90 protein-coding genes and 2 tRNA genes (2 of these 92 only partly in view) are annotated in these 115,343 nt (G+C 55.9%); 48 read left to right on the forward strand and 44 right to left on the reverse strand.

The features are described from left to right. The 11 genes from Pla100_RS12325 to Pla100_RS12375 all read left to right on the forward strand — a co-directional run. Positions 1-310 carry the 3' portion of a sulfatase family protein gene (locus tag Pla100_RS12325; protein WP_146577973.1) on the forward strand. 1,181 nt of this gene lie to the left of the window's left edge, so only the last 310 of its 1,491 coding nucleotides appear in the window; its start codon lies off the left edge, out of view; its stop codon occupies positions 308-310. Between the two features lie 166 nt (positions 311-476). Then, entirely contained in the window at positions 477-1,583 is a 1,107-nt protein-coding gene (locus Pla100_RS12330; RefSeq protein ID WP_197167879.1) for an alpha/beta hydrolase, read from the forward strand. 12 nt (positions 1,584-1,595) lie between these two features. Then, entirely contained in the window at positions 1,596-2,330 is a 735-nt protein-coding gene (locus tag Pla100_RS12335; protein ID WP_146577975.1) for a sialate O-acetylesterase, read from the forward strand. Beyond that, complete coding sequence (locus tag Pla100_RS12340; protein WP_146577976.1) at positions 2,327-3,667, forward strand: sulfatase-like hydrolase/transferase; 1,341 nt, start codon at positions 2,327-2,329, stop codon at positions 3,665-3,667. Before Pla100_RS12335 ends, Pla100_RS12340 begins: the two co-directional genes overlap by 4 nt. Further along, positions 3,667-5,007 (forward strand): sulfatase-like hydrolase/transferase, encoded by a 1,341-nt coding sequence (locus Pla100_RS12345; protein WP_146577977.1) that lies wholly within the window; start codon positions 3,667-3,669, stop codon positions 5,005-5,007. Before Pla100_RS12340 ends, Pla100_RS12345 begins: the two co-directional genes overlap by 1 nt. A gap of 17 nt (positions 5,008-5,024) precedes the next feature. Beyond that, positions 5,025-6,491: a sulfatase gene (locus Pla100_RS12350; RefSeq protein ID WP_231602994.1), complete on the forward strand. Its 1,467-nt coding sequence runs from the start codon at positions 5,025-5,027 to the stop codon at positions 6,489-6,491. Between the two features lie 197 nt (positions 6,492-6,688). After that, positions 6,689-7,963 (forward strand): Gfo/Idh/MocA family protein, encoded by a 1,275-nt coding sequence (locus tag Pla100_RS12355; RefSeq protein ID WP_146577978.1) that lies wholly within the window; start codon positions 6,689-6,691, stop codon positions 7,961-7,963. 300 nt (positions 7,964-8,263) lie between these two features. Beyond that, the gene (locus Pla100_RS12360) at positions 8,264-8,968 is read left to right on the forward strand and encodes a 3-keto-disaccharide hydrolase (protein ID WP_231602995.1); all 705 of its coding nucleotides are present in this window, start codon (positions 8,264-8,266) and stop codon (positions 8,966-8,968) included. A gap of 106 nt (positions 8,969-9,074) precedes the next feature. Continuing rightward, entirely contained in the window at positions 9,075-9,845 is a 771-nt protein-coding gene (locus Pla100_RS12365; protein ID WP_197167880.1) for a 3-keto-disaccharide hydrolase, read from the forward strand. A gap of 132 nt (positions 9,846-9,977) precedes the next feature. Beyond that, positions 9,978-11,387, forward strand: coding sequence for a Gfo/Idh/MocA family oxidoreductase (locus Pla100_RS12370; protein ID WP_146577979.1), 1,410 nt, complete (start codon positions 9,978-9,980; stop codon positions 11,385-11,387). Positions 11,388-11,542: 155 nt separating this feature from the next. Beyond that, positions 11,543-12,079: an ISAs1 family transposase gene (locus Pla100_RS12375; protein ID WP_390620600.1), complete on the forward strand. Its 537-nt coding sequence runs from the start codon at positions 11,543-11,545 to the stop codon at positions 12,077-12,079. Between the two features lie 274 nt (positions 12,080-12,353). On the opposite strand, the gene Pla100_RS12380 is transcribed toward Pla100_RS12375, so the two are convergent. Continuing rightward, a complete protein-coding gene (locus Pla100_RS12380; RefSeq protein ID WP_146577981.1) occupies positions 12,354-13,235 on the reverse strand; it encodes a fumarylacetoacetate hydrolase family protein in 882 nt (293 codons plus the stop codon). Positions 13,236-13,453: 218 nt separating this feature from the next. Here Pla100_RS12380 and Pla100_RS12385 point away from each other — a divergent pair, with 218 nt between their 5' ends. Next, positions 13,454-14,266 (forward strand): sugar phosphate isomerase/epimerase family protein, encoded by an 813-nt coding sequence (locus Pla100_RS12385; RefSeq protein WP_146577982.1) that lies wholly within the window; start codon positions 13,454-13,456, stop codon positions 14,264-14,266. 306 nt (positions 14,267-14,572) lie between these two features. Here Pla100_RS12385 and Pla100_RS12390 read toward each other — a convergent pair whose 3' ends face one another. Then, a complete protein-coding gene (locus tag Pla100_RS12390) occupies positions 14,573-16,135 on the reverse strand; it encodes a sulfatase family protein (RefSeq protein ID WP_146577983.1) in 1,563 nt (520 codons plus the stop codon). A gap of 147 nt (positions 16,136-16,282) precedes the next feature. On the opposite strand from Pla100_RS12390, the gene Pla100_RS12395 reads away from it, so the two are divergent. The 3 genes from Pla100_RS12395 to Pla100_RS12405 are packed head-to-tail and all read left to right on the forward strand — an operon-like array spanning position 16,283 to position 21,995. Beyond that, positions 16,283-18,790, forward strand: a complete 2,508-nt coding sequence (locus Pla100_RS12395; RefSeq protein WP_146577984.1) for a glycogen/starch/alpha-glucan phosphorylase — start codon at positions 16,283-16,285, stop codon at positions 18,788-18,790. Beyond that, positions 18,760-19,809, forward strand: a complete 1,050-nt coding sequence (trhO, locus tag Pla100_RS12400; protein ID WP_315853476.1) for an oxygen-dependent tRNA uridine(34) hydroxylase TrhO — start codon at positions 18,760-18,762, stop codon at positions 19,807-19,809. Before Pla100_RS12395 ends, trhO begins: the two co-directional genes overlap by 31 nt. A 29-nt stretch (positions 19,810-19,838) precedes the next feature. Next, positions 19,839-21,995, forward strand: coding sequence for an APC family permease (locus Pla100_RS12405; RefSeq protein WP_261344789.1), 2,157 nt, complete (start codon positions 19,839-19,841; stop codon positions 21,993-21,995). Between the two features lie 395 nt (positions 21,996-22,390). Here Pla100_RS12405 and Pla100_RS12410 read toward each other — a convergent pair whose 3' ends face one another. After that, a complete protein-coding gene (locus Pla100_RS12410) occupies positions 22,391-23,572 on the reverse strand; it encodes a cysteine desulfurase family protein (RefSeq protein ID WP_146577985.1) in 1,182 nt (393 codons plus the stop codon). Positions 23,573-23,657: 85 nt separating this feature from the next. Further along, the gene (locus Pla100_RS12415; protein ID WP_146577986.1) at positions 23,658-24,188 is read right to left on the reverse strand and encodes an SET domain-containing protein; all 531 of its coding nucleotides are present in this window, start codon (positions 24,186-24,188) and stop codon (positions 23,658-23,660) included. Positions 24,189-24,428: 240 nt separating this feature from the next. Between Pla100_RS12415 and Pla100_RS12420 the strand changes: the two genes are divergently transcribed. Further along, positions 24,429-25,118, forward strand: coding sequence for a hypothetical protein (locus tag Pla100_RS12420; protein ID WP_146577987.1), 690 nt, complete (start codon positions 24,429-24,431; stop codon positions 25,116-25,118). A gap of 23 nt (positions 25,119-25,141) precedes the next feature. Here the strand turns inward: Pla100_RS12420 and Pla100_RS12425 are convergent, their stop codons facing one another. Together Pla100_RS12425 and Pla100_RS12435 are read right to left on the reverse strand one after the other, a co-directional pair. Beyond that, on the reverse strand, positions 25,142-25,573 hold the full coding sequence (locus Pla100_RS12425; protein WP_146577988.1) for a peptidylprolyl isomerase: 432 nt from the start codon (positions 25,571-25,573) through the stop codon (positions 25,142-25,144). Between the two features lie 233 nt (positions 25,574-25,806). Beyond that, a complete protein-coding gene (locus Pla100_RS12435; RefSeq protein WP_146577989.1) occupies positions 25,807-26,340 on the reverse strand; it encodes a hypothetical protein in 534 nt (177 codons plus the stop codon). A gap of 296 nt (positions 26,341-26,636) precedes the next feature. On the opposite strand from Pla100_RS12435, the gene Pla100_RS12440 reads away from it, so the two are divergent. Both Pla100_RS12440 and Pla100_RS12445 read left to right on the forward strand, forming a co-directional pair. Then, positions 26,637-27,662: a glutamine synthetase beta-grasp domain-containing protein gene (locus Pla100_RS12440; RefSeq protein ID WP_146577990.1), complete on the forward strand. Its 1,026-nt coding sequence runs from the start codon at positions 26,637-26,639 to the stop codon at positions 27,660-27,662. Between the two features lie 545 nt (positions 27,663-28,207). Next, positions 28,208-29,524 (forward strand): glycoside hydrolase family 71/99-like protein, encoded by a 1,317-nt coding sequence (locus Pla100_RS12445; protein WP_146577991.1) that lies wholly within the window; start codon positions 28,208-28,210, stop codon positions 29,522-29,524. On the opposite strand, the gene Pla100_RS12450 is transcribed toward Pla100_RS12445, so the two are convergent. Continuing rightward, complete coding sequence (locus Pla100_RS12450; RefSeq protein WP_146577992.1) at positions 29,508-30,395, reverse strand: GIY-YIG nuclease family protein; 888 nt, start codon at positions 30,393-30,395, stop codon at positions 29,508-29,510. The genes Pla100_RS12445 and Pla100_RS12450 overlap by 17 nt on opposite strands. 168 nt (positions 30,396-30,563) lie before the next feature. Here Pla100_RS12450 and Pla100_RS12455 point away from each other — a divergent pair, with 168 nt between their 5' ends. The 6 genes from Pla100_RS12455 to Pla100_RS12480 all read left to right on the forward strand — a co-directional run bounded on the left by Pla100_RS12455 (position 30,564) and on the right by Pla100_RS12480 (position 41,730). Beyond that, entirely contained in the window at positions 30,564-33,056 is a 2,493-nt protein-coding gene (locus Pla100_RS12455) for a flagellin N-terminal helical domain-containing protein (protein ID WP_146577993.1), read from the forward strand. Positions 33,057-33,321: 265 nt separating this feature from the next. Next, positions 33,322-33,963, forward strand: a complete 642-nt coding sequence (locus Pla100_RS12460; protein WP_146577994.1) for a hypothetical protein — start codon at positions 33,322-33,324, stop codon at positions 33,961-33,963. Positions 33,964-33,993: 30 nt separating this feature from the next. Next, positions 33,994-34,584 carry a hypothetical protein gene (locus Pla100_RS12465; RefSeq protein WP_146577995.1) on the forward strand — a complete coding sequence of 197 codons (591 nt, stop codon included), beginning with the start codon at positions 33,994-33,996 and terminating at the stop codon, positions 34,582-34,584. A gap of 50 nt (positions 34,585-34,634) precedes the next feature. Next, on the forward strand, positions 34,635-37,442 hold the full coding sequence (locus Pla100_RS12470; protein ID WP_146577996.1) for a cytochrome P450: 2,808 nt from the start codon (positions 34,635-34,637) through the stop codon (positions 37,440-37,442). Next, positions 37,435-37,923, forward strand: coding sequence for a hypothetical protein (locus Pla100_RS12475; protein WP_146577997.1), 489 nt, complete (start codon positions 37,435-37,437; stop codon positions 37,921-37,923). The genes Pla100_RS12470 and Pla100_RS12475 overlap by 8 nt, the downstream gene beginning before the upstream one ends. A gap of 18 nt (positions 37,924-37,941) precedes the next feature. Further along, positions 37,942-41,730, forward strand: coding sequence for a serine/threonine-protein kinase (locus Pla100_RS12480; protein WP_146577998.1), 3,789 nt, complete (start codon positions 37,942-37,944; stop codon positions 41,728-41,730). Here Pla100_RS12480 and Pla100_RS12485 read toward each other — a convergent pair. Continuing rightward, entirely contained in the window at positions 41,724-43,010 is a 1,287-nt protein-coding gene (locus Pla100_RS12485) for an OmpP1/FadL family transporter (protein ID WP_146577999.1), read from the reverse strand. The two genes, Pla100_RS12480 and Pla100_RS12485, sit on opposite strands and share 7 nt — an antisense overlap. 122 nt (positions 43,011-43,132) lie before the next feature. Continuing rightward, positions 43,133-43,747: a hypothetical protein gene (locus Pla100_RS12490; RefSeq protein ID WP_146578000.1), complete on the reverse strand. Its 615-nt coding sequence runs from the start codon at positions 43,745-43,747 to the stop codon at positions 43,133-43,135. Between the two features lie 338 nt (positions 43,748-44,085). Between Pla100_RS12490 and Pla100_RS12495 the strand changes: the two genes are divergently transcribed. Next, positions 44,086-44,298: a hypothetical protein gene (locus Pla100_RS12495; RefSeq protein WP_231602998.1), complete on the forward strand. Its 213-nt coding sequence runs from the start codon at positions 44,086-44,088 to the stop codon at positions 44,296-44,298. 71 nt (positions 44,299-44,369) lie between these two features. Here Pla100_RS12495 and Pla100_RS12500 read toward each other — a convergent pair whose 3' ends face one another. The 12 genes from Pla100_RS12500 to Pla100_RS12560 all read right to left on the reverse strand — a co-directional run bounded on the left by Pla100_RS12500 (position 44,370) and on the right by Pla100_RS12560 (position 60,486). Next, positions 44,370-45,602, reverse strand: a complete 1,233-nt coding sequence (locus Pla100_RS12500) for a DUF1559 domain-containing protein (RefSeq protein ID WP_146578001.1) — start codon at positions 45,600-45,602, stop codon at positions 44,370-44,372. Positions 45,603-46,185: 583 nt separating this feature from the next. Further along, on the reverse strand, positions 46,186-47,457 hold the full coding sequence (locus Pla100_RS12505) for an endo-1,4-beta-xylanase (protein ID WP_197167883.1): 1,272 nt from the start codon (positions 47,455-47,457) through the stop codon (positions 46,186-46,188). A gap of 397 nt (positions 47,458-47,854) precedes the next feature. Beyond that, positions 47,855-51,241 (reverse strand): FAD-dependent oxidoreductase, encoded by a 3,387-nt coding sequence (locus tag Pla100_RS12510; RefSeq protein ID WP_146578002.1) that lies wholly within the window; start codon positions 51,239-51,241, stop codon positions 47,855-47,857. Between the two features lie 13 nt (positions 51,242-51,254). Beyond that, positions 51,255-51,515: a hypothetical protein gene (locus tag Pla100_RS12515; protein WP_146578003.1), complete on the reverse strand. Its 261-nt coding sequence runs from the start codon at positions 51,513-51,515 to the stop codon at positions 51,255-51,257. A 250-nt stretch (positions 51,516-51,765) separates the two neighbouring features. Next, on the reverse strand, positions 51,766-52,041 hold the full coding sequence (locus Pla100_RS12520; protein WP_231602999.1) for a hypothetical protein: 276 nt from the start codon (positions 52,039-52,041) through the stop codon (positions 51,766-51,768). A 49-nt stretch (positions 52,042-52,090) separates the two neighbouring features. Next, the gene (locus Pla100_RS12525; protein ID WP_146578004.1) at positions 52,091-54,307 is read right to left on the reverse strand and encodes a recombinase family protein; all 2,217 of its coding nucleotides are present in this window, start codon (positions 54,305-54,307) and stop codon (positions 52,091-52,093) included. A 300-nt stretch (positions 54,308-54,607) separates the two neighbouring features. Then, positions 54,608-55,735 carry an IS4 family transposase gene (locus tag Pla100_RS12530; protein WP_197167884.1) on the reverse strand — a complete coding sequence of 376 codons (1,128 nt, stop codon included), beginning with the start codon at positions 55,733-55,735 and terminating at the stop codon, positions 54,608-54,610. Positions 55,736-56,082: 347 nt separating this feature from the next. Then, positions 56,083-56,541, reverse strand: coding sequence for an Rrf2 family transcriptional regulator (locus tag Pla100_RS12535; protein WP_146578006.1), 459 nt, complete (start codon positions 56,539-56,541; stop codon positions 56,083-56,085). Positions 56,542-56,544: 3 nt separating this feature from the next. Beyond that, positions 56,545-57,456 (reverse strand): formylmethanofuran--tetrahydromethanopterin N-formyltransferase, encoded by a 912-nt coding sequence (gene fhcD / locus Pla100_RS12540; protein WP_146578007.1) that lies wholly within the window; start codon positions 57,454-57,456, stop codon positions 56,545-56,547. Beyond that, entirely contained in the window at positions 57,453-58,097 is a 645-nt protein-coding gene (locus Pla100_RS12545; RefSeq protein WP_146578008.1) for a 5-formyltetrahydrofolate cyclo-ligase, read from the reverse strand. The genes fhcD and Pla100_RS12545 overlap by 4 nt, the downstream gene beginning before the upstream one ends. A gap of 231 nt (positions 58,098-58,328) precedes the next feature. Beyond that, positions 58,329-59,918, reverse strand: coding sequence for a DUF4332 domain-containing protein (locus Pla100_RS12550; protein WP_231603000.1), 1,590 nt, complete (start codon positions 59,916-59,918; stop codon positions 58,329-58,331). Positions 59,919-60,180: 262 nt separating this feature from the next. Beyond that, on the reverse strand, positions 60,181-60,486 hold the full coding sequence (locus Pla100_RS12560) for a hypothetical protein (protein WP_146578009.1): 306 nt from the start codon (positions 60,484-60,486) through the stop codon (positions 60,181-60,183). A 131-nt stretch (positions 60,487-60,617) separates the two neighbouring features. On the opposite strand from Pla100_RS12560, the gene Pla100_RS12565 reads away from it, so the two are divergent. The 6 genes from Pla100_RS12565 (at position 60,618) to Pla100_RS12590 (ending at position 64,658) form a co-directional block, all read left to right on the forward strand. Next, positions 60,618-61,289 carry an amino acid kinase family protein gene (locus Pla100_RS12565; protein ID WP_146578010.1) on the forward strand — a complete coding sequence of 224 codons (672 nt, stop codon included), beginning with the start codon at positions 60,618-60,620 and terminating at the stop codon, positions 61,287-61,289. A 9-nt stretch (positions 61,290-61,298) separates the two neighbouring features. Further along, complete coding sequence (locus tag Pla100_RS12570; RefSeq protein ID WP_231603001.1) at positions 61,299-61,787, forward strand: response regulator; 489 nt, start codon at positions 61,299-61,301, stop codon at positions 61,785-61,787. 4 nt (positions 61,788-61,791) lie between these two features. Beyond that, complete coding sequence (panD, locus tag Pla100_RS12575; RefSeq protein ID WP_146578012.1) at positions 61,792-62,274, forward strand: aspartate 1-decarboxylase; 483 nt, start codon at positions 61,792-61,794, stop codon at positions 62,272-62,274. Positions 62,275-62,308: 34 nt separating this feature from the next. Continuing rightward, positions 62,309-62,944: a Maf family protein gene (locus Pla100_RS12580; protein WP_146578161.1), complete on the forward strand. Its 636-nt coding sequence runs from the start codon at positions 62,309-62,311 to the stop codon at positions 62,942-62,944. A 150-nt stretch (positions 62,945-63,094) separates the two neighbouring features. Next, complete coding sequence (locus tag Pla100_RS12585; protein WP_146578013.1) at positions 63,095-63,994, forward strand: DUF1573 domain-containing protein; 900 nt, start codon at positions 63,095-63,097, stop codon at positions 63,992-63,994. A 10-nt stretch (positions 63,995-64,004) separates the two neighbouring features. Continuing rightward, positions 64,005-64,658 (forward strand): ribonuclease H1 domain-containing protein, encoded by a 654-nt coding sequence (locus tag Pla100_RS12590; protein WP_146578014.1) that lies wholly within the window; start codon positions 64,005-64,007, stop codon positions 64,656-64,658. Positions 64,659-64,680: 22 nt separating this feature from the next. Here Pla100_RS12590 and Pla100_RS12595 read toward each other — a convergent pair whose 3' ends face one another. Both Pla100_RS12595 and Pla100_RS12600 read right to left on the reverse strand, forming a co-directional pair. Beyond that, positions 64,681-65,193, reverse strand: coding sequence for a hypothetical protein (locus Pla100_RS12595; protein WP_197167885.1), 513 nt, complete (start codon positions 65,191-65,193; stop codon positions 64,681-64,683). A gap of 44 nt (positions 65,194-65,237) precedes the next feature. Then, positions 65,238-65,483, reverse strand: coding sequence for a Flp family type IVb pilin (locus Pla100_RS12600; RefSeq protein WP_146578015.1), 246 nt, complete (start codon positions 65,481-65,483; stop codon positions 65,238-65,240). 272 nt (positions 65,484-65,755) lie between these two features. Between Pla100_RS12600 and Pla100_RS12605 the strand changes: the two genes are divergently transcribed. Together Pla100_RS12605 and Pla100_RS12610 are read left to right on the forward strand one after the other, a co-directional pair. After that, a complete protein-coding gene (locus Pla100_RS12605) occupies positions 65,756-66,184 on the forward strand; it encodes an RrF2 family transcriptional regulator (RefSeq protein WP_146578016.1) in 429 nt (142 codons plus the stop codon). 306 nt (positions 66,185-66,490) lie between these two features. Continuing rightward, on the forward strand, positions 66,491-66,943 hold the full coding sequence (locus Pla100_RS12610) for a fasciclin domain-containing protein (RefSeq protein WP_390620602.1): 453 nt from the start codon (positions 66,491-66,493) through the stop codon (positions 66,941-66,943). An 86-nt stretch (positions 66,944-67,029) separates the two neighbouring features. Here the strand turns inward: Pla100_RS12610 and Pla100_RS12615 are convergent, their stop codons facing one another. Continuing rightward, complete coding sequence (locus Pla100_RS12615) at positions 67,030-67,788, reverse strand: 4'-phosphopantetheinyl transferase family protein (protein ID WP_146578018.1); 759 nt, start codon at positions 67,786-67,788, stop codon at positions 67,030-67,032. Between the two features lie 206 nt (positions 67,789-67,994). Between Pla100_RS12615 and Pla100_RS12620 the strand changes: the two genes are divergently transcribed. After that, positions 67,995-68,333: a hypothetical protein gene (locus Pla100_RS12620; RefSeq protein WP_146578162.1), complete on the forward strand. Its 339-nt coding sequence runs from the start codon at positions 67,995-67,997 to the stop codon at positions 68,331-68,333. Between the two features lie 172 nt (positions 68,334-68,505). On the opposite strand, the gene Pla100_RS12625 is transcribed toward Pla100_RS12620, so the two are convergent. Beyond that, positions 68,506-69,507 (reverse strand): DMT family transporter, encoded by a 1,002-nt coding sequence (locus Pla100_RS12625; RefSeq protein ID WP_231603002.1) that lies wholly within the window; start codon positions 69,505-69,507, stop codon positions 68,506-68,508. Between the two features lie 47 nt (positions 69,508-69,554). Between Pla100_RS12625 and Pla100_RS31590 the strand changes: the two genes are divergently transcribed. Together Pla100_RS31590 and Pla100_RS12635 are read left to right on the forward strand one after the other, a co-directional pair. Then, the gene (locus tag Pla100_RS31590; protein WP_146578020.1) at positions 69,555-69,806 is read left to right on the forward strand and encodes a hypothetical protein; all 252 of its coding nucleotides are present in this window, start codon (positions 69,555-69,557) and stop codon (positions 69,804-69,806) included. 52 nt (positions 69,807-69,858) lie between these two features. Next, positions 69,859-70,362, forward strand: coding sequence for a hypothetical protein (locus Pla100_RS12635; RefSeq protein ID WP_146578021.1), 504 nt, complete (start codon positions 69,859-69,861; stop codon positions 70,360-70,362). A 135-nt stretch (positions 70,363-70,497) separates the two neighbouring features. Here Pla100_RS12635 and Pla100_RS12640 read toward each other — a convergent pair. From Pla100_RS12640 to Pla100_RS12650, 3 genes are all read right to left on the reverse strand, one after another. Continuing rightward, a tRNA-Ala gene (locus tag Pla100_RS12640) sits at positions 70,498-70,570 on the reverse strand. Between the two features lie 7 nt (positions 70,571-70,577). After that, positions 70,578-70,651: transfer RNA gene (locus Pla100_RS12645), tRNA-Ile, on the reverse strand. Positions 70,652-70,859: 208 nt separating this feature from the next. Continuing rightward, complete coding sequence (locus Pla100_RS12650) at positions 70,860-74,654, reverse strand: DUF7133 domain-containing protein (RefSeq protein WP_146578022.1); 3,795 nt, start codon at positions 74,652-74,654, stop codon at positions 70,860-70,862. Between the two features lie 221 nt (positions 74,655-74,875). On the opposite strand from Pla100_RS12650, the gene Pla100_RS12655 reads away from it, so the two are divergent. Further along, positions 74,876-75,634, forward strand: a complete 759-nt coding sequence (locus Pla100_RS12655) for an SEC-C metal-binding domain-containing protein (RefSeq protein ID WP_197167887.1) — start codon at positions 74,876-74,878, stop codon at positions 75,632-75,634. Positions 75,635-75,774: 140 nt separating this feature from the next. Here the strand turns inward: Pla100_RS12655 and Pla100_RS12660 are convergent, their stop codons facing one another. Next, the gene (locus tag Pla100_RS12660) at positions 75,775-76,827 is read right to left on the reverse strand and encodes a mechanosensitive ion channel family protein (RefSeq protein WP_146578024.1); all 1,053 of its coding nucleotides are present in this window, start codon (positions 76,825-76,827) and stop codon (positions 75,775-75,777) included. 236 nt (positions 76,828-77,063) lie between these two features. On the opposite strand from Pla100_RS12660, the gene Pla100_RS12665 reads away from it, so the two are divergent. After that, positions 77,064-78,071 carry a sugar phosphate isomerase/epimerase family protein gene (locus Pla100_RS12665; protein ID WP_146578025.1) on the forward strand — a complete coding sequence of 336 codons (1,008 nt, stop codon included), beginning with the start codon at positions 77,064-77,066 and terminating at the stop codon, positions 78,069-78,071. Between the two features lie 234 nt (positions 78,072-78,305). On the opposite strand, the gene Pla100_RS12670 is transcribed toward Pla100_RS12665, so the two are convergent. Beyond that, positions 78,306-78,638, reverse strand: a complete 333-nt coding sequence (locus Pla100_RS12670) for a flagellar biosynthesis anti-sigma factor FlgM (protein ID WP_146578026.1) — start codon at positions 78,636-78,638, stop codon at positions 78,306-78,308. Between the two features lie 596 nt (positions 78,639-79,234). On the opposite strand from Pla100_RS12670, the gene Pla100_RS12675 reads away from it, so the two are divergent. From Pla100_RS12675 to Pla100_RS12685, 3 genes are all read left to right on the forward strand, one after another. Then, positions 79,235-80,014, forward strand: a complete 780-nt coding sequence (locus Pla100_RS12675) for a sugar phosphate nucleotidyltransferase (RefSeq protein WP_231603003.1) — start codon at positions 79,235-79,237, stop codon at positions 80,012-80,014. Next, positions 80,007-80,957: a ribose-phosphate diphosphokinase gene (locus tag Pla100_RS12680; protein ID WP_146578027.1), complete on the forward strand. Its 951-nt coding sequence runs from the start codon at positions 80,007-80,009 to the stop codon at positions 80,955-80,957. The genes Pla100_RS12675 and Pla100_RS12680 overlap by 8 nt, the downstream gene beginning before the upstream one ends. A gap of 454 nt (positions 80,958-81,411) precedes the next feature. Beyond that, positions 81,412-82,341, forward strand: coding sequence for an SDR family oxidoreductase (locus Pla100_RS12685; RefSeq protein WP_146578028.1), 930 nt, complete (start codon positions 81,412-81,414; stop codon positions 82,339-82,341). A 201-nt stretch (positions 82,342-82,542) separates the two neighbouring features. On the opposite strand, the gene Pla100_RS12690 is transcribed toward Pla100_RS12685, so the two are convergent. The 6 genes from Pla100_RS12690 to Pla100_RS12715 form a co-directional block, all read right to left on the reverse strand. Next, positions 82,543-82,950 (reverse strand): translation initiation factor, encoded by a 408-nt coding sequence (locus Pla100_RS12690; RefSeq protein ID WP_146578029.1) that lies wholly within the window; start codon positions 82,948-82,950, stop codon positions 82,543-82,545. Continuing rightward, positions 82,947-83,321, reverse strand: coding sequence for a hypothetical protein (locus Pla100_RS12695; protein ID WP_146578030.1), 375 nt, complete (start codon positions 83,319-83,321; stop codon positions 82,947-82,949). Before Pla100_RS12695 ends, Pla100_RS12690 begins: the two co-directional genes overlap by 4 nt. After that, complete coding sequence (topA, locus tag Pla100_RS12700) at positions 83,318-86,044, reverse strand: type I DNA topoisomerase (RefSeq protein WP_146578031.1); 2,727 nt, start codon at positions 86,042-86,044, stop codon at positions 83,318-83,320. The genes Pla100_RS12695 and topA overlap by 4 nt, the downstream gene beginning before the upstream one ends. Positions 86,045-86,183: 139 nt before the next feature. Continuing rightward, positions 86,184-92,834, reverse strand: a complete 6,651-nt coding sequence (uvrA, locus tag Pla100_RS12705) for an excinuclease ABC subunit UvrA (RefSeq protein ID WP_146578032.1) — start codon at positions 92,832-92,834, stop codon at positions 86,184-86,186. Positions 92,835-92,889: 55 nt separating this feature from the next. Continuing rightward, entirely contained in the window at positions 92,890-93,981 is a 1,092-nt protein-coding gene (locus Pla100_RS12710) for a protein arginine kinase (protein WP_146578033.1), read from the reverse strand. Continuing rightward, entirely contained in the window at positions 93,978-94,499 is a 522-nt protein-coding gene (locus Pla100_RS12715; RefSeq protein ID WP_146578034.1) for a UvrB/UvrC motif-containing protein, read from the reverse strand. The genes Pla100_RS12710 and Pla100_RS12715 overlap by 4 nt, the downstream gene beginning before the upstream one ends. A gap of 431 nt (positions 94,500-94,930) precedes the next feature. On the opposite strand from Pla100_RS12715, the gene Pla100_RS12720 reads away from it, so the two are divergent. The 3 genes from Pla100_RS12720 (at position 94,931) to Pla100_RS12730 (ending at position 102,807) form a co-directional block, all read left to right on the forward strand. Continuing rightward, complete coding sequence (locus Pla100_RS12720; protein ID WP_146578035.1) at positions 94,931-95,995, forward strand: potassium channel family protein; 1,065 nt, start codon at positions 94,931-94,933, stop codon at positions 95,993-95,995. Between the two features lie 200 nt (positions 95,996-96,195). Further along, complete coding sequence (locus tag Pla100_RS12725) at positions 96,196-97,134, forward strand: aldo/keto reductase (RefSeq protein WP_146578036.1); 939 nt, start codon at positions 96,196-96,198, stop codon at positions 97,132-97,134. A gap of 270 nt (positions 97,135-97,404) precedes the next feature. Beyond that, positions 97,405-102,807, forward strand: a complete 5,403-nt coding sequence (locus Pla100_RS12730; RefSeq protein ID WP_231603004.1) for an Ig-like domain-containing protein — start codon at positions 97,405-97,407, stop codon at positions 102,805-102,807. Between the two features lie 2 nt (positions 102,808-102,809). On the opposite strand, the gene Pla100_RS12735 is transcribed toward Pla100_RS12730, so the two are convergent. From Pla100_RS12735 to Pla100_RS12745, 3 genes are all read right to left on the reverse strand, one after another. Beyond that, positions 102,810-104,069: a DUF11 domain-containing protein gene (locus Pla100_RS12735; RefSeq protein ID WP_146578037.1), complete on the reverse strand. Its 1,260-nt coding sequence runs from the start codon at positions 104,067-104,069 to the stop codon at positions 102,810-102,812. Further along, positions 104,066-104,815 (reverse strand): hypothetical protein, encoded by a 750-nt coding sequence (locus Pla100_RS12740; protein ID WP_231603005.1) that lies wholly within the window; start codon positions 104,813-104,815, stop codon positions 104,066-104,068. The genes Pla100_RS12735 and Pla100_RS12740 overlap by 4 nt, the downstream gene beginning before the upstream one ends. An 87-nt stretch (positions 104,816-104,902) precedes the next feature. After that, a complete protein-coding gene (locus tag Pla100_RS12745) occupies positions 104,903-106,324 on the reverse strand; it encodes a hypothetical protein (protein WP_146578038.1) in 1,422 nt (473 codons plus the stop codon). A gap of 164 nt (positions 106,325-106,488) precedes the next feature. Here Pla100_RS12745 and Pla100_RS12750 point away from each other — a divergent pair, with 164 nt between their 5' ends. Beyond that, positions 106,489-107,505 (forward strand): hypothetical protein, encoded by a 1,017-nt coding sequence (locus Pla100_RS12750; protein ID WP_197167888.1) that lies wholly within the window; start codon positions 106,489-106,491, stop codon positions 107,503-107,505. 7 nt (positions 107,506-107,512) lie between these two features. Here the strand turns inward: Pla100_RS12750 and Pla100_RS12755 are convergent, their stop codons facing one another. The 5 genes from Pla100_RS12755 to Pla100_RS12775 form a co-directional block, all read right to left on the reverse strand. Further along, positions 107,513-108,235 carry a PIN domain-containing protein gene (locus Pla100_RS12755; RefSeq protein WP_146578039.1) on the reverse strand — a complete coding sequence of 241 codons (723 nt, stop codon included), beginning with the start codon at positions 108,233-108,235 and terminating at the stop codon, positions 107,513-107,515. Between the two features lie 134 nt (positions 108,236-108,369). Continuing rightward, entirely contained in the window at positions 108,370-108,801 is a 432-nt protein-coding gene (locus tag Pla100_RS12760) for a TadE/TadG family type IV pilus assembly protein (RefSeq protein ID WP_146578040.1), read from the reverse strand. A 65-nt stretch (positions 108,802-108,866) separates the two neighbouring features. Then, on the reverse strand, positions 108,867-109,931 hold the full coding sequence (locus tag Pla100_RS12765) for a vWA domain-containing protein (RefSeq protein ID WP_231603006.1): 1,065 nt from the start codon (positions 109,929-109,931) through the stop codon (positions 108,867-108,869). A 77-nt stretch (positions 109,932-110,008) separates the two neighbouring features. Continuing rightward, positions 110,009-110,392, reverse strand: a complete 384-nt coding sequence (locus Pla100_RS12770; protein WP_146578041.1) for a TadE/TadG family type IV pilus assembly protein — start codon at positions 110,390-110,392, stop codon at positions 110,009-110,011. 20 nt (positions 110,393-110,412) lie between these two features. Continuing rightward, positions 110,413-110,865: a HAMP domain-containing protein gene (locus tag Pla100_RS12775; protein WP_146578042.1), complete on the reverse strand. Its 453-nt coding sequence runs from the start codon at positions 110,863-110,865 to the stop codon at positions 110,413-110,415. 414 nt (positions 110,866-111,279) lie between these two features. Here Pla100_RS12775 and Pla100_RS12780 point away from each other — a divergent pair, with 414 nt between their 5' ends. The 3 genes from Pla100_RS12780 to Pla100_RS12790 all read left to right on the forward strand — a co-directional run. Further along, positions 111,280-112,254: a universal stress protein gene (locus Pla100_RS12780; protein ID WP_146578043.1), complete on the forward strand. Its 975-nt coding sequence runs from the start codon at positions 111,280-111,282 to the stop codon at positions 112,252-112,254. Positions 112,255-112,279: 25 nt separating this feature from the next. Then, on the forward strand, positions 112,280-113,119 hold the full coding sequence (locus Pla100_RS12785) for a phytanoyl-CoA dioxygenase family protein (RefSeq protein ID WP_146578044.1): 840 nt from the start codon (positions 112,280-112,282) through the stop codon (positions 113,117-113,119). Positions 113,120-113,204: 85 nt separating this feature from the next. Further along, positions 113,205-115,343 carry the 5' portion of an alpha/beta hydrolase family protein gene (locus Pla100_RS12790; protein ID WP_146578045.1) on the forward strand. The gene runs 33 nt beyond the window's last position, so only the first 2,139 of its 2,172 coding nucleotides appear in the window; the start codon lies at positions 113,205-113,207; its stop codon lies off the right edge, out of view.

Below are 115,343 nucleotides of genomic sequence, written 5' to 3' on the forward strand. Positions count from 1 at the left end.
CGATTGGAAGTATCTCGTGGCCGATGCATCGAAGACGGATGCCCCGAACGTTGAAGTTGAGTTGACGAAGGAAGAGCAAAAACTTCCTCGCAAAGAGCGAAAAACGCTTATCAAAGAACGCAGCAAAGCGACGGGTCAGAAACCGACGCCAACTGCGGCACTTTACGATTTGAGCGTCGATATCGGCGAACAAAACAACCTGATCGCAAAACACCCCGAGATCGCCGCGAGGTTGAAAGAACAAATGAATGACTTCGACAAAGAGCTTCGCAAGACAATGCGACCCGCCGCCGTTGCGAGCCAACCATGAACATCAAAAACACCCTTCAACCGTGTTCAAAAAGGCAGGAAATATGAAACTAGTGCTTTGTCAAGATTCAACTTTAGGGTTGGCAACATTAGCCGTTTGGGCGCCAGCCCCGGTTCTTGCGACGAAACCGTGGCTAGCGCCAAAACGGCTAATCCTAAAATTAAAGTTGGACAAAGCCCTAGTTGCCTTCACAATCGTCGTGTCATTGTTTGCGACGAACGCGTTTGCGATCGAGGTGCCCAAAAGGGTTCAGAAGAAGATACTCGCTGCCGCGCCCGAGATAGACCTCAACCGTGACGGTGAGGTCACCGCTGAAGAATTGATATCAAGCCGTGAAAAGCTGCCTGAGAACATGCGAGTGATGCTGGACCTGTACCTGGGTACTCAAGGCGACTCGCCCAAGGAGTCAGAACCCGTCAAGCATACAACGACGCTCCCGAAGCCTCCCGATAGTAACGGGACCACACCTTTCCTTGACCCGATTTTTGAGTATCAAGAAATCGAGAACATCACCTATTGCACGGCAAAAAGTGGTGACACGACCATGCCGTTGTTGCTCGACATCTATCGTCCAGTAGCCAGCCCTCAGCTACCTACCAAACTGCCCGCCATGATCCTGGCGTTTGGTGGAGGATGGCGCAAGGGGTCCAAAGATGTCAAATACATCAGGGATCTATGCGGATACTATGCCCAGCGAGGCTATGTTGCCATTTCAATTCAATATCGGATCGAGAAAGACAATCCGCCGGCGCTGCCCGGGCCAGCCCCAAACCCTGAGGGGAATGATCAATTCCGCCTGATCAATGCCGCGTTTCAGGACACATGCGATGCCGTCCGTTGGGTTAGGGCGAATGCAAGCAGCTACAACATCGATCCGAAACGCATCGGCATCGGTGGAGTCTCCGCAGGCGCATTCAATGCGCTGCACACCGCATTCAGCGATGACGAAATCACCGGCCCTGATGCCAAAGTCGCTGCGGTGATTTCTCTCATGGGTGCGATTGTAGCAAGCCACATTGATGAGAACGATCCGCCTGTTTTCATTGCCCATGGCACCCGTGACAACGTGGCTCCTTACGCGATGGTCAAGAACATGGTGCAGCAACTGGAAAAAGTGAACGCCGAATACAGCTTCTATCCGGTAGACGGTGTGGCACACCGGCTTCAGACAATTCTCGAAGCCGAGTTCGACGGCAAGTCGGTGGCGGATCACAGCCTTGGTTTCTGTTTCGAAGCCATGAAACTCGGCGAGCTGATCAAGGAATCACGATAGGCAACTTCAGATATGACAAACAGCATTTCACTACTCATTGCACTCATTCTGTTCCTCGCTGCACCTTTGGTGTCATTGGCCGCAGATCCGGTTCATCTGTTCCTGTTGTCGGGACAGTCCAACATGGCCAACTTGAAACCCGAACAGGTTTTTAGTCCGGAAATCCAAAAGCATTTCGGCGCCGAGAATGTAGTGATCGTGAAAGTTGCCCAAAAAGGAGAACCGATCCGCCGTTGGGACAAGAATTGGAAAGTGACCGGCGATCAGCATCCGGCCGAGATTGGTGATATCTACAGGCAGCTTATCGAAGAGGCGGAAAAGGCACTTGATGGCCGACCCATCAAGTCTGTGACACTGATCTGGATGCAGGGCGAACGGGATGCGAAGGAACGCCTGTCTGCACATTACGAAGAGGCGTTTCTCGGCATGGTTGAGCAGATCAAGACTGATTTTGATGTCGATGAAATCAACTGCATCATTGGCCGGTTGAGTGATTCGGGGTCGGGCAAGAAAGACTGGGACCATATTCGACGAGTGCAGGAAAAGCTCGGGGAATCAGGCCGCCGCAGTGCATGGATCAATACCGACGATCTCAATGACGACAACGTGGGAAGAGACGGAACACCACTGAAGCCGAACGATCTCCATTACTCAGAAAAAGGATATCGACTGCTGGCCGAGCGATTTGCAAGAAAAGCGATCGAGCTCTTGAGCAACGCAGAACAGACAACAAAGGCCGGACGATGACCCACATTTTGCGTGCTCACCTGTCCGCATTGTGCCTTGCCGGATTGCTGGCGTGGACACCCGTCTCCGCCGCTGGCTCGGATCCCGCTCGGCCCAACGTCATCGTCATCATGGCCGACGACCTCGGCGCGGAGGGGCTGGCGTGTTACGGCAGCACGATCTACACGACGCCGAATCTCGACCGAATGGCCGCTGAGGGCGTGCGGTTCAACAACGCGTACGCCACGCCGCTGTGCACACCGACGCGGGTGATGATCATGAGCGGCCTGTATCCGAACCGCACCGGGTTCAAGGCGTTGATCGGCAAGGATGATGAGGTCCGCCTGCCGGCGAGCATCCGCACGTTCGGGCACGACTTCCACGACGCCGGTTACGCGACCGCCATCGCCGGCAAGTGGCAGCTAGGTCAGTTCGACGAATATCCCGATCAGCCCATCCAGCACGGGTTCGAAGACTACAGCATGTGGACATGGTTCTACGACGGCAAGAAGTCGAGCCGTTACTACAGCCCGCACATCTACCACAACAGCCAGCTCTTCATCGGCGCGGACAAAGACTACGGGCCGGACTACTACAGCAAGCATCTGCTGGATTTCATTGACACGAACCGGGGTAAACCGTTCCTGATCTACTATCCGATGGCGCTGGTGCACTCGCCGTTCAAGCATCCGCCGTCGCTCGAGAAGCTGGCGCGAACGAAGTTCACCGACGACCTCGACAAGAGCACTGTCGCGTTCGGACACATGATCACCTATATGGACGACATCGTGGGCAAGATCATGGCGAAGCTCGAAGAGCACGGCCTCGAAAAGAACACGCTGATCCTGTTCACCGGCGACAACGGCACGCACAGGTCGATCACCAGCAAGCTGCCTGACATGGACCTCAAGGGCGGCAAAGGCTCGATGACGGAGTCAGGCACGCGCGTGCCGCTGCTGGCATGGTGGCCTGGCAAGATCAAGCCGGGCGTGCGGGACGAACTGTTTTGCCTCGTCGACGTGCTGCCGACGATCGCATCGGTGGCCGGGATCAAGCTCGACCGCAAGGTCGACGGCATGGATTTGTCCCACAACCTGCTGGGCACCGCTGGCGAGGATCGGCAGCAGGTGTTGATGAGCTTCAAGAAGGGATACTTCGTGCGCGACAGGCGTTTCCGCCTTCACGAAAACGGCACGCTTTACGACATCCCGGTGAGTTCCGACAAAGAACGGTACAGCGAGGCGAAAGCTGGGAGCGAGGACTTCATCAGTGACCGCGAGCGACTCGGCGCTGTGCTGAATGACTTCATGGCGATCGAGCAGGCCAACACGAATAGCAAGAGCAGGAAGGCCAAGTGATGAACAAGATACGCGTCAATGCAATCGTGATCGGGACGCTGCTGCTCGGCGGATGGACGCTGGTTGGTGAGAGCCTCGCCTCAGAGAAGCCTAACATGATCGTCATCCTAACCGACGATCTCGGCTATGGTGATCTGGGTTGTTATGGGGCAACAGAGATTGCGACGCCCAATATCGACAATCTCTGCGCCGAAGGAATGAAGTTCAACAGTTTCTACGTTCACAATCGCTGTTCTCCGACGCGTGCTGCGTTGATGACCGGCTGTTACGCTCAGCGAGTCGGCGTTGATAGCGTAATCTATCGCAAAGAGAAAATTGGGTTGCATTCGGATGAGATCACTGTCGCGGAACTTCTTAAAACGGCAGGCTATGCAACCGGAATCGTCGGCAAGTGGCATTTGGGTGAATGGGATGAATTCAATCCGGTAAACCATGGCTTTGACAGCTTCTTTGGTTTCATGGATTGCGACGACAAGAAAACAACCGCCCTCTATCGCAACCAGGAAATCGTTGAGAAAGTCAAACGCAAGACCGACGGTATCCACTCACCAAAGTTGCTCGCCGCTGGTATTGAATTCATCAAGAGTAATCAAGATCGACCTTTCTTGTTGTACTACGCCTCGCCGTTGCCGCATGTGACGTGGCTGCCTCATCCACGCTTCCAAGGAAGTTCAAAACAAGGCACCTACGGAGATGTGGTGCAAGAGATCGATTGGCAGGTCGGCGAGCTGATGAAAACACTCGAGGAACTCAACCTAGCTGAAAACACGCTCGTGGTTTTCGCGTCGGACAACGGTCCGCAACTCAATGTCAAAGGTCATGGCAGTGCTGGCGTTTTGCGTGATGGCAAATGGTCAAACTTTGAAGGCGGGATTCGCGTTCCCTGCATTATGCGATGGCCGGCCGTCATCTCGGCTGGGTCAAGCAATGACGATATCACCGGCATCATTGACATGCTTCCGACGTTTTGCTCAATCGCTGGAGTGGCGGTGCCGTCTGATCGAGTGATCGACGGTCGCAACCTCCTTCCGTACATGCGAGGCGAACAGGTTGAATCGCCGATTCATGAATCATTCATCGTACCCGGTGCTACGATTCGCCACGGCGATTGGAAACTGCTAACCAAGAGACGAAATCCGAGCAAAGTGGAGGCGGATCACGTCGGCAAAGCAGATCGACTTCCGGCTCATACCGGAACGCTATTCAATCTCAAAGCCGATCCTGGAGAAACAACCGACGTTGCTGCAGAGCATCCAGACAAGGTCGCCGAGCTGACAAAAAGGATGAGCGATTTCATGAAAGACCTCGATGCCCATTCTCGCCCCATCGGAAACATCTGAACGATTCAAAATAGGATATGACAAATATGAAAAGGTTTTACTTCGTGCTAGTTCTGGCTGTTGCAGCGATCGGCTTCACAAGGGCCGATGCGGCCAACGAGCGGATGAACGTGCTCTTCCTGGTTGCCGACGATTTGAATAGTTGGGTGTTGGAAGATGCGGATCGCTATGCAGGTAAGGTGATCGCACCGAATCTTCGCAGGCTGGCCGGCAGTGGCGTCAACTTCACACGTGCGTACACCGCCGCGCCGGTTTGTTCACCATCTCGCACCGCATTCTTTTCCGGTGTTGCTCCATGGAAGTCGGGTATCTACAACAACGCGCAGACCATCAACAAAAGTGAACCACTGAACCAGGACGCGGTGCTATCACTGGCCGGGTTGTTCAAGAAGAGCGGCTATGACACTTTCGGTTACGGCAAGATCACCCACGGCTGGGATCAGAACGAGCACTGGGTTGAAAAAGTCGGTCACAAAAGAGACCCGGCTCCTCCCGGAGCGCCTCTGGCCAAACTCAGCGGGGGAGAACAGGACTGGGGACCCATTCATCTCACCGAGGAACAAATGAATGACACCCGCGGGGCCGATAAAGCCGTCGCGGTTTTGGAGAAACAACATGATAAACCATTCTTCCTAGCCTACGGCTCGTTCAATCCTCACATGCCGTGGTATGTCCCGCCGAAGTATTTCGACATGTATCCCCTGGACCAGATTGTCCTTCCTGAACTGAAGGAGGATGATCTGGATGACCTTCCTCCGCTGGCCAAAGCGGTAAGTGACGGGACCGGAAGCTTCGCCGATAAGGTCATCAAGTCCGGCAAACATAAAGAGGCGGTGCAAGCCTACCTGGCCACGACCACCTACGTCGACACTCAAATCGGTCGTGTCCTCGATGCCCTCGATAACAGCCCATACAAGGACAACACCGTAGTCGTCTTCCTCACCGATCACGGCTTTCATTTGGGCGAAAAACTCCACTGGCAAAAGACCACCCTCTGGGAAGAAGGCACGCACACCTTGTTGATGTTTCGCGCGCCGGGGTTCACCCAAGCCGGGGGCGTGTCGGAACGGTTCGTTTCCTTGTTGGACATCTACCCGACTCTCGCCGAACTCTGTGGACTCACGCCCCCCGCATACATCGATGGACGCTCGCTGGTTCCACTGCTCAAAGAACCAAAGGTTCCCTGGGAAAGCACCGCCATTACCGGCTTGTGCGATAAAGGCAAAACCGACCTAGCCTACGTTAGCATCCGTCACGAACTCGGACGCTACACCCGCTACGGGTCCGAAGAAGAGGAATTTTACGACACCACCAAAGACCCTCACGAATGGACCAACCAGATCGATAACCCGAAATACGCCACCACCGTTGAAAAACTCCGCGCCCTGGTACCTGGTTTCGAAGATGCCGCTGAACCCCTTCCCACTGCGCTGACCCAAGAGCGTAGGGAGACACAAACGCAGAAAAAGAAGAAGAAAAGATAGAGTGAAAAGGCCCGACGCTAGCGCGTGTTGATTTAATCGTAACCCGAAGCGTGAGCGAGGGATTCATCACCATTAAGTCCTTTGTATGTATCCCTCGCTCACGCTTCGGGTTTCGATGAGGACTAAATCAACAGCCCGCTAGCGCGTTCGGCTCACGAAAACCAACAGATCTAATCGACTAACAAACAGGACCCACCATGAACCCTTCCCCTCAAAACAATCTTTCACGTCGAACCGTCTTGAAATCGATCGGCGCGACCACCACGTTGGCGGCATCCGGCCTGTCGCCATCGATGATCTACGCTGCACCGTCCGCGTCTGCAAACGACAAGTTGCGAGTCGGATTGATCGGCGCGGGTGGACGAGCCAAATGGTTGACGCGGGCTTTGTCGCGCGAATCTCATCGAGCCGAACTCGTCGCCGTCTGCGATTGTTACCTGCCACAGATCGATGCCCTCGCGGCTGATAACAAGAACGATCCGAAGGCCGGTGCTTCCTGGAAGCGTTATCAGAACTACGAGCAGATGTTCGATCAGGAGGATCTTGACGCGGTCGTGATCGCGACCCCGGATCATGTGCGGGTGCGGGCGGCAATGATCGCCTGTGCCAAGGGTCTGGATGTGTACGCGGAAAAGCCGCTCAGCTTCAACATTCCCGAAGGCCGCGCATTGGTCAAAGCGGTGCGAGAACACAAACGCATTTTGCAGGTCGGCACGCAACAACGCAGCACCGCCAACAATCAGTATTCGTGCAAGTTCGTTCGAGAAGGCGGCCTCGGCAAAGTACATACGATTCACGTCATGAACTATTCCGGCTCGCGCGCGGCAACGGGTCTTGAAAAGCAAGCCGTACCCGAAGGTATGGACTGGAATCGGTTCTGCGACCAGGCACCGCTACTCGACTACAACGAACAACTTCACCGCAGATGGCGAAACTTTGATGTCTTCACCGGCGGTCCTATTTGCGATCGCGGTGCGCACGCATTAGACATGGTTCATCTGGCGATGGGCTGGGAAAGTATCGCGCCGACGCGAATCGAACCGACCACGGACGCTAAGGACGTTCGCGAACGTGGTGTCCGCCTTCATTACCCCGAAGGAACGGTGGTTCGACTAGAAAGCAACAGTGGACCGGCTTTCGGCGGCATTTTCATCGGCGAGAAGGGCAAGATGGAAATCAATCGAGGACGTTTTGCCTGCAACCCGACGACACTGCTTGCACCCTTCGAAGGCGAAGAGTCCGAGAATCATGTCGGCAACTGGCTCGATTGCATCGAATCACGCGAAGAACCCAACGCTCCCGTGGAGGTCGGGCATCTGATCACCAGCGTCGCGCACCTGATCAACATTTGTCGCATTACCGGTCGCACAATTAACTGGGACGCCAACCAAGAGCAAATCATCGGCGATGACGCCGCCAATGCCTTGCTGAATAAAGAACGACGACCCGGATATTCACTTCCCAATGTCTAACAGGTCGCCAATCCACCCGTTGTGACCCGACGGTGCCAGCGGGCTGTTGATTGAGTGCGTTCGTCAGTTTTTGTGAGCCGATGGCGCTAGCGGGCTGTTGATTTAATCGTAACCCGAAGCGTGAGCGAGGGATTCATCACCATTAAGTCCTTTGTATGTATCCCTCGCTCACGCTTCGGGTTTCGATGAGTACTAAATCAACAGCCCGCTAGCGCCGTCGGCTCACTAAATCAACACGCCGTAGCGTCATCGGCGCACTGAAATTACGCAATTCACTTCACCTTATCCAAAGGAACAACAATGCTATCCGATCTATCTTATCGTTCTTACCGTGCGAGAAAGCAATGCAATCTCGCGATCACCGCGTTCATCGCCATGACGCTCTTTTGTGGATCCGCATTCGGCGAGGATTGGGTGACGCTGTTTAATGGTAAAAGTTTCGACGGCTGGAAAGCGTCACGCGACAACACGCAGTTTGCGATCGACGATGGAGTCATCCTTGGCACCAGTTCCAGCCAAACACAGTTTTTACACACGGTCGAAACGTATGGTGATTTCGAGCTCGAACTGGAAGTCAAGTTACACGACACCGACTTGAACTCAGGCGTCCAGATTCGTACCGCGTTGACTCGAAGCAACGCGAATGGTCAATCGAGGGACACGATCCACGGCCCACAGGTCGATCTTGGAAAATCTCCCGGACACAGCGGGCACCTCTTTAACCAAGGCAACGGTGCCTGGATCACGCCCAAAGAAGACTGGACCCGTAACGAGCTGATGACAAACGGGCAGTGGAACAAGCTGCGTGTGTTGGCCGTTGGCCCACGAATTCAAACTTGGATCAATGACAAACCGGTTGCAGATGTCACGGATAACCAAACCTACGCCGAGTACCCCGAAGGCGTGATCGCCCTTCAGGTACACGGAGTCAAGAAGTCGCCCGAGCAAGCACGCCACGTATCATTTCGATCGATCAGGGTTCAAAGACTGGAATCCGCTAAGTAGTCTGACTGGCTGACGATCGGCGTATTCGTACCGATGAGGGCTACCTACGATTGCGTAGAAATCCGTTCCACAGATCTTCGTTTACGATCAATTGAAAACACTACCTATGAAAAACCTGATCCTCCTAACCTTTGCTATAGCCGTTTCCATGGTCGGGGCATCCGACTCCATTTCCGATGCAACCCAACTCGACTACATAAGAAGTAAGTTCAAGAGGAATACGGATGCGAGCATCGAGAAGCTTAAGCAGCTTCCGATTAATACGGACTCCGAACCGGACCTCGGTGAAGGATTCACGAGCTTGTATAAAGGAGATGGAGACTTGTCGGGCTGGACAGTGCTCGGCGGGAACCACTCGTTCAAGGCGTCGGGGGAAGTCATCAGAGGCACCTGTGTTAAGGGATCTCCCAACGCATTTCTATCCACAACCCGGCGGGATTATCATCATTTCATTTTCACCGTTGAGGTGAAGTGGGAAGTCGAGGGGAATACCGGCTTGATGATTCGGGCGCAGACAAAGCCCGGGAAAAAGGAAGGAGAATCGATTGTTTTCGGTCCCCAGGTTGAAATGGAAAGCCCTTCCCAGGGAAGAGGGTGGTCCGGCGGCATTTACGGTGAGAAAGCCGGTGGTTGGCACTATCCCCTCGTCCTCGACGCACACAAACCGGCCCGGAAGGCCATCATTCCCAACGGGTGGAACCGCGTCACGGTTATGGCAAAGGGGGATACCATCAAAACTTGGATCAACGGGGTGCCGGCGGCAAATTGGAAGAATGATGAGTTCAACATGAAGGGCTTTTTCGGACTTCAGATTCATTCCGGTAAAGCAGGCACTGTCCTTTTCCGAAATATCCAGGTCAAAGAACTCCAAACCTAAATTACATCTCCATCTATTATGGAAAAGGGGTCTGACCCTTTGGAGGCGAGTCGTTATTCATTCGTTTGAGGGTATCGCCGGAGAGGGTCAGACCCCTTTTCGGATAGGTTCTTAAATTACATCGCATCTATTATGAAGAAAAAACATAAAATATCACTGTCTCGCCGAGACTTTGTGAAATCCTCGATCGCGTTCAACGCGGCAACAATTCTTCCATCGCATCTGGTGCTGGGACAAAAATCAAGTTCGGGCCAATTGCCGCCCAGCGAGCGGATCAATATGGCTGCGATCGGTATCGGAAACCAGGGAGGAAGTGACATATCCAGTTTATTGAACACCGGAATGGTCAATATGGTCGCGTTATGCGATGTGGACTTGAATGGTAAGCACACCAAAAAGTCCCAGGAATCCTGTCCGAATGCGAAAACGTTTACCGATTTCCGCAAAATGTTTGATGAGATGGCATCTGAAATTGATGCCGTTCTCATTGCGACGCCGGATCACTCCCACTTCAGCGCCGCAATGCTAGCCATGTCTCTTGGTAAGTCGATTTACGTCCAAAAACCACTCGCCCATACCTTTGGCCAATGCGAGCGTCTGATAGACATGGCAAAACGCTCCGGAGTGGTGACTCAAATGGGCAACCAGGGGCACTCCGGAGAAAGCTATTTCCAGTTTCAGGAGTGGATGCAAGCCGGAATCATCAAGGATATCACTCGCATTGATGCCACCATGAACTCCGGGCGTCGTTGGCATGGCTGGGGGCAGGATTGTACCGGCTATCCGGCAGACCCGATCCCAGAAGGCATGGATCTTGATGTTTGGTATGACAACGCCTCTGTCAATCCCATGAGCAAGAAACTGCACGCGCGAAATTGGCGTTCATGGTTTGAATACGGTTCAGGAGCCTTCGGCGATTGGGGGCCACACATTCTGGACAATTGTCACGAATTCCTCGAGCTAGGCCTGCCAACTTCGGTCGAAGCCGTCATGTTAGAGGACCACAACAAATTTGTTTTCCCGCAAGCGTCCACCATCCGCTTCAATTTTCCCGAGCGCAAAGCGATGCCACCATGTGTCCTCACATGGTACGACGGTGTTGGCAACCAACCCGAGGTTTCCGATGAACTCGGGCCACTTGCAGACGATGGGTCTCGTATGCCGTTGAAAATACCGAGCGAGGGAAAAATCCTTTACGGGAAGGATCTCACGTTCATAGGAGGTGCCAAATCAAGTCCGCTTTCTATTATCCCTAAAGAAAAATACATGGATATGCGCGACAGCTTGCCTAGATTTACCACAAAAGCCTCAGGCCACTTCGAGAACTTCCTTCTCTCCATCAAGGGAGAAGAGAAGCCACGTTCCGATTTCCGCGTTTCTGGTCCGCTCAGCCAGGTCTTCAACCTCGGAATGATTTCCCAGCGTCTCGGCGGCACTTTTTCTTTCGATCCTGTGAAGAAGCAAATTACCGACAATGCTCAGGCTAACGCCTTGCTCGATCCGCCTCCGCGGAAAGGCTGGGAACAATTTTATCATCTTTAGAGTGAAAAGAATTTTACGCCTTTTCTTCTATTTCAAATGTCTGTGACGCATCCTAGCTAACCCATGCCTGACCTCTATGGCAATCGCATCAAAAGTTGTGTGAACTATTCGTTTGTCCCTTGCCTTTGTCCAGGGTCGTCGCGAAAGATTCGTTGTTGAACGGATTTGTTTCACAAGGCTACAACGGAGTTTGCGATGTCGACGGCCCAAGTTTTGTCATTTCAACAGTAAAAACGGCGAGAGGATCCTATACCGATGCCGATAATTCGGACGCTCTTCACATCGTCAGTGCTTGGGCCACTGAGCATGGTCTCACATTAGGACAAGTCGCAGTTGATTCAAAGTCTAACGAAATTATCGCGATCCCCGAACTGCTTGATACCCTTGGTTTGACCGGCACCATTGCCAAGCTGGACGCACTGGGCAGTCAGAAATCGATCGCAGCCAAGATCATCGATGGCGGAGGTGACTACACCTTCGCAGTGAAAGACAATCATCCCAAACTTGCGTCACTGATCGAAGAAGCCTTTCGGGATGCTCATGAGTTCGGGACGGTCGCATCGGGCTTCCGATCCAAGTCGAGTCAGGAGAAAGGGCATGGCCGCATCGAAGAACGCACCTACTGTGTTGCCTCGGTGCCGGAATCGATGCGAACGGTTGTTGTCAATACAGGCGAACGTTGGCGGAATTAAGTGCCGTATAAGCCCAAAAGAACCCACCCAATGCGATTCCGTACGCTAAGAATTGTTCAAATACGAGAAACTGGACACGGAGTTTTCTACGGATGCACTTATGAAGCAACTGCAAAGTCCGCCATCATCGGCGCACCACCGACTTGGCTATCCCATCGGAGCCGAACCCCGTTTCACCAAGCAGTGTTATGCAAAATGTATGCGTCCACAGGCGTGTGCGTCCTATGAGCATCTACCGTTCATTAATCATTGGGTCGGCGAAAAACAGTTTGCATCACGACCGGCAGGGGTTGGTCAGGGGGGCGATGCCTTGGATTTCGACGGTGCAGACGTCGTCGGGTTGGAGGTAGCGTGGCGGGGTTCTTGCGTCGCCCACGCCCGGCGGCGTTCCGGTGAAGATCAGGTCGCCCGGTTGCAACGTCATGAACTGACTTAGGTGCGAGATCAACGTGGGAATGTCGAAGATCAATTGCGACGTGCGGCTGTCTTGAACGGTTTCTTCGTTGAGGTGCATGCGCACCCGCACGTCACCGGGATCGCCGAACGTGTCGGCCGTGACGATGGCCGGACCGACCGGTGCGAACGTTTCGAACGACTTGCCCAACAACCATTGACCACCGGGACGACCTTTTTGCCAATCGCGGGCTGAGACGTCATGCCCGGCCGTGTAGCCGAACACGTGACGCATGGCATTTTCGGGGGCGACGTGTCGGGCGGTCTTTCCGATAACCACGACCAACTCGGCTTCGTAATCGACCTTGTGACTGATCGAGGGCAGCTCGATCGCATGGCCATGTCCGATCAACGTGTTGTTGAACTTGCTAAAGACGACGGGTTGATCCGGCGGCTCGGCTCCGGTTTCGATCGCATGATCAAGATAGTTCAAGCCGATGCAAATGATCTTCTCCGGCGAACCGACCGGCGGTAATAACTGGGGCGGCGCGGGTGACCACTGATCGGCGCGAGGCGTCCCGATCTCGCGAAGACGGTCGGTGTCCCACGCGAAGAGTTCGTTGCTATTTGCTAGCAAATGTTCTTGTTGATCCGAGAGCAGTTCGGCGAGCGGGCAGACTCGTGGCGCGTCGGGATTTGTCGCGTCGAAGAGGGCCAAGCGGGGTTGATTGTTCGCATCGAGGTAGCGGCAAAAGGCGGTCATGAGGGTTCGGGTCCTTGGCATGAAAAATGAAAAATTTCTGATCGGCTTTTTACGGTGTGATTCGAAATGCAAGACCAACTTAGCATAAAAGAAATCTTTACACTCGGCGTGCCGATCGGCATACTCGCGTTCGACATCGACTCGCTGATTTGCTTCGTCGGCTTAGTCGTTGAAAGCTCGTTATTGTTCTTCGGATTCTTCGCGTCAGTGCTTCGTTCATGAATACCATCGCGGTCAATCAGCTATCCACGATCCGTTGGGAACTCGGAGAAGACGCCCAAGCGTATGCCGCCCATGGCTTTCAAGGAATCGGGTTGTTTCGCCCCAAGGTCGAAGACTTTGGCATCGAACGATGCGTCGAACTGTTGACCGAATTGAACCTGTCGGTCACGTCGTTGAGTTGGGCGGGTGGTTTTACCGGCAGCGATGGTCGCGGATTCGATGATGCGGTTCGCGACGCGATGGGAGCGGTGACCGACGCAGCCAACTTGCGAGCCCAAACGTTGATCGTCCTGGCAGGCGGTCGCAACAACCACATTCAAAAGCACGCGCGGCGCACGCTGTGTGAGGCGCTCGCCAAGATCTCGATCGTTGCCGAAGAGTTCGGGGTACGATTGTCGCTCGAACCGTTTCATCCAGGATGTGGCAGCGAGTGGTCGTTCATCCACGATTTGGAATCGACGCTGAATATCTTGGACTGCGTTGGCAGTCCGAACCTAGGCTTGGTACTCGATACCTATCATGTCGGCATGGACGACGAAATCTTAGGATGGTTGCCGCATGTTTGTGAGCATCTGCATTTGTTGCAATTGGGTGATGGTCGCCACAGTCCGCTTGGCGAGATGAATCGTTGTTTGCTCGGCGAAGGATGCGTGCCGATCGAATCGATCGTGCATTCCTTGCTCGAGCAGGGATACCAAGGACCCATCGAAGCGGAAGTGATCGGCGAAGACGTCGAGCCGTTGGCGTACGAACAAGTGCTCGATCACACGCGGGAATACTTGGATCAGTTTACCGGGTCGCAGGTTTAATCGCATTGGATTAGCGAAGCGATGGTAGAGAAAGTAGCCAAGACTCAATGACTCACTAATGCTATGTCTAGATTCAACTTTAGGGTTGGCAACATTGGCCGTTTGGACGCTAGCCCCGGTTTATGCGACGGAACCGTGGCTAGCGGGCTGTTGATTTAGTCCTCATCGAAACCCGAAGCGTGAGCGAGGGATACATACAAAGGACTTAATGGTGATGAATCCCTCGCTTACGCTTCGGGTTACGATTAAATTAACACGCCGCTAGCGCCAAAACGGCTAGTCCTAAAATTGAAGTTGGACAAAGCACTAATTGTTGGATGCTTCTTTGATCTGCTGCAGCAACGTTCGCATTCGTGTCACTCGTTCGGGATGTTCCAGAGCAACGTTGTTTTGTTCGGCCAGGTCGGTTGAGAGGTCGTACAACTGCGAAGTGGGTCCGCGATCAACCGGTTGGACACGATTGGGTTGACTGAAACCGCTCGAACCGAGTCGCTCGATCCATTTCCAGTTTTCATCGCGGACCGAGAGGGCGCCTCCGCCGCTGGTCAAGGCCATCGTGTCGCGGCACTCGCCGCATGTCGTTTCCGGATCCAACAGCGCCGGTAGGAAACTCGCGCTATCGATCGCATGAGGATCGTCTTGGATGGATTGATGGGTGATGTCGGCAAACGTGGCTAGGACATCAGTGAAACAAACCATTTGATCCGAGACACTGCCGGGGCGAACATTTCCAGGCCAGCGTACAAGGAATGGCATCCGGTGACCGGCTTCCCACGCGTCGCCTTTCATGCCACGCAGAGAACCGCAACTGTCGTGGCCAAACTTATCAACGTCGTTGTCGTACCAGACCGGCCCGTTGTCGCTTGTGAAGATGATGAGCGTGTTGTCGTTCATGCGGGCCTGCGTTAAACGATCGACGATGCGTCCGACCATCGCATCGACCATCATCACAAAGTCGCCATAAAGTCCGACATCGCTTGAACCTTGAAACTTGCTCGACGGCAGCCAAGGCGTGTGCGGGGCGGGCAACGCGACATAAAGAAACAGCGGCTCTTGCGAATCGGGTTTTGTTGAATCCGATTTCGTTGAATCGGATTTCGCGGCATGTCGATCGATCACGGCGACCGCTTCGTCGGTGAACGTGGGCAGCACGTCATCGAGTTTCAGGTCAGGTGCAATTCCACCTGCGCGCCAAAATTCACCTTGGATCGGCGACCACCCATCGGTTTGATTGGCTTCAATCGCATCAGTGGGTGGTTGAACCGCCCGATCGCCTCGGATGTAAAAATACGGTGGAATGTCCGTCGATGCGCGGATTCCGAAGAACTCGTCAAACCCCACATCGACGGGGCCGCCAGGCAGAGGCTTGTCGTACCCGTTCTCGGCAAATCCCAAGTGCCACTTCCCCACCATCGCGGTGTGGTATCCGGCGGACTTCAGTAGCGACGCGATCGTTGTTTGACCCTGGTCGATCAACGGATGTTTCGGCCAGCGGCTAACGTCCGTGCGGAAGGGATATCGCCCCGTCAACAGCCCGTAACGCGACATGTGGCACAGCGGACCGGGAGCGTGCGCATCGGTGAATCGCATTCCTTGGGCGGCCAATTCATTGATCGCGGGAGTCTCGATTTTAGACTCGGGGTTGTAGCACTTCGCATCGCCGTAACCCATGTCGTCGACCAGAATCAACACGATATTCGGCTGGCCTGATGCTTCATCGCGTGAGGCTGCGGGGTCAGCGGCGGACGTGTGATTCGCTGGGAAACCGGCTAAACGAGGTAGAACCACGATCAATTGGGGCACGAAAACGCCCAAAAGAGCGAGTTGAAGGAAGAAACGGGGACTGCCGATACATTTACGTGGTCTCATTCTTGATCCTGGTATCGATTTCGCTGACAAAAAGATGGCAAACTGGTGATTCGAGTTGGCGAAAATCGCCACTTTTTGTCATAAGTATACCGAAACTCTCACTACCGCCGGCCGACCACGCTTCCTTTCATCCGAAAGCAAACACCTATGTCCAACACGTTGACCGACCCCACTGATTCTGCCTCGCACGACGATCTCGAGTCGTTAGGACTGCTAGATCTTCCCTCCGAATTGAAGCGACATCTGACGATCACACTCGGGCACCGCAACGACATCCAACGCAGCCAGAACGAATCAGATCAGCGTTACCTGTACCGAGCGCTGGCGATCGCCGTACGCGACCGTTTGGTGCCGACGTGGCAAGAGACATGGTCGCGGATGAACGCGAGCGACGACCGCAAGGTCTATTACTTGTCGCTCGAATTCCTGATCGGCCGCTCGCTCACCAACGCGATCCAGAACCTCGACCTCGACGACGACGTTCATGAAGCGTTGCACCGCTACGGTACTGAACTCGAACAGATCGCCGATCGCGAACACGATGCCGGATTGGGCAACGGTGGTTTGGGTCGTTTGGCGGCTTGTTTCCTCGACAGTTGCTCGAACTTGCAATTGCCGGTCATCGGTTACGGCATCCGCTACGAGTACGGCATGTTCCACCAGCACATCGAGCACGGCCGTCAAGTCGAAGACCCCGATCACTGGCTGCGTGACGGCAACCCGTGGGAGATCGAACGGGCCGAGAATACTCGCCGGATTCGCTTCTACGGTCGCGTCGAGAACTACTACGACGACAAAGGCACGATGCGACCACGTTGGGTCGAATCGCACGACGTGCTCGCCGTTCCCTTCGACATGCCGATTCCCGGTTATCGCAATGAGACCGTCAACACCTTGCGACTATGGAAAGCCTCGACGACGGATGTTTTTAACCTTCGCGAGTTCAACGCGGGCAGTTATCCCGAAGCGGTCGCGGCAAAGAACGATGCCGAACAAATTTCGATGGTCTTGTATCCCAACGACGCCAGCGAGAACGGCAAGGAGTTACGACTGAAGCAACAGTACTTCCTCGTTTCGGCGTCGCTGCAAGACGTCATCGAACGTTGGGTCGAAAAGAACGGCGAAGACTTCTCCGAGTTTGGCCAAAAGAACTGTTTCCAACTCAACGACACGCACCCGGCCTGTGCCGTTCCTGAATTGATGCGTTTGTTGATGGACGAGCACGGATTGGAGTGGGATGAGGCATGGGAAGTCACGACCCGTTGCATGGCATACACCAATCACACGTTATTGCCCGAAGCGCTTGAACGTTGGTCGGTGGGTTTGTTCAGCCGTTTGTTGCCGCGATTGCTCGACATCATTTACGAGATCAACGCCCGATTCTTGAAGGTCGTCGACCAGCAATGGCCGGGTGACATCGAGATGCGGCGTGAGATGTCCTTGATCGAAGAAGGCGACAACCCGCACATCCGGATGGCTTATCTTGCCATCGTCGGTAGTTTCTCGGTCAACGGTGTTGCCGGATTGCACACGCAATTGCTCGAAAGCGGTCTGTTCAAAAACTTCCACACATTGTGGCCCCGCAAGTTCAACAACAAAACTAACGGGGTGACGCAGCGACGTTGGTTGTCGCACTGCAATCCCGGTTTGCGGGAACTGCTCAACGAGACCGTCGGAGAAGGTTGGCAGAACGATCTGACCAAGATCCGTGATTTGGCACCTCACGCGACCGACGCGGCGTTCCGAGATCGTTGGCAAGACATCAAGCTCGCCAACAAAAAACGACTCGCCGACTTGGTGTTCAAGAACACGGGCGTGCAGTTCGACACCTCGTTCATGTTCGACGTTCAAGTCAAACGGATTCACGAGTACAAGCGTCAATTGCTCAATGTCTTGCACGTGATCCATCTTTATGACCGGATTCAACGTGGCGATACCGCCGGTATGGTGCCACGATGCGTGTTGATCGGTGGCAAGGCAGCACCGGGGTATCACGTTGCCAAATTGATCGTCAAGTTGATCAACGACGTTGCGGGCGTGGTCAACGCCGACCCGAAATGTCATGACCTGTTGAAGATGGTGTTCTTCCCGAACTACCGTGTCTCGTCGATGGAGATTATTTGTCCGGCGACGGAATTGTCCGAGCAGATTTCCACGGCGGGCAAAGAAGCCTCCGGTACCGGAAATATGAAGTTCATGATGAACGGCTCTTTAACAATCGGGACGCTCGACGGAGCCAACATCGAGATCCGTGAAAATGCCGGCGAAGAAAACTTCTTCCTGTTCGGTCTCGATGCGGAGGAAGTTACCGAGTTGAAAAAGGACTACCGCCCCAACGAAATCATTTCGGCAGACGAAGACATCACTCGTTTGATGAGTGTCTTGGAAAGCGGCACGTTCAACCCGACCAACCCCGGCTTGTTTGATTTGCTGACCGGCGGTTTGCGAAGTCCTCATGACCCGTGGGTGACGATCGCAGACTTGCGGAGCTACATCGATGCCCAGGCGACGGTTGCCAAGACGTATCTCGATAAGGACCGTTGGAACGAGATGAGCATCTTGAACACGGCCGGCAGCGGTTGGTTCAGTAGCGACCGAACGATCCAGCAATACGCCCAAGACATCTGGGACGTGCGAGCGTTGCCGTCGAAGTAGCGAGTGAAACCGTGACCGCGTCCGACCCCGCGATTCTTGTCGCGGCGATTTACCGTTTCGTCAAGATCGCCGATCACCCGTCCCTGCGTGAACCGTTGCAACAGCGGATGCGCGAGGGCGGCATTGGTGGTTCGTTGTTGCTCGCCGCCGAAGGAATCAACGGAACGATCGCCGGCCCACCGGCGAGCTTGCGAGCGTTCATGGATTGGCTGCGAGCCCTGCGCCATCATGGCGAGACGTTGTTTGCCGAAACCGATGTCAAATGGTCCGGTTGCGATAAGATGCCGTTTCGTCGATCCAAGGTGCGGCTCAAGAAAGAGATCGTCACCATGGGCGTCGACGGCATTGATCCGAATCAAAGTGTCGGCACTTATGTCGACCCGGAAGATTGGAATCAACTCGTCGATGACCCCGAAGTCGTTTTGATCGACACCCGTAACGACTACGAAATCGAGATCGGTCGTTTCAAAGGAGCGATCGATCCGCAGACTCATTCGTTTCGCGAGTTTCCGGAATACGTCGCCAAACATTTGGATCCCGCCAAGCATCCCAAAGTGGCGATGTATTGTACCGGTGGAATCCGCTGCGAAAAATCGACGGCGTACTTGAAGCAGCAAGGGTTTCAAGAAGTTTATCATTTGAGAGGCGGGATTCTTAATTACCTCGAGAAAGTACCTCGCGAAGAATCTCGCTGGCTCGGCGAATGTTTCGTGTTCGACCAACGTGTGGCGGTCGATCATGACTTGACCGCCGGAGAGCATGCACTCTGCCATGGTTGCGGATGGCCTATGACCAAGGACATGCTTGATCATCCAAAGTACGAGCGGGGTGTCGCTTGTCCGCGATGTGCGGACGAGGTCACCGACGATCAACGTGCTCGCCGCCGCGAACGACAACGTCAGCTCGATCAACTATCATCCGACGCATCCCGAGAAAAATCATTTCCATCGCCGACAACAGAATCAAATCCGATTCCCTCCCAGAATCCTCCGGAGAGCAAGTCCGTCACCTTGGACTGATCGGCGCGACCGGCGTCGGCGTCGGTGCGATCGTCGGTGGTGGGATCTTGGCGTTGGCGGGCGTGGCGTTTGCGACGACCGGACCGGCCGCGATTGCCGCGTTCGCGATCAATGGTCTGATCGCCATGCTGACGGCGCTGAGCTTCGCCGAAATGGCGTCCAAGTTCCCACAATCGGGCGGCACGTATTTGTTCAGCCGCAAGGTGTTGTCCGTCGAGGCCGCGTTCACGGTCGGGTGGGTCGTGTGGTTCGCGTCGATCGTCGCCGCCGTGTTGTATGCGATCGGCTTCGGTAGTTTCGCCGCGTTGTTTATCCGCGAACTCATGGCACTTCGGGGCGAGGTTCCCGGTTGGCTAAGCGACCCACGTTTGGCACCGGGGATCGCGTTGGTGACCACGTTGGGTTTGGGATTGGTGATGATGTTACGTTCGGGCGGCGGCGGTCCGTGGGTGAACGTGGCCAAAGTGGTCGTCTTCAGTGTCCTGATCTTGGGCGGTTTGTGGGCCATCGCCGGTCAAGATTTTTCGACGACGAGACAAAACCTTCAGCCGTTTTTCATCGCCGGGATCGGCGGTTTGATCCAAGCGATGGGTTACAGTTTCATCGCCTTACAGGGGTTTGATCTGATCGCGGCGGTCGGTGGTGAAGTCAAATCGCCGGAAAAGAACGTGCCGCGAGCGATGCTGTTGTCACTTGTCATCGCGTTGCTGATTTACATTCCGTTGCTGTTCGTGCTTGTAGCGGTCGGAACGCCGCCTGGGCAAACGATCGCGGAGTTCGCAGGGAACGATCCCGAGGAGGTCGTGGCGATCGCGGCCAGACGTTACCTCGGAGCAACCGGGTATTGGTTGGTGATTGTTGCGGCCGTGTTGTCGATGTTCACGGCCCTGCAAGCGAACTTGTTTGCCGCCTCGCGGATTGCTCTGGCGATGTCGCGAGACAACACCTTGCCTTCGATCCTTTCGCATCTGGGTGCCCGCACACGAACGCCGTGGGTTGCGGTGTTGGTCACAATGATTTTGATCGGTGGTTTGATCGTTATCTTGCCCGATGTGGCCGCTGCCGGTGCGGCATCGAGTTTGATTTTTTTGGTCACGTTTGCGATCGCACATGTGCTTGCGATTCTGGTGCGCCAGCGGAGTCATGACGACCCGCCGCCGTTTCGTTCTCCGGCGTACCCGTTGGTACCTGTTGTTGGAGGTGTGGCGTGTTTGGCACTGGCGATTTTTCAAGGCATCGCCGTTCCCGCAGCCGGCCAGATCGCGGTCGTGTGGTTGAGTTTGGGTGGTATCTTGTTTCTGACCTTATTCGCGCGTCGGGCTCGGTTGACAGATGTTTCCAATATCGCCGCCAATCCCGAGTTGTCGCGATTAAGGGGCACCACGCCGTTGGTGCTTGTTCCGATCGCCAATCCACACAACGCCGGGGCGATGGTGACGCTTGCCGACACGCTCGTTCCCTGGTACGTCGGTCGCGTGCTGGTTCAGACCGTACTTGTCGCGCCGGTGGATTGGAACCCGGACGAGGACCCGAGGCCGCTGGAGCGACTCCGCGATGTTCAGAATAAGGTGTTGCAGTCATCGGTGCGAATGGGCATTCGGTGCGAAACCTTGACGACGATCTCTTCCAAACCGATGGAGGAGATCGCCCGAGTCGCCAAACTGCACCGATGCGAGTCGGTCTTGTTAGGTTTGAGTGAGATTACCGAGGACAGCCAAGATACGCCGTTGGAAGGATTGCTCGGTCAACTCGAGACGGATGTGGTGGTGTTGCGGGCACCGAAAGATTGGCAGTTGGCCCAAACCGAACGCATTCTGGTGCCCGTCGGAGGCCGTGGCGGGCACGATTATTTATTGACCCGATTACTTTCAAGTTTGTCCCGCAAGCAAAAACGACAAGTCAAATTCTTGCGGGTTGTTCCCGAATCGATGTCGATGGGCGACCGACGTCGTGTGGAGAAGGAACTAGCGAGAACGGCCAAGGAGAACTCCGGTGCGACGTGCGAGCGAGAAGTCATCGTGAGCAACGACGCCGTCGCGACGATCGCCGAACAAGCGGGCGACTCCGGGTTAGTGATCCTGGGTGTTCAACGTCTTGGTCCCAAGCAAAAACTCTTCGGCAATTTTACCCGAAAGATCGCCCGCCAAACCCAATCACCGATCATCGTGATCAGTCGCCGTGGTTAGTCCTCAGTAGGCTGGGTCGCAGCGATAGCGGAGACCCGGCATCCATCCATGAATACCTAAACCTAAACTTAAACTTAAACTTAAACCAAAACCAAAACCCGCTTTTGTCCCGGTCCGCAGGACCGGGAGCGATTCGCGAGCTTGGCTCGCTCTAGTATTCCTCTGCAGTTCAATTTTCGGGTAGTGGATCTTGTTAAAGATCCTTTCAGCATGGGATCTTTAACAAGATCCACTACGGTCTACCCGAAAAACAAGGTGAGCTGGAATACTAGGCTATGGAGTTTAAGTTTAAGTTTTGAAACCAATGCTTATTGGTTTATACGCCGGGTGGGCGTCGCAAAGCCTCCTTCACCCGGCCTACGTGCGTTATCGCTGAGTTTGGCGTTACGACTTCATTACAGCGATAAGCACTCGCTGGCTTCGGCTAGTAGGTCGACGGCTTTATCGATTTGTTCGCGGCTGGTCGTCCAGCCGACCGAGAACCTCAGCGTGCGCCCGATTTGCTTGTCAGTGCGTCCGATCGCGCGGAGGATGCGAGTCATTTCGTCGGGCGGATGGTTTGATTGGGCGGACGCGACGACGATGTGGCGAGCTGCCTTTTGTAACCTTCGGGCTTCGCATCCCATTTCAATGGCGATCGTGTTGGGTAGTCGATCGCAATGTTCCGACAACACCGTCACTCGGCCGTCGAGTGTGCTTCGCAACCCGTCGATCAAACGGTCGCTCAATTCCGATAGCGTCGATTGGGCTTCATCGACGCATCGTGCCGTCAAGGAAGCGGCCGCGCCGAGACCGACGATGCCGGGCACGTTCTCGCTGCCCGCTCGCAAACCCATTTCTCGCGATTCACCGAACGAGATCGGGTGCAAGTCCAAGCCGCGACGTACGAACAATGCCCCCACGCCTTTGGGTCCGTAGATCTTGTGGGCGGTCAATGACAACGTGTCGACGCGGAGTTGGTTGACATCGATCGGGATGCGTCCCACCGCTGCCGTCGCATCGCAGTGCACGCGGATGCCGCGGTTGTGGCATAAGTCCGCCAACTCACGAATCGGTTGAATCGTCCCGAGGACGGGGTTGGCTAGTTGCAGGCATACCAAGCGAGTCGTTTCACGGAATCGTGATTGGAACTCGTGCGTGGATAGGATACCGAACGAGTTACAAGGAACCGTTTCGATTTCCCAACCGAGCAAGCGAAGTTGAATTGCCGATGCGAGGACGGCCTCGCTTTCGATCTCGGCGACCAACGCGTGCGGTGCCGGTTCGTCGCGGTTGCACGGATAGGCCGGCACTAGATCCGTCGAATCCCCGCCGGCGCGGCAGATCATCGCCGCACCCAGGATGCCCAGGTTGTTCGCCTCGGTTCCGCCGCTGGTGAAGACCACCTCGAACGGATCGCAGCCGAGCAGCAACGAAACACCTTCCCGCGCGTTCTCGATCGCCTCGTTGACGGCCGAAGCGTGAACATGCGATTGGGACGGCAGCATGAAGTGCGTCGTCCAGAACGCCTGCATGGCATCGATGACCGAGGGGGCCACCGGAGTCGTACGGTTGAAGTCGAGGTAAATCAGCGACACGGGAAGAAGCAAGAAAGAGAGCGTGGTAACGACAGTCGCACAGAACAGCCTAGCTCGGAGGCGTTCGCATTCCAGATAATCTGAGTCAACGGTCTTTCTTTTTCTTGTCTTTTCCCTTCTTACGACCCTTGGCCAAACGCTTCATTTTCTTGACTTCGTCTTCGGCGACGACCCAGCCGCGACAATTACGGGCACCGCACTGACATTCCGGATTCCAATCAAACGCTTCCCATGCGTAGTCAAACGTGATTTGGGATTCCGCTTCGATGTTGCAGATCGCGACGACGCCGAGCGATAACTCGGTCAATTGAATGAGTTCGCAATTCGGGCTGCACGAGTGGTTCATGAACGCGCCCGGGGCACTCGGTTCGAGATACCATTTCTCGTCGAGGTCCATCACGTATTCGCTGCCCTCGTAGGCCTTTTTGGGGATCAATTGGCCGGTGACTTCCATCACCAGTTCCCCTGGCAAGAATTGCCGAACGGCGTATACGCCGTGACCGCATTTGCCTGACGATCGGACTTCGACGTCATCGTCGTAATAAGATCGGTAGTAGAAATCCTTATCGACCAGGGCTTGCAGTTTTTTGCGACGTTGTTTGTCCAAGGTAGTCATGCGGTTGATACGAAGAGAAAAATTACCAGTTTGCCTAGTCGGCCCAGTCGCTAGCTTCATCAAACCGGAGCCAAACGTCAATCGATGAATCGATTGAAACGGTTAGTTCGATCGTTAAGTTCGCCGATCGGATTTCGGGCGTCAGGTCACACATTTGAATCCGAGCGGGGGCGAAGGGTGGTCGATGAAAAGCAATGGACTGTCGAAATCGGCCGGCTCCGTCTCTATCCAGGGTGAACCATGACTCGTTCTTTCTCGTTATTGCTTTGTGCACTCTCGTCGGTCGTTTTGGCACCGGCCGTTTACGCTGATTTGGACGAACTGCTTGGCGATTGGGCCAGTGCGGCGTCACAAGAGATCGATCAGGACTCGAGTTCCGAAGTGGAGTTATCTCCCGCGTCGTCGTCGGATGTCTCAACCCCCGAATCAACCGGTTCGACCCTAACAGGGATTCACGGACATTCCGCCGGCGAGCCGACATCGGTGATTCATCCCGAGGCGATCGACGAGATGTACAGCGTCGTGACGCCGACCATGAACCCACATTACGTGCCCGATTCTTGTGGTTGTGGAGACGCCAATTGCGAGGGTGCCCCGCACACCGCTCACCAATGCCGCTCAAACGGTTGCCATTCATGCGGTGATGGATGCGGTGCGTTGATCAGCCGAGCGGAGTCGGGATGCATCGAAGGCCAAAGCGAATGCCGGCCACACCAAAGACCGAATCTGCCCTCGAGTACATTTCTAGAATTATTCCGATCGCGAAATTCGTACAGCAACGTTTGGGCGGGCTACGCAGAAGAAACCCGTTTGCGAGTTCGTAACCGCAGCCCGCATTTGGACGGCACTTGGCGTTGCAACGGTTGCGGCGCTCTGCTCGAACCCAACCAAGTCGGTTGTGGTTGCGGCGGCGGTTGCGATCACCAATAACTCAAGGCGGCGATTGCCGGAACCTACTCCTCGGTAACTCGAACAGTCACCATCTCGTCGTCTTTCTTGATCGAATCGACCACGTCTTGACCTTCGATCACCTTGCCAAAAACCGAATGGCGATCGTCAAGATGCGGCGTGGCGGTGTGGGTGATGAAGAACTGTGAGCCGTTGGTGTTCGGACCCGCGTTCGCCATCGACAGCACTCCGGGGCCGTCGTGACGCAGTTCGGGATGAAATTCGTCTTCGAATTGATATCCAGGGCCGCCCGTGCCCGTTCCCAACGGGCACCCGCCTTGGATCATGAAATCCGGAATGACGCGGTGAAATTTCAAACCGTCGTAGTACTTCTTTTCGCAGAGGTCTTCAAAGTTTCCAACGGTTTTGGGTGTTTTGTCATCAAACAGTTCGACCTTGATGGTGCCGCGACTGGTTTCGAAGGTGGCAACTTTCATGTTTCTTTGGTGGGTTCAAGGGGCGTGTGCGGTGCAATGAGTTCGTTCGGGACGATAACGCGCTGTCACGCTTGAATCAATCCGACGGCGGTCGGGAGGTACGCACCCCCGCCATCCAATCTCGACGGGTGACGGCTCGTTGATTGATTCGGATTCGGAACTACAACGATTAGCCGATGGGCGTTAGCCCCGGTTGACGTCCCGTTAACCGCCGCTAACGTGGTGCGGCTAATTCAATTCGTTTGCAAATCGGAACTTGCGTCGACGGCGTCGGGATCGGTTTCGACGGGATCGGGGCTTTCATCGGCGTTGTTGCCTGATCCGTTGAGCTTCAATTCCTCGCGAGTCCCATCAGGATGAATCATGAATCCCTGTTCGATTTGCGCCTCTGCCCCAATTTTGATAGAAAATTGGTAAGGTCCATTAGTGGTCTCCGCGTCGAGCACCACGAATCCGGGATTGGATTGCCCTTCCTTGGTGGACTCGCTGAAATTCATTGTGAGCTTGTCGACTCGCCCAGCGGATTCTTGGACTTGGGCGATTGCGTTCAGTTCCATGCGAACCGGTTCAAAGACCTTCCAGCCGACCATGGAAAAACCGTAGGTCAGCACGCCGCAACAGATGATCAGTGATACCAGCGAAACAGCCGCCCCGATTCCGAGCAACCACCACCAACGACGACGTTTCGGTGGTGACGTGTTTCCATCGGAAAAGCTGCCATCACCCATGGAATGGGGGGGGTTGGAATGAAATGGGTCGCTCGACATGTTTCCCAACAATCCGGCAAAAGGTGGTTAATCGCGGTAAGTCAACCGTTGTTATAGGGTTCAGCGCGGCGTGGGGCGAGGCGATTGTTCGCCCTACCACTGGAACCCGACAGGATTTCGGTTATTTTAACGTGCCTGCAAGCTGCACCAGCGAACCACGTGGTTTGCGTGCGATGGGCCATGCGGTTGGGTAGACCGTTTTCAGTCCTAAAGTTTCGTTCTCTCCGTCGTCCATTGTGAATCACTTAGGCGTGTTCCACTGGGCGACCAAAACCAGTCTGAGGAGACTCGCGTTCATGACCAAGTGCAAGTTGGAGTACATCTGGCTCGACGGCTACCAGCCAACCCAGAGCATGCGCAGCAAGACCAAGATCGTTGAAGATTTCAGTGGCAACTTCGAAGACGCCGACATTTGGTCGTTTGACGGTTCATCGACCCAGCAAGCCCCCGGCGGCTCGAGCGATTGTTTGCTCAAGCCCGTCTTTTGCTGCCCCGATCCCGATCGTTCGGGAACCGGTTTTCTGATCATGTGTGAAGTGCTCAACGCCGACGGTTCACCGCACCGCAGCAACGGCCGGGCCACGATCAAAGACAAAGACGAAGATTTCTGGTTCGGGTTCGAGCAAGAGTACACGATTTTCGATCCGGAAACCAACAAGCCGATCGGTTTCCCCGCCGAAGGTTACCCCGCCCCTCAAGGCCCCTACTACTGCTCCGTCGGTGCCGGCAAGGCCGTCGGACGCGAGATCGTTGAAGATCACCTGGAGCAGTGTTTGCAAGCCGGCTTGAACGTCGAAGGCATCAACGCTGAAGTGATGATGGGCCAGTGGGAATTCCAAATTTTCGCCAAGGGTGCCGCCCGCGCCGGTGACGAAGTTTGGATCGCCCGCTACTTGCTCGATCGTACCGCCGAGAAGTATGGCATGGTCATCAATTACCACTGCAAGCCGGTCAAGGGCGACTGGAACGGCAGCGGCATGCACGCGAACTTCTCCAACACGACCTTGCGTACGTGTGGAAGCAAAGAAGTTTACGAAGCGATCTGCCAAGCCTTCGAACCGCGTATCGCCGAACACATCGACGTTTACGGTGCCGACAATGATCAGCGTTTGACCGGTCTGCACGAAACGCAATCGATCGACAAGTTCAGCTACGGCATTTCCGACCGCGGTGCGTCGATCCGGATTCCGATCGCGACCGTCGAGAAGGGATGGAAGGGATGGCTCGAAGATCGTCGTCCGGCCTCCAACGCCGACCCATACATGGTCGCCAGCGCGATCATCGCCACGGTCCGCACCGCCAACGTCCCCGCCGCCGTCTAATCCAGATCGCGAAGCAAAACCCGAAAGCCCCCGGCATCCCCGATGCCAGGGGCTTTTTTCGTATTCGCAGACTGGGTCCCTTAGTAGGCTGGGTCCCTTAGTAGGCTGGGTCCCTTTGTAGGCTGGGTCGCAGCGATAGCGGAGACCCGGCAACGTCCAGGACCGATCCTTCTAAACCTAAACTTAAACCAAGACCTAAAACTCCCCGTTCACCTGCTAGCGGCGTGTTGATTTAGTTCTCATCGAAACCCGAAGCGTGAGCGAGGGATACTTAAACGAGAATTATGGCGTTCAATACCTTGCTGCCGCGTTTTGAAGTTGCACTTTTTTCGAAACCCGCTGCGTAAGCGAGGGATAATTGATATTGACTCATCCCTCGCTCACGCAGCGGGTTACGAAAAACCAATGCCACAGGCAAAAGTGCAACTTCAGAACTGACGCGTCGGGTTACGATTAAACCGACAGCCCGCTAGGATCGGATGTCCGAGCCAAGCTGATGACAAGTTCGGATCGAACCGGCCGCGAACGTGCGATGCTTCAATGAGATGAAATTAATAACTACGTTCGCGATCGTTTGGTGTGTCGTTCTCGGACCGACGCGAATCGTCGCCCAAGGCAGCTCTGGCGTTCCCTCAAGCCGCTCGGTTGTTGATCGATCCACCCTGACCGGAAAGGTGATGTGCGGATACCAAGGGTGGTTCAATTGTGAGGGAGACGGTGCCGACCTGAGCTGGGCACACTGGGCGCGCCATGGAAACCAAACTCCTGGGCCAGGCAACGTGACCGTCGACTTGTGGCCGGAGTTGGAAGAGTACGATGCCGATGAGCGGTATCCCACCAACTTCGTCCACATGGATGGTTCGAGTGCCGAAGTTTTCAGCAGCGCCAATCGTAAGACAGTACTGCGGCATTTCAAGTGGATGCAGGACTACGGCATCGACGGTGCTTTCGTCCAGAGATTCGCCAATGGGGTCGGAAACGACAAACTACGTCGACACAAAGACTCGGTATTGAAGAATGCCATGGACGGATCGAACCAATACGGTAGGGCATTCGCCGTGATGTATGATCTGTCAGGGATGCGTACCGACGATCCGCAATTAGTGCAGAACGATTGGCTCGCCTTGCAGCGAACGATGAACGTTGCTCAGGACACCGCATACTTGAATCATGACGGCCATCCCGTCGTGGCCATTTGGGGTATCGGGTTTTCAGATAACCGGCCTTACTCGCTCGAATACTGTAGCGAGTTAATCGATTGGTTTAAGCAGCAGGGTTGTACGGTGATGCTTGGGATTCCGTCATTCTGGCGAGAACAAACCCGTGACGCCGTGACGGACGCGATGATGCACGAGGTTTTGCGAAAGGCTGATATTTTGAGTCCCTGGACCATCGGTCGATATCGCACGCCGGATCAAGCGACGCGGCACGCCCAAGAGGTTTGGGCGAAGGATCAGCAGTGGTGCGATCGCAACGACTTGGACTTTTTGCCCGTCGTCTTTCCAGGTTTCAGTTGGCACAATCTCATTGGGGCTGAACTGAATGACATTCCTCGTCTGAAAGGTCAGTTTCTCTGGTCACAAATCGCGGCGGCGAAGCGGATTGATGCATCAATGATTTACGTGGCGATGTTTGACGAAGTGGACGAGGCTACCGCAATCTTCAAATGCACGAACAATCCACCCGTCGGTGCAGGGGTCGCGTTTAGCGATTACGAAGGCCTGCCGAGTGATTTCTACTTGCGTTTGACCGGCCAAGCGGGGCGGTTACTGCGAGGCGAAATCGGCGACGACTTTCCTTTCGAAGAGATAGTATCGCCGGGGCTTTCCGAAGCCGACCAATCACCTACGGCCGCAGATTGAATCTTGGCTGGCGACTGCGGATCAGTTCGCTTTCGTAAGCTCGGCGCATGGCAGCTTGGCGGCCGGGCGAGTCATCGGCGAATACATGCAATTCCAGGGTGACTGATTCCTCGCTCGGAGATTCACCGGTCAACACGCCCGCGAGGCCCTCGTTGTGGCTGCCCGACCAATGCTGTGTCAGACGCTCGCGCAAGTCGGACGCTTCGCCAATATAAAGATAGCCGCTCTGATCGCGAAACAAGTACACGCCGGGCGACTCCGGAATCCGATCCCAGTCCAAATTGAGGACCGGCATCGTTCTGACTTCGGTGTCCCATTGGGCCACTCGGAGCACCAATTCCGGGCGAAGTCGTCGGATCTTCCGCAGACGCAGGACCGCCTTGCGAATCAATCTGGCCTCGACGTTTGGCCTGATTTTCTCGGCTTCATGTTGTAGTTCATTGCGAAGGTTAGGATCGCAAAGCACCTGATCGATCGTTACCTGGTGGCGGTCTAAGACGGTTCGAACCGCGATCTCCGCCGTCTCGGTGACCGGCGACAAGTCTTCGCGACGAGACCGGGTGGTCTCGACGTCGAGTTTCCCGGTCTTTCGCAGTCGCAACAACTCCAACGCCGCTCGGGTCTGCGAGTCAGTTGTGCGGGGGTCGGAGGCGTCGATACCCAATTCACTCATGAACGCCAACCGCAACGTTTCGTCGACGATCAGCTCGTCACTGCTGTAGCCGTTGTGGGACGCTGCAAAGGCACGCCGGATCTCGTCGGGTGTGAAAGACTGGGCGGGTTGAACGGCCGGTTCGCGGGCGATGGTCGTTGATGGGATCGCCATGCTGACGGCGAACAGAATCACGATTGCTTGTCTGAGTTGCTTCATTTGCCCAGTTTGAAATGTTTGTTAAGCCTTGTCGATTATAGGCGGTTTGCAAGGCTCTTCGGGATTGATGAGAAAAATCTCGTCATTGTTTCTTCGTATTCACCCGTCAACGTGCCGATACGACCAGTGAGACGTTAGACACTCACATCTTTCAGAAGATTCAATACCATGACTCGTATCAACACAAACGTTCCATCGCTCGTTGCACAAAACCGCTTGCAATCTAGCAATAACGACTTGCAACAAGCGTTGACGCGTTTGAGCACGGGTTTGCGAATCAACAGTGGCTCGGACGACCCCGCCGGTTTGATCGCCAGCGAGGCTTTGCGAAGTGAAATCACCAGCCTTGGCAAAGCGATTTCCAACACCCGCCGGGCCAGCCAGATCATCAGCACCGCCGACAGCGCCCTCGGTCAGGTTAGTAACCTGCTCAACGACGTGCGAGGATTGGTCGTCGAGGCCGCCAACACGGGTGCCCTCAGCGAAGACGAAGTCGCGGCGAACCAGTTGCAGATTGACAGTTCGCTTGAAGCGATCAACCGGATCGCTCAAACGACGACTTTCCAAGGACGAAAGCTACTCAGTGGCGACTTGGACTTCCTCACCAAAGCCGGCACGAACTTCAACAACATCACCAACCTCCAAGTCGACCAGGCCAACTTAGGTGCGATCGGTTCACTCGACGTGTCAGTCACTGTGACCGCAGCGGCCGAACAGGCTTCGATCACGATCCCGTCGATCCCCGCCGCCATTGCCCCGGCTACTTCGGCCGGTTCAGTGGACCTACAGCGGGTGATCACGGCGGATGCTGCGTCAGGTTCGCTGGTATTCACTCAAGCCAATCCGCAAACCGAAGCGGCATCCGGTGCGGTCACCGTTAGCTTGGACGACGGGGGTGGGGGAACGCCCGGCGGTGATTTTACGTTGACAACTAAGGCAGGTGGTGCCTTCGAAGGAGCCCTGGGTGAAGGCTTGGACGTTGTCATCGCCACAACTGCAGCGGCTGGTGGAACTGCGTCGACGATCGTAGAAGCCGCTGGGACGGTAACGATCACTCTTGAAGAGGGGCAAACGCTCGCACAAATCGCAACCTTCCTCGGGGCTGACGCTGACTTCGAGTTTGCAACCACCGACGTATCGGCCAACGTCGTCGCTGCCACCTCAGCCATCACAAGCGGTCCGGCCGCTTTGGCGGGCGGTGCCGATGCTTCCACCAGTACCGCTACGATTGCCGTGACGGCCACGGCCGATGGTGAAGATTTTAATGGCGACATTATCTTCGACGAATCCACTCCTGGAGCAACGTTCGGTGTCGCCGTCAATGTGGACGGCGACATCGTCGTCACCATCGATCCCGATACCGACCAATCACTCGCGAGCATCGCCAGTGCGATCAACGATCTAGCCGATTTCGATGCCGTCTTGACTAACGGCGATACGATCCCTGTGGGTGATTATGACGGCGGCACGTCCACTGCCCCGACGATCACCAACCTAACCGGCGGCGTCGACGCAGCTACGTTGACCGCGTCAATTAACTTGACAGCCAAATCGACAGGGGCCGACGCCAATACCAACACGATCACGTTCCAAACGACCGCGACCGTCGGTCCGCCCACCGCGACGGTCGATACGGATGGCAATATCACCATCACGGTTCAAGAAAATACCGACGTCGACTTAGATGACATCATCACCGCGATCACCGACGAAGGCACCTACGATGCCGAAGTCGAAGCGGGCAACACGCTGACCGCCTTCAACAGCGGCACCGATACGGACACCGAGAACGCGTTTGCCGGTGGATTGGCCGCTTCGGGCGGTTTGGCCAAGAGCGTCGTCTTCGAACTTCTCGGCAAGAGTGGTTCGGAAGTCTTCAACGTCAGTGCCGGTACCGGGATCGATGATTTGATTACTCAGATCAACTTGGTTCAGGACGCGACGGGCGTGACCGCATCGAAAGACGGCCAAGACCTGATCCTGACTTCGACCGAGTATGGAAGTGACGCCATCGTCGACTTGCGAGTCATTCAAGAAGACGATGGAGGAACCATCAAAACATCTCCGATCGGAGCCGGTCGACGGGTCACCGGGCAAGACATCAAGGCTAAAGTTAACGGCGTCGACGCCAACGGTCGAGGCAACACGTTGTCGATCAATACCGCCACGTTGGACATCTCCATCACCGTCAAGGATGGTTCGGACGACAGCGTCGGCTTCACGATCAACGGTGGTGGAGCCTTGTTCCAACTCGGTGCCGATGTCGTCAGCAACCAACAAGCTCGGATCGGCATCGGCAGCGTCAGCACGGCCCGACTGGGCGGACCGGCGGGACGATTGTTCCAACTCGGCAGCGGTGAATCCGCCTCGTTGGCCAACGATCCAAACTTGGCCGCAAAAATCGTGACCGATGCGATCGACCAAGTCACCGGGATCCGCGGTCGACTCGGTGCGTTCCAAGCCACGACCCTCGAAAGCAACATCGTCAGTTTGAACGACACGTTGGCCAACTTGCAAGAAGCCGAAAGCTCGATCCGAGACGCCGACTTCGCCCAAGAATCCGCGAACTTGACGCGAGCCCAGATCCTCGTCCAGTCGGGTACGAACGTGCTCTCGCTGGCCAACCAGAACCCGCAAAACGTGTTGTCGCTGCTGCGATAACGTTCGCCGACTCTGGCACTATTTTCAAGCATCGACCGCTCGAGCGTTGAACACGTTCGAGCGGTTTTGCGTTGACGCACAAGGCCTTGGACCACTTCGAACGCGTCGCATTACGGATCCTCCAATGGGCATCATCCGGCTTCATCAATCACTAAAATTGCATCGGCGAGCAAACGGCACTAAATAATCCGAAGCCTGTGCTTGCTTTTGACGGCAAGACCAATTGAAATGACCCGCTCTTAGTCAGCACCGAGGAGCGAAGTCAATGGCCAATATCTCAGGCAAAGCGACCGCGATTACGACCATCTCTCCCATGCGATGGTGGAAAAGCTACATCCTTCGCTTTCTATTTCGGATGATTACTTGGGGTTTTTTCGCCAAGATCCAAGAACGATTGATCCGCTTGTCGTTCATCCACTTCGCGCACTGGAGCATTCTCAGTCGCGACCAACTTCCCCATCTCGCCGATGACCAACCGCGAGACCGGCCCGAGTACGACTACTTGCTCTTCGTGAGTAACTTCAACGGAAGCTGGGACCAGTACATCGATGCGTTTTCGCAGGTCATTCCGATCGGCTTGGACAATATTTGGCGATGGAGTGAAAAGTTTCCTGGAGCGGTTCCGGAGGGCAAGTTTTTCCAATACATCAAACACAACGAGTTTTCGTCAATCTATTACTACAACGCGACTCCGGAGTCTTCCGCGACGGAAGTTGCATCGGCGTTGAGCCTTTCGGATGAGCTTTACGAGTTCGAAAAGAAATCTCGGCACATGAGCCCCGAGGAATTTGCTCGCAGTTACGAGTTGTTCTTAATCAGGGTCCAAAATCATCTCGGCGAAAACGGTCTCACCGAGTGGGAACAAACGCATCGCGAAGTGGTCGCCAGCGCCGCTTCTCTCTCCTAAGACTCTTTCCACCGCAAAGGCAGAAGCAATATGGCAGGCTACGCGTTAGGAAATCGTGTTGACCAGAACTACATGCTGTCAACGTTGACGCCGATCAAGGTCACCGAACCGGAGGGAAACGGAACTTCCTATCAAACCCGCATCCGAGAGTATCTGCATCAACTTCCTAACGGCAAGGCAAGTCCATTTAGGCGCATTCCGAACCTGCAATTCTGCCGATTCGTGATCTTCTACGACCTTCCGTGCCAAGGGTTTCCCACGACGACGGACCATTTGAATTCACCTTATTTGATGATGTCCTCGGTCATTGCCGGGGACTACAAGATTTGTTTGCAGTCGATGCTCGAAGAAATTCCGGACGTCTTGGAGCAAATCTATTGCAACTGCGTTGCCTTTCCAGGAACCAACGATATCGCAAGTTTTTTGGATTATGTTGAGCGGTGTCGTTTCGATGCGACGTTCTCTTTCGGTGCCTATCCACAAGCCAATTTGTATGAAGTCCGAGCTGCCGTTCGATTGCAGGCTCAGTTTCGTGAGTTCGCATTGAAGACGCCACGGCAAGACCCGGTTGCGTTGCAAGCAGATTTTCGCCAGTTCATGAGAACCTTGAAAACACATTGACAACACGCTCGATCAATGCCCCGCATTTTCACTGACGGCTGAATCAAGAAATGGTCTCACCACAACCCGCTTTGGACCTAACCGATATCCAGGGAAATATCCTCAGGGGCTATGGATTTCCATTTTCACGATATCTGTTTTGTCGCATCTTGGATCCCAGCGAGAGCCATGATGGTCTATCGGCCCGCCGAACGATTTCGGGATTGATTCCCGACATCACGACATCGGAGTGGTGGCGAGGCGAGAAGCCGCAACAGACCCTAAACATCGCGATCTCATACCCCGGATTACAGAAACTGAAACTGCCGGCAGAGTCCTTGGCCGGATTCCCGTTCGAATTCCAGGAAGGGATGCTCAAACGCTCGATCAATTTGAATCACGTGCGTAAGAACTCGCCGGAACATTGGGAAACCATTTGGCGACAGGAAAGCGTTGATTTATTATTGGTGATTAATGCATTAAGCGAAGACGCTCGCGAGCAGATGACCAGCAACGTGCAAGCTCGTATCGAGCAGCATGGCGGGATCTTGATTCTCGGTTCGCAAGACGGAGCGGCATTGGTCGTCGATGGCGAGCCGACCAAGAAAGAACACTTCGGATACACCGATGGGATTGGCAATCCGGACATCCTTGGTTCGGGCATTCCCGCTCGTCCAGGTCGAGGAGTTCCGGTCCCGGGGGGGAAGTGGGAGCCGGTCAAGACGGGCGAATTCTTACTCGGTTATCTTGATGAAGGCGGCGAAGTGCCGGCCTCGCCTCGGCCTCATTTGTTGTCCCGCAATAGCTCGTTCCTGGTTTACCTGAAGCTGCACCAGAACGTCGCAGCGTTTCGAGAATTCACCAAGAAACAGGCCGAGCATTATCCCGGTGGCGAAGAGCTAGTCAAAGCCAAAATGATCGGGCGTTGGGACGACGGCACCCCGATGCAGTTGTGTCCGTTTCACAAGGACGCCTCCGTCGCCAATGATCCGATGCGTAATAATGATTTCTCCTATGCTGACGATCCCGACGGAACTCGAGTTCCACTGGGATCGCACGTCAGACGCATGAATCCTCGCGACACGTTCGGATTCGATGGACGGTTGGCGTGCCGCCATCGCATTGCTCGCCGAGGATTGCCGTATGGAAAATGGGTGCCCTACGACCAAACCGCCGACGACACGGAAGAACGCGGCATCAACTTCATGGTGGTCAACGCGAGCATCAACCGCCAGTTTGAGTTCGTGTGGAAAGAATGGGTGAACTACGGCAACGACTTCGGGCTGGGCAACGACCGCGACCCGATCATGGGAAACCATACCGGTCAAGGTTCGATGGTCATTCCCGGTGACCCCGAGCGACCCGAAGCTCAACCGGCACACTTTCTGACGGATATCCCGCAGTTCGTTGAACTGCGAGGTGGCGGATATTTCTTCTTGCCCAGCCTGACGGCGTTGCGTTTAATTGCCCAGGGGCGCGTCATGGAAGAACTGTCGACATATGACCCGGCCGCGACTTTGCCGCCTGCGGTCGATACGCCGGCGGTACCGCCACCGGATATCGATCCGCCCCGTCGAGATCCAACCGATGCGATGAAGCCTCAATCGTTTTGGGCATGGCTGAGCTCGCTTCCTTCACGATTGTTCGCCGCAGTGGGGGCCTGGATCAGTGCCGCGATGAGTGCCTGGATTGCCAAGCATCAGTTGACGTTTTTCTGGTTGCTGAGAACCTTCAAGCCGATCTTCAAGAAAGGCGATGTTTACCTCGTCGCGCGGTATCGCGATGTTGTCGAAGTCTTAAACGCCAAGCAAGCGTTCTTTGTCACGTATGGCGAAAAGATGTCGCGGCTGACCAATGGCGGTGAGTTCTTCCTGGGAATGCAGCCTTCGGAAACGTACGAGCGAGATGTCTCCAACATGCGAGAGGCGACTCGCCGGACCGATGCCGCCCAGATCATTGTGCCATCGATACAGCAGTCCGCCGACGCGATCATCAAGAAGTCCGAAGGCCACCTGAACGTGGCGACGGACTTGGGTTTGATCGTGCCGACCCATCTGACGCGGGACTATCTGGGGATCACGAACGACGACGACATGCGGTTCGCGGAACATGCGAGCTTGATGTTTCGTTATCTGTTCATTCCCGATAACCCACCGGAGGTCGACGCCAAGGCATTGCGTGCGGCGACGGAATGTCGCGAAGCGATTGATCAGCAAATCCAAGATCAGAAGAAAAATCCGAATGAGATGACAGTGCTCGGTCGGTGTTTGCAAATGCAGCGTGACGGCTTTGAACGGATGGATGATGTACAAATTCGCAGCAACCTGCTGGGACTATTGGTTGGCATGATCCCGACGACCGCAAAGTGCGTGGCGCAAGCTTTGGACCAACTTCTCGATCGGCCACAACAGCTAGCTGGGGCTCAACAAGCCGCGCTCGCCAACGATGACGAACTTTTGTCGAAGTACGTATTCGAAGCTTTGCGGTTCAATCCACAAAACCCAGGGCTGTTTCGGGTGGTCGCGGAGGATTATCGACTCGCCGGGAAGCGGTTGCCCGTCGGTGCCCGAGTGGTCGCGTTGACTTGGTCGGCGATGTTTGATCGTCGTGAATTGGATTCACCCAATGAGTTCCGTATCGATCGCCCGGCCAGCCACTACCTGCATTTCGGCGCGGGCATGCATGAATGCTTCGGCCAACGAATCAGCCAGTTGCAAATTCCAGGAATTTTAAAACCACTTTTGCAACAACCCGGCCTTCGGCGTGCCGAGGGTGACTCCGGTCGCCTTCAAATGGCCGGGCCTTTTCCTTCGAGCCTCATTGTCGATTTCAACCCGCCCACCATCCCGCCAGACACAAGGCGCAGTCCGGATGCCTGAGAACACTCGTCAAACGGTCGTCACACGGACCGAACAGTATCAATACCTTCAGAACTACTACGATCGGTGGCAACGCAGCTTTCTTTCGATCGGAGCGTTGTACGATGGATTCTTTGGCGTCCTCGTCTCCTTCGCCCCGATTTGGACCACGACCTTCTTTGATTTGATCACCCCCAAACCGGGCGCGGATAGCATTTGGTTGAGGCTCGTCGGAGTGTTTCTGGTCATCATGGCGTTGCTGTATTTGCTGGCCGCTCGTGACCCGAATCGCTACATGGGGATTGTGCTGGTTTGCATTGTCGGCAAAATTTGGTCCGTCGGGTTTTATTCTTACTATTGCTATATCCTGGATGCTCCCAAGCCGTTCATGATCTTTGCCGGGCTCGATTTTGTGTTCTTCTTTCTGCACATCTGGGCCTTGGGACCCGATCGATGGCGGCGAAGCTCAGCGGCGATCGCCAAGGCCAACCTCTATCCTTGAAATTTCAAACAAAGTTCATTGTCCCAAAAGTCGAGCACCACCTTCAGCGGGAACCGTCGATTTCAAGTCCTCCGCAAGCTCGGCGAGGGCGGGATGGGGGCTGTGTTTCTTGTACACGATACGGAACTGAGTTCTGACGTCGCGCTGAAGTTGTTGCCGCGAGTCAATGCCAAGACGCTCGCGAGATTCAAGCGAGAGTTTCGGTCACTTGCCAACATCGTGCACCCCAATCTCGTTTCTCTGTACGAGTTGATTTCCGATGGCGACCAATGGTACTTCACCATGGAATACGTCCAGGGTTCCATGTTCAACGCGGTGCCGCTTGCGGACACCTTTGATACCGACGAAGCCAACGCGCCGACATCCGAGGTGGACCTCGCGACCCGCGAGGCGACCTCGACGGATTTGTCCGGCGAAGAAGAACCGACACTCTATCCTCCGGTTTTATCCAATCTTGACTGGGACAGCGTAAGGCAAGCTTACGCTCAGCTCGCTGCGGGAATCGAGGCGCTGCATTCATTCGGAAAGATCCATCGCGACATCAAGCCGTCCAATGTGATGATGCGAGAGAATGGGCAAGTCGTGATTTTGGACTTTGGATTGATCGCGGAAGGCTTTCCCATCAGCCCATCACCCGAGAGCGACGCCGGCGGTTCCTCTTCATGGCGTTCCGATTCGCACGAAGGCAATGACGAGGTTGTTGGTACGGTTCGGTACATGTCACCCGAATGCGCCGCCGGTGGAAGTGTCACCGCCGCGAGTGATTGGTATGCGATCGGTGTCATGCTTTACGAAACGTTGGTGGGCAAGCCGCCATTTTCAGGTCGACTCCTGAAGGTGCTTTCGCTCAAACAACGGATGGTCCCCACGCCGGTTGCCGAACTGGTCCCAGGAGTGCCCGAGGATCTAGCTAAATTATGCGATCAACTGTTGTCGATCGACCCGAACGATCGGCCCGATTATCCCGAAATCGTCCAAGTTCTTGGCAAGCCTCCAACTTCGACGGTCAAATCGGTCGTCCCCAAACAGATCTTTGTCGGTCGATCGGCACAGCAAAAGCAATTGCAAACCGCGTTCAAGCGGGCAAAAAGTGGCCACCGTGTCAGTGTGGTCGTTTCGGGTGAATCCGGGTTTGGCAAAACCGCAGCCGTTGAGAATTTCCTCGAGCATCTCAAGTCTCAACCCAGCATCATCATCAGTGGTCGCTGTTTCGAACAAGAGTCGGTTCCCTTCAAGACGCTCGATAGCCTAGTGGACTCACTGTCGAGATACCTCAATGGATTGACGAACCTTGAGCTTGCGAGGCTGATTCCCCGGCATGCAGGAAAGCTCGGTCGATTGTTCCCCGTGATGAGTCAAATCAGCGGCTTCGATCCCGGCGGTGCGAACGATGACCTGTCCGATCGCGAAGCCCGACGACTCGCATTTGAAGCCTTCTCGGAATTACTCGCTCGAATCGGAGATATCCATCCGCTAATCCTTTCCATCGACGACCTTCAGTGGGGAGACAGCGACAGCGTCGAAGCGATTCGGGAGTTGATTTGTTCCAAGACGCCCGCGCGGATCTTGATGATCGCCAGTCACCGGTCGGAGTATCCCTTGCCCGATGGATACGCACAGCTATTCGACGTACTGGAAAAGGACTGGAACGACGACTTTAATCGCGTGTCGATCGGACCACTCAATCGTCAAGAATCCGAAGACGTCATTTCAGGGTATTTGAAAGACGAACGTTTACCGCCTGATACGATCGATCGAATCATTTCGGAAGCCCAAGGTAGCCCACTGTTTCTTCAGCAGTTGGTTCAGTACTTCCTCGACTTCCCTTCCCGATCACCCGGCCAAACGTTGGGATTGAACCAAGTCATCCTCGGTCGTGTCGAAACGCTCGACACCGATGGCCGTCGCTTTCTCGAGATGCTTGCCATCGTTGGTAAGCCGACTCCGCTCGCCGCTTTACTTCGTGGTATTCCCGAGATCGCTGACCCGCAACACATCGTGGCGGAACTGCGTTCGGAGAAACTCTTGAGTGGGGCTGCCGCGCACGCGGCTGATAACATCCAGATCTACCATGATCGAGTGCGTGAATCGATCGTTCAATCACTTCCCACCGAACAAAAACAAGACTGCCATCTTCGATGGGCAAAATTTCTGCTTACCCAGCCCGATTCCGACCCTGAATCACTGGCGGTTCATTTTCGCGGCGGGGGCGATTTTCCCACGGCGGGAACTTGGTACGCCATCGCGGCGGAAGCTTCCGCCAAGGCATTGGCGTTCGACCATGCCGCCTATTTGTATGAACAATCGCTCGCACTGAAATCCGTTGACGCCGATGAAGAGTTGAAACTTCGCTCGGGGCTCGCCCAAGCCTACGTCAACGCGGGTCGGGGCAAACACGCGGCTGAACAGTATCTCTGTGTCGCCGAACTATCCGAGCCGTCACAACGCGCGAACTTGAAAGCCATGGCCGCAGGACAGTTATGCATTAGCGGCAACATCGATCTAGGGCTTTCGACCTTCGCAGAGGTACTCAAGAGTTATCGCCTTAAGTTGCCGACCAAACGAAACGCCATTTTAATCGACTTGCTCGGTCAGCGAGCTCGCTTGAAGTTGGGCGGATTGCGAATTCGAACCCGGCCTGCGGACGAACAGGATCCCGCACAATTGCAACGGATCGATAGTCTTTGGGGCATCGCCGCGGGCCTGTCAACGGTCAACAACATCGCCGGTGCCGCGCTGCAGACCAGACTGCTGTGCGAAAGCCTCAAGAGTGGCGACGCGCATCGAATCGCCCGCTCGCTGGCATGGGAAGCCTTCATGGTCAGCACGAGCGGGAAGTATTTGAAGGCGGCCTCTCTACTGAAAAATGCCAATCGTTTAGCCGAAGAGTCAGGGAATCCTCATGCGCTCGGCGTGTGCTTGATGGTGAAGGGACTCATTGAGTTTCAAGAAGCGAAGTTCACTAAATCGGTCGCGTCCTTGCAGGTCGCCGAAGATCATTTTCGAACCCAATCCATCGGCGGATGGTGGGAGCGTTCCACCATTCGATGGATCCAAGGCACGTGCCTGCTGCACGCCGGAGACATGGATCAAGTTCAAGCGGCTATGAAGCGTGATTTCCTTGACGCCCGGGAACGTGGTGATCTGTACGCACTTACCAACATGCAAGCGTTTCTGATTCCGTTCCTGGATCTAAGCAAAGGAGACCTTGACCACGCACATGAATCTATCCGATTGGCGCGAGCATCGTGGAATCACTCGGGGTTCCACTACCAACATTTGCAAAGCTCTTTCATCGAATGCCTGATCGCCCTTTACAATGGTGAAGGTGAAAAGGCACTCGCCACGCTCGAGACTTTTTGGCCGAACATGAAAAGTGCTCTGGTTTTGCACAACAAATTTGTTCGCGTGATGATGGTCGACACGCGGGCCACATGCACACTCGCCGCCGCCGATCAATCACCGCAACGACAAGCCTTGTTACGCACGGCCGAAGCACTTGCTAAATCATTGCGGCGTGAAGGCGATGCGTGGAGCAACGTATTTGCCAATCGGATATTGGGTGGAGTCGCCAAGGCTCAAGGTGACAACTCCAACGCCATCAAGTATTGGAAGGATGCCAAGAAAGGTTTCGAAGAGTTCGAAATGAAATTGCACGTCGGTTCGGTCGGCATGGCGTTGGCGACGGTTCTTCCCACTGGCGAGGCCGACACGGCACGGCGGGAGGCGGAACAAACCTTCGCTGCCTGCGGAGTGGCCGCCACACACTCGTTCGGGAACTGTCTGACGTGGTGTGGGCCTCAATAGTCAAATGCCAACGACATCAAGATCGCATGCGAGTCCACCGAATCGGTGACATTCGAGTTCGGGATCGCACCCCCGGGAGTCACAAATGGTCCGGACACTTCACTTTTTGGTGAGTGATAATAGGTGAAGTGAGTGCTAAAGAAATCCGTGAATCGTTTCGATACACCCGCGGATAAAATGTGCTGGTAGTATGCGGGCGAACCAATGTTGAAGGCCGCCACCGCGTTCGGAACCGGATCCTCGGTCGTGAACCAACCGATTCGAACCGAACATGTTTCGCTGAACTCTTTCTGCAAGCCCAGTGACAACGACCAGACGCTTTCCCATCCAACGCCTCGCACCGATCCGTCAGGATTGAAACCTGAATCGGATAAAACCGCAACGCTTTCGTAGTCCACGTATCGAACGTCGGCCGCAATCAACCACTGTGGAATGCCTTCGTAAGACATCCCCAAAGAATAGATCGGTGGAAGGTCCAAGTCGAACGTCAACGCTCGCGGACGCCCCAATTCATCGGAGGCATTCACCTTGATTTTCTCAAGCCAATTGGGCGACTTGTACGAGAAGCCCAGATTGAGCCCGGACTCCATCGTGTAGTATCCGCCGATTTGAAAACCCAAACCATAGTGTGGATGAGTCCCGATCGCCGACGGGTAGCTGAACGTGCCGTCGCCATTGGCATCGTCCGGCGCGACTAAACTAACCGGCGATAATTGAAGCGTTGCCAGCGTAATGATGGGACTGAGACCCAACGAGAAACGCTCGGTGATTTGTCCCGCGATGGTCGGCGTGAATTGCTGCAATGACAACAGATTGAATGCCTGCCCGACACCAGCGCCGGTGGGCGGCGGTGGCGAAAGGATCGGATTGGTTTCGTCGGCAGGGTAGTTCCCAAAAAGTCCACCCGCCGAGAACATCCCCAAACCCAGAGTGATCTCCGGAAGGGATTCAAGGCGGTATACGAACGCCGTCGTCGCCAACGGAAAAATCCCGACTTCCGCGCTCGTTTGTCCGCTCGAACCAAATGCACTCGACGAAACCTGCTCGTTGATAAATGGAACCTCGATGCTCCATACGATGTGGTTGTCATCGACGCCGGTCAACGTCGCTGGATTGAAGAACATCGCACCTGCGGAATCAACGGAATTCCCCGTGGCAGCACCCGCCATGCTGCGGTTGACCGCTCCAACGCCGGGAGTCATCAAGCCTTGACCAAGACCCACCTGATGGCACATTACTATCGCGAAGATCGCAAGGCAGTTTGCGATTGACTTGACCATGCATCCATTCCAACGAAGGCCCAAAAGCCGCTAAAGATACGCCCTGCCCTACGGTTGAATCTTGAAAAAACAGCAGGGCGAAAAGTCAGCGCAATCGGAATAATCCGAACTCCACTTGCGGTCTATCGGCAAGCCCAGGAATGGGGGTTGAGCGATTTCGTAAAGAACTGGACTAAAAGCACAACGACGCCTGACACCGTTGCCATTCTCGCTTGGTCTTCACAAATTAGTTCGGCAATGATCGGATTGAAATCGCCGAACCGACCTTGGCTTTGAGAGCCTTGTGGAATCCCGGGGTCGACTCGTCCATCCAAAGGATAAACGTTGACGATCAGAATTTTTTCCCCACGTTTCCAAGAGGATGCTCGGGGCCAAAGTGTCGGAAAGATACTTGGTTCGCAGCCGTCGTCATCATCTAGTTCGTCATTGGGATCTGCCTTCCAATCATCGGTTGTGAAGACACGTTCGTTCTTTTTGCGTTTGCAGTCTCGACACCGCTCGTCGTCGGCAGCCGCCGAAAGCATCGTCACGGTGGCGATCGTAGCGGCTCGGGCCAGCGGGTCGGTGGGCAGGATATCCGTCGTGGAGGCCATCGCGAGTTCGGGATTGCCGACCGGGAAGTCGTCGCTCAGTTTCCAGACCTGCGTCCCGGCAAGAAACAATTCGGCAAACGCTTGACGATCTGCGCCGGTGCCCCGGCCGCGTGAGCCGCTTTGCTGATTGCGCACCTCCGCCACGACGCATTCCGCTAGCGAGCACTCCCGCGACACTGCCCGAGACCGTCGTCAGCTTGTGACCGATCTTGAACGAAGATTTCAAGACGTCCCCGCCGACCGGGATTAACCCGATCGCAGTGATGCCGATCTCTGTGATGACAGAACATGGATGGCACCATCCGCCATCCGCGATCCGGCGTTACCAGCGTTGGTTGGCACTGGTTGTGTTTTTGGGTGGCACCAATTGTGTTTCGAACAAAAGAGTAGATCGAACTCTCGGCTGACTTGATATTGCGAAACGGCACAGTATATTCACGCGAATGCGCGACGCCATTTCGGATTGCACTGTGCCCGAATTCTTGCGACGTTCCGAAAACAAACTGGATATCATTGTGAAGAATTATTGGCACATTTTCGTTGTAAGTTTCGCGTTTGTGGTTGCTGGATGTGGGAGCGGGCAAGAAAGCTCCAACGTTGCTGAAAATGCTGGTGCCAAGGCGATCGCTGATTACGAAGCAGCGCAACTTGCTAAAGAGAAAGCGAGCAACGAGTTTGAATCGTCTGGTAGGTAAAACAAAAAACCTCAATCCCGACTAGGAATTGAGGTTTTGTTTATTCAAGAGCAAGCGTATTGCTGATCGACTTAAAACTCTTTGTCGATCACTTCTTTCGATGCCCTCGTTCCGAGTGAGCCCCATAGACCGTAGGGACTCTGGGAACCTGGGGCGCGACTTCCCGTTCCTCCATCAACCACCATTCCAGCGGTTTCGGTTCCTGCCTCGATCGAATCCGTGATGAACTTAACCGCTCCGTCCGCCATTAGGACGTGAGCACCGCCTTGGTGGCGGCTAGAGGTGGAACCTAACGTGTGTCGGTCCCAACTGCTCATTCCACAGATTTCGCTGTTGGGTGGTCGAACGGTTTGGAATTGACCATTATTAGGCATCGCACAAGCCCACCTAAAACCACGACCATCGTCGGCAGGTAGTGTGGCGACGAGCCAAAACTTGGGTCTTGCTGGATCAATACCACCAGCTAGATCCCGGCAATGCGTTGGTTTTGCATAAAAAGGGGTTCCAGTAATCTGCACGCTTCCAATCGTACGCACATCCTTATCTCCCAGATCGGTGGCGATTTCTCCCATAGCGATGGTGTTCGATGTTCCGTCAAGAATGTCCCTAAGACCAGTTTGTTGACGTATGACGAATGTTCCCCGCTGGCTAGATCTTGTAGTCTGTGCGGTGCCAGTGGATGGCGTCGGCGGAAGAGTCGCTGCGCCGCTTGAATTCACCCAAAGGTAGCCTGCACGATTGGCCTCTGCTGAATCTCCAGTGCAAACGACGTAATTTGTCCGGCCCAGAGCAGGTAGGCCGACCCCAGGATCACTCGGGCATCGAAGCGACTGTAACTCAGTCGCCCAGGGTGGGTAATTGATGTTAGAAGGAGTCGGTCCCATCGGAACCCAGGGCGATCCGATGGTTCCTGGAGTTGTCGTAGTGGAGCCATCCGTCCGAGCTGCGAGCGGGTTTGAAATTTGCTCCCAAAGTGCCTGTTGCTCCATAAAGGGGAGCATGCCAACGAGAGCGCTCAGCCGATAATTCGAAGTTACCGTACTACCATTCCAATAGTCCAGCTTCGTTGGACCGTGTGTTCCTGTTCCATGCAACGGCAATTTATCGTACGCCGCATGATAGTTATGCATCGCCAAGCCAAGCTGCTTAAAATTATTACTGCAACTCATGCGCCGTGCCGCCTCTCGTGCAGCCTGTACTGCAGGCAATAGCAGCCCTACAAGGACTCCGATGATCGCAATGACCACCAACAATTCAACGAGCGTAAACGCTCTCTTTCTTCTAAAATGACGTAAGGAAACCATAGAGATTATTCCACTTGAAGAGACTAAACGGATTTCATTCGCACGAGCAAACACTGCCTGTCGATCTCCGATTGCATCCAATACTATCTCGGCTGCCCATAATGTGGAATACTGTTTAGGAAATAATCATTGGCACGAATGGCACAGTCGTTGTCGTAACTATTTTTTTTCAAATGAGTTATCTCCGGCGGCGAGTCTTACTCGCAGGACGTCGCGAGGTTGCATCATCGGGTTGTAGTTGCTGCCTCGTTTCTTCCGCACCCGTGGTTCGAAACGCCCTGGACGTCGAACGAGGCATTTGCCGATCTGCTCAAGTCGGCTGACACTATAACTTCTCCGATCCATTGCCGTCATAGCATCAATCACATCCCACGCCGCCAACACGAACTGGCAGCAACCGACGAAGCTCACCTCGCGGGGCCGCCAATCCAGTCATTCATGTCGTCGACGGCATGAAACAATACGTCGGTGGTCGCTCTGCAGGCATTCACTGTGGCAAAACGACAAGCCGTAAGCGATCGTAAGAACCAAACAACTATCAATCGCATTGTCATTCAGGCGTTTAGAGAAAGCTGTAATTGAGTCACCGCTTCATTCCGCATGTTTGGACTTGAGGTGACTTCCTGCGGTGACGACTGGCCACTGCGAGCAAAGCAAGGCTCGCAGCGAATAGGCTCGATGGTTCGGGAACTGCTGTAACGGTAAGCGTGAACGCTGCATCATCGTTTAAGGCAAAGCCGCTGAACGTTTGCGATTGGCCATTGACGTTCACAGTAAAGTCGTAAGTCCCATCAATCACGAAGCCGTCCCACATGCCGTCAACGCCAATGAGTTGGTCGTCGAGACTCGTCATCCATTCGCCCCTCACTAGATCGAACCATGCCGAAGCTTCGTCTTTGACGATCCAGTTTTCATCGAAGAGCGGACCGTTGCCTCGCCAATGCGCCGGATCCCAGGGCCCCCACATGCTGAAGCCGTTGACCGACTCATGCGCAAAAGATGCCTCCAAAATATTTTGGAACAGCTGCTTTTGATTTGCCGGCGAAATCTGATTGGCGTCGTCTCGCATATCAAACTCGCTAATCGCGATCGGAAGGCCCGTTTCGGCCAAAATGTCGAGTCGGCGAGTCAATTCGGCTTTGCTCACCATACGGTCCATGTGCGCCTGAACCTTGATTTGATCGATGGGAGCACCGAGAACCAACAGATCATTGACCAGATCGCGATACTGCATCGCGGCAGCGTCGCCTCCTGAATTCAGAATGTTGTAGTCATTGATGGCCAAGTTGGCGTCGGGTCGAAGCGCGTCCGCCCGTATAAAGAAGTCTGCCCACGCATGCTTTTCGGTAGGATAGATTCCCGCACTAACAAAAACGTCTGAGTAGTGCGTCACATGCAGTGGCTCGTTAAGTACGTCCCAATCGAGAACTGTGGGGCCAGCTCCCGCATCGCTGAAGCGAGTTATGATTCCGGCCGGTCCCAGACGTTCAGAAACCAGCGCGTCATGAAATAATTGAGGATCCGGGTTGGCCGCCGGACGAAACTGATTTGGGGTTGGCCAATTCGGGTTCTGCCAAACAACCGCGTGCCCGGTCACCGTCATGCCGTTTGCCTGAGCCGCTTGGATCGCCGCATCAACATGTTGTGGGCCGTTGTTTTGATAGGGCAACCACTGCATTCCGTTGGTCGGGATGATGTGATTGAAGTTTTCGTAAATGGCGGATCGGTAGTTCAGCGTGTCCTGCCAAGTCGGAACGACACCTGTGCCTGAAAAGTCCCCGATCAATCCTCGCTTTTGATTACTATTGAGCGAAGAGAAATCTGATTCCGAGATCGTAAATAATCGGTCATGCACCTGCGTTCCAAACTGAAAAGCATGCCTGGTCATTTTTAGGTCGACGGTCGCATTGCTAATCGCGTTGCCATTGCTGTCTTGAACGAAAATGGAGAGGTTCGATTTGCGGTGAGCGAACGGATCCTGTGCAAACGAGCTTCCAGGCCAGAAAAGCAAGCTAGTCAGGACAGCAAGTAGGGGACACAGGACGAAAAGCTTGGAGTGGTTCAAGATCGGTATGCTTGACGAATGAGGCATAAGTTGGTCGCGTTAGACATGCTACTCCCTAGGAACAGTGTCTGCTTCCTCACACTGAAAAAAATGAGATGAGGCTTCGCTTGAGTGCAGGACATGTGGTCACGAGCGAGACATCAAGCGACAGCTCCACGCTTGCGCTGAAAGCCGTTTGTTGATAGCCCTATTCGTCTAGTTGATCAAATGCGTTGTTCAGCTCATTTCGTGTAATTTTCTCCTCATCTGAAAGACCGCTCCGCAAGGGGCGAGCTGGCGGCTCCCAAAGTTCGACGACCGGGCGAAGCTCGTTCTTGTTGTTCAGAATGAAGGATTGGCTTCTGACGTGTCTTGCTTCCTGATGCTGGACATGGACCCATTCTCGTGGTTTACTGGGCTTGCCAAGCAACTGAGGCACGAAGCTGCGTCCATGAATTTTATCAGTCGGCAGTGGAGCCCCCGACAAATCGCAAAGCGTGGGCAGCAGGTCTGAGAAGTCGATCAGGTCGCTGCAGGTCGATCCTGCTGAGATCTGCTTTGGCCAGCGGACGAGCAGTGGAACGTGCGTGCCACGATCCGTCATTGTGCCTTTGCCGCCTTGGATGGCTTTTCCGTCGCCCCATGTGTTGCTGAGATCTCGATCGGTCCCGTTGTCTGCCAGAAAGAATACGACGGTGTTTTCGGCAATGCCTTGATCGTCCAGGGTTTGCAATAGCTGGCCGATGCACTTGTCGAGGTACTGCACCATGTCGGGAAAATACTTTGGGTCACCTTTGTGTTCGCTGTGAGGTTTGCGATAGCTTAGGTCTATCGAATCAGGCGTTGGTTCCCATGGGAAATGCGGTAGTGGGGTTGCAAAGTAGGCGAGGAACGGCTGTTTTTGTTTGACGCTGGCCTGCATAAATTCGGTCAGGAATTCGACATCCACGTCGGGGCCATACCGATCCAGAACCTGCTCGGTAATCAGCCTTCCGTTTCGGTTGATGTGTGGTTTCCAAAACCGCCGAGTCTTTTCGCCGGCGCTGTCGAAGATCTGCCAGACCTGGTACTGATCAAATCCGAATGCGTTGATCGTGTTGTGTCGATGAAGCAACGACATGTGCCACTTTCCAGCGATGGCAGTGGCATATCCTTGCGTCTTCAATTGACGGGCGAAGCTGGGTTGGTCGGGCGAGAGATAAATGTTCTCTTGCCGTCGACTGTGAAGCACATCCGTCAGGCCGTTCTTGAATGGGTAACGTCCCGTCAACAGGCTCGCTCGCGAAGGTGAGCAGAACGGGTTTGAAAAGCAGTGGGTGAACCGCATGCCCTGGGCCGCAATCGCGTCAATGTTCGGTGTCGCGTGTTTGCCTCCATACGCGGAAAGACACTCGATCCCCAAGTCATCAGCAAGAATGATCAGAATGTTGGGCTTCGTCTTCGTGTTCGCGGGAGCATCGTGTGAAAGGTCTGATTCCATCACTGGAACAAATCGCACCGCATCGGCAATCACATACCCATCAGTCCCTGCATTACTAATTTCGACAATGGCAGGCTTTTGCCTCGAAAACGAAAATCGCCCCAGCGAGTGCCATCCACTGTCGGCGGGCTTCTTTTGCTGATTGACGACGACTTCAGATTCTCCGTTAGCGTGATGGATCGCAATCGTAACGTTCGTGGCTCGGTTAGTGTGCGACGTGTAAGCAAGGTGAACGTCGTACAAGCCTGACTTCAGATCACCCCATTTGAATCGTACTTTCTTCTCACCTTTGCCATGGTCGTCGTCGTGCAAATACGAGTCACCAATGAACCCGGCGCCGAAAGTGCTTTCCTTCCATTCTCCGATTCGTTCTGTGTCTGGATCGTCCAGAGTGTTGCCATCAGTTTTCGCGGAATCCTTTTTGGGCGGAGCCTTCGCAGCTTTAGTTTTTTGATTCCATTGGACAATTATCTTGTTCGCGTCCAGTTGCTGGCGGAGGTCGGCGTATTGGACATTCTGAACAGAAACATCCGCTTTGATGGCGAGACTCGCTGCGATCGCCGCGCTTTCGCTGAGCGTCATGAATACGGGTTCCATCCGAATGGAACCGTGAGCCACGTGCGACGTCGACAGGCAGATCGGGGCGAAGACGTTTTCACACTCACCATTGCGCGGAACAATCGATCGGTAAGAAATTCCATACGGCTTCGGCGGAACATGCCAGATCACACCGTCGTGACGAACGAATCCCTTTTCGTTGACAAAGAACTGCACGACATGCGAGTCCATTCCAAACGAACCTAGTCCGACCGGGTCTTGTGCCTCACGTTTTCCCTCGCAATCGGCTTGCGTCATCACATAGTCGGCGATCATTCGGCGTGCTTCGCGAATGTAGATCATGTAGGGCCAGCCACCGTTGTCAGTGAATTCATCATTCGGCAAACCGTATTGGGCAACTTTGGTCCGAATCTTCGCCGGCACGCGTGGGCTATTGGCCAACGTCCACAGAAACCCGCGAATGTACAGTTCATGGGCGGCTTCGATCTCGCGTCGCTTTTCGTACGAGGCTTCTGGGTAATCCCAGTTGGCTCCGTCATAGTCACTACCGACGGCATGCATGTTATTCCAGTCGACTTTCGAAGCCGAACCAGCCAGAGAGTCGATCAAGGCCGGCAACCGAGAGTCGCCGGCCTCGAAGTTTCGCAGCAGGAGTTCATGGTCGATGGCCCGGTAGCCTGACGGTTTGTCGATAGGAATTCGCAACTCGGGATCGGACGTGAGGCAGAGACGGTAGTTGTACGCCTGGATCTTGCGATCGCCTTGCCCGTTTATCAGGCCATCGATCTTGTGGACATGCGGCAGTAGTCCGCTATCGGGTTTTCCGGGGACGATGTAAGGATCGACGTCGACAATGAAATGGTCCTTGTCACCTTGCCGATAGTGAACGCGTGGGTGAGTATCCCCACGTCGCACACCTGCCAGGCTTTCCCCGTACTGTTCTTCGGGCTCACGGCCGACGGTGTAGGTCACGCCCGCCGCCGCCATCAGGTCACCCACATAAGTCGCGTCGATGAACATCTTGCCGCGATACGTTTGGCCGTCAAGCGTTGTAATGGACACGATGCGCCGTCCGTTCATTTCCACGCCCGACTCGCGATTCAATTTCGCGTTGAAGACGACAGGGACGTCCGCTTCGTCGATCAATTTTTTGAAGACAGCTTGCCCCACGTGTGGCTCAAAGCTGCGAACAAACTTCTCGCCGTAGTGCTTGGCGATTTCGTCATAGAACTCGGACGCAATTCCGCCAAAAGTATCTCTTCGCCCCAGAAAGTCTGTCGCGCCCAGTCCGCTGGCACTCATGCCGCCGAGGAAGTGCGTCGGATTGACGAGAATCACTGAGCGGCCCTGACGTTTGGCCGAAATCGCAGCCGTGACAGCGCCACACGAATCGCCGTAGACAACGACGTCGAAAATAGGGGCTTCGTAGACAGGGGCTTCGGCTGCGGGTTCCGCTTGCCCGGTTTGCGGAAACGCATGGAGCGTCAATGCAAAAAACGCGAGAGCGAGAATTGCCAAACGTGGGCGAGCCTTGTGAGCAGAATGTAGTTTGTTCATAGGAAGATTCTAATTAACCTCGCAGGATGCGAATCACGTGATTGTTTTTAATTTCAAAATTCAGGCGGTCATCTTCGACTGCCATTCCTGGCGGTTTCGGCTCCCCGTCCTGCCGAATGATGCGCCAGGATCTCTTGCGCTGTCTTGCCAGTTCTGCGGCGGCTTCCGTCGTCAGGCCGATGAATTCCATGTCGTGGGAGTGCGAAGTGTTTTCAACGGACTGAACCAGTCGACCGATGGCGATGCTGCTTGTGACCTTCCGCTTGCCGATCATAGGACTCAAGCCTGGGGACACGACACTTTGATCAGGGATCAAGCCTGGGGACACGACACTTTGCCAGCTCATCCGCATGTAGCTTAACCGAGCTACAACCTTGATTCAACAAAAGTCGCCAGCACCGAAGCCTCGACGGCTTTGGTTTTGCTAGCTCTGGCGGCGTTTGCGATGAGAAAAGTGCATGCCTCATCCACGATCGGCCTGTTGGGCCGATGAGCTGAAGCAAATAAGATGCTGATCCCGGACCTTAGTCCGTGACCGCGAATAGCTCGCGTGCCCGGCGACGCAAATGATAACGTCGATGAGTGCCGTGACTCCGCATGGAGTCGACACTGTCGGGACTACCAGCAACGGTGCAGAACAGCTTGCCGAAGTCGCTGACCAACTCACACCAAGACGCTTGATCCAAACCGAGTCGCTGGAGAAGCGGCGGGACACTTGCGGGCGTCTTGCCACGTTTGCCTGGGGCCGCCTGACGGGCCGTCCAGTCCAATAGTTCCAAGTAGTTCAATCGTCCAGTCATACTGCCTCCATAGAAGTCGGGGTTATTCTTCCGTCGGTATTTGCTAGCATTATTCCCCAGCTGAATCCGAATTCGGGTTCGGTTTGGGTGTGATCAGGGCGCGAGGATAGGGGTCAGGCCAACCGCGATGCTGGGTGCGGAGTTGCGTCAGGCGAGCGAGTTCCTCCGCATCGGCGTAGATCGACCAACGTCCAGTTGCCGCTACTTTGTGCGAAGTGACCCAGCCGACGCGTTGCCAACGATGGAGCGTGGCGATGGGCATCGACAGCGCAGCGGCCAAGTCGCTGAGCCACCATTCATCCCTGCGAAGATGGCGTTCTTCGGTGACGCTCTTGGGTAACGGTCCGGTTCGAATGCCGCGATCACGCAGGAAGCGTGCTAGGATTCCTGCGCTAAATAGTGATGAGCGTTTTGGTGGTTGATAACCTTCGGCATTCAAAAGCTTGGCGATCGAACCGAGCGTTTTGCCTTCATCGAGCAAGGCTTTGATGCGTGATAACAGTTCGTCGTAGTACGACAGTTGCTCGTACGTTTGAACCGGACGACGCATCGCGTGGTGACTGCCGAATCCGCCCTTCCAATGAATGTCCACATCTACTCGTTCGCTGTCGCCTTCGACATTGACGACGACTTCATCGATCAACAGACGCGCGATCTCGCAACGGTCTTCGGCAGTGGTTGTTTCAGCAATCCACAACTGCGGTAAACATTCCGAGAGCGACTTGATCTCTTGACGTTCGTTGTCGCTCAGTTTTGCAGGTGTCGAGGTTTGAAAGCGATCGTACTCGATCGTCAATTGTTCTTGCTCACGCAACGCTTCCTCCCAGCGTCGTTCGAGTTCCTTGGCGACCAAGCGGTTCTCGGGATCGACTGCCGCGTAAGACTTGCGTGCCACTTCGACCCCATGATTTGAGCGAGAGAGTCGCTGTTGCCAATGCGATTTCAGTCGCTCACGTTCGCGCTGAATGTCTTCGACTGCGGCAAGCGAAACCTCCAACGACGCAGGCTCGACAACTTGCAACAGACGCGAGATCACGAACGCTTCGAGTGACTCACCCGAAAGGCTCTGGCAGAGATCACCGCCGTAGTCAATTGCATCACGCTGACAACTGTAACGCAACGAGCCAGTCGGATTCTCCTTACGAATGTTGGCATACTGAACAAGCATACGATGTCCGCAGCGACCGCAGACCACCAACCCGGCTAACACGCTTGGCCCGTGGCGAGGAGCTGACAGTGTCGTCCCCAAATGACTGTTTTCCCGCAGTTTTTGTTGGATTCGCTCGAAAGTCTCCCAGTCGATGTAGGCGTCGAAACGATCGCGGATCAGCACGCGACAGTCCTCGTGAGACTTCAATGTGCGACCTGTCGTCGGTCGGCCAGCGATTTTTTTTCGCGTGTCGACTTCGCGATGTCCCCAACGATACGCGCCAGCATAGATCGGATGATGCAACATGTTGCACAGCGTCACGCGATTGGGAGGTCGCCACGTCAGTTCGCCGCGATCGCTGCCGAAGTGAGGACGCACGGGCACTTTGATGTCATGACTCACCATCCAGCGTAGTAACGCGTTGATGCTGCCCAAACGTACAAACTGATCGAACACCATCTTCACAACTTCTTGCACCTGCGCGTCAGGATCGATCACGTAATCCCCTTCGCCATCGCGTGCCTTGACGCTGCGAATGTAACCGATCGGCGGATGGTTTAGCACTTCGCCTCGCTCCGCCTTATTCCACATGCCTTGGTGCATCCGTGTCTTGAGAATGTGAAGCTCTGCTTCGCTCATCGTTCCCTTGAGTCCCAACAGCAGCCGATCGTTGTGATTAGACGGATCGTACAATCCGTCAGCATCGGCAAGCAAGACACGATAGATCGCGCACAACTCCAACAACGTATGCCAGTCTTTACATGAACGAGCCAAACGACTCATCTCCAATCCAAGCACGATACCAACACGATCGGCGCTGATCTCACCAAGCAGTCTTTGAAAGCCCTCACGTCCTACGATTGAACTGCCACTGATGCCTTGGTCGTCATCAATGACTTCGATTCGATCTTGTGACCAACCGAACTCTTCGGCGCGATCGGTCAGCGCGTACTGTCTAGCGGTCGACTCACGATGTTCAAGTACTTGATGCTGTGTCGATTGACGAACATAGACGATCGCGAGTCGATCCAGATGATGATCGAGTATCTTGTCACTTAATCGAGAACGTCGCTCACGAGTGTCGGTGCGACGAGTTGCTTGCGCTGTGTTACTCATGACCGCCCTCCCGCCTTGGTTCGCTGGGAAGACGTTGCGCCATGGCTCGACTGACCAACAGGCTCATCCGTCCGCGAAGGTCTCGCCGAGTCACCTCGTCGAGCCTCGCCCACATCTGGTTCAGCGGCAAGGACGTCGGTACTTCGGTCAGCGGCGGTTGATAGTTCTCTCGGCGCGGGGGGGCACGTTGGGCATGAGGGACCTCCTTGCAAATTGCCTATTTTGAAACGATCGCTTTGAGCGTGGCGGTTGCGGCAGAACGCGACCAATTGCATCAAAGCAGCCACAGACACTGTAATTTCAAGCGGCGAGTCGATACAAGCTCGTTCTTGATACGCATTCCGCTTGGGTGATCTCAATCTGCCAGCGGATGCAGTAACAAGCAACGACCCGTTGGACTTCCTCGATCGTGGAGATCGGAAGCGTCGTCAGCAGTAGCCACTGGATCGGTTCTTGTCCTTCAGGCGGATTGGGTTCCTCGACCAAGATCACGTTCAGCTTCAGCGACGGCAGTGTGCGATCGGGACGCGATGGGGGAGCCAGTGTGACGCTCAGGGCCCGAACCTCAACCTTGGCAGTTCGGGCGTCACGCGGTGATGTCCGTGGCGATTTTCGTTGGGCGTTAGGCTTGGCCTTGCGACTGCTGACATCAACGACGCATCGGTAGAGGCACTCGCTCTTTCGAACGGCGTCGAAGAGTTTGGCGTCGTCAATCTTGCTGTCCCCGTCAAGCAACTTGCGGTCGCGGCAAGCACGGATTACCAAATGTAAGTCGTTGCCCGACGGGGTGCCAAGCGGCTCGGCGAACAACTCGTAGATGTCCGATTCACTGTCGCTGACGCAAACGCAAGTGGTCTGGGGACACGCCTGGGCCACTTCGCGACCGGCACGAATCCCTTCGATCCAACGCATGCTTTCTTTGTCTTCGATCGGCGTGCTTAACTTGGCTCGTTGCTTGTCCGCTTCACTGCGACCGACATGAATCTTCTCGCGGACCCAGTGCTTGTTCCATACCGTCCCCAAACACAGGTTTTCAAGATTGAACGCCATCAACGGATGATAGTAGCTGCCACGACGTTTCTCGCTGGTAAGCGGACCGGCACCTTCGACCTGCTGCGTCGGACGGGTCAACTCCATTTCGGTCGTGTCTTGAGCCAACACGACCATGTTGCATTGCCTGATTCGCTGCAAAGTGGCTTCGCGGTGCGGAGCGAGGACGTCCGCAGGAGTGACTTTGGCGTTGTCGAAAAAGCGATAAGCTGCTTCCATCTCGGCCCGGCCATCGGTTGCAGCTGGAATCGACCCGGTCGGGCACCCTGCCAGAGCGCTGGCTATTTTCAATAGCCTGCGATTGAGTCGCAAGTCTCCCAGGTCCACGCCCGCAAACTCATCGGCAATCTCCAGCCCAGTCTTGATACCCTCTGACATTTGACGCCCTTCCATCGAGCATGTGTGTTTCCGTTCATGGTCCTTTCCCTGGAGCGAAATCCCCGCCAGCAAATTTGGCGTTGCATCATTCGACGCTGACCGACAAAAGAAAAGCCTCCCCCAAGCGATTCTCCACTAAAACTTCAAGCTGCTCTCACCGACTTGTGTGGTACAGTGAGCTTACGCAGCGGGTTACGAAAAAAGTGCAGCTTCAAAATGCGTAAGCGAGGGATGAGTTAGTATCAATTATCCCTCGCTTACGCAGCGGGTTACGAAAAAAGTGCAGCTTCAAAACTTGTGCGTCGGGCTTGTGTGTTTGCGGCGTAGCCGCGTTAAGACAACAGCCTCTAGATGTAAAACATCGGTTCTTCGCTTTCGCGAACGCTCCGAATGACATCTCCCAATCTTACACGAGCGAGTTGTTGGCGTGACTGTTCGTCGGCGTCTCGCCAATGTTTTTTGAGTGCGCGTTGCGCCGACGGTTCATCATCGCGGGCCGGTTCGATCGAGTCGGGGCAACCGATGGCTTCGGCAATATCCAATAGCGTAATCGAATCGGGCGCAACGACGAGCAGGTAACCACCCTGGCTCCCCCGGACCGCTTGGATCCATCCGGTCGCCTTCAACGTGCGGAGGATCTGAACGAGATAGGGGCCGGGGATTTCGTTTCGCCGAATGATTTCACTCGACCGAACGGGGACCACTTCGTGATGGCCGGACGAGTCGCCGCTGTTGGAAACGCCTCCATGGATCGCTAAATCCATCATGGCCAAACAGGCGTAGTGAACGGCGGCGTTGATCACCATCGGCTAGATCAGTTCATGCAAATGGATGAATGATTTGCCCAAGCGTCCGCCATAGTTGCCGGCACTGATTCGCATCAAACCGGGAACTTCGGCGGCGGCTTCGATGGCTGCGCGAGTGGCGGTTTTCAAACATTCCAAGTCCGATCCGTTCAAAATGATCTCCATGATGCACCGCACACCTTCGGGAACTTTGGACTTTTCGCCGAGTTTGTCTTTGAGTGTCGGACAGAATTCCGCATACGTCGATGCGATCGTGAAATCGTAGCTGCTGCCGGCCTTGGATCCGCTTGCCGCAACGCCACCGGGAAAGGTCGTGATGCAACCGGGGATCGACTCACTCGCGATCGCCGCCCGTTCGGCGGCATCGATCGCGGTGTCCTCGTCACCGGCAAAAAACCACAGATTGCCGCCCATGATCCCATCAGCAAAACCAAAACGACGCGACAGAAAGAACTCGCCGCCAAGGATTGGGATCACCCAACCTTTTTCTCCGAATCGTTCGTCGCGGTATTGGTGGCGGTCGCCAAAGAACGCCACCTTTCGACCGAGTTTGTAATAGTCTTCGGTATCGAGTCGATTGAAGCAACGCGCCGTCGGGCACGTCAAAACGTTTTGACTGATCCGGGCCAACATCACCCTCTCAAGATGCTCGCGGCGGTCTTTGCGGAAGCGAGGCACATGGAACTGCACGACCGCGCCGACGCGACCGTCAGGGGTCTCGGTCGGTTCAAGAATATGGGACACACCCGCTTCGCAGTCACACATGATGGTGCTGGAGGCATGGCCCGTCGCTGCCGAAGTCGCGTGGTCGAGCCATTTACGATCGCGGGCGGTGATCAAGACTTCGCCGTAGATACTGCGAAAGCCTTCCGCGTAGGTGTCTTCGACGAGTTCGCTTCGTTTCAGGGGATTCATTCCGGCGAACGCCCTTTACCTTGGTAGACGTTCGACTGCGTGACGACCATGTCCATGTAGATGTCATGGGACTGCATCGGAATCTCGTCGAACATTTGACAATCGAACGCTAACGCGATCAGGGGAGTCTCCAAACGAGCGTTCTCGAGTAACTTGTCGTAGTAGCCTTTGCCGTGGCCGGTGCGGCCACCGACGGCGTCGAAGCCAACCCCGGGCACCAGGATCAGATCGAGTTCCTCGACGGGGACTCGTTTGGCGGCGACTTCCCGAAGTTCTTCCTTCGGTTCCAAGATGCCATACATGCCTTCGGCGAGTTCGTCCATCGACTCTAAGTGAAACAACTCCAGTTCGCCGTCGACGCAAAACGGGATAACGATTTTTTTTCCACTGGCAACGGCGTCGGGCAGGGCGTGCCGAGTCCGCGCCTCGTCCCGCACGTCGACGTACCACATCACGCAGTTCGCATTTTGGTAGGCGGGCAAGGCGATGACCGCATCGGTGATCTGCCGGCTGACCGATTCCTTGTCCGGCTGAGCTTTCCGGGCCGCGTGGGCGGCTTTGCGAATTTCTTGTTTGCGTTGGCTGCGCGGGTCGGATGGGTCCTGTGAGTCCACGGCTGGATTGGCGTTCGGTGCGGTCATCGGGCTAATTCGTAAGGGTTTCGGCGGGAGATTCCCGGCAAGAATTCCCGGCGGTCGTTCGTCGCGAAACGATCCGCCAGGGCGAAGGCCCTATGTTAGTGCATCGGGGCAGTCGTGTTGACTCCCCCTGTCACCGCACATCTCGTAAACAGTAGGTGGTGGTGACTTTTCAGTCGCCGAGTTCCGAAACGGCGACTGAAAGTCGCTGCCACAGTCTTGATCGCACGGGCACTAAGCTGCTTTGCTTACATTTTCATGTGTGGAAACCTGCACCGGCATTCGGGCGAGTGCTCGTTTTTGGCGAACGAGCGCCAGTGCGGCTTCGCCAACCCATTCCTCGACGCGTTGCAAATCCGGCGGTTCGGCGCCGCGAAGGTATCGCAATCCCGAGTGGGATGACGCGTATCGCTGAACCGCCGTCAGGATCGTTTCGGCATCGGATTTTGCGATTTTGTCCGCCGTCGCGAACCCCGCTCCGACGAGCAATTGTGTCTCTCTCGCGAGCATCTCGGGCAGTTGACACATCAAGATGGCTTGGCACCGCCACACTCGCAACGTCTCGACCGTGATCCAACGCGTGGCCAGCTTTTCCGCCATCGCCTCGGGGGTAGCCGACAGAAAGTCGCCCACCGTGTGGACGCCGATCTCGGCAAATCGGGCGGCCGTCTTCTTGCCGATCGAAGGGGCATCCACCAATTCGTCTTGGACGTGCAAGCGAACCTGTGGCTCTCGCTTGGAATCAAACGATACGATTCCATGGAGCGGCACGCTCGCTTCTTGGGCAACGATCGCTTCGTGAGAAACGGTATCCTCTTGAGGAATAGATTCTTCCAGGATTCGAACGGTTGCTTGCTGTTTTCTTGCCAACAGCGCCTTCGTGAACTCTTTCTCGCGACGATGAACCTTGCGGACTTTTTCGAGCACCCGAACTTCACTGGGAAGGTACTTCGAAACGCTGCCGGTCTGTTCGAACTCGTCGATCAAGTTACGTACTTTTTTCTGTTCGACTTTGTGTTCGATCCGCCGCAACCAAACTTGAGTGGGAACACGGATGCCCGCGAGAACGCATGCCAAGCTTGTGCCCTGATGAGGCAACGGACAATTACGAGCAAGTTCGGCCTCCAACGCGGCTCGTTCAATGACTCGAGCCCATCCGGTCACGCACAAGCCGATCAGCTGCGACAAGCACCCTCGAGAAACTCGATCCAGACCCGCAGGTGGATCGACGCGACCGGCTTGCAGGTCGTAATGTTCGATTAAAGTTTCATAATGTTGATGGGCGACTCGTGCGGATTGCAGGATTGCGTCACCGAGCCATCCGGGGCCGTCGGACAACTGAAACACGATCCGAGTCGGGTCCGTTTTCCATTGCATGAACAGCGAAGCGTAAGATTTGGTGATGCTCCATTCGATCGGGCGATGCAGCACTTTTTCTTCGATCTTTTGTCCGGTGTGCAACGGCTGAATCGGATCGGTGAAATAGTGGCTGAGCACGCCGGCCGCGTGCGCGGCATCGGACCACCGTTCTTGACGCAGATACTTTTGCAAACGGTCGTACCATTGGTGAGCGACCCGAGGCGCGCCGCCCCAGTAACCGTCGTCAACATGAATGACGTGGTTGTGAAAATCACGAAAGCGTTTGTCGGGATCCTTTGCCCCGGCAAGATAGCGTTGATGGTGACGCATTAAGTGAGACGCCAGTCGATGGCCGGCATCGGTGCTCACCAGCGGCAGCGCGTCGATCGCAAAGTGATGATGCGTGCTGCGGCAATGCGCCGCCCGCAGGATCGTTAACAGGCATCGATCGGGTAGATTGTTCAACGCAACATCCTTTTGGTGATCGCAGGTATCCTTCGCGGTACGTTAGCCCGGATTATTCATAACCCGATGCGTAACGGCGGGTCGATTTAATTAGCCGTACCGCGTTAGCGGCGGTTAACCGGACGCCAACCGGGGCTAACGCCCATCGGCTAATTGCTGTATTTCAGTATCCGAGTAATTCACCACGCCGGTAAACGAGGGATACCTACAGAGGAATGAATGGCGTTCGATCCCTCGCTGACGCGTCGGGTTACGATTTCCGCTAGGCGGCACGCCGGGCCGCCACGCGATCGAACGAATCGATGCCATAAGCGAACGCCTGTCGCGCCAAACGTTGACGCAACGATCGGCCGATCAACCCACCTTCCAACGTATCGTAGTGCAACACCCGCTGAGTGAACGTTTCGCGGCTGAGTGGACGAAAGACACAGTGTCCCGCTGGTGGGGATGCCGTCCCGTACATCGCAAGCATTCGGAATGCATGGTCACTTCGGGCGATCGCCATATAAAGTTCATAGAGACGATCAACGGATAAATCCGAGACATCCATGAAAGGTCCAGTAGCCACGTGAAAGCATCCTTGCAACAAAAAGGGACGGAGGAGAGCGATCGCCGGAGTATCCCAGAGCCGCGCATACGGCAGCAAGATCGAAACTCGAATTCGTGGTTTTCCTCCTCAATTCTCTTGGATAAAAAGCAATGACGATCCGAATCATCAAGATCGGCGGCAGTTTGTTGCTGCGTCCTCACCTATTGGCGGACCTGCAGAATTGGCGACGGCGGTTTGAAGACGAGGGCGACTCCACAATCGCGATCATCGGCGGGGGGCAAATGATCGAGGCGGTGCGGATGTGGGATCGCTTACGTCCGGGGTTGCCCGCGACGGTTCATTGGCGGTGTGTCGAGATGCTGCGGCATTCTTACGATTGCCTGCGTGAGGCCATTCAAGACGATCCGTCGTGGGGTCGGTGCCGATCGATCGACACGGCATCGCAGTGGCAGGATTACCTGTCATCCTTGGCTGGCCATCGGCCGCTCGGCCGAGGAGGATGTCCAGAGTTCGTCCTGCTGAATGTTCCCGCATTTTACACCCCCATATCGAGCCGCAGGCAAACAGTCCGGTTGCCCGAGGATTGGCGGACGACCACCGACTCGATCTCGCTTTGGTTAGCCCACCAAGTGTCGAGCGAACGAGGGATCAACGTCCAATGCGTCTTATTGAAATCTTGCCTAATTTCGCCAGACTGGACCTTGGCGAGCCTCGTCGAGGAAGGGGTGATCGACCCCGCTTGTTCCTTGTTTGAGAGCTTTTCCATTGATTTGCATGTGCAGCGTTTGGCGGATTCAGCGGGGGCCGACCGGGAGTTTTAAGCTTGGACCTTGCCGATCGCTAAAATCGTGGTCACACTGAAGAAGTCCAAGTACTGTCCGTTGCCGGTCGATCGGCTGATGCCGTTAATCCACCCGCTTCCCTCGAGTTCAAGACCACCCGAAATGCCGAAAACGCTTGTCGATTGTGGCAATTGTGGCCCCGATTTCAACTCCATCCGCAAGATGGTGACTGCGAATTTTGAAGCCACCGTGCTGCAAACCCACGGTGCCGAAGACACGTTGGAGTTGCTCCGATCACGAAAAGTCGACCTGGTCACCGTCAATCGCAAACTCGATCGCGATTATAGCGACGGCCTTGAAATCATTCGTGCGATCAAATCGGACCCGGACGTCAAGGATGTGCCGGTGATGTTGGTTACCAATTACGACGAACACCAACAAACCGCCGTCGAAGAGGGAGCTACGTACGGATTCGGAAAACTAGAGATCGGCAACGAAGAGACCGTCGAAAAACTGAAACCTTATTTGGCAGGCTAGCCCTTTGGATGCCCCCTATCGCAAGTTGCTTGCGGCAAAAATTCACCGCGCCACCGTCACCGCAGCGGACGTTCATTACGAAGGCAGCATGACCGTGCCGCCCGAGTTGTTGGCCGCCGCCGGCATTTCGGTCTACGAGTCGTTGCATGTTTGGAACGTGACACGTGGTTCGCGTTTGGAAACTTACGCGATCGAAGGACTGCCTGGATCGCACGACATTTGTGCCAACGGAGCCGCCGCTCATTTGATCCGGCCGGGCGACCACGTGATCTTAGCGGCGTTTGCGATGGTTCCTGAGAAGGACGTGGCAAGCCATCGCCCACGGCTGATCTTCGTCAACGAGAAGAACGAAATCACGCACACCGGGCCGGAAATTCCTGGGCCTCAATTGCCCACCGGCCAGCGGGTACTGCCGGGGCAGGAAGCGGCGACCGAGGATTTTCGTGTCGTGTCGGCCAAGCAACACGCCTTCGCCGAAGAATGCTGAGACGGGATCGAAAACGATGAGTTCCCTGCCGTTGATGAACGATCTGCCGCGAGGCCGGCTGCCGACCGACGAGCCGCTCGTGCTGGCCAGCGGCTCACCCCGGCGGGCTGAGTTGCTTCATGCGGCTGGTTACGAGTTCGAAATTCAACCGGCCGCCGATTCGGCCGAGTGCGGGATCTGCTCTCGCGAAACGGCTCCCGAAATGGTCGCCCGACTGGCATTCCAAAAGGCCGCCGACGTGATTCGCAAACGAAAACGTGGGCTGATCTTGGCCGCCGACACGTTGGCCGCCTGCCAAGGACAAATCCTCGGTAAGCCCAAAAACCGCGATCACGCCGAATCCATGCTGAAATTACTCAGCGGCACGAAACATGACGTTTATACGGGCGTTTGCTTATGGTCGGCCGCAAGCAATCGCTGCTATGTTGACGTCGTGCGGTCTCGATTGGAAATGCAAACCCTCTCGGCCGAACAGCTCGATGCGTACCTCGACACGTTACTTTGGGAAGGCAAGGCGGGCGCGTTCGGTTACCAAGACGGCAATGATTGGATCTCGGTGGTCGATCAGGACAGCGAGAGCAACATTGTTGGGTTGCCGATGGAACGTTTGGCGGAATTATTGGAAAAATTTGACTCACTGGCCGACAAGGTAGAAAAGGAAGTCCGTTAACCTTTTGGCCTCGTTTTTTTGTAATAGGAGACGGTATCTCTCGCTATGAGTGCTTCATTGATTCGACACGGTATCGTCGCTTGCTTCATTGCAGGCTTTCTCATGCCCGTTTTCCCCGCTGTTTGCTCAGCCGAAAATTGGGCCGAGAAAATGTTCTCGGAAACCAAGCACGATTTTCGCATCGTCGGTCGTGGCACCACGGCTGAACATCGTTTTGAATTTCGCAACATTTACGAAGAAGACGTCCACGTCGCCGCTGTTCGCAGTAGTTGCGGGTGCACCACGCCGACGGTGACCAAAGACACGTTGGCCACCCACGAAACGGCCGCGATCGTTGCGACGCTCAATACGAGCACCTTCATCGGGCAAAAGGCGGCTACCGTTACGGTCGTTTTCGATCAGCCGTTTTATGCGGAAGTTCAGTTGGCCGTTAGCGGCTACATTCGTACCGATGTGACGTTCGAACCTTCCGATATCGACTTCGGTGAGAGCAAACCCGGCCAGATCCAGGACCGGCAAATCACCATCTCGCACCGTGGTAACCCAGGCTGGCGAATTCAAGATGTCCGCAGTCATTGTGGCGATCTGCAAGTCAAGCTGAGCCAACCTCGCGTCCAACCGGGCTTGGTGCAGTACGAAATGCAGGTTCGCATGAAGGAGTCGATGCCCGAAGGCGAAATCCACGAACGGTTAACCCTAGTCAGCAACGACACGCAGTTTCCGACGATCGAGATGGCGGTCAACGGACGAGTCCGACCAACGATCAGCGTCTCGCCGGCGGCAGTCAGTTTGGGCACCGCCGAGACCGGAGGCACGGTTTCGAAACGTTTGCTAGTTCGCGCCGACGACGACTTCGAGATTCAAGAAGTCCGCTGCGTCGATGAGCGATTTAGCTTCGACATTCCCAAGGGCAAGAAAAAATTGCACTTCGTGAATATGAAGTTCACCGCCGGAGACACACCCGATCGGATCGCGCAAAAGATTGAAATCGTGACCGACTTGCCCGGTGGTAAAACAGCGGAGTGCGTCGCTACCGGAACGATTCAGTAAAGCATTCTTAATGGCAAAGAAACCCAAGTTCTACGTCGTTTGGCAAGGACGACGCCCTGGGGTCTATACGTCGTGGGACCAATGCCAAGCCGAGATCAACGGCTTTTCCGGCGCGAAGTACAAGTCGTTCGACTCTCGACCCGCCGCGGAAGCCGCTTTCGGGCAAGACGCCGACGACCATTGGGGCCAAGGTGGCGGATCGAAGAAATCTGCGGCGACGCCGAAGGTCGATCGCGATGACTTGGCCGCACTGGGGGTGAATATGAGCGCTTGGGCAGTCGACGCCGCCTGCCAAGGCAACCCGGGTGCATTGGAGTACCAAGGTGTCGACTTGGAATCCAACACCGACATGTTTCACATGGGACCGTACCCCGAAGGCACGGTGAACATCGGCGAGTTTCTGGCCATCGTTCACGCATTGGCGTTGCTGCACGGTGGCGAGCAATTCGATACACCGATTTATTCCGATTCACGGATCGGAATCAGTTGGGTCAAACAAGGCGTTTGCAAAACCAAACTGCCGCGATCGGCAAACAATCGAAAACTGTTCAACTTGGTCGACCGCGCCGAACGCTGGCTCGCCAAGAACGGAGTCCGCAACCCGATCTTAAAATGGGAAACCAAACAATGGGGCGAGATTCCGGCCGACTTCGGACGGAAATGAGAGTCCCCTCTTGAATGAGTTTTCAGCGCGGCACGACAGAATCATCCAATGATTCCGATTCGAGTTTATCTTGAATCAAGTTTGACGCGGCGGTGGCTTCACTCTGCAGTCGCTTATTTTCGCAGCGTAGCCGAATGATTTCTTCTCGCACGGCGTTGAATTCCGATGCGAGAGAATCCCAATAGTCTTCGTTTCGAAACTTCAGTTGACGGCCCTCGTCACCTTGATTGATAGCCATCATTTGCCGGCGCATGGCAAAGATCGGGCCGGCAACCCGATTGGTGATTCGAAGCATGTCATAGATCATCAAGGGGCCCAACATAAAAAAGCCGGGAACCCAATAAATCGCCTCATCGGTCAGCAATAGAACCGTCTCCCAAGTCGCCGTCTCGGGATGGCTCGATGACTTCGTGAAGAACTGAATGACAGTGAAGTAAGTCATGCAGGCGGCACCGTACAGAACGGCGCGCAGGATCAAACTCAATTGAACATCTTGCTCAACGAGCAACTGTTCGCGGATGGGGCGTTTGGACATAAAAAACTTGATGCGAAGGGGGGCACTAACATCGCTGATGAGGTCTACTCGCCGATGGCTACCGCCGAGTTTTGGAAACTGTCGCGAGCGGCGGAGCTCATCAAGTTAACCGCTGTCACGCAAGCCACCGCGATCATCGCGACCATCACGGCATATTCAACCGCTGTTGTGCCGTCTTCATCACGAAGCCAATTTGCAAAACCGGAGCGGAATCGTCGAAACGATTGAGGCGCAATCGAGCGAATGATCGGGCTAATGCATTCGCTTTGAAACACTGTCGTGGAAGACATGGCAAGGTTCGAAACGTTCGTGGATAGAATCAGTAGGATCAACAGTAGGAAAGGAGCTTCCAATGCAAACCTAGCTTCGGAAACTTTCATTGGCCAAATGTACCCTGCAGTTCCCTCAGCGGATGACACCAAAACAAGCGTCGCGGTTGAGTTGCACCGGTCGTAACGGCTGTGCCATTGCTTCGAGCAAGTGGCCGAGCTAGACTCGAAATGTTGATATTTCGGTGCACATTACCTCGTCGGGTCTTCTTTCTTCCTTTCCGAGTCCATCCATGCTTTCAAAAACGGCTGAATACGCGCTGCGGGCGGTCGTCTGCATGGGCAGCCAATCGGGCGTCCCCGAATCGGCTGATCGACTTGCTGAACAGACCAAGGTCCCGCGACGATATCTGACCCGCGTTCTTCAAGACTTGGCGGCGGCGGGTCTTGTGCGATCTCGCCCCGGTCCAGGCGGTGGTTACGAACTGACTCGAGACGCGAAGAAGATCAGTATTCTAGATGTAGTCGATTCGGTGGACCCGATTCAGCGGATCCGGCATTGCCCGTTGGGATTGAAGTCGCACACGTCGCTGTGCCCGCTACACGCCGAACTGGACCGGGCTTACGCGGCGACACAAGCCTCGTTCGCTGGCGTGACCATCCAGGATGTGGTGGATTCCTCCAGCGGCATCGTTCCTTTATGTGAATCGCTCGGGAAATAAACCGAGTCGGCTCGCGAAGCGGAAATGCGTAGCGATAGTCGCATATCCCCGGATTGCCTTGTGGTGCGACTGAACTCTTGCGAGTCCAGCGATAACAACGGCATCACGTAACGAACGCTTTTTTTCACCACGGGGCTTGTCACGCTTCAATAGTCTCGCAGTCAAGAACACTGAGCCGTCCCCGACGCGCATTCCTCTCATCGAGACATGTGTTCTCGAGTGAGCGTACGAGGCCGGTTGAGCTATTAGGAAATTGAAATGCGTCTATTGTTTACACTCGGTCTAGCTGCTGCCGTAACGGCATCCATGTTGTCCACGTCCGCCAAGGCCGACCATCACGAAACCAAAGAGAAGACCATTGTCGAAGTCGCCGTCGGCGCGAAGAACTTTACCACGTTAGTCGCCGCCGTGAAGGCAGCCGGCTTGGTCGATACGCTTTCAGGAAAAGGTCCGTTCACGGTTTTCGCACCTACCGATGAAGCGTTTGCAAAATTGCCCGAGGGCACCGTGGAAAGTTTGCTCAAGCCGGAGAACAAAGAAAAGCTAGTCTCGATCCTGACCTACCACGTGGTTTCCGGAAAAGTCATGGCCGCCGACGTCGTGAAGTTGAGCGAAGCCAAAACCGTTCAAGGTTCCACCGTCGATATCAAGGTGAGCGACGATGGAGTGATGGTCGACAAGGCGAAAGTTGTCAAGACAGATATCGAATGCAGCAATGGCGTGATTCACGTCATCGATTCGGTTATCCTTCCCGAGTAATTTATCCTGCCCGAGTAATACGGTTCGTGCCATTCGGGGCAGGCGAACCCATGTCGGAAAGACGATCGAAACGCCGCGTGAGCAACTCACGTGGCGTTCGTTGGTGATGTGGAGATCTTCGATTCAAAATCAAGCAGGCTCCATTGAAGACGAGCGTCCGATGTCGTCGCCGGACTTCCCATCGCGAGAGCGGCGATGAATCCCGGCCTCGGTTCGAAGCTGACAAATTGCCAGCGTCGCCCGTGAGTCAGCTTCGGATCTCGTACCGTTAACTTCGGTTCGGGGGTTCGGGCCTCTTCGAACGCGAATTGATCCAACGGTGTGTATAGGCCCGTTCCGATCGCCTTGATAAAGGCTTCCTTAAGCGTCCATAGTTTCAAGAACAACTCACGATGCTCGGCTTCGCTCGAAGCTGAATCGAGCTGTTTGATTTCGGCCGCCGCGAAGTAGCGATTCGCAATCGCCGGATCGGTTCGACGATCGTTCCATTCTACGTCGACGCCCAGCCATGGCGTCGCCGGGCCGATCCCGCATAATACCAACCCGCGGGTGTGAGCCACGTTGAATGCGCGGCAAGCATGCGGAGGCTGTTGGACGATCGGCTTGCCATGATCGAGTAAACGAAATTCGATTTCGTCGGTCTCGCAACGTCCTTCGGCCAATAGCACACGGGCCATGCCTCGTCCGACGACGTGTTGATGTCTTGCCGAGGCGACACGAAATCGGTCCGCCGCGATCCGTTCTTCGTCGAGCAAACAACGCTCGCAGAACGCTTCGACCGGCCCCGGACGGTCGCTCGCTGCGGCAGCATGCCAAACTTGAATTTCATCGAAAGGTTCACTCATAACAAACATGATCGTTAAAAACAGATTCCCAAGTCAATGAGACTCGTCCGGACGGTCGCAATGACTCGCTTCTGGCCTGACTATCGGTCGATTGGAGATGAAGCGTCCCCATCGTCATATCGGGTTTCATGACTTGAAACGCGATTGCCACCGTCCCTCGTGCATTTCGCCCCCAGCCTTCCGTGATCCCGATTAACTTCTTGGCGATGACTCTTCAGGACCGCAGCGGGTTGTGGATGCTCGGTGGTTTCCTGTTGCTCGGATGGGTTTTGGCGCGGATGACCGTGCAACGTCGTCGAAATCGGGTTCGACAACAACACGAGGATCGTGAAATCCAAAGACGGCTCAACGCGACCAGCGCTTCGGCGCTTCCCCTCAGCGATGCTCCGCCGGAAACCCAGCGCTGGCAGGTGGCGATGTTTGACTTGCAACGTGAACTCAAAGGCGAATTGGATTCGCGCATCGCGGTCACCCAAAGCCTGATCCGCCAACTCGACGAGCGTATCGCCACGATCGAACAACTTCAAAAGAAACAAGCTCGCTAACAGCGTGTTGATTTAGTTCGCATCACAACGCGACGCGTGAATTTTGAAGTTGCACTTTTGCCTGTGGCATTGGTTTTTCGTAACCCGAAGCGTAAGCGAGGGATGGGTTAGTATCAATTATCTCTCGCTGACGCAGCTGGTTACGATTAAATCAACACGCTGCTAGCGAGGTTTATTTTCGGTCCGGCCAAAGAGCCACCCCGTTGGCCAAGATCAAAATCGCACCGCCGACGATCAATTGCCAAGTGACGATCTCGTTCTCGTAACGAATCTGGCCGAGCATTGATAACCACGCGGGCAAGAACATCGCCCAAGTAGATGCGAACAGCGGCTCAAGCGTGTAGACCACCGCCGCCTGGCCAGCCGTTAGAACCGGTTGATAGCGGTTCATCCAAAAGAACGCGATCAATGTGGAAAATAAACTCAGTACGATAATCGGCAAGATAAAGCGAAGCTGAAACGTCATCGGCAGCCATCCCTCGGGTCCCCCGACCGAATGCGAGACCGGGCCAAGATCGATCCAGTGCAACCCGGCGAATACCGTGAATGCTAGCAGTCCCGTGGTCGCGAACATCGACGGAGTGAACGCGGTCGATTCGAATCTCTTGCCAAGCGAATCAACAAGGATTATCTGAATAGAAAAGAAAAACACCGCGATCGAGGTCAACGAATCTCCCAATCGCCACTGACTCAGTGCGTCATCGGCTACTTGAATGCGTCCCGCTTCGACGGTGATCATTCCCGTTAAAACGGAGACCCCCAAAATCGAGACGGCCGCGCCAATGATCGTTTTCCGACGGGGCAGCCGTCGTTGCCAAAGCGTCGCCATAACAGGCGTCCAAACCACAACGAGGCTCGTCAGGAAACCACTGCGTGACGCGGGGATGCTCGCCAAACCCGCCACTTGCAGAAGCAAACCGAAAAAGAACATCGCTCCGATCGCGGCACCGCTGAGCAAATGAGGCCAGCGAACCGAAGCCACCAGCGGCCGGCAAAAAAACAGCAACAAGACCATCGCCAGCAAAAACCGGACGCCGATCACCCAAGCCGACGTACCGGCCAACATGCCAAACCCGTTCCCGTTCTCCGGCGCGTCGAAATGATCAGCAACCTGAAGATTGAGCGCTTTAACGATCGGAAACGAAAGCCCCCAAAGTGCATTGACCGCAATCAAGGCGACAATCGCACGGGTCCGTTGGGATCGTTGGGGGACCGTCGGAAATGGCAAATGAATGGTCCGTGAAGCGACAGGGGTTGTTCAGGCGATCAGCATCGCCCCCTTTGGGCGCAATCACGCTACCAAAACAGCACTTTTCTAATTCCTTTTTGAACGCCCGCGTGGAGGAAAACGTGTTCCTCGGTTTTTTTACCATCGATATCGATTACGATTCGCCCTTCGCACGAATCAAGTTCGACAGAGTCGTCGCGAAGATGAATGTGCTTGTCAGTGATTTGCGCAACATCGAGCTTTAAGCCTGCGACCAACAGGCAGATGCTAACCTGAGACGAGAATTTGGAGTAACGCATGGGAAGCTCGGACATCGAGATATTCGAATGCATTCTAGAGTATGCAAAACAGAACGACATTTCCATAGATGTTGATGGCGAACCACTCGGAATCGGCGAAGACGGTGCTGTCTGGGAATCGTCACGTCTTACAGCCGTCAAGGTTTTCTACCGCGAGCGAAACTATCTTGCTGAACTCAAATGCTACGAACGCCTCGCAAATCTCTCCGTAACTGAAGTCGCAGGTTTCGCAGTTCCCGAACTGATCAGCTTCAGTGACGAGTTGTTCGTCATTGAGATGGGGCTCGTTTCACCTCCGCGGCTTTTGGATTTCGGCAAAGCTTACCTGGACCGTCCCGGCGACTACCCTGACGAGCTCCTTCGCGAGCACTTGGAGAATTGTTCACGATCCTATTCTCCAGAAGACTGGAGTCGAGTTCTGGATGCTTATCAAGAACTCAAAAGTTACCAAATTTACTACTACGATCTTCGTCCTGCAAATGTCCAGGTGAGGCACGATTAGACAGTCAATGTTCGTTTGAACCGGGCGGTGACAGCGTTGCCAAAAATCGTTTCAACGCGATCATCATAAATGATTAAAGCCCGTCTTTTCCGGTCTCAAGTGACTTGAAACACGGTAAAGACGGGCTTGAATCGATGGAGGTAGACGGACTTGAACCGACGACCCTCTGCTTGCAAAGCAGATGCTCTCCCAACTGAGCTATACCCCCGGGGAAGTGGGCGTGCCAGAACTCGAATCTGGGACCTCGTCGTTATCAGCGACGCGCTCTAACCAACTGAGCTACACGCCCGAAATCGGCCGAATCACCTTGGTAACGCCCAGAAAAAACCGGCACCAACTCAAGACTCTTCGTCGATCGAAGGAGCAAGAGTTTACGCAAACTATTATCCTTGTCAAAGGCTCGTCGGATTTTCTGGACCCAGAAATCCACGAATTCTTCCTACCCAGACCGGCGAGATGCCGTCCGGGTTCGGTTGTGCCGGTTAGCCGGACGAAATCTAGGGTCGTGTGGCGATCTCGACCGGCTCGATCAGCCCCAAATAAGCCATCAAATCGCTCACTTGGTTCATCGAAAGTCCGTCGATCAAGCCGCTGGGCATGATGCTCGACCGGCTCGGCAGGATGGAATCGACCTCCTTATTCTCCACAAAGGTGACTTCGTTTTGAGAATCACGGATTTCCACCCCGTCACCAACCTTGCTGACCATCCCCACATAAACCTTGCCCGAAAGCGTCAAGACTTTCTTGCTGGCGTACTGATCGCTCACCACATGCGAGGGGTGCAGGATGGACTCGAGGATTTCACGACGAGTGAACCGCTTGGCCATGTTCGTCAAATCGGGGCCGATCGATTGACCGTTGGATCCCACGCGGTGGCAGTCGGCACACTTGGCGCTGGCAAACAATCCCTCGCCACTGTGCACATCCCCGGTGTCGCCTTCGGGCGAATCCAAATAAGTCAACAATTGATCGAGATCCCATTTGGATTCGTCTTGGGGAGGCAGTTCCGCTGCGGGTCGATCGGGGAACGTTTTCGCGTACCATGACTGCCACGGCTTCATCGATTTCGAAACGCCTTCGGGACGTTGCATGCCCGTCCAATGTTCAAGAAGCTGTTCGACGTTCTCGAACGAACCGCCTTCGGCTTCGGCACGCAATCCCATCAAAGTCAACGCTCGCAAAGCCATCGGATCTTCCGTCGCGATCGGGACGGTGCGAAGTTGCTTGACGACTTCTTCGGCGGCGGGGCCGTCGAGAATATTCAAGCTGCGTACCAAGTAATCCCAGTTTTCATCATTGGGTTTTTGAGACAACGCCAGCGCGACAACGGCACGCCGCTGCGGTTCGGTTCGCCAAATGCGACGCAGGTGTTCGGCGGATTCTTCGTCCGATGCGGTGGATAACATGGCGATGATGCCGGTGCGAAGTCGACGATGAACATCGTCAATCTTCGGTTCGGCCATCAACTCGTCGTCGAGACTTCGCAACTTGCTCGCGGTCGCGTCATCGATCGGTCGCTTGAGGCGGAAGATCGCACCGAGGGCGGCGTTTCGCCAACGTGATCCTTCGTCGAGAATCGCCTGCACGTCGTCTTCGGATAAGTGACGGGCAAAGTCCCGCGTCACGGCAACCATGTACATCGGAAGGCTGCCTTCGGATTCTTCACCGGCAATCTGTTCATACATCTTCAATAACGAGAATCGCTCGCGAGCGGTCCATTGCCGATCGATGCGTTGCAAACACATCGCCGTCAAGACGCGGTCCATCTTCGGAGCGTCGGAATCGATATAATCCATCGCTCTCGGGATCAATTCGTCCGCTTGTAGGTAGGCTGCCAAACGAATCAATTCGTGATTGATGCGAGAGTCGCCAGAAGGGAACTCGGCGGCGATGCGATCTCGCAACCAAGGCGCGGCCGTCGCAGGAATCTCACAACGATGCAGCGTGACTTGGCACAGACGCAGGGCATCGACAAAGTCCTTGTCGCTCAAGAAGCCTTGCATCAACTGGCCGGTTCGTTGCAGTACTTCTCCACCGGTTGTCTTCGTCTTGTCGGCGGCAATCAAGCCGAGCATCCCGACCAACGCGACGCGTGGGTTGTTGGATGTCAACACTTCGCTGCGCCATGATTCCACCGGCATCCGCTGCAGAATCTGGCGAGCGAGATACGAGACCGTGCGATCTTTGGACGCCAACAATTCCAACACCGGGGCTGGGGTCCGAGGCAACTGGCCGCTTCGCAGAATCGCTTCACAAGCTTCACGAACAACAAGCACATCCCCATCGGCAAGGAGTTCTTCGAGTCGTGCGGCGGCTCGGCGACTCGGTGATAAGCCCAATTGCTTGGTCGCCCGACGTCGGACGGCCTCGTTTTCGGTTTCGGATAACTCGACGAGCAGCTCGTCGCTGGGAACCGGACCGTACATTTGCATTAAGTTCAAAGCGCGTATGCGGTACGACGCCGGGTTTTCCTCGCTGTACGCCACACCGGCGACCTGGCGGTTCCAATCATCGCCCAGTTTACTGCGGATCGAAGCGATTTCTTGGCGTGACCAAGCGGCATCGAGCTGAGGCTGACGGACGGCAGCGGCGATGCCGGTGCCGAGTTGTTTCATCGCGTCTGGAATCTTGCCTTGATAAACGACTCGGTACACACCGCCGGCCGTACCGCGACCACCGGTGCAAAAGTACAACGCACCGTCGGGGCCGACACTCAAATCGGTCACGTTAAGCGGCGAGCCTTTCAAGAACACTTCACTGTCGGCGGCGTATCCGCCGTCATCGCTTTTCAAGCGTACATTTAAGATGCGTCCTTCGGACCAATCGGCCAAGAACAGGCTATCGTGATAGCGAACCGGGAACATGTGATGTTCATAGCATTCTATGCCCGTCGGGCTGCCTCGTCCGGTATCGAGCAGATTCGGCAAACGATCAAAGTAATACTCCGGCCATTTGGCCCATCCGGTTCGCCATCCGAACTCGCCGGCTTCGGTGATTTCCATCAACGCGGTCGGGCGATACCAAGGCGTTTGAACGTCGGCTTCCATGTCCGCGTCGTGAACGAACAGACTGCCGCTGGGGTGGAATGCCAAGTCGTACGTGTTTCGTAAACCGCCGGCCACGCGTTCGACGACGTCACCCTCGATGTCGGTCCGAATGATCGTACCGCCGGGAGCTCGCACGCCGCGTCCGTGTCCACCTGGATCTTCGAAACGCGGCAGCAAATCGCCTTCATAGATGTCTCGTAACGTCTCGCCTTTGCCGGTCTTTCCGATCGGCTGAACGTGGCTACCGAGTGATAGATAGATCATGCCGTCGGGACCCAGTCGCAACCCGTGGGGCCCGTGCTCGCCGCCTTCGCCTCGGAACTTCATGACGGTCTTGACCGTTTCCAACTTGCCGTCACGATTCGAATCGGTCAAACGATACAGGGCCGTGCCTTCGGGTCCTTTACCGGTAACGAAGACTTCGCCGTTGAGAGGCAAGATTCCTTGGACCGAGCTGACTTCTTCGCAGTACGTCCGCACGTCTTCGGGGATGCCGTCGTCGTCGCGATCCACGACGATCAAGAGCGGACCTTGTTCTTGTGCCAGAAGGATATGGCCGAATTCATCAAACGCCATCGCGATGATCGAACCGACTTGTTCATCATTGACGAGCCGATGAACACCAAAGCCTTTTTGGATTTGGAATCGTTCGGTTTGTTCTTTCGCGGTTTCGACTTGGACGGTTTGCTCGCGATCCCAAGGAACCGTTTCGCCCAACACGCCATACGATGTCGCGGTTTGCCAAGTCCCGTCGTTCAGGGCGGGGTTGTCCCACATCGCCAACTCTTTCGAGCTGGTCCGCCAAGAGGAGTCGCTGCTGAAGGTGTACCATTTATCGTCGTTGTTGGGACGCACAGAAACTCGAGCTACCAGGGCGGCCGTGTCGCCCGATGTGTTTTCAACTCGAATCGCAACGACGTTGCGTCCGACTTCGAGATAGTCGGAAATCGTGAACTCCTTCATCGTCCGATACGACTTGCCGGTTCCGATGATTCGGCCGTTGACCCGAACTTCGTACTGGTCGTCGGCGGCGATTTCGAGAACGGCTTCACCGCGTTCGCGGAGGTTCAAGACTTTACGGAACCAGCACGTATCGCCGACCTTCACGGGTTCGTCGGGCGAAGAATCGCCAGACCAAATCCATTCCGCTTCGGCAGCCGATGCCGTCGGCGAAACACCGGCGAAAAGAAATACGAGACCGAGACCGATCGCGGTCAACAACGAGAATTGGCGTCGAGTAGACATCCCTGATTAGCCTTCCATGGCGAGAAATCAGACGTTCATCGGAGTAAAACCAGTGAGAAACCGCTGCTTCATCCGAACATTCGAGCTATGGTTATCAAATCGACCACTTCCGTCGCAAGGCATTTCGCTTGAAACCGTCAAAACGAGCCGTCAGCACATAATTTCACGTTTTCATCGAAATTCGTTTGCCGTCAGCCCTTCTATACCCACCATCAAATCCAGTGACGAACTCTCCAATCGGCAAAAATTCGCGTTGCCCCTGCGGTAGCGGCAAAAAGTTCAAACACTGTTGTCTCCGCAAAGGGGTAACGTACAGCGAGAACGAAGACGGTACGATTCGAAAATCGGTTCCGATGTCCGACGAACTCGGTGAGCATTTAGAACAGTTGATGTATCAGCGAAGCGAGGAACTCGGTCGCGAACTTCAGCCCGATGATCGATTGTTCGAGAATCTCTTATACGAGCACGTCGAACACGATCTGACGCAATCGATGGAAGCAACGGGAGTCGATCCCGCTTTGATCTACGCCTTCCAAGAAACCGGATTGATTGTGAGCGAAGAGAACCAGCACCTAATCTCGGACAAGGATTTGGCCGCATGGCAAGCCGCGATCGACCGATATCGCAGTGAACATGAACCACCCCAGGAAGACATCGCCGCTTTCATGGAGATGATGCGTCAGTCCAATCCGGAGGTTTGGGAAGTGATGAAGTCGATGGCGGAGGAATACGACGATCCCGATGAGTTCACCAATGCGATCATGGTCGGCCCCTGTCCGCAGTGCGAGAGCAGTTCAACCGAGGACTGCGAATGCGATCCCGTGATCGAGGATCCCTGCATTGGTCGCTGTTTGGATTGTCGGCAGTTGTTTTGCACGGATTGCCGATGCACGTTCGAGGACGCCGATCAGGCCGCCGCCCATGAATGTCCCGAATGGGAACGACTGGCGCAGCTTGATGATGATGACGACGCGTTCTAGCGGCGTGTTGATTTAGTCCTAATCGTAACCCGACGCGTGAGCGAGGGATCATTGATATTGACTCATCCCTCGCTGACGCTTCGGGTTACGATTAAATCAACAGACCGCTAGCGCCGTCGGCTCACTAAAACAACAGCCCGCTAGCCGGCCATTCGGTCCGAAGCCCGGCGTGTGGGACGAACCTTGGCGTTTCCGCTCATCGACAAGACGCCCTCGTCGCCTTTGATGTGAATGTCCATCTGCGGGAACGGGATGCCGACTCCAGCTAAATCGAGTTGAGTTTTCACTTCTCCGATTAGCTTTTCAGTAACGGGCCAGTAGTCACCTGCGGCAACCCATAAGCGGACTTTCCACTGCACCGCACTGTCACCGAGTCCCGCCAGCACGACAGCGCAACCACGGTTTTCACCGGGGATCATGAACTGGCTCAAGTTCTCAATCGCTTGCGTCAACGCGACACGAGTCGTTTGCAGGTCCGCCGCATACTCCACGCCAACGAGCACTTCGACGCGGCGATGTCGGTGATGGGTCATGTTCTCGATCGTTCCGCCCGCAATCGAACTGTTCGGGACGATGATGCGGCGGTTGTCGGGTGTATCCAAGGTGGTTGTGAACAAATCGATCTCGTTGACCTTGCCACTGACTCCGGCGGCGGTCACAAAGTCACCGACCTTGAAGGGCCGGAAAACGAGCATCAAGACACCCGCCGCAAAGTTACTCAAGGTGCCCTGGAAGGCGAGGCCGATGGCAAAACCGGCAGCAGCCAACATCGCCGCCAATCCACCCAGGGGTGCGCCGAGTTTGCTGAGCACCGCACCGACGACGCCGAACATGGTCAGGTAGAACACCATCTTGCCGACGAACTTGCCCAGCGTCTCGTCGACCCGGCGGCAAACCGGCTGGCTGATTACGCGCATCAGATACTTGGCGGCCAAGTAGCCCAGAAAAATAACGAACAACCCGATCGCGGCGGACAACATCGCCGGAGCCAGATGCGTCGTCGCGTAGGAAGTAAGCCCTGAGAAATCACCCTCGGCCATGTTCGCGATCAGCGAGGAGGTTGCCTCGGCGATGCTCTGCTTGGTTTCTTCACCGGCCGTCTCCAGCACGGCATCGGCGGCCGTCAGGTTGTTTGGCTGAGACGCGTTCGCGTTGACCGCGCTGTCCGCAGAAAAAGAATCGGGAAAGTTCATGTCGGTTCAATCAACAACAAGGAAAGCAATCGCAAACGAAAAAACGGCATCGAAAGGTCCCCGCCGCTTCCCGAATGACTAACAATCAGCCTCCGCCGGACGCAAGATTGAAAAAACGAAGTTTCGCCCCGACGGGTTCACTTTGAGGCGTTTTTGGCACAAACTGCGGCGGTAATTGGTTTCCCCGCCTGTTCTCATGACTGGCCCACCTGTTGTCATAATTGGATTGCGCATCAATGAACTCTGTACCTGTTGTCTTGCTAAGTGGTTTTGCCGACGAGTCCGCACTCACCAAGAAGGCGAACGAACAGTTCGCAGCGATCGCGGCGATCGGGCTTCAGCATTATTCGATCCGCTTCGTCGATGTCGGCAACGGCATCAAGAACGTCATGGCGCTAGATGATTCCGAGATCCGGCAATTGCAGCAAATGCACGCCGACTACGGTTTGCAAGTTTCCAGCATCGGCTCGCCGATCGGGAAGGTGAAGCTGAACGATGTCGACGACGGGACCTCCAACAAATATGTGCCGTTTGATTCCTACTTGAAGGAAGACGTGCAGATCGCCTGTGACCGCGCCGAGGCATTCGGGTGCAAGCTTTTACGTGGTTTCTCGTTCTATCATCCCAAGGGAACGGCCCCCGAACCGCACGTCGACCAGGTCGCCGATCAACTCGGCCGGATCGCCGAAGCGTGCGACGCCCGCGGGTTGACGTTCGGATTGGAAGTCGAGGCCAACCTGGTCGGTCAAACCGGGCATTTGCTCGCCGACATCACGGCGAAGGTCAATCATCCGGCGATGGTGACGATTTTCGACGGTGCCAACATCGCGATGCAGGGATTCACACCTGATCAGGTTTACGCCCAGTACCAAGCCATGAAACCGTCCCTCGGATGGCTGCACATCAAAGACTACAGCGACCCCAACTTGGGCGGCCGGGTCGATCATGTCGACGAGGAGTCGGCCAGTCACTTCGTACCGGCGGATCGTGGGGATAGCGCCCACGAAACCATCCTGCGCGATCTGAAGACGTTTTTGCCGACGCTCCATTCGCGAATGACCGCACGCGGTGCTGCGGGCGTGTTCTTGGATTTGGAACCACACGTTCGCGGCGGCGGCCAGTTCGGCGGTTTCAGCGGTCCCGACGGGTTCGGGATTGCCGCGCGAGCCCTGTGCAAGTTACTCGACTACGTCGGCATCGGCTACGAGCTGCGTTCGTTTGAAACGCTCAAAGCGTGTTCGTAGCCGTAAACCGACGCGTGGCGGGCTGTTGATTTAATCGTTTAACGGCAAGCCGCAGGCGACAGAGCTTGAGAACGCAGACGCCTGCGGCTTGCCGTTAAACGAAAACGCCCAATCGTGCACTCAATCAACAGCCCGCTAGCCACGGGCCTCGAATGGTGGCGTGTCTGCCGTAAAGCCCGCGGCTAGCGCCGTCGGCTCACTTCACTAGCCCTAATTTTCGGGTTTGACGCAGCACTAGGCGAAATCATCCAAGAGCCGTTCCAGCGCGATGTCGAGCTTTTCCGGGGTTTCGTAGCTGCCGTTGGCGATTTGGCGGCGTAGCTCGGCGACACGATCGATTCGGATTTCACCCCCGCCGGCGATGGCGTTGGATTCGCTCAAGCGATTCGTTGAGGTTAATTCAGACGCTCGAGCGGCGGACGATAGGTCCAATTGATCGATCGGTGCGGCCGACGGCTTGGGGCCGGTCGCGCTGGTACCAAGACGGTTACCAACGTCGGATTTAACGTTGCCGACGGGGTTGGTCGGTTGGGCGGTTGATAAACGGAATGGTCCGTAAATTTGCATCTTCACTGGCTCCCGGGAGGAAGGCGGAACCTGAACTTCCGATTCCGCCCCCTCGTGGGTGAACGCTCGAGCGAGCGAACTGCGGAAATAGCTTCGGAAATTCAGAAACGGTGTTGGGAATTGGGCTGGCAATGACCGAGGTTCCACAAAAACCAGGCACCCAAACGGGTGGCTGAGGATCTGTTTCATCCATTCTCAATTCGGTCATTTGCGCCGCAATCCTTGTCCCAGGATGCATTCCGTCAGAATCAGTGGAGACTTCGCAAGCGCAGACGTTTGAGATTACCCGTGTTATCGGCTCGGTCGTCGCGGTTACTGCAGTCCGTTTTCGGTCTTTGACGAAATGAACCCGGTCGTGATCGCTGGCAAGGACGCCATCAATTCTCAAAATTAGCAAGCTCGTGAAACCGGCGACAAGACCAAGCCCGGAGGAAACTTGAGCGATTCTGGTGAAAGAATTGAATCTTCACACGGCCTTGCCCGATTCGCCCGAACAAACGACGATACCCCCGACATCCATCTTTCGGTATTCCCCACGAAGTTGAATGAACGTCAGCCCCGAAAACGCGTCCGGTCCCCCACCCGAAACTGCTCCGATGCCCCCTACGACCGTCCCCGCCGGCGATCTTGATCCCATGGTGGTCGTTTTGGCGGCCGGCAAGGGCACCCGTATGAACAGTGATTTGCCGAAGGTCCTGTGCCGGGTCGTCGATCGCCCTATGATCCATTTCGTGCTCGATGCGGCCGACCAAGCCGGCATCGGCAAGAAAATCGTCGTCGTCGGTTACGAAGCCCAACAAGTCCGGGCCGAACTCGATTCACGAGGCCAAGCGGACATCGTTTACGCATTACAAAGCGAGCAACTCGGTACCGGCCACGCCGTTCAGATGTGTCTGGAGCATCTGCAAGGGCATCAAGGTCTGACGCTGGTGATTGCCGGCGATTCTCCGCTCGTTCAGTCCGAGAGCCTTCGAACGTTGATCGATCATTTCGACCGAACGCGGCCGGCCCTCCTGTTGGGCACGCTCACCAAAGACAACCCCGAAGGGCTCGGAAGAATCCTGCGAAACGAGCAGGGCCAATTCATCGGGATTGTCGAGCACAAAGACGCCACCGAGGCGGAGCGTCAAACCAAAGAGGTCAACATGAGCACCTATTTGTTCTCGACGCCTGATCTCGTCTGGGCGTTATCCAACCTGAGCAACGAGAACGCTCAGGGCGAATACTACTTAACCGACTGCGCTCGATTGCTCCGCGAAGCGGGTCGCGACGTCGAGGCACTCCCGGTCCTGAAGGACTGTGAATCGTTGTCGATCAACAATCCCGACGAGCTAGCGCTGGTCGACCAAACGATGCGAAAGATGGGCTATGCGTGAACTCAAAATTTTCAGTGGTCGAGCGAACCAAGACCTCGCCGAGAAACTCTGTCGTCACCTGCACTTGAAACCCGCTCGCATCACATTGGGACAATTTCCCGATGGTGAAAACTATTGCAAGCTGGATGAAGACGTCCGCGGACGTGACGTGTTTTTGTTGCAGCCGACTTGTCCGCCGGTCAACGATAACCTGATCGAATTGTTGACGATGATCGATTGTTGCAAGCGGGCCAGTGCCGAACGGATCACCGCCGTGATTCCTTATTTCGGCTACGCCCGCCAGGATCGTAAAGACGAAGGCCGCGTGCCGATCACCGCGAAATTAGTGGCCAACCTGATCACCCGCGCCGGTGCCGACCGAGTCCTGACGATGGACTTGCACGCGGCTCAGATTCAAGGGTTCTTTGACGTGCCGGTGGATCACCTTTACGCCGCACCGGTGATCAACGATCACTTCATTAGCCGTCGATTCGAAGGCGATGAAATCGTCGTCGTCAGCCCTGATGAGGGCAGTATTAAACGAGCCGTCGGTCACGGAAAACGCCTCGGTGGTTCGCTCGCGATCGTCGATAAACGACGCTCCAATGCGTTGGAGGTTCGACAAAGCACGATCATCGGTGGCCCGGTCGAAGGACGCATCGCGCTGATGTTTGACGACATGATCAGCACCGCCGGTTCGATTTGCGGCGCCGCGAGGTTGGTGCACGCCGCTGGGGCACGCGAGATTCATATCGCCTGCACGCACGGCGTCCTGTGTGGCCCGGCGATCGAACGATTGCGGGAAGCGCCGATCGATTCGATCACCGTGACTGATACGATTCCGGTCGTGGGAGAAAAGTTGCTGCCCAATTTGGTTCAACTTTCTGTCGCCCCGCTGTTGGCCGAGGCGATCAAACGGATCCACCACGACCAATCGATCAGCGAGCTGTTTCGCGAGAGGTAACGGACTCAGTCCGAACCATGTAACTTGACCATCTTGTTGTAAATACCCAACAACAGGAATGTCGGCGCCCAGTTGCCAACGAATAGCGCCTTTTGCTTTTCGTTCATCGCTTGATAGGCCGGTGAGGTGATTCTGTTCGGGAATGGTGCTCATTTCTGACTCCATGCTAAGGGTGCGAAAACATTTGAAATGGAGGCGCGGGCGATCACACCCTCGGCGATCGCCGATCCTCTGATCGCGAACGAAGCCGCAAAGACCGTTCCAACGAATCGTGTCGACGAACCGCCGTTCGAGCCGGCATACCATTGGGACCGGTCGAGTGAAAGGCGGTCCGAGCTTAGCTGTTGGAGTTCCATCTCAACTCACTGGCATACAAGATGCTCCGCTCAGAGACTTACGCCACGTTTCTCCGGCGGGAACAACCAACTCTCTAACGCCAATCTGAACCTCTCCCATGTCGACTCAAACGCAATTCTCACCCGACGCCAATCAATCGTTCTCGAACGTCCAATTGCGTGATCCTCGTGAAGCCTACCCGAAGCCGCCGTTTGACCAGCAGGGTTTATTCGACATGCCTGGTAGTACGACGAACATGACTCCTAAGCCGGACCACGGCGAACAGACCTATCGGGGATCCGGAAAACTGAAAGGTTTGAACGCGTTGGTGACCGGGGGTGACAGTGGCATCGGTCGAGCGATCGCGATCGCCTACGCGAGAGAGGGTGCGAACGTCGCGATCAACTATCTCTCGGAGACCGAAGATGCGGAAACCACCGCCGAGTTCGTCAAAGCCGCCGGATCGCATTGCGTGTTATTCGAAGGCGACCTTCGCGAAGAAACGTTCTGCAACCGTTTGATCGATCAAACCGTCAGTGAACTCGGAGGGATCGATCTATTGGTCAACAATGCAGCCTACCAAACGACCTCGCAAGAAATCGAGGATTTCTCATCCGAAACCTTTGATCGCATCTTCCAGACCAACGTCTACGCCCCGTTTTGGTTATGCCGGGCTGCGATGAGTCAGCTACCAGCCGGCGGAAGCATCATCAACACGGTCTCGATTCAAGGCTACAACCCCTCGCCGTATCTGTTGCCTTATTCGATGACCAAGTCGGCACTGATCGGCATGACGAAGGCGCTCGCGAAGCTGGCGATGGAGCATGGGATCCGGGCCAATGCGGTCGCACCCGGCCCCGTCTGGACACCGCTCATTCCTGGTTCAATGCTACCGGATAAGGTGGAACAGTTTGGAAAGAATACGTTGTTGGGTCGTCCCGCGCAGCCTGCCGAACTCGCACCACTTTACGTTTGGCTAGCCAGTCCTGAGGCGAGCTACGTCACGGCGGAAGTGTTCGGGTGCACCGGGGGAAAGACACCTGTATAAGCAGGGAAGCAATCGATACTTAGAACCTATCCGAAAAGGGGGCTGACCCTCTCCGGCGATACCCTCAAACGAATGAATAACGACTCGCCTCCAAAGGGTCAGACCCCTTTTCGGATAGGTTCTTAGTTTGACCGCAAGCCGAAGACGCTTTCGAGAGCGGCGATTTGCTTTCGCAGCGGCGTTTTGCCCTGCGATACTCGATCAGCCGTTCTTAACTCGGTATCCCAATCGGGTCAAGTGCTCGCCGGCGGATTGGCGATGATCGCCTTGTAATTCGAGGCGGTCTTCTTCCTCGCGGACGGTGCCACCGGTGCCGCAGGCGGCTTGCAGTTTCGATAGCAGCGTGGGCAGATCGTTCGCATGGGCGGTCAAGCCGTCGATCACGGTGACGGTTCGTTTGCCTTTGCGAGTTTCGACGCGAAGACGTGCGGTTTGCTTCTCGGGCGGCAATCGGGCCGCCTCGACTTCCCGTAATCGGGCTTGTGCTTGTCGCGTTCGCTCGGCGGCGGCTTTTTGCTCGGGCGTGCAGATGCAATCCGGTTCCACCTTGCCGCAAGTATCGCACGTGGGCGGGATGTCGAACGGGGTGCCCGCGAATAGCCGCGTCATGCCAACGTCCTCAACAACAAAACGTAAAGCTCCAACCGCTCGTTCTGATTGGCAAACGCATCGGTTGCTTGCAGGTGCGCAACAACCTCATTGCTGGGAACCGAACGATCGGCCAGTTCGACGCGGCATTGTTCCCACGTCGGCAACCACACCATCGATTCGACGAGCCGCTCGATCGTCTCGCTGCGACGCAGGAAATGTTTCAAATCCAAGATGAAGAACACGCGATCATGGAACGGTGAATCATGCTGGATCAATGGTTCGCCGTCCCACACGTAATGTCCGGGTCGGGGATGCCAGGGCAATCCGGCCGCTTTCAGTTCATGGGCGAGCCGGATCTCGTCTTGGGAAAAACTAGCGGCGGCGTTCACGACGATTTCTTGATGATGCCTTTCTTCTTGGTCGCTTTCTTGGCCGCCTTCTTCTTGGCGGCTTTCTTTTTGACGGCTTTTTTCTTGGTTGCCTTCTTCTTGGTGGCTTTCTTTTTCTTCTTCGATGGTGCCCGGGCGGCTCGTTCGGCCAACAGGTCCAGTGCGGCCTCGAACGTCAGGTCCTTCGCGTCGGTTCCCCGTGGGACCGATGCGTTGGTTTCGCCGTCGGTTGCGTAGGGTCCGAAACGACCTTCGAGGATCTTGATCTCTTGATCGGTGACCGGGCTCTTGTTTTCAAAGACTTTGATCGGTTCTTTCGGCGCGGCGCGGCCTCGGGTCTTGGGTTGCTTGAGCAGATTGATCGCTTCGTCGAACGTCACCTCCAGTGGCGACATCCCGGCGGGCAATGAACGGGTTTCTTTCTCGCATTTGACGTACGGTCCGTAGCGGCCGTCGTGAGCCATGATCGGCTCGTTGTTCTCAGGGTTGTTGCCGAGGTTCCGCGGCAAAGTCAGCAACTGGCACGCGACTTCAAAATTGACGTCTTCGGCGTTGATCGCTTTGGGGATCGATTGATTGCGTTTTTCGTCGTCGTCCTTCTCGCCCAACTGGATGTAGGGTCCGAACCGCCCGGCTTTGATATAAACCGGTTTACCGGATTCGGGGTGAATCCCCAGAGGTTCGTCTTCGCGTGAGGCGGACTCAAAGAGCTCCATCGCTTTTTGCAAATTCATCTCATCGGGTGCCATTCCGTCGAGAATGGGAGCCTTGCGTTCGCCTTGTTCCAAGAACGGCCCGTACTTGCCGACGCGGACAAAGACCTCTTCGCGATTCTCGCCTTCGGTGGGAGTTCCGAGCGAAAACTTGGCGGTCACTCGCGGGTCGATTTCTTCGATCTTGCTTTCGAGCCGCTTCTTCAATCCGATCGAGGCCTTGTGACCTTCGGGTTGCGTGACCGATTCGTCGTCGCCGAAGTAGAAGCCTTTGAGGTATTCCAACGCTTCGGCTTCCTCGCGGCTGATCGTGTCGAGGAAGTCTTCCATTTGCGCGGTGAAGTCGTAATCGACGAGCGCTTCGAAATGGGTTTCCATCAAACGGATCACGCTGAACGCCGTCCAACTCGGGACCAACGCGTTGCCCTTTTTGTAGACGTAATCTCGCTTTTGGATCGTGTCGATGATCGACGCGTAAGTCGACGGACGACCGATACCTTTTTCCTCGAGCGTTCGTGTCAGCGAGGCTTCGCTGTACCGTGCCGGCGGCTGGGTCGTGTGACTTTTCGGATCGATCGTTTGCGGTTTGAGCGGATCATTCTCGCTGACGCTCGGCAGCAATCGTTCTTTGTCGGCGAGTTCCGCTTCGGGATCATCGCTGCCTTCGACGTAGGCTCGCAGGAAGCCTTCGAACAGGATGCTCGTTCCCGATGCGGTGAAGACGCAATCGCCGCCTTCAACGGTCACGCTGATGCGTTGCTTTTGAGCGTCGGCCATTTGGCAGGCGATCGTTCGTTTCCAAATCAATTCGAACAAACGGAATTGATCTCGGTCGAGTTCGTTCTGGACCGCGGCGGGGACGCGAAACGGCGTGCCGGCCGGGCGGATCGCTTCGTGAGCTTCTTGGGCGTTCTTGACCTTGCCCTTGTACTCGCGGACCGTGCCGTGCAGGAACTTCTCGCCGTACTCGGATCGCACCAAATTGCGGGCCGCGTTGACCGCTTCGTTGGACAGCGTCGTCGAGTCGGTCCGCATGTAGGTGATGTAGCCGTTCTCGTAAAGCTTTTGAGCGGCCTGCATGCATCGGCGGGCGGTGAAGCCGAGTTTCCGGTTGGCTTCCTGTTGCAACGTACTCGTCGTGAACGGGGCACGCGGCCGTTCGACGAAAGGTTTGACTTCGACTTTGGTGACCTTGAACGATTCGTTCTTGAGTCGTTCGGCCAGTTTGCCTGCCGCGGCTTCGTCCATCTGAAGCAGTTCGGCGTTGATCAGTTTTCCCGTATCGGGATCAAAGTCCTTGCCAGACGGAATCTTGCGGCCCTCGACGTGACTCAAGGTCGCCGGGAGGGAGTCACCATTGTCGGTCGAGAAGATGGCTTCGAGGTCCCAATAGGTCGCATCATGGAACGCGATCCGTTCACGTTCTCGCTGGACGATCAATCGAACCGCAACGCTCTGCACCCGTCCGGCCGACAGCCCCGGACCGACTTTTCGCCACAGCAATTGGGAGACGTCGTAGCCATAAAGACGGTCGAGAATCCGGCGGGTTTCCTGGGCCCGGACCAACCCGTTGTCGATTTGGCGGGGGGACTCGATCGCCTTTTGGATCGCCTCTTTGGTGATTTCGTGAAACACCAAACGATGGACCGGTACTTTCGGTTTGAGTAGCTCGTGCAGGTGCCACGAGATCGCTTCCCCCTCGCGGTCTTCGTCCGTCGCGAGATACAGACTGTCGGCCCCCTTGAGGGCTTCTTTCAGTTTGGTGACCTGTTTTTTCTTGTCCGGAGGGACGATGTAGACCGGTTCGAAATCATTGTCGACATCAACACCGAGGTACGCCCAGGACTCTTTCTTGTACTTTTCGGGGATGTCCTTGGCCCCTCCGGGGAGATCCCGGACGTGTCCGACGCTGGCTTCGACCTGGTAACCGCTGCCCAAAAACTTCGAAATCGTGCGGGCTTTGGCGGGTGATTCGACGATCACCAAACTCTTGCTGGTCGATTTAGCCATGGACGATGCGGATCGTTAAGTTGGGGGGATTTGGATGTGGGTGAATTTCTGCTTCCGTGGCGTTGTGACCGAAACGAGCCCTTACGTCAACACGACTATCGACCGAGCGAGCTTAGAGCCTATCCGAAAAGGGGTCTGATCACGTCAGGCACCGTGTGCGATCCAAATGCGTTTGCAGGAACGTTTTCAAGTGAACGCTTTCGGCATCACCAAGTTTTTTCAAATTGAACGTGATGGTCACACGTTCGGCGTTGCTCAGATCGACGGTTCCCGCATCGGGTTGGTCCTGCAAAAAATCCAGCGACAAAAGCTGTTCCAAATCGATCGCTGCCTTGGGGCCGCTGAGTTTTAAGCGGACGCATTCAGGTTGTTTCGTTTCCAATTCCGCCCACATCGGCAACGATTCGCCTGGATTCCCGGACTCCAGTTTGACCGACACCCGATCAGGGGCGGGGTAGTCCAACGCGTGTTCGCCGGCGACCTTGGACAACAAATTGAGCGTTTGGTCGACCAGTTCGAGCGGCCACTGAGGCTGCGAGCCACTCGGAAACCCCTTGGGAAGGGTGTGCCAGCGGCGACCTAATGCCCGCCAAGGCTGCAAAATGACTTCCGTTTCGCCGGCATTCGATGTGCCGGCATCCGTGTTGGATGGCTCCTCTTGGGCGGCACCGAGACGGGACGACATTGGTTCGGCAACGGCACCGTTGCCGATCGGCCCGGTTGAACGAGTCGAGACGGTCGATCGTTCGTCAGAGACCGCAACCGAGGGCGGGGGCAATGCATCGGCACGATCGGAATTCGCAATCGCCAAAGTGTCGGCCAAGAACGGCGCGGTCACCGAAGCGTTGTCGTCGCGGGCGGTGGCCGCGAGTCCTTCCGGCGTGCCTTCGTAGACGACGAGGCCGCCATGGACGCCCGCGCCGGGACCCATGTCGATTACCCAATCGGCGCACTTGATCACGTCGAGGTTGTGCTCGATCACGACGACGGAGTTGCCGATCTCGACGAGTCGCTGCATCACGACGAGGAGCTTCTCGATGTCGCTGAAGTGCAATCCGGTCGTCGGCTCGTCGAGCAAGTACAACGTGTGCCCGGAAGCGGGACGGGCCAACTCCGCCGCGAGCTTGACGCGTTGGGCTTCGCCGCCGGACAGGGTCGGGGCGGATTGGCCGAGCGTGACGTAGTCCAAGCCGACGTCACAAAGCGTTTGCACGACCCGCGCGATTCGCGGTCGGTCGGCGAACACCTCGACCGCTTCACCGCACGGCATCTCCAAGACGTCCGCGATCGAACGACCGTGCAGCTTGACTTCCAAGACGTCTTCATTGTATCGGCGGGCGTTGCATTCTTCGCACGGGATCCACACGTCGGGCAGGAAGTGCATTTCGATCTTGCGTTGACCGCTGCCTTCACACGTTTCGCAGCGACCGCCCGAGACGTTGAAACTGAACGTTCGCGGGGTGAAGCGTCGCTCGCGGGCCTCGGGCAAATCGGCGAACTCGGTGCGAATCAAATCAAAGACGCCCGTGTATGTCGCCGGGTTGCTGCTCGGCGAATTGCCCAGCGGCGATTGGTCGACGCGAATGACCTTATGAATGTAACGCAAGCCATCGACGGCATCGTGGCGGCCCGGTTTGACCTTCGCGCGATGCAGGCGACGGGCGAGCACCGGATAGATGATGTTATTGACCAGCGAACTCTTGCCGCTGCCGCTCGGCCCGGTCACCGCGGTCAAAACACCCAGCGGGATGTTCACGTCGACATTGCGAAGGTTGTGTTCGCGTGCCCCGCGGACCTGCAAGAACTCCACCATCGGTTTGCCCGAGGGAGCGAACACGGGACGTCGCGTTGCCGGAAGTGGGATTTGTTTTTCGCGATTGAGATACGGACGGGTCACCGACTCGGTCGCCGGGCGGATATCCATCGGCGGGCCTTCGGCAACGACGTTACCACCGTGCCGTCCGGCTTGGGGACCGAAGTCGCACAAGTAATCGCTGCCGGCTATGACGTCGTAATCATGCTCGACGACCAACAACGTGTTGCCCTGGTCTCTCAAACGATGCAACGCCGACAGCAATCGCTTGTTATCGCGCGGGTGCAAGCCGATCGTCGGTTCATCGAGCACATACAACACGCCGCACAAGCCGCTGCCCAATTGAGAGGCCAAACGAATCCGCTGGGCTTCGCCGCCCGACAACGTCGCCGCTCCCCGGTGCAGTGTCAGGTAATCCAAGCCGACGTCGCGGAGGAAACTGACCCGCGACTGAACCTCGCGGACGAGTTCGCCTGCGATCTTTTGTTCACGTCGGTCCAAATCCCACGATTCGACTTCGACGGCCAAGCGATCCAACGGCATGTGGACCAAGTCACCGATCGTGTGCCCGCGAAAGCGGACCGCCGCCGATTCTTCACGCAAGCGTGACCCGTTGCAAACCGAACAGTCGATCTCGGCGACGAAACTTTCCAACTTCGCCCGCAAGCCCGGCGTCAACTTGGCGGCTTCCTCGAGTGCCGGATAGAATCCTTTGAACTGATACCGGAACAGGATGTCATTCGGGTGGCCTTTTTCGGCCGGTCGCATCGCCGGATGATCGGTTTGCCCCGACTCGGTAACGGCCTTGGGTTCGACGGTGTCGGCGCGTCGGACTTCGATCCAACGCGGCCCCAATCCGTGGAACAGGATCCGTTTTTGCGACAGCGTCAGCAACTCGGTCGGTGCGTCGATCGGGATGCCGGTCGTGCGTGAGAGCGCCCGCATCATCCAGCGGCTGACCGCGTGATCGACCGCCGGCCACAACAAGCTCGCACCTTCGAGGAGTGATTGTTGCGGCGTGCCCATCAGCGCGGCTGGGTTGGTTCCCGTTTGCGTGCCCAATCCGTCGCATCCCGAGCACCACCCGACCGCCGAATTGAACGAGAAGTGATGCGGCGTGACGGGGTTGAACGAGCGACCGCAACACGTGCAAACGAGGTGTTGGCTGTGTTGGACGGTTTGCCACTCGGATTCGTCGATTTGCGAGTCGGCCAACGCGATCCGGATCACTCCGACACCCAACGAGAGTGCTTGCTCGACGCTATCGCTGATGCGTGATTTCTCATCGTCGCTGACGACGATTCGGTCGACGACGACTTCGACATCCTGTTTGCGACGTGGATCGAGCGGTTTCGCTTCGTCGAGCGGCACCGTGGATCCGTCGATGCGAACGCGGGCGTAACCGCTCGAACGCAGCGTCGCCCAAGTGTCCTTGGACGCTTCACCGGCTTGGACTTCGATCGGTGCCAACACCAACGCCTTGGTACCGGTGGGCAGTTCCAAAATTTTGTCGATGATTTGATCGGGCGTTTGGGTGCCGATCGGGATCTCGCAATCGGGACAGTACATCGTGCCCAATTTCGCGAACAGGATTCGGAAGTAATCGTAAACTTCCGTCACCGTGCCCACGGTACTGCGTGGCGAATGTCCGAGGTTCTTTTGTTCCAACGCGACCGCGGGCGACAAACCTTCGATTCGCTCGGCTTTGGGCTTTTGCACCTGGCCGATGAACTGCCGCGCGTAACTGGACAACGACTCGACGTACCGACGTTGTCCTTCGGCGTAGATCGTGTCCATCGCCATCGAACTCTTGCCGCTGCCCGACGGCCCGCAAAAGACGGTCATCGCGTCCCTCGGAATCGACACACTGACGTGCCGCAGGTTGTGTTCTTCGGCTCCTTCGACGACCACGTGGGTGCGGGCTTGCGGCGGTGCGGTGATGACTTCGCGGATCGCTTTGGCGGCGGCTTTCGTCTTGCGACGCTTGATACCGAGAGTCCCCGCCAAAGCCTCTCCGGTGTAACTGTTGGTAACTTTTGCAACTTCCGACGGCCGTCCTTGAGCGATGATCTCGCCACCGCCGGCACCGCCTTCGACGCCCAAGTCGATGACCCAGTCGGCGGTTTTGATGACGTCGAGATTGTGTTCGACGATTACGATCGAATTGCCGCGATCGGCCAAACGATTGATCACCCCGAGCAACAATTCGATGTCAGCAAAATGCAAGCCTGTGGTGGGTTCGTCGAGCACGTACAGTGTCGAACCGGTGTCCCGCCGCGAGAGTTCCCGAGACAGTTTGATCCGTTGGGCCTCACCGCCGGAAAGGGTCGGGGAAGGTTGGCCGAGTTTGAGGTATTCCAACCCGACGTCGACGAGAGTTTGCAGTTTCTCGGCGATCTTGGGGATGTTTTCGAATAGTTGCAACGCTTCGCTGATGTCCATGTCGAGCACGTCGGCGATCGACTTGCCTTTGAACTTCACCGCCAACGTTTCGCGGTTGTATCGTTGGCCTTGGCATACCGGGCACTGCACCCAAATGTCGGCCAGGAAATCCATCTCCAGCTTGGTCGCGCCGTTGCCGTCGCAGGCCGAGCAACGACCACCGTCGACGTTGAAACTGAACCGGCCGACGGTGTAGCCGCGTGTTTTCGCGTCAGGCAACTTGGCGAACAAATTGCGAATTTCGTCGAACACCTTCACGTAGGTCGCCGGGTTGCTGCGTGGCGTCCGTCCGATCGGCGATTGATCGATCGCGATGGTCTTGTCGAGGTGTTCGACGCCTTCGATCGCGTCGTGGTCCCCTGGTTCGGATTCGGCGCCGTTGAGGTCGCGGCGGAGAGCGGGTTCCAAAATACCGCCGATCAGGGAACTCTTGCCGCTGCCCGAAACGCCGGTGACGCACACGACCACGCCCAAAGGGATCGACGCGTCGACGTTCTTGAGGTTGTGAAACCGAGCGCCGCGGATATGCAGTTGTTTCGCCGGATCGATGTCACGAAGTTTTTCCGATGGCGTGATCGCGCGGCGTCCAGACAAGAACGCGCCCGTGACGCTTTCGGGGCAACCGGTGATCGCGTCGATCGTCCCCGAGGCGACGACATGACCCCCGCGAACGCCGGGACCGGGACCGAAGTCGACGATCATGTCCGACGCACGCATCGTGTCTTCGTCGTGTTCGACGACGATCAACGTGTTTCCGGCGTCTCGAAGTCGCGTCAACGTCGCGATCAGTCGATCGTTGTCGCGCGGGTGCAATCCGATCGACGGTTCGTCGAGAATGTACAGCACCCCGGATAAGCCCGAGCCGATTTGACCGGCCAAGCGAATGCGTTGTGATTCGCCACCGGACAATGTCGGCGCGGTGCGTCCGAGCGTCAGGTAATCCAGTCCCACGCCTAGCAAGAAACCGATCCGGCCGCGGACCTCTTTCAAGACTTCCGTGGCGATCCGCGCGTCGGTGGGTGATAAGTCCACATCGGCAAAAAATTCCGCCAACTCCTCGATCGCCAGATCGCAAAGTTGCGGTAACGTTCGCGCGGGTTGATCGGCGAACGTGGGCGACGTGGTCGTGATCCGCACGGCCGAGGCTTGTGGATTGAGACGACGACCGTGACAGTCGGGGCAATCCATCGTGGACATGTATTTTTCGAATTGTCGCAATTGCATCTTGTTGCGACTGGTTCGATAACGGTCGAGCAGTTCGGGAATCAATCCCTCAAAACTGCCGATGTATTTTTTGGCTTTTCGCCCCCCACGCCAGGTGAAGGTCATCGAATCGTCGGCGCCCCACAACCAAACGTGACGTCCTTGCTCGGGCAGTTTTTCCCAAGCGGTTTCGAGCATCGTGCCGGGCTTGAGTTCCAAGACTTCGTCGATCGCATCGGCCACGCCGCGATAGATATGTCGACGATAGCGACCGATATCCGCCCACTTGCCCAAAAGCGAGACGGCACCCTTGCGAACCGACAAAGAGGGATCGGGAATCAACAGTTCCGGCACGAACGTGTACAAACGGCCGATGCCGTCGCACGAATGGCACATACCTTGGGGGCTGTTGAAACTGAACAACTGCGGCGTGGGGACGCGAAAGCTCGTTCCGCACTGGCCGCAAGCGTAACGCGACGAGAACAGTCGGTCGTGCTTGGGTGCCGGGATGTCCTCCGCGTCGGCATCATTGACGGTGGCGATTAAGGTTGAATCGCCAAGCCTGAGTGCCAACTCGACCGCTTCGTTGATCCGGGCTCGATCGAGCGACGCGTCGAGTTTGCGAGGCACGATCAAACGATCAATGACGACTTCCACATCGTGCCGGCGGGTACGGTCCAGCGGCGGTGGATCGGACAACCGGATCGTGTCGCCGTCGACACGGGCCCGGTTGAAGCCTTGTTTGCGGAGGTCCTCGAACAGGTCCTTGAACTCGCCTTTTTGGCCACGCACCAAGGGCGCGAGCACCCACAACGAAGCCACCTCGTCGGACACGGACCGGCCGCCACGGTCTTCTTCAAGATCGCCATCTTCGTTGAACGTCGACGGGTCGTATTGTTCGACGCATGCGAGCACGCGGCTAACGATCGCGTCGCCGGTTTGGGCTTGGATCGGGATGTCGCAGTTCGGGCAGTAGCCGGTACCGACGCGGGCGAACAGGACTCGCAAGAAGTCGTAGATCTCGGTGATCGTGCCCACGGTGCTGCGGGGGTTGTTCCCGGTGGACTTTTGACTGATCGAGATCGACGGGCTCAATCCGGTGACCAGATCGACATCGGGTTTGGGCATTTGGCCCATGAACTGGCGGGCCGAATTGGACAGGCTTTCGACGTACCGGCGTTGGCCTTCGGCGTAGAGCGTGTCAAAGGCGAGAGACGACTTGCCGCTTCCCGAGACCCCCGAAAAACAGATCAATTGCCCGCGAGGCAGTGAAAGATCGATGTCCCGAAGGTTGTGTTCTCGAGCGCCCTTGACCGTGATTTCGCGTTGCAAAACGAGTGTTGTTTTCTTGGTAGTGGGTTTGGGAATGGTGGCGTTATCGATTGTTTCAGTTCAATTCTTCGGGCGCGGCTCCCGCGTCGCGGAGATGACGTTGCAGGTAGTTCGCCCGCTCGATGTGCCGGTCACTCGTCGTCAACACTCGGCCGTGCAGTTTTTGCAGGTGGGCCGGTTGGGTATGAATGAACAGTTTGTTGATCGTCGCGACTTCGACGTCGTCGATCAGGCCCAAGTTCACGCCCATGCGGACCTTGGAAAGGTAGTGCATCGTTTCTTCGCTGCTGATCTTGCGGGCGGTGCTGAGGATACCGAGCGCGCGGCTAACGTCATCATGGAGATCCTGTTCGCCTTTTTCGATCAAGAAGTCTCGCGCCTTGCGTTCGTAATCGATGATCCGCGGCACGACTTCGTTGCCGACCATTTCGAGCAGTTCGTGTTCGGTGTGCCCGAGCGTGACCTGGTTACTGACCTGGTAAAAGTCGCCGGTGTACTGAGAGCCTTCGCCGTAGAGTCCGCGGACGGTGACGTTGATCCGCTGCATGCTGCGGAAGACCTTTTCGATCTGTTGGGTGATCACCAAGCCGGGCAGGTGCAACATCACACTGACCCGTAGTCCGGTTCCGACGTTCGTCGGGCAGGCCGTCAGGTAACCGTACTGCGGATGAAACGCATAGAGCACTTCCCGCTCGATGGCGTTGTCGAGGGCGTCGATTTGGTCCCACGCGCTGAGCAGGTCCAAGCCTGAATGCATGACTTGGATTCGCAAGTGGTCCTCTTCGTTGACCATCACGGAAAACTGTTCGCACGGGTCGATGGCGACGGCTCGGCTGCCTTCGGATTCGGCGATCTCGCGGCTGATCAGTTGCCGTTCGACGAGAAACTGGCGATCGATTTCCGATAGCGCGGCGACGTCGACGTACTGGATGTCCTCCCATCCGGACAGGGCTTCGAGCCGTGTGCGGACTTGGCGTTCGATCTTCTTTCGATCGTCATCGCTGCATTTACGGATAAAGGGGAAGCCCGCCACGTTGCGGGCCAAGCGGATCCGGCTGCTGATGACGATATCTGATTCGGGTCCGGTGCCTTTGAGCCATTCTCCGCTGTTTTGGACCAAAGCCGATAAGTCTTTGGCTTCCTTCATGATGAGGCACCTGGGTGCTTGGGATCTCCTTGGATCTCGTTGATTTGGTCGCGAATGCGGGAGGCTTCTTCGTAGTCCTCGCGGGCCACGGCCGCCTCCATTTCTTTTCGCAAACTGATCAATTCGGCTTGGGTATCGACGTTCGCCTCGGCGCGGCTGGGGCGTTTGCCGGTGTGTTCCAACGAATCGTGGATATTGACGAGCAACGGGGTGAGGTCCGATTCGAAATGGATGTAATCCATCGGGCAACCGAGCCGTCCGGAGTTGCGGAACTCGAAAAACGTAATGCCGCAGGCGGGACACTCTTTTTGGTCGAGCTTTTTGAGTTCTTCCTTGGTTTGGCCGAGCTGCAATTGTTTCGCCAGAGCGCCCGTGATCGTTTTGATCGGGCTGGGTTCGTCTTTTTGCAAGACCGTGCGGGCGTGTTGTTCGCACAAATGCAGGATCTGCGGGCCGCCCGGTTGGGTCAACTCGGTGATGTGGAAGGTAGCCGGTTTATCGCAATACTGACATTTCATGGGGATCTCGATAGCGTGGTTGTCGTATTACGGTTCCCCGAACGATCGGTTCAGAGAGATCGGTTCAGCCCCACGGCAAAGCTCGGGCTCTTCGCCAAGCTCGGGCAGAGGATTCTATCGCTGGGGTAAAGGGTGTCAACGAAGGGGCGGTCGCGTAGCGTGCGATTTAAACGCGATTGAGACAAGCCCGACGCGCGAGCGAGTGAATTGGGCGTTTTCGTTTAACGGCAAGCCGCAGGCGCCCGCGTTTTCAAGCTCTTTCGCCTGCGGCTTGCCGTTAAACGATTCAATCAACAGATCGTTGCGCGTCGGGCTTGTAGGTTGCGGCGTCGCCGCATTGAAAGGCCGGCGACGTGGTAGCTTGTCGGGGACGGGCCGGTCGGGCTATAGTCACCCCCGAGGCGCCGTCGTCACTACTACGAGTTCAATCTATGAACCCCACCCCCTTTCGTCGAGTATTCGTCGGCTTGGGAGTGTTTTTACTCGTATGTCTGCTCGCTTTCTTGGGATATGTCCGCGAGGGCTGGTCTGCGGGCGACGCCGTTTACATGGTCGTGATCACGATCTTTGGCGTGGGTTATGGCGAGGTCCAGCCCGTTCAAACGCCTTCTTTGCGGACCCTGACGATCCTGGTCATCGTGTTCGGGTACGGGGCGGCGGTCTACGCCGTGGGCGGTTTCATTCAAGTTCTGATTGACGGCGAGTTGCAATCCGCGTTTAGGAGCCGAAAGATGAGTCAAGGTATCGCCAGTCTTCGCAACCACACGATCCTGTGCGGCTACGGCCGGATGGGGATGATTGTCGCCGAAGAGCTTAAACAGCTCGAGCATCCGTTCCTAATCCTCGACGAGAGCGAATCGCGAGTCGCCCAGGCGCAGGCGGCGGGGTACTTGGCCATGGTGGGCAGCGCCACCGAAGAGGAATCGCTCAAAAAGGCCGGCATCGAGCACGCCCGTTCGATCGCCACGATGTTGCCCGACGATGCACTCAACGCGTTCGTCTGCGTTACCGTTCGCGATCTAAATAAGAGTGTCGAGATCATTTCGCGCGGGGAATCGCTGCACGTCGAAAAACGCTTGCGACGATGTGGGGCCGATCATGTCGTGATGGCGGCCGCGATCAGTGCCAAACGAACGACGCAATTGATTGCCCAACCGACCGCCGCCAGCCTTTTGGCGAGCAACGGTTCGACCCGCGACTTGCGGGACGAACTGTCCACGATCGGGTTGCAAATGGAGGAATTGCAAATCGGCGCGACCTCGCATTTGGCCAACCGCACGCTCGGCGAAATCGAAGTTCGAGGCAATCGGGGCTTTTTAATCGTCGCGGTTCGCGGCGCCGGCGGGAACATCGACATGAACCCTTCGGGCGACCGAAAACTGTCGGCGGGAGACCGCGTGATCGTCGTCGGTCATCGCGACGATATCGCGGCATTGTGCCAAGCCCACACGCTCAAACGACAGCGCATGACCTACCGGGGCGCGACGCTTTCGTGACCCAGAGCGATGCCGCGGCGGCTTGCAACGGATGCTTCGGGACTGGCGACTGAAAGTCGCTGCCACTTCTCTGGACTCGATGCCTGATAACTCACGTGATAACTCAATCGCCCCCCGGGATTGGCTTGGCAAATTCACGACGATAAGCTGTAACTCTTTGTTAAGAATTGCTATCCCCTCTACTTCTCAACGTTCTCTCCATGCAAACCCGCCAACTCGGAAACACGGATTTACAACTTCCCGTCATCGGTTTCGGTGCCTCGTCGCTCGGTGCCGAATTTCGTGCCGTCGGTTTGGACGAGGTCTTCGCCAGCGTTCGGGCGGCCTTGGAATTAGGCATGAACCTGATCGACACGTCGGCTTATTACGGCCGCGGCATGTCGGAGGTGCTCTTGGGGATCGAATTGCAAAACGTACCTCGGGAAGATTACATCCTGTGCAGCAAGCTCGGGCGGTACGCGCCGCAGCATTTTGATTTCTCGGCCAAGCGGGTCGCCGAAAGTGTGGACGTGAGCTTGCATCGCTTGCGCACGGACCATCTGGACATCATGCTCTGTCACGACATCGAATTCGTGCCGTTGAATCAGATCATCGAGGAAACCCTGCCGGCGCTGCGAAAGGCACAGCAGCAAGGCAAAGTTCGCTACGTCGGCATCAGCGGATACCCGATGAAGATCTTCCGCGAAGTGGCCGCGAAGGCGGACTTAGATTGCATCCTTTCGTACAACCAGTACACGCTTCAAAACACCCGATTGGCCGACGAGATCGTGCCGCTGCTGAAGCCCCAAGGCGTCGGAATCATGAACGCGGGACCGTTTGCGGCCCGGTTGCTGACCGATGCTCCGCTGCCGGATTGGCACAAGGATTCCCAAGAAGTCAAAGACGCCGCTCGCAAGGCGGCTGAGTTTTGCCGCGACCACGGCGTCGATATCGCCCACGCGGCCCTGCAGTTCTCGTGTTCCAACCCTGGCATGGCGACCACGATCGCCGGCAGCGCCAACCCGGAAAACATCCGCAAGTGGGCCGCATGGCTGGAACAACCGATCGACGAGGCCTTGATCGCAGAGATCATCGCGATTTTTGCACCGGTGAAGAATGTCAGTCATCTCGAAGGGCTTCCCGAGAACAACGACGAATGATTCGCGACAGAAATGGAAAAGTAGGTGTGCTTCGATACCTCCGGTTTTGCGGATTACACTGGTTCGAAATGCTCTTGGGGGAACTTTAACGGCTGCAAGGGCATCGGAATGATGGCATTTCGTTGACAGTTGCCTCTCCCTAACTAGACTCGCGTCTGAAGAATTGAATTACGATCCGAGAATTGGTTCGATTCTGCGACCGCTTTTCCTTTTCAGGGCCTTGCCCTCGGCATCCCCGCCCCAATCAGGCCCCCTCGCCAGAGACCCTCGATGATTCCTCGTCAGTCCTCCACCTCGTCGTCGGATTCCCAACCCAAACGCTCGCGTCGCAAGTCGCGGAATTCCAAGCCGAATCGCAACCGCCGGTTGACGATGGAAGGTTTGGAACGCCGTCAATTGCTCGCCGCCAATCCGATCGGTCCGATCGGCAATATCGATGAGTTCGACGGTCCTCGCAATGTCGGCTCGGTGACGGCGTTCCAGTATCGCGAGCAAGAATCGGCCAACGAAACGAACGAGAATGATTCGCGATTCAACGCCGAATTCATTCAGTTGGGCAACCTGCCGGGCCAGCGGAATACGATCGATGTGACGGGCACGCTGAGTTTCCAAATTGGTCCTTTTGGCGGGTTCACCACCGACCAAGATTTTTACAGCTTCGATCTGCAGGCCGGTGATATCCTGGACATCGCCGGTCTCGGCGCGATTAGTACGTTTGACGTTTACACACCCGACGGTGCCCTGTGGTTGGGTCAGGACGGGCCGCTGCCGAATGTCGTTGTGCCGAACTTCTACCCGATTAATTCGCCATTACAAACTCAGGGCAACGTGCTACTCGCCCAGGTCGCTCCGTTCACTGGACGTTACACGATCGGGGTTTCCACTGAAAACATTCTTTCGAACTACACGCTCGGACTTCGAACGTACCGCCCGGTCACCGAAAGTTTGCCGATCGGGCAAGCTCAAGTAGTCTTCTTGGATTTTGATGGGGCGACCCTGACGCAGGACGATTTCAATTTGGGTTTAGCTAACCCCGGGGTATTTTCCGGCGGACGCTTTCGTATTCCACCGATCGCACAAACCTTAGACCAAGCGGGATTGGTTGTCGCCAACCAATTGCAGTATGACGCCGTCGCACGACGAATTGTTGATACCGTCACGGCGCAACTCAATGACGTTGGAAATTATACCGGCAATGGATCCTATCGCCTGACTGGAACGCCGGGTGAGTATGGCGTAACGATTCTCAATAGTCTGGATCACCCGAATGCCGAGTTTGAGCTTCAGGCCAACGGAGTTCCGCACACGCGCGTACTGTTCGGTTCGGTGGCCGCGTTTCCCGGAATCGTGGGTGCCGGCGGATTGTTGGGTCTCGCTCAAACCATCGACGTCGGCAACTTTGATCTCGACGAAACGGTGCTGGTGTTTGTTGATAACGAAGTAGACGCTGCCGCCGGAGTGCCGCGAAGTTCCGCGTTGAGCGAATTCGATGTGGTCGGATTGGAGATCGGAGCGACAACGACGCATGAATTAGGGCACGTGTTTGGTTTGTATCACACCGACGGCGGTAACCTCACTCCGTCGCTGATCGACGGTGGTGGAGCCCTGAATGATGAGAACGGTCTCGGTGTCGGCCCCGACGGAATTCTCGGAACGATGGACGATATCATTCCACGATTCCGCACGGACTTTGTCGATCCGGGCGGTGCGGTGACGTTCGGCACTTTGTACAGCGGCGAATCGCTGGCCCATGTGCTCTCCACCGGTACCCAAGGCGGCGGTTTGACCGGCCGTGTCTTCGAAGACCTCAATGCCAACGGCAATGGCACCGGGGATCCAGGTTTGGCGGGCGTCCGCGTGTTCTTGGATATCAATCGTAACGGCGTCTTGGATCCATCGGAACCGAGCACACTGACCGATGCGAACGGGTCCTATTCATTGGCTGCGGCCCCCAATTCTCCGAGCAACCCGACCTATACCGTTGTCGCCCAATCGCCACCGATCACGAGCAGCACTCGAACGGTCAGCGTGGGAGCCAACGGCGTATTGAGCAATTCCGGTAACGCGGCGTCGAATCCGATTGCGGCGGGTTCGACGGTATTTGTTGACTTCAACAACAACGGCACCCGCGACTTCAACGAACCGTCTGATGTTGTCGATGCGGACGGCATTTACTTATTGACCAACGTTACGCCGGGAACTTACCTACTCGGTATTCAGTCGCCGGGTAATTTCCAACTGACAACACCGGGGTCACAAACGATCGCGATCACTGGATCGACCGTCAGCGGACCAACGTTCGGCTTCACCCAAATCAATCCTGACGTGACCGGTCGCAAGTTCGCCGACTTGAACAACAACGGTCAGTTCGACCCGGGCGAACCGGGAGTTGCCGGGGCTTACATTTACGCTGACTTGGACGGCGACAATCGCCCCGACTTGTTTGAACCGTTCGATATCACCGGTGCCGATGGTACCTACAAGTTAGAGTTGAGCGGTGCGATCGGCCAGACTTTCGCGATCCGCGAAGTCGAGGAACCCGGTTTCGAACGTACCATTCCGTTGTCGGGTGAGTATGTCGTCACTTACACCGGTGCGCCGCTGGGTAGCAACTATGACTTCGGTGGTCTTCCATCGCGAGATTTCGGTGACGCGCCGGATAGTTACCGAACGACCGTTGCCGCGAATGGCCCGAGTCACGGTATTAGCAGTGGGTTGCGAATCGGTGCATCGGTCGACCGCGAAATCGATGGTGCCCCCAGTGCCGACGCCACCGGTGACGATCAAATCAACACAGCCCTCGGTCAGATCGACGATGAAGACGGTGTGATCTTAACTCGCCCGCTCAGTCTGACGAGTACCGGCCGTTTCGAAGTCTCCTTAAACAACACCACCGGCTCGACGGGCTACCTTCAAGTCTGGGTCGACTTCAACGGTGACGGCGATTTCTTGGATCCGAACGAGCAAGTGCGAACGGACCTGGTTGCGGGGACGGGAACGGTCAATATCGATGTTCCATTGCCCGCCGGTTTTAATATCAATGCCGATGGCACCAACGACGGTTTGCTCGATACCTTTGCGAGGTTCCGATACAGCCTCACTCCGGGACTCGGTGTTGGCGGACCGGCTGATACCGGTGAAGTCGAGGATTACGCGATTCGAATTTTGCAAGGTGGAAGCCTTGCCAACAACGATTCGTTCAACGTGCCTCAAAACTCGACCGCATTCCCGTTGGATGTACTCGCCAACGACTTCAATCTGCCCAGTAGCCCGTTGACGATTATCAATCGTACCAATTCGGCGGCGGGTGGCATTGTCACGATCCAGCCGGGGGCACCCGGGCAGCAATTCTTGCGTTACACGCCACCGAACAACTTCACCGGCGTGGACTCACTGACCTATACCGTGCAAGATCAAGCCGGCAACATCGCGATGGCAACCGTGGAGTTGATCGTCAGCTTCCAAACGGCCAGCCCGATTGCGATCGACGATATTTATGAAGTGCCCAGCAACGAGAGCAATGTTCCGCTCAACGTGCTTGATAACGATATCGCGTCGGTGGAAGGCGGCTTGACGATCGTGTCGGTCACCCGAGGCAGTGGCAACGGACTCCTCACGCTGACGCCAGGCAACCGCGGGCTACGATATACACCGGCGAGCGGTTTCACCGGATCGGAGCAGTTTACCTACACGATGCAGGATGCGTCGGGTCAATTCTCATCGGCGATCGGAACCGTCATTTTGACGCCTCAAGCGTTGGTAAACGACAAGGCTGAATTCAAAATCCAAATTTTGGATCTTAACAACGATATTGAGAAACCAACCTTGCAGGCTGGTGAGACGTTCCGCGTTCGAGTTTCCGTCGACGATATTCTGCGTGCCAATTCGACGGCGATTCAAGGGCTTCAATCCGCATTCACCGACTTGTTGTACACCGCCGAACTGGTGACTCCGGTCGAATCAAATCCGAACGACTCGTTCCCGTTCGACATCACCTTTGGTCCCAAGTTCCAAACCCCCTCGTTTGTCCTCGGTGATAGTCTTAAGCCGGGCATCATTAATGAAGTCGGAGCGGTTCAATCGGCGTCGAACCTAGCAACGATTGGTGCCACGAATGATTTGGCTTCGCACACCGGTTTCACCGAACTGTTCACGCTGACCATGCGTGCGACAGGCACCGGTGTTGCCTTGTTCCAAACCGACCCGACCGAAGCAGCCCAGAGCGAAACGGTCTTGATTCAGCCCGATGGAACCGCCACCTCGGTACTTAGTTTTGGGGAAATTCGCTACGGGTTCGCCACCGTTCCGATCGTTCCGGCGGGAGACAATTTCCCCGGTGCCTTGGACGATTCGTTCCCGCTCGGAGTGGATTCGAACGGTGTCGCTATCTCCCCGAATGTGCAAGCCACGCTGGATGTTCTTGCCAATGATTTCGTCGGACCGGGTGACCGGATCATCGAATTCGGATTGCGTGAGGCGGCCAATAACGGAACCGTAACGATCGACAATCGCGGCACTCCTGATCCCAGTGATGACTTAGTTAACTATCGACCCAATTCGAATTTCGTCGGCTTCGACGAGTTCAGTTACATATTGACGATCGATAGCAACGAGTTTGGCGTCGTCCGCAGCATCGCCAACGTGAGTCTCGTTGTGGAGGCGAACCAGAATCCGCTCGCGCAATACGATTTCACGTTCGTCGACGAGGCGGGCAACGAACTTCTCCCGGCACCGGGTAGCAACATTCCTTCGGTACCGGCCGGTCAACGCTTCGGACTTCGGATCGACGCGATCGACCTGGGCACCGGGCAGCCGTTCACCGATGCCGTATTCGCGGGTTTCTTGGACATTCTCTACAACCGCAATTTTCTTGAAACCATTCGCGTCGACAACGGAGGAAATACCGACGTCTTTGATTTTGATGTCGAGTTTGACCCACAGTTCTTGATCGATCCCGCCGTCGGAGTCAACGATCGTCCTGGATTGATCGACGAGTTCGGTTCCAATCAAGGTGACTTGGGCGGCAACGGCACCCGGTTGGCCACGATTTATTTCCGTGGGTTGCAACCCGGCGTGACGACCGTATCCGGCTCTCCGGCGGACCGTTTCCCATTCCAGGATACGTTGCTCGACCAGAACGATAACCCCGTTCCCGTTTCGCAGATCATCTATGACACGGAGTCGATCCGCATTACCGCTGGCGCGGCCAGTTCCGAGCCGTTGCAAAATACGTCGTTGCCGGCGGACGTCAATGCGGACAATTTGGTCACGGCGATCGACGCGCTGCTCATTATCAATGAAATGTCGCGTCTAGAAGCTGAGGGCGAATTCGCCGCGAACACGAGCGGACGACAGTATTTCCACGACGTCAACGGTGACGGTTTGGTGACTGCGGTCGATGCGTTGCGAGTGATCAATTACCTCAACGATATCGATCGCCCGTCGGGAGAACCGGTTGCTCCGGTGCAGTCTTCGGTAACCGAAGATCGATCCGAGCCGGTCGAGCGTGATTCGATCGAAGTGCTGGCCGAGGACGCCAAGGTAGTCGGAGCGAACACTTCGACGGCTGCCGACGTGGTGCTTGCCGCAGCGGTTTCGTCGAGCGTAGAAGACAACGATGATGACAGCGACGACTTGCTCGATCTACTCGCCGGGGACATCGCCGGGTTGTAGGTCTAGCGGACACGGCATTTGAATTCGATCGTGATGCTTTCGCCCACGCCGATTTCTTTTTGGATGTTCCAGACAAGTTGGCTCGACGACGCGTCGTTGAGCCGAACTTCGAAGTCCGCGTCGATGCTGGCCGTTTGACTGTCGGCGACGTACTCGAGTCTTGTCGTCAGATTGTCGGTGACGACGACATTCGAGACCGGCGAATCGCCGACATTTTGCAGTCGTAAAGCGAACGTCACTTCGTCACCGATCGCCGCGTGCTGCTTGTCAGCCAATTTGATCAGGTTCAAACGACCCGCGTCGGGAAACTCGTAGACCACCAGCGCGTCGAGCTTTTGATCCCTAACGAGCACCGGCGGCGCGAGATCTTGGATTTCCACTTCCACGGACTCTTCAATCGTCCAGGCGCTCGCCGCGAGTGCGAACCGCTCGATGGCTGCCAATTGTGACTCATCGACTTCAAACAAACTGAGATTTCGAATATTGGCCAATACCGCGAGGACATCGCCGGCCATTTCGATTTGTTGGACGTTTTCGATGCGAACGCCTCGGTTACGATCCCGCATCGAATCGATGCGACGAGTGAACTCGGCTTTGTCGACTTCTACCGTATCCGTCATCACCAATCCAGGTTGATCGTAGTCAACCGTGTTCGGTCCAACCGGTCGGGCAACACCGGACGCGGCGATCGCATGATCATTCAAGATCGCGCCGGTGATCCGCCGGACGTTTCCGAAACGAGGTGAATAAAGGCAAACACGATTCGACGCGGTGAATTCGATATCGCCGCTTTCGGTGGTGAAATGGGTGACGGTGTCTTCCGGTTGCAAGCCGATGATCCGATCATCGCGGGTCAACGAGGCATGAGGATCATGATCGCCGCCGTCGCACAAGAATTCTTGCGGATCGTAGTACCAAGCTTGGGGAACGGCGGCCATCATGAGTGGCTGACACGCGGTCGATCCGGCATTCGCATTGCCACAGCTAGCATCGCCACAGGGGCCGAACTGGCATCCGCAACCGTTCTCGATCGATCGATCGCCCGCGATGGGTTGTCGAAACCCGACCTGTGTGATTTCGGCATTACCGTTCGCTAACGTGGCGACGGGCGTCGTTGTCGTTGCTTTGGCGGCGACAGGCTGCGGTTTGCGAGCGTCAAGACCAGCGATTGATGCACAGCCGCTAGGCAACGCCAATAGAGGTAACCAAGCGATGCACCGGATAATGACCCAGAATCGTCGAGCAGGAACGAACATCATCATGGCTGTGACTCAAAGATCGGTGCCCAAGACGGGTGACCAAAGTAAAATTGATTTTGAAGCACTTCGGCTTGTGGTGGCGTGACCGATCCGATTCGCAGGATTGCCACAACGCGACCGCGAAGATCGGCGATCTGCAGAGGGTCCTGGTACTCGGGGACGTCGATGGCGATCGGGCCGTCAGGCCCTTGAGTGAGTGGCACGGCTGTTTGAGGATCTTCCAAGAAAACAACTCGCGTCACCAATCGACCTTCCAGCGCCGCGTAGATATCGTCTTCGTCCAAGTTGATCGGAATCGGGTAACTGGTCGCCAGTCCCGGTGGCGGATAGGTTCGATCCACCATTTCCACCGTCGGATACAGTTCCGCCCCTGCGGCATTGGGCAGGTTGCTGACTCGGAAACGATAGACCTGACCAACCAGTAAACCTGCCATCAGGTCGGGTTGGCCTTCAGGAAAGGTGCCATACTGGGCGAGCGAAAACTCGATACCTTTGGTCCCGATGAACTTCACCGGTTGATAGTATGGCGGCGAGGGCCGTGGAGTCAGGCGTTGCTTGGTCGCCGCGATCACGCCGGCGGGCATGTCCCCGGTGAACAAGGAATGCTGATTCGCGTTGGATAGATAATCCGAAGGTTCAGCCGCCTCGACGCTACCGGTCCACATCATTCCGATCAAGCAAGCCCACGTCCATCCGACTTTTTTCCAAAGCGGACGCTGGATCACGGGTGATGAGGTGGGTGCAGACATGATCGGTCGAGACGAGGAAAGTTGAACTAAATCTTCCATTCAATGCAGCCCGACTCGGAGAGTCGGGCTACGCATGATTTCGGTCCTTTAATAGACCCGTTGGCTCGGCTTTTCGTATGCCGGGCGGGCATTCGGAATACCGGGATTGATATTCTGCTCGGTGATCCGAACTCGGTTGACCGGGTTGGGATAACTCATCCCGGGCTGTTGACGAACATCGATGCGAACGTTTTCGACCGGTTGCGGCATGTTCATGTGCGTATGGTTGCGAATGACGTGCTTCTTCAATCCCGCCGGAGCGCCCAATGGAATGTGGGGTGGTCCAGGGAGCCCGATCGGTGTGCCGGTCATCGGCATGCCGTACTGCGGCGCGTTCACGCCGGCGATCATCCCAGGCAGACTCGGTGGCATCCCGACCTTGCCGGCGTTGGGGCCATTCATACCGCCGGGCGCACAACTGCCGCAACCTTCGGTCATTGCTGGAGCAAACGGAGCGGGCAGACCGGCGATCGGTGGGCCCATCATGTTTCCGGGAACCATTCCGCCGCCGGCCATTTCGATGTCCTTATCACCTAGGCGGATGATCGCCAAGATGCTGCCCCGGCGGTCGGCTTCGACGATCGGGTCGATTCCTGGATCCAGTCGCGTGCTGACGAGCGTATCGATTCCGGCCAAAGCGGGACCTTGGAATTCGGGATCAGGAAGATAGATGACTTTGGTGACGAAGTTCCCCGTCAGGACTTGGTCAAAATCTTCGGCCGTGAACTGCAGCGGCACTGAGTTGTGAGCGAGGTACGCACCGGTTCGCGGGTTGGCGTAGGCCAATTCCACGGTCGGATACAGTTCCACGCCAGGCAGTGCGGGGATGTTGGTAAGTTTGAGTCGGTACAGTCCGCCTTGCGGGAAGTTTTGGCGCGCCGGCACGATCAGCGGCTCACTATCGAACAGTCCGGCACCACTGACGTCGTAGCGAACCTGCATTCCGTCGGGGCTGCCGAAGGTAACTTGAGCGGTCGAAACCATGGCTCCCATCATCGACGGCATCATCACGCCGCCGCCTGGTGGAATTTGCAAACCACCGGCACCGCAACCGGCTCCGCTGCCGCCGCAATCAGCTCCCGTTCCGTGTCCGCCGCATCCGCAATCCTCGCCGCCTTGAAGCATTTGGCGGAATCCGACCTGCTGGATCACCGGATTGCTTTCGCCGGCGGCGGCCAATTCGGCCATCGTCGGACCTTTCGGTGAGACTTCGCAAACCGATGCACCGCCCGGCGTCGAGCCGTCTTCGATCATCGATCCGTCGATCGGCAAGGCACCGGCGGCGCCAGTGGCACCCATCATCGGGGCGTACGGCGGAGGTCCAAGGACTCCGGGGCCGGGGCCGCCGACACCAGGACCAGGCTGCATCATGCGTTGCTCTGGTGGCAGGTTGTGGCGAACCGGCACACACCCGGTGGCGATCATCGCCGTGGTCGCCGTGAGCGCCAAATGAGTGACGATTCGTTTCATCTTTTCCCCCGTCCTGGGTCATCAAATGGGATGGACTTGAAGCGTACCGGAGAACTAGCATCCGGTCACGCAGGTGGAATCGGTCCACAACAGACCGATCCCTGCAAGGGTTCCCATCGGCATAACTCGCCCCCAATCTTTGATAAAACCGTCACAACTTGCCTATGAAGATTGTTCGTCACGACCGCAACATGGCCTCGTTGTTCATCACATTGGCCTTTTGGCTTGCCACAGTCGCCTCGGCGCAAACGGTTTCAGTTTCACACGATCCGTCCGTCGACGACCACGGTACCCGCTTGCTCGGTCGCGTAATCGAACGTCTCGCGCTCGGGGCCGCGTTTGACGCCAAGGTGCGCCAACGTGTTTGGGTAGGCGGACGCGAAGTCATCGGCGTTGGAACTTATGAACAAGCCGGCGACGGCAGCGGGCGATTCAACCTGCAGGTCGCGATGCACGACGGCGACGGCAAACACACGCTGCAGCAAATCAGCGACGGACGCTTGGCGTGGACTCGCGAGCAGATTGGTGATCAGATTTTGTTGCAACGAGTCGATGTCGGACGACTCGATCAATGGGTTCACGGCGCGACGTTGACCGGATTGTCACGAGCCGAAGGCGCGGCCGGATCGACCCGGTCGATCGTCGGACATCTACCGCCAAGCGTTCGAGTGGGCGGTTTTGTCGAAATGCTCGAAACCATGGTTGCCCAACATGATCTACGTGTGGTAACCGGCCGGTTGGAAGATCAAGACGTATGGATCGTGCGAGGATCGCTCAAAGACAACGTGCGTTTGCAGATGCTCGCGAATTTTCCCAACAATCAATGGCCCGAACTTTGTCCGGACGAAATGGTGGTCGCGATCGCGAAGTCCGATCAAATCGATACCGGCTTTGGTCAAGGCATCCCAGTGCGAATCGAGTTCTGGGTAAGTCCTCCGACGGGATCACTCGACGACAAAGGTGTCGAAAATCAAACTGGCCAACCCGCAACAATGCCAAAAAACCGCATGGTCAGTTTGATCGAGTTGTATTCGATCCGTCCCATCTCGACGCCGCCGATCGGCCGGTTTCGTTTCGAGAACCAGGATATGGAGGTCAACTACACCAACGACACCGATCGCTATCTTCATCGTTACGGCATTGAAATCACCGAACGGCAAAGCCGTCTATTGCGGCGATAAGATTGGGTTATTCGAACAAACGCATTTGCGACGAGTCTGCGACCTGGATCGCTCTCGTTTTGGACGCCAGTTTAGCGATCTTCAGAGGTTCGGTTTTGGACTTGCTGCGTTTTCGTTTCACCGAAGCGGCGAATTGTTTCAGACGCTCATCGTGATAGGTCGGCAAACCATTAATAGCGTAAACGATCGCACCTTGATCAATGAGTTCCTGCAGTGCCGCCAAGCCGATTTCGGGTGTCGCACCGCGGGCGCGGGCGGTCGCGATCAGCGATTTCTTCTTTTTTGGGCGTGACTTTGCCCCGTTTCCGCTGAGTGACCTCGCTAGACTCGCGGCCGCGATCGACACTTCGCCGGCCGGCGCAACCGACATGTTGACCATGACGGATGAATCGATTCGGTCGGCCGTGAAACCGGACCGTCTCAACAAACCGACCGCGTGGTCAAGATCTTTGTCCTTGGAAGCGATTTCAAAATGCGTGTTCTCGGGGCGGTCGGCCGACAAACGACCGGCCAGGAACGTTAAGCCAAAGTCGGCCGAGTTCTTGCCCGCCGGCATCGCCCAAATCTCGATTCGGCCTCGGGAAATCAGTTGGCCAATGATGGCTGCCAAGCCCAAAGGAACTCTGGGCTCCTGAGTTCCATGCGATGCGATGATCAACTCATAGTGCGCCGCATTGGATTCCAAATCCATGATTTCATGGGGGCAATTGTCCAGGTCAATCAGCAACACTCTCGGACGATCGATCGAGGCGTGAGTCATGGCGAGAGGACAGTGCAGACCAAAGTAGCGAACGATTGAACAAGTCGAATGCGACACGGCAAATTAGAATTCGCCATCGGTGTGGTCAAGCCACGGGCCAAATTCTAGTTGCGTCCTTCGCGTGTCATCGTCAACTCGCGTTCAAATTCCTTGCCGACAAAAAACAAAGCGGGGACGAATGTGTTCTCGTCCAACCGTACCCGAATGCGGACCGTCAGTTCACTCGTGTCATCATTGATGACCGCCGGGATCACCTGTAAGTCTGTGGCGGAAACGCCGATCGTCGACAGAACCCGTTCGGCTTCCGCGCGGACTTCGCCGGCCGTCGCACCGGGAATGATTCCTCGCCGCACACTCTCATACGTCGCATTGTCGACGGTGTGCCGAATCATGGAGACGCGACAAAATTCGAAACCCGCAAAGAAGAACATGAATAATAAAGGCGCGACGACGGCAAACTCGACCATCACCGCGCCGGTCCGATCGCCACGCCGGTGTGTTGAGCGATGAGCAAAGCAATTTGTCAAACGATTCATCAATATCATCAGGTCATGGGGGGAAATTGTTCGAAACACGCTTCGATAAATGACAAGTCAAAGGGCTAGTCCGTTAGTATCGTGCCCAACGTCAAGGCAATTTCACGATAGGCATCAATCAGCTGTTGTCCCGACAATGCGTGAAAGTGACGTCCGCCACCAATGGTTGCGACTTCACTCATTCTTGCTATGTCAGCGCCGGCACCGAATGTGATGGTATGAATGGTCACTTCGTCGGCGGCCAAAACCTGGGCAACCACCCTTGGTTCGATGCCACGATTGTGTTGCCCGTCGGTCATCACGATCATCGTGCGTTCGACAAATTGTGGCGGTCGCCCTCTCAGGACGATTCCGCGTCCGGCTTCCATACCACGCGAAATGCTGGTGAATCCGCCTACCCTGATGCGGGCGATCGCACCGATGATATTGTTCAGATCTTTGGTTAGTTGAGCGTCTTCGGTAGCGTCATCACTGTAGGAGGCCAGGCCGACCTGTTCCTTAATGGGTGTGGTATCGAGTACCTGCCTAAACGTTTGAAGGGCCCTCACCAGATCGGCAAACTTTTGACCGGCCATGGAACCGCTACGATCGACCACCAAAGTGATGTCTCGCTCCAAGAAAGTGGACGTCGCTGAGACCTGTGGCTCAAATGTTGTGGTGCCGGTCACGTTGCCAAACAGCAGCGGGATCGCACCCGATCGAGAACCTGCGGTACGTCGTCCGTCGACGCGAACACCATTGAGTGGCGATCCGCCTAACGTAAATTGAAACTTCCCATTGTTTTGACGCTCACTCTTACCGAAATCGAAATCGCTCGGAGCCAACAGCAACGGCGCGCCGTTGACATGATTGGCCGCGGCGATTTGTTGACCTCGCGCGATCGCGGCCGCGGTGTCTTGCGTTTCGGCGAGCGTCGTGGCGGCAGCACCCGCAGCGGCATCCGATGCGGTCCGAAGTTCGGTGCGAGCCAGATGCATCTGGGCGATGTCGATCGAAAACGCCATCGTGATCAAGAACATGAACATCATCACGGCGATCAGAATCAACATCGCTCCGCGGCGATCGCGGGCGCGTGTTCGGAAGCGGATCTGTTTTATCAAGAGAATCAAACCTAGCTCAGATCGGGACATGATGGGTTTTGTTTTCGTGTGTTGATGGTTGGTTTGATGGAACGAGGTTGTGCCTAGCCCATCCGAAACGGGAGCTTTCATTGCTTAACCATCACGACCGTCGAGGTCAGAATGCGATTGGAGATAAACTCGCCCAGCAGCGGACTGTTCGGACCGCTCGGGGCGGAAACTTCGACAATGATGTCCTGACCTCGCTGGGCGTCGAATGACTCCCCGTTGGGAAATCGGATCGTGAAATCTTGGACCTCACGGTTTTGCAAAATCCCGCTGGCACGGACGGTTGCGTTGGCGTTGCTGCTGCCGCTTCGGATCGCTTCGCGACCCGCTTCGTAAGCGGCCACGTTGAGCGTTTGTTTGAGGAAAATCATCGTGGATGCTTCGATCGACCCGAACACCATCAATGTCAACACGGGCAAACAAACGGCGAACTCGACCGCCGCCGCCCCGCGACGTCGATTCATTTTGCGTTTTCTCGGCATGATCAATTCCCTGATTTTTGCGAGCTGCTATCGGCATTCAATCCGACACGTGCGGCCATCGTGTTGAAGCTCTCCGCAATCTCGCCCCAAAAATCTCCGGTACGAAACTTCAGCGGTTCGACCGGCCGTCCCGCAGCCGCGTTGGCGATCTCGGTCTTCAAACGCGAGATCGGCCCGGCAAACCGGTTGGTTAGTTTCAACGTGTCCAACACGAACGCAGGCACCAGCGCGATCGAAACAACAAAGAAGGGTAGGAACCGACGAACGCATTCCACCATCGTTTCTCGCCAGCCCGTCCCCGGTTGTTCGAACAAACTCACCCACATAAATAGTGCGAACGTATTGCAGATCATGAACAGAACCCAATGCAGGGCCACTTTCCGGATCACACCGTATTGGACTTGCTTGTCGATAACGGTGGTCGAACGCTTTTGATGATCTTTGGCATGAAGCATGACGTAACGCGGGGGTTGTTTGATAACGGCTCGGGAACACCGGCGCAACAACTTTGGAAGTTGCGATTTTTTCGTAACCCGCTGCGTAAGCGAGGGATCATTGATATTGACTCATCCCTCGCTTACGCAGCGGGTTACTAAAAACCAATGCCACAGGCAAAATCGCAACTTCAAAAGCAACGACCGATGTGCTCAAACGTAGGTCACCCTCGCCGAGCAACCTTCTGAAATCATCGAACCGACCGGTCCATGGCGGGGGACTGCGATGGACCTTGCCGGTTATGCAGGTCATGCCGGGATCTGGTAGATTGAAGACGGTCAGTAGTCGCTGACACGGGAGCCGCCTGGGACCAACTATGGTTTGGTCCGAATCGCCATTCCCTGTTTCCATACTTCGTTCAATCAGTACGATCCATGAAAGTCCTGCTTGCAGTCGATGGTTCCGTCCACGCCGCCGCGGCGACGGAATTCCTTTCTCGTTTTCCATTGCCGCGACCGATTTCGATCGAGGTCATGACCGTCGTCAATCCGCCCGATGTTGTCGTGACCGCTCAGAGTGAAATGTGGTATCCCCAGTTCATCGAACACCAAGAGGAGTTGGCAGCCACGACGCTTGAACGCGCCAAAGAGCTGTTATCCCGTTCGTCGGAGAAACTCAACAGCAGTGTGAACTTGAGTGACGGCGATGCGTCCATCTCGACGCACCGTACACTTGGACACATCGGTCATACGATCGTCGACCGGGCAGCCGAAGGTGGGTTCGACTTAATCGTCGTCGCCGCCAAGGGGCACTCGGCATTCGAACGTGTCTTGCTGGGCAGTGTCAGTGACTATGTCGCCACGCATGCCCAGTGCAGTGTCTTGGTCGTTCGTCCTCCGATTGATCCGCAAACCGAAGCGTCCGATGAAAACGCCCAGTCCGACATTACCGGCGGTGAACTGCGAACGATCACCGTCGCCGTCGACCAACGCGATGTTTCGGCGATCATGGTCGATCACCTGTGCCGTTATCCGTTCAATCAAGATCAGCATTTCAACGTGGTCACCGCGTCGGTCAAGTTGGAAGTGTTCCGCGAAGACATCTTGGCGTCGACGATGGAGGAAGCCGCGCGACGTCGGACCGAAGCCAAGCAAACCGCCGAAGCCGCTGCGGATCGGTTACGACACTGCGACGGTGCCCAGTGTGAACACAACGTTTCGAGCGACTCGATCGAGGTCGAACACGTCGGCGAAGGATTGGTTCAATACGCACAACTTCACGACAGCGACTTGGTCGTATTGGGCGACAGCCAACGCGGTGCGATTTCCCGATTCCTATTGGGCAGTACGTCACGGTATGTGTTGCGACACGTCAATTGCAGCGTCTTGATCGTCCGCCAATCCAAATGAAGCTCTCAAACTAGCATCCCTATTTATGAATACCACAACCGAATTCGCCATCATCCCCGACCGTGAATCCATCGCCACGGTGCAGCGAGATATCCGATTTTTTCCAACCCATAACGATTCGCCAAAGTCACTAACGAATGATCAGATCGAAGCTTGGAATCGCGATGGATACCTGGGGCCTCTCGAGGTTCTCGATCCCGAGGAAACACGCTCGCTGAGAACCTATTTTGACGAACTTCTTGCCGCGACATTTGCCGCCGGCAAAGACAGTTATTCGATCAGCAGCGCGCACCTGAAGCATGCTCGCGTCTGGGATCTTCTAACACATCCCAAGTTGGTGGCCTACGTATCGGATTTGCTGGGGCCGAATGTGATCGGATGGGGCTCGCATTTTTTCTGCAAAATGCCTGGCGACGGCAAGCATGTCGATTGGCATCAAGACTGTAGCTATTGGCCGTTGACCCCGACCAAAGCCGTTACCGTTTGGTTAGCGATCGACGACGCGGATCTCGACAATGGCGGGATGGAAGTCTACACCGGATCTCACCAGCACGGATTGATCGATTTCGACACCACCGACGAGACCAGCGGCAACGTGCTCGATCAGGTCGTTCAACACCCTGAACAATACGGCATGCATCGCTTCACGCCCGTCGCGGCAGGACAAATTTCTATCCATAGTGACCTATTGGTCCATGGATCAGCGCCGAATCAGAGTGATCGTCGTCGATGCGGCCTGACGCTTCGATACTGTCCCGCCGACGTGACCGCCTATCTGAACTGGGAACGCAAAGGTGTGGTCGTCGCCGGCGCGGCCGACCCGAGTCGCTGGCCGGGTGCGCAGCGTCCGGTTGATCTGCGTTAGTCGTCATCACGAAGGACGTTGAGGTGGACGAAGCAACGAGTCCGCCGTCCGCTACATGAACCAAAACAATCATCCGAGATAACCGATGCCCTATTCCCTGTTTGCCTGTCGAATCCGCTTGACGAGTGTCATTGTCTTCTTGCTGCTCACTGCGATCACTCCGACATTTGCCGATGATCGCTCGGGCACGATTGATGGCCTGAAAACCCTTGACGATCATTTTCCGTTTCATGTTCCTGAAACCGTAGACGGTTGGCATGAGCGTGCGGCCCAACTGCGAACCCGAGTCCAAGTGGCGACGGGGTTGCATCCGATGCCATCACGTCCGCCGGTCGAGGCCACCATTCACTCGCTTGTGAAAAAAGACGGGTTCACGATCGAAAAAGTATTTTTTGAAAGTATGCCTGGTCATTATGTAACGGGATTGTTGTTCCGACCTGCCGACTCGAATGGATCGCCAACGGCGAGCAAACGCCCCGGCGTGCTGTGTCCTCATGGTCACGGCGGACGCATGATGCGGCACGATACCAAGACGATCAACGCGTTGATCGCCAGTGGCGATGAGCTTTATGTCGCATCGGGTAGCACCGCCAAACTGGCTCGATGTGCTCAGTTGGCCAGGATGGGTTGCGTCGCGTTTATTTTCGACATGGTCGGTTACGCCGATTCGGTTCAGTTGAGTTACGAGTTCGCTCACCGACGACATACGCCGAGGGCGTGTGAAATCGTTCCGGGCAAAAACGCTCCCTGGCACTTTTTCAGCACACCCGCCGATGCGCGGCTGCAATCCCTGATGGGCTTGCAAACCTTCAATGCGGTCCGTTCGCTCGATTTCCTGGAGACGTTGCCCGACGTGGACGCCAATCGACTCGCCGTGACCGGCGGAAGCGGTGGAGGAACGCAAACGATCTTGCTCGGCGCGTTGGACTCTCGCGTCCGGGTTAGTTTCCCCAACGGAATGGTATCCACCTCGATGCAGGGTGGATGTGCTTGCGAAAATTGTTGTTTACTGCGTATCGGTACCGGCAACGTGGAACTAGCCGCTTTGATGGCACCTAGACCGATGGCCATGACGGCGGCCGACGACTGGACCCAAGACATGATGACCGATGGTTATCCTGAACTTAAAAGAATCTATGGGATGCTCGGAGTACCGGGCAATGTATTTTGTGAGCCATTGCTGCAGTTCAAACACAACTACAACTATGTCACCCGCCGTGTCATGTACGGTTGGATGAATCGTCACCTGGGACTGGGGCTCGATGAACCGATCGTCGAAACCGATTTCGAAAGCATCACCGATGACGAAGGCGCGGTTTGGAACGATCGTTATCCCGCGCCCTCCGTGCGGGACGAACAGCACGAACGAGAAGTTCTAACATGGTGGGACGAACAGAACCGCGAACTACTCGAGAATGCGTTGGGTTCCAAAGCAACATCGACGGAATTTAACCGCCTCGTTCGACCGGCACTCGAGGTGCTCTTTGATGTTGAGATGCCGGCATCCGATCAAGTTCGAATTGAACTGGACAAAAGCCAGCGGATTGGCCGAGATCACTCGATGCAGTCCGGTGTGGTGGTAGATCGAACAACCGGTCGTTCGATCCCGGTGCAGACGATCAGTTCGGCCGGTGCGGATAGTACGAAACAGCGGCGCGCCGATCGACCCGATGTGGTGTGGATCAACACCCATCATGATGAATCGGTATCGACGTACGATAAACTCCCAAATGATATTCGCGATCACGTGGAATCGGGACATCGCGTTTGGATCGTCGGAACTCCCGAGAAGAATGATCCCAGTGTTGATGCGACAATCGCGTCAAAGCAACCGATGAACCCGCAACCTCGACGTGCGTCGGCGGCGTTCACGTTCGGATACAACCGCCCGCTTGCGGTACGTCGATGCGGCGATATTTTAGCGGTGATCGCCGTCGCGGTAGAGTCCAGTGGCAGCCAAGTCAATTTGATCTCCACGAGCGGTGCGGCCGCGTTCGCATTACCGGCCGCCGCGATCGCCGGCTCAACGGTGGCCGATGCGAACATCGCAGTCGATCGTTTTCGATTCGGTGATCTCCGGCACCAAGATGATGCCGAGTTCGTTCCAGGCATCGTCAAGTATGGCGATGTGGATGCCTTGGCCGCTTGGCGAGCACCTCACCGATTAAAGGTTACCGGTGATCGCGAAGGCCAATACCCAACGGCCCGCCAGATCTATTCGGAA

Source organism: Neorhodopirellula pilleata (assembly GCF_007859915.1).
GTDB lineage: Bacteria > Planctomycetota > Planctomycetia > Pirellulales > Pirellulaceae > Rhodopirellula > Rhodopirellula pilleata.

Excerpts from the sequence above, each read along its gene's own strand:
- Pla100_RS12335 (WP_146577975.1), top strand. The coding sequence starts at position 1,596 with ATGACAAACAGCATTTCACTACTCATTGCACTCATTCTGTTCCTCGCT.
- Pla100_RS12340 (WP_146577976.1), top strand. The coding sequence starts at position 2,327 with ATGACCCACATTTTGCGTGCTCACCTGTCCGCATTGTGCCTTGCCGGA.
- Pla100_RS12345 (WP_146577977.1), top strand. The coding sequence starts at position 3,667 with ATGAACAAGATACGCGTCAATGCAATCGTGATCGGGACGCTGCTGCTC.
- Pla100_RS12350 (WP_231602994.1), top strand. The coding sequence starts at position 5,025 with ATGACAAATATGAAAAGGTTTTACTTCGTGCTAGTTCTGGCTGTTGCA.
- Pla100_RS12355 (WP_146577978.1), top strand. The coding sequence starts at position 6,689 with ATGAACCCTTCCCCTCAAAACAATCTTTCACGTCGAACCGTCTTGAAA.
- Pla100_RS12360 (WP_231602995.1), top strand. The coding sequence starts at position 8,264 with ATGCTATCCGATCTATCTTATCGTTCTTACCGTGCGAGAAAGCAATGC.
- Pla100_RS12365 (WP_197167880.1), top strand. The coding sequence starts at position 9,075 with ATGAAAAACCTGATCCTCCTAACCTTTGCTATAGCCGTTTCCATGGTC.
- Pla100_RS12370 (WP_146577979.1), top strand. The coding sequence starts at position 9,978 with ATGAAGAAAAAACATAAAATATCACTGTCTCGCCGAGACTTTGTGAAA.
- Pla100_RS12380 (WP_146577981.1), bottom strand. The coding sequence starts at position 13,235 with ATGACCGCCTTTTGCCGCTACCTCGATGCGAACAATCAACCCCGCTTG.
- Pla100_RS12385 (WP_146577982.1), top strand. The coding sequence starts at position 13,454 with ATGAATACCATCGCGGTCAATCAGCTATCCACGATCCGTTGGGAACTC.
- Pla100_RS12390 (WP_146577983.1), bottom strand. The coding sequence starts at position 16,135 with ATGAGACCACGTAAATGTATCGGCAGTCCCCGTTTCTTCCTTCAACTC.
- Pla100_RS12395 (WP_146577984.1), top strand. The coding sequence starts at position 16,283 with ATGTCCAACACGTTGACCGACCCCACTGATTCTGCCTCGCACGACGAT.
- Pla100_RS12415 (WP_146577986.1), bottom strand. The coding sequence starts at position 24,188 with ATGACTACCTTGGACAAACAACGTCGCAAAAAACTGCAAGCCCTGGTC.
- Pla100_RS12420 (WP_146577987.1), top strand. The coding sequence starts at position 24,429 with ATGACTCGTTCTTTCTCGTTATTGCTTTGTGCACTCTCGTCGGTCGTT.
- Pla100_RS12425 (WP_146577988.1), bottom strand. The coding sequence starts at position 25,573 with ATGAAAGTTGCCACCTTCGAAACCAGTCGCGGCACCATCAAGGTCGAA.
- Pla100_RS12435 (WP_146577989.1), bottom strand. The coding sequence starts at position 26,340 with ATGTCGAGCGACCCATTTCATTCCAACCCCCCCCATTCCATGGGTGAT.
- Pla100_RS12440 (WP_146577990.1), top strand. The coding sequence starts at position 26,637 with ATGACCAAGTGCAAGTTGGAGTACATCTGGCTCGACGGCTACCAGCCA.
- Pla100_RS12445 (WP_146577991.1), top strand. The coding sequence starts at position 28,208 with ATGAAATTAATAACTACGTTCGCGATCGTTTGGTGTGTCGTTCTCGGA.
- Pla100_RS12450 (WP_146577992.1), bottom strand. The coding sequence starts at position 30,395 with ATGAAGCAACTCAGACAAGCAATCGTGATTCTGTTCGCCGTCAGCATG.
- Pla100_RS12455 (WP_146577993.1), top strand. The coding sequence starts at position 30,564 with ATGACTCGTATCAACACAAACGTTCCATCGCTCGTTGCACAAAACCGC.
- Pla100_RS12460 (WP_146577994.1), top strand. The coding sequence starts at position 33,322 with ATGGCCAATATCTCAGGCAAAGCGACCGCGATTACGACCATCTCTCCC.
- Pla100_RS12465 (WP_146577995.1), top strand. The coding sequence starts at position 33,994 with ATGGCAGGCTACGCGTTAGGAAATCGTGTTGACCAGAACTACATGCTG.
- Pla100_RS12470 (WP_146577996.1), top strand. The coding sequence starts at position 34,635 with ATGGTCTCACCACAACCCGCTTTGGACCTAACCGATATCCAGGGAAAT.
- Pla100_RS12475 (WP_146577997.1), top strand. The coding sequence starts at position 37,435 with ATGCCTGAGAACACTCGTCAAACGGTCGTCACACGGACCGAACAGTAT.
- Pla100_RS12485 (WP_146577999.1), bottom strand. The coding sequence starts at position 43,010 with ATGGTCAAGTCAATCGCAAACTGCCTTGCGATCTTCGCGATAGTAATG.
- Pla100_RS12500 (WP_146578001.1), bottom strand. The coding sequence starts at position 45,602 with ATGGTTTCCTTACGTCATTTTAGAAGAAAGAGAGCGTTTACGCTCGTT.
- Pla100_RS12510 (WP_146578002.1), bottom strand. The coding sequence starts at position 51,241 with ATGAACAAACTACATTCTGCTCACAAGGCTCGCCCACGTTTGGCAATT.
- Pla100_RS12515 (WP_146578003.1), bottom strand. The coding sequence starts at position 51,515 with ATGATCGGCAAGCGGAAGGTCACAAGCAGCATCGCCATCGGTCGACTG.
- Pla100_RS12520 (WP_231602999.1), bottom strand. The coding sequence starts at position 52,041 with ATGACTGGACGATTGAACTACTTGGAACTATTGGACTGGACGGCCCGT.
- Pla100_RS12525 (WP_146578004.1), bottom strand. The coding sequence starts at position 54,307 with ATGAGTAACACAGCGCAAGCAACTCGTCGCACCGACACTCGTGAGCGA.
- Pla100_RS12530 (WP_197167884.1), bottom strand. The coding sequence starts at position 55,735 with ATGTCAGAGGGTATCAAGACTGGGCTGGAGATTGCCGATGAGTTTGCG.
- Pla100_RS12535 (WP_146578006.1), bottom strand. The coding sequence starts at position 56,541 with ATGGTGATCAACGCCGCCGTTCACTACGCCTGTTTGGCCATGATGGAT.
- fhcD (WP_146578007.1), bottom strand. The coding sequence starts at position 57,456 with ATGAATCCCCTGAAACGAAGCGAACTCGTCGAAGACACCTACGCGGAA.
- Pla100_RS12545 (WP_146578008.1), bottom strand. The coding sequence starts at position 58,097 with ATGACCGCACCGAACGCCAATCCAGCCGTGGACTCACAGGACCCATCC.
- Pla100_RS12565 (WP_146578010.1), top strand. The coding sequence starts at position 60,618 with ATGACGATCCGAATCATCAAGATCGGCGGCAGTTTGTTGCTGCGTCCT.
- Pla100_RS12580 (WP_146578161.1), top strand. The coding sequence starts at position 62,309 with ATGAACGATCTGCCGCGAGGCCGGCTGCCGACCGACGAGCCGCTCGTG.
- Pla100_RS12585 (WP_146578013.1), top strand. The coding sequence starts at position 63,095 with ATGTTCTCGGAAACCAAGCACGATTTTCGCATCGTCGGTCGTGGCACC.
- Pla100_RS12590 (WP_146578014.1), top strand. The coding sequence starts at position 64,005 with ATGGCAAAGAAACCCAAGTTCTACGTCGTTTGGCAAGGACGACGCCCT.
- Pla100_RS12595 (WP_197167885.1), bottom strand. The coding sequence starts at position 65,193 with ATGTCCAAACGCCCCATCCGCGAACAGTTGCTCGTTGAGCAAGATGTT.
- Pla100_RS12600 (WP_146578015.1), bottom strand. The coding sequence starts at position 65,483 with ATGTCTTCCACGACAGTGTTTCAAAGCGAATGCATTAGCCCGATCATT.
- Pla100_RS12605 (WP_146578016.1), top strand. The coding sequence starts at position 65,756 with ATGCTTTCAAAAACGGCTGAATACGCGCTGCGGGCGGTCGTCTGCATG.
- Pla100_RS12610 (WP_390620602.1), top strand. The coding sequence starts at position 66,491 with ATGTTGTCCACGTCCGCCAAGGCCGACCATCACGAAACCAAAGAGAAG.
- Pla100_RS12615 (WP_146578018.1), bottom strand. The coding sequence starts at position 67,788 with ATGAGTGAACCTTTCGATGAAATTCAAGTTTGGCATGCTGCCGCAGCG.
- Pla100_RS12620 (WP_146578162.1), top strand. The coding sequence starts at position 67,995 with ATGACTCTTCAGGACCGCAGCGGGTTGTGGATGCTCGGTGGTTTCCTG.
- Pla100_RS31590 (WP_146578020.1), top strand. The coding sequence starts at position 69,555 with ATGGCAAATGAATGGTCCGTGAAGCGACAGGGGTTGTTCAGGCGATCA.
- Pla100_RS12635 (WP_146578021.1), top strand. The coding sequence starts at position 69,859 with ATGGGAAGCTCGGACATCGAGATATTCGAATGCATTCTAGAGTATGCA.
- Pla100_RS12650 (WP_146578022.1), bottom strand. The coding sequence starts at position 74,654 with ATGTCTACTCGACGCCAATTCTCGTTGTTGACCGCGATCGGTCTCGGT.
- Pla100_RS12660 (WP_146578024.1), bottom strand. The coding sequence starts at position 76,827 with ATGAACTTTCCCGATTCTTTTTCTGCGGACAGCGCGGTCAACGCGAAC.
- Pla100_RS12665 (WP_146578025.1), top strand. The coding sequence starts at position 77,064 with ATGAACTCTGTACCTGTTGTCTTGCTAAGTGGTTTTGCCGACGAGTCC.
- Pla100_RS12670 (WP_146578026.1), bottom strand. The coding sequence starts at position 78,638 with ATGCAAATTTACGGACCATTCCGTTTATCAACCGCCCAACCGACCAAC.
- Pla100_RS12675 (WP_231603003.1), top strand. The coding sequence starts at position 79,235 with ATGCCCCCTACGACCGTCCCCGCCGGCGATCTTGATCCCATGGTGGTC.
- Pla100_RS12680 (WP_146578027.1), top strand. The coding sequence starts at position 80,007 with ATGCGTGAACTCAAAATTTTCAGTGGTCGAGCGAACCAAGACCTCGCC.
- Pla100_RS12685 (WP_146578028.1), top strand. The coding sequence starts at position 81,412 with ATGTCGACTCAAACGCAATTCTCACCCGACGCCAATCAATCGTTCTCG.
- Pla100_RS12690 (WP_146578029.1), bottom strand. The coding sequence starts at position 82,950 with ATGACGCGGCTATTCGCGGGCACCCCGTTCGACATCCCGCCCACGTGC.
- topA (WP_146578031.1), bottom strand. The coding sequence starts at position 86,044 with ATGGCTAAATCGACCAGCAAGAGTTTGGTGATCGTCGAATCACCCGCC.
- Pla100_RS12710 (WP_146578033.1), bottom strand. The coding sequence starts at position 93,981 with ATGAAGGAAGCCAAAGACTTATCGGCTTTGGTCCAAAACAGCGGAGAA.
- Pla100_RS12715 (WP_146578034.1), bottom strand. The coding sequence starts at position 94,499 with ATGAAATGTCAGTATTGCGATAAACCGGCTACCTTCCACATCACCGAG.
- Pla100_RS12720 (WP_146578035.1), top strand. The coding sequence starts at position 94,931 with ATGAACCCCACCCCCTTTCGTCGAGTATTCGTCGGCTTGGGAGTGTTT.
- Pla100_RS12725 (WP_146578036.1), top strand. The coding sequence starts at position 96,196 with ATGCAAACCCGCCAACTCGGAAACACGGATTTACAACTTCCCGTCATC.
- Pla100_RS12730 (WP_231603004.1), top strand. The coding sequence starts at position 97,405 with ATGATTCCTCGTCAGTCCTCCACCTCGTCGTCGGATTCCCAACCCAAA.
- Pla100_RS12735 (WP_146578037.1), bottom strand. The coding sequence starts at position 104,069 with ATGATGATGTTCGTTCCTGCTCGACGATTCTGGGTCATTATCCGGTGC.
- Pla100_RS12740 (WP_231603005.1), bottom strand. The coding sequence starts at position 104,815 with ATGTCTGCACCCACCTCATCACCCGTGATCCAGCGTCCGCTTTGGAAA.
- Pla100_RS12745 (WP_146578038.1), bottom strand. The coding sequence starts at position 106,324 with ATGAAACGAATCGTCACTCATTTGGCGCTCACGGCGACCACGGCGATG.
- Pla100_RS12750 (WP_197167888.1), top strand. The coding sequence starts at position 106,489 with ATGAAGATTGTTCGTCACGACCGCAACATGGCCTCGTTGTTCATCACA.
- Pla100_RS12760 (WP_146578040.1), bottom strand. The coding sequence starts at position 108,801 with ATGAATCGTTTGACAAATTGCTTTGCTCATCGCTCAACACACCGGCGT.
- Pla100_RS12765 (WP_231603006.1), bottom strand. The coding sequence starts at position 109,931 with ATGTCCCGATCTGAGCTAGGTTTGATTCTCTTGATAAAACAGATCCGC.
- Pla100_RS12770 (WP_146578041.1), bottom strand. The coding sequence starts at position 110,392 with ATGAATCGACGTCGCGGGGCGGCGGCGGTCGAGTTCGCCGTTTGTTTG.
- Pla100_RS12775 (WP_146578042.1), bottom strand. The coding sequence starts at position 110,865 with ATGCTTCATGCCAAAGATCATCAAAAGCGTTCGACCACCGTTATCGAC.
- Pla100_RS12780 (WP_146578043.1), top strand. The coding sequence starts at position 111,280 with ATGAAAGTCCTGCTTGCAGTCGATGGTTCCGTCCACGCCGCCGCGGCG.
- Pla100_RS12785 (WP_146578044.1), top strand. The coding sequence starts at position 112,280 with ATGAATACCACAACCGAATTCGCCATCATCCCCGACCGTGAATCCATC.